Annotated in this window: 107 protein-coding genes, 2 tRNA genes and 1 other RNA gene (1 of these 110 only partly in view); 72 read left to right on the top strand and 38 right to left on the bottom strand. The window is 68.7% G+C overall.

What is annotated here, in order from left to right; all coding sequences use genetic code 11:
* From G7A98_RS12160 to G7A98_RS12145, 4 genes are all read right to left on the bottom strand, one after another.
* Positions 1-738, bottom strand: the 5' portion of a protein-coding gene (locus G7A98_RS12160; RefSeq protein WP_163649939.1) for a DNA replication terminus site-binding protein. Its footprint begins 129 nt before the window's first position; 738 of the gene's 867 nt are visible here — the first part of the coding sequence; its start codon is at positions 736-738; its stop codon lies off the left edge, out of view.
* A gap of 105 nt (positions 739-843) precedes the next feature.
* On the bottom strand, positions 844-1,782 hold the full coding sequence (locus G7A98_RS12155; protein WP_163649938.1) for a rhodanese-related sulfurtransferase: 939 nt from the start codon (positions 1,780-1,782) through the stop codon (positions 844-846).
* A gap of 178 nt (positions 1,783-1,960) precedes the next feature.
* Positions 1,961-2,860 (bottom strand): carbon-nitrogen hydrolase, encoded by a 900-nt coding sequence (locus G7A98_RS12150; RefSeq protein ID WP_163649937.1) that lies wholly within the window; start codon positions 2,858-2,860, stop codon positions 1,961-1,963.
* A 1-nt stretch (position 2,861) separates the two neighbouring features.
* Positions 2,862-3,929, bottom strand: a complete 1,068-nt coding sequence (locus G7A98_RS12145; RefSeq protein ID WP_163649936.1) for an agmatine deiminase family protein — start codon at positions 3,927-3,929, stop codon at positions 2,862-2,864.
* Between the two features lie 155 nt (positions 3,930-4,084).
* Here G7A98_RS12145 and G7A98_RS12140 point away from each other — a divergent pair, with 155 nt between their 5' ends.
* Positions 4,085-5,326, top strand: coding sequence for a lipoprotein-releasing ABC transporter permease subunit (locus G7A98_RS12140; protein WP_163649935.1), 1,242 nt, complete (start codon positions 4,085-4,087; stop codon positions 5,324-5,326).
* Positions 5,319-6,041 carry an ATP-binding cassette domain-containing protein gene (locus G7A98_RS12135; protein ID WP_163649934.1) on the top strand — a complete coding sequence of 241 codons (723 nt, stop codon included), beginning with the start codon at positions 5,319-5,321 and terminating at the stop codon, positions 6,039-6,041. Before G7A98_RS12140 ends, G7A98_RS12135 begins: the two co-directional genes overlap by 8 nt.
* 31 nt (positions 6,042-6,072) lie before the next feature.
* Here the strand turns inward: G7A98_RS12135 and G7A98_RS12130 are convergent, their stop codons facing one another.
* Positions 6,073-6,627 (bottom strand): DUF2062 domain-containing protein, encoded by a 555-nt coding sequence (locus G7A98_RS12130; RefSeq protein ID WP_163649933.1) that lies wholly within the window; start codon positions 6,625-6,627, stop codon positions 6,073-6,075.
* Between the two features lie 95 nt (positions 6,628-6,722).
* Here G7A98_RS12130 and G7A98_RS12125 point away from each other — a divergent pair, with 95 nt between their 5' ends.
* The 9 genes from G7A98_RS12125 to murB are packed head-to-tail and all read left to right on the top strand — an operon-like array spanning position 6,723 to position 15,410.
* Positions 6,723-9,050 (top strand): DNA internalization-related competence protein ComEC/Rec2, encoded by a 2,328-nt coding sequence (locus G7A98_RS12125; protein WP_240464742.1) that lies wholly within the window; start codon positions 6,723-6,725, stop codon positions 9,048-9,050.
* Between the two features lie 38 nt (positions 9,051-9,088).
* The gene (locus G7A98_RS12120) at positions 9,089-9,742 is read left to right on the top strand and encodes a MotA/TolQ/ExbB proton channel family protein (RefSeq protein WP_163649932.1); all 654 of its coding nucleotides are present in this window, start codon (positions 9,089-9,091) and stop codon (positions 9,740-9,742) included.
* Complete coding sequence (locus tag G7A98_RS12115; RefSeq protein ID WP_163649931.1) at positions 9,739-10,170, top strand: biopolymer transporter ExbD; 432 nt, start codon at positions 9,739-9,741, stop codon at positions 10,168-10,170. Before G7A98_RS12120 ends, G7A98_RS12115 begins: the two co-directional genes overlap by 4 nt.
* Positions 10,167-11,909: a lipid A export permease/ATP-binding protein MsbA gene (msbA, locus tag G7A98_RS12110; RefSeq protein ID WP_163649930.1), complete on the top strand. Its 1,743-nt coding sequence runs from the start codon at positions 10,167-10,169 to the stop codon at positions 11,907-11,909. The genes G7A98_RS12115 and msbA overlap by 4 nt, the downstream gene beginning before the upstream one ends.
* Positions 11,906-12,943 (top strand): tetraacyldisaccharide 4'-kinase, encoded by a 1,038-nt coding sequence (gene lpxK / locus G7A98_RS12105; protein ID WP_163649929.1) that lies wholly within the window; start codon positions 11,906-11,908, stop codon positions 12,941-12,943. Before msbA ends, lpxK begins: the two co-directional genes overlap by 4 nt.
* Entirely contained in the window at positions 12,936-13,151 is a 216-nt protein-coding gene (locus G7A98_RS12100) for a Trm112 family protein (protein WP_163649928.1), read from the top strand. The genes lpxK and G7A98_RS12100 overlap by 8 nt, the downstream gene beginning before the upstream one ends.
* Positions 13,148-13,921, top strand: coding sequence for a 3-deoxy-manno-octulosonate cytidylyltransferase (gene kdsB, locus G7A98_RS12095; RefSeq protein ID WP_163649927.1), 774 nt, complete (start codon positions 13,148-13,150; stop codon positions 13,919-13,921). The genes G7A98_RS12100 and kdsB overlap by 4 nt, the downstream gene beginning before the upstream one ends.
* A complete protein-coding gene (locus G7A98_RS12090) occupies positions 13,921-14,391 on the top strand; it encodes a low molecular weight protein-tyrosine-phosphatase (protein WP_163649966.1) in 471 nt (156 codons plus the stop codon). The genes kdsB and G7A98_RS12090 overlap by 1 nt, the downstream gene beginning before the upstream one ends.
* A complete protein-coding gene (gene murB, locus G7A98_RS12085; protein WP_163649926.1) occupies positions 14,388-15,410 on the top strand; it encodes a UDP-N-acetylmuramate dehydrogenase in 1,023 nt (340 codons plus the stop codon). Before G7A98_RS12090 ends, murB begins: the two co-directional genes overlap by 4 nt.
* Before the next feature lie 108 nt (positions 15,411-15,518).
* Here murB and G7A98_RS12080 read toward each other — a convergent pair.
* The 9 genes from G7A98_RS12080 to G7A98_RS12040 all read right to left on the bottom strand — a co-directional run bounded on the left by G7A98_RS12080 (position 15,519) and on the right by G7A98_RS12040 (position 22,691).
* Positions 15,519-15,595, bottom strand: a tRNA-Met gene (locus tag G7A98_RS12080).
* Between the two features lie 66 nt (positions 15,596-15,661).
* Positions 15,662-16,753: a redox-regulated ATPase YchF gene (ychF, locus tag G7A98_RS12075; protein WP_163649925.1), complete on the bottom strand. Its 1,092-nt coding sequence runs from the start codon at positions 16,751-16,753 to the stop codon at positions 15,662-15,664.
* Positions 16,754-16,962: 209 nt separating this feature from the next.
* The gene (pth, locus tag G7A98_RS12070; protein WP_163649924.1) at positions 16,963-17,547 is read right to left on the bottom strand and encodes an aminoacyl-tRNA hydrolase; all 585 of its coding nucleotides are present in this window, start codon (positions 17,545-17,547) and stop codon (positions 16,963-16,965) included.
* A gap of 42 nt (positions 17,548-17,589) precedes the next feature.
* A complete protein-coding gene (locus G7A98_RS12065) occupies positions 17,590-18,240 on the bottom strand; it encodes a 50S ribosomal protein L25/general stress protein Ctc (protein WP_163649923.1) in 651 nt (216 codons plus the stop codon).
* 115 nt (positions 18,241-18,355) lie between these two features.
* Positions 18,356-19,297: a ribose-phosphate pyrophosphokinase gene (locus tag G7A98_RS12060; protein WP_205596265.1), complete on the bottom strand. Its 942-nt coding sequence runs from the start codon at positions 19,295-19,297 to the stop codon at positions 18,356-18,358.
* A 66-nt stretch (positions 19,298-19,363) separates the two neighbouring features.
* Positions 19,364-19,438: transfer RNA gene (locus G7A98_RS12055), tRNA-Gln, on the bottom strand.
* 71 nt (positions 19,439-19,509) lie between these two features.
* Positions 19,510-20,361, bottom strand: coding sequence for a 4-(cytidine 5'-diphospho)-2-C-methyl-D-erythritol kinase (ispE, locus tag G7A98_RS12050; protein ID WP_163649922.1), 852 nt, complete (start codon positions 20,359-20,361; stop codon positions 19,510-19,512).
* On the bottom strand, positions 20,358-20,969 hold the full coding sequence (gene lolB, locus G7A98_RS12045; RefSeq protein ID WP_163649921.1) for a lipoprotein insertase outer membrane protein LolB: 612 nt from the start codon (positions 20,967-20,969) through the stop codon (positions 20,358-20,360). The genes ispE and lolB overlap by 4 nt, the downstream gene beginning before the upstream one ends.
* A gap of 3 nt (positions 20,970-20,972) precedes the next feature.
* Positions 20,973-22,691, bottom strand: a complete 1,719-nt coding sequence (locus tag G7A98_RS12040) for a tetratricopeptide repeat protein (protein WP_240464741.1) — start codon at positions 22,689-22,691, stop codon at positions 20,973-20,975.
* Between the two features lie 335 nt (positions 22,692-23,026).
* Here G7A98_RS12040 and hemA point away from each other — a divergent pair, with 335 nt between their 5' ends.
* The 14 genes from hemA (at position 23,027) to G7A98_RS11970 (ending at position 37,830) form a co-directional block, all read left to right on the top strand.
* Entirely contained in the window at positions 23,027-24,301 is a 1,275-nt protein-coding gene (gene hemA, locus G7A98_RS12035; protein ID WP_163649920.1) for a glutamyl-tRNA reductase, read from the top strand.
* Between the two features lie 8 nt (positions 24,302-24,309).
* Positions 24,310-25,395, top strand: a complete 1,086-nt coding sequence (gene prfA, locus G7A98_RS12030; RefSeq protein ID WP_163649919.1) for a peptide chain release factor 1 — start codon at positions 24,310-24,312, stop codon at positions 25,393-25,395.
* Positions 25,395-26,252 (top strand): peptide chain release factor N(5)-glutamine methyltransferase, encoded by an 858-nt coding sequence (gene prmC, locus G7A98_RS12025; RefSeq protein WP_163649918.1) that lies wholly within the window; start codon positions 25,395-25,397, stop codon positions 26,250-26,252. Before prfA ends, prmC begins: the two co-directional genes overlap by 1 nt.
* A gap of 171 nt (positions 26,253-26,423) precedes the next feature.
* Positions 26,424-26,924, top strand: a complete 501-nt coding sequence (locus G7A98_RS12020) for an Lrp/AsnC ligand binding domain-containing protein (protein WP_163649917.1) — start codon at positions 26,424-26,426, stop codon at positions 26,922-26,924.
* A 23-nt stretch (positions 26,925-26,947) separates the two neighbouring features.
* Positions 26,948-27,697, top strand: a complete 750-nt coding sequence (gene moeB / locus G7A98_RS12015; protein ID WP_163649916.1) for a molybdopterin-synthase adenylyltransferase MoeB — start codon at positions 26,948-26,950, stop codon at positions 27,695-27,697.
* A 159-nt stretch (positions 27,698-27,856) separates the two neighbouring features.
* A complete protein-coding gene (locus G7A98_RS12010; protein ID WP_163649915.1) occupies positions 27,857-29,143 on the top strand; it encodes an FAD-binding oxidoreductase in 1,287 nt (428 codons plus the stop codon).
* Positions 29,144-29,217: 74 nt separating this feature from the next.
* Positions 29,218-30,348, top strand: coding sequence for an ABC transporter ATP-binding protein (locus tag G7A98_RS12005; RefSeq protein WP_163649914.1), 1,131 nt, complete (start codon positions 29,218-29,220; stop codon positions 30,346-30,348).
* A 10-nt stretch (positions 30,349-30,358) separates the two neighbouring features.
* On the top strand, positions 30,359-31,279 hold the full coding sequence (locus G7A98_RS12000; RefSeq protein WP_163649913.1) for an ABC transporter permease: 921 nt from the start codon (positions 30,359-30,361) through the stop codon (positions 31,277-31,279).
* Positions 31,276-32,073: an ABC transporter permease gene (locus G7A98_RS11995; RefSeq protein ID WP_163649912.1), complete on the top strand. Its 798-nt coding sequence runs from the start codon at positions 31,276-31,278 to the stop codon at positions 32,071-32,073. Before G7A98_RS12000 ends, G7A98_RS11995 begins: the two co-directional genes overlap by 4 nt.
* Before the next feature lie 39 nt (positions 32,074-32,112).
* Positions 32,113-33,177 (top strand): spermidine/putrescine ABC transporter substrate-binding protein, encoded by a 1,065-nt coding sequence (locus G7A98_RS11990; protein WP_163649911.1) that lies wholly within the window; start codon positions 32,113-32,115, stop codon positions 33,175-33,177.
* A 65-nt stretch (positions 33,178-33,242) separates the two neighbouring features.
* Complete coding sequence (locus tag G7A98_RS11985; protein WP_163649910.1) at positions 33,243-34,607, top strand: glutamine synthetase family protein; 1,365 nt, start codon at positions 33,243-33,245, stop codon at positions 34,605-34,607.
* A gap of 30 nt (positions 34,608-34,637) precedes the next feature.
* Positions 34,638-35,711 carry a spermidine/putrescine ABC transporter substrate-binding protein gene (locus G7A98_RS11980; protein ID WP_163649909.1) on the top strand — a complete coding sequence of 358 codons (1,074 nt, stop codon included), beginning with the start codon at positions 34,638-34,640 and terminating at the stop codon, positions 35,709-35,711.
* 59 nt (positions 35,712-35,770) lie between these two features.
* Positions 35,771-37,063, top strand: a complete 1,293-nt coding sequence (locus G7A98_RS11975) for an FAD-binding oxidoreductase (RefSeq protein ID WP_163649908.1) — start codon at positions 35,771-35,773, stop codon at positions 37,061-37,063.
* Positions 37,064-37,272: 209 nt separating this feature from the next.
* A complete protein-coding gene (locus G7A98_RS11970; protein WP_163649907.1) occupies positions 37,273-37,830 on the top strand; it encodes a glycine zipper 2TM domain-containing protein in 558 nt (185 codons plus the stop codon).
* Positions 37,831-37,890: 60 nt separating this feature from the next.
* Here the strand turns inward: G7A98_RS11970 and G7A98_RS11965 are convergent, their stop codons facing one another.
* Positions 37,891-39,270, bottom strand: a complete 1,380-nt coding sequence (locus tag G7A98_RS11965) for a glutamine synthetase family protein (protein WP_163649906.1) — start codon at positions 39,268-39,270, stop codon at positions 37,891-37,893.
* Between the two features lie 253 nt (positions 39,271-39,523).
* Here G7A98_RS11965 and G7A98_RS11960 point away from each other — a divergent pair, with 253 nt between their 5' ends.
* From G7A98_RS11960 to G7A98_RS11950, 3 genes are all read left to right on the top strand, one after another.
* Positions 39,524-40,918, top strand: coding sequence for an aspartate aminotransferase family protein (locus tag G7A98_RS11960; protein WP_163649905.1), 1,395 nt, complete (start codon positions 39,524-39,526; stop codon positions 40,916-40,918).
* Positions 40,915-42,408, top strand: a complete 1,494-nt coding sequence (locus tag G7A98_RS11955; RefSeq protein WP_163649904.1) for an aldehyde dehydrogenase — start codon at positions 40,915-40,917, stop codon at positions 42,406-42,408. Before G7A98_RS11960 ends, G7A98_RS11955 begins: the two co-directional genes overlap by 4 nt.
* A 120-nt stretch (positions 42,409-42,528) precedes the next feature.
* Entirely contained in the window at positions 42,529-44,223 is a 1,695-nt protein-coding gene (locus G7A98_RS11950) for an endo-1,4-beta-xylanase (RefSeq protein ID WP_163649903.1), read from the top strand.
* Between the two features lie 26 nt (positions 44,224-44,249).
* Here the strand turns inward: G7A98_RS11950 and G7A98_RS11945 are convergent, their stop codons facing one another.
* From G7A98_RS11945 to gatC, 4 genes are read right to left on the bottom strand one after another with little or no spacing between them, the layout of a single operon-like run.
* Positions 44,250-44,801, bottom strand: coding sequence for a cupin domain-containing protein (locus G7A98_RS11945; protein ID WP_163649902.1), 552 nt, complete (start codon positions 44,799-44,801; stop codon positions 44,250-44,252).
* A 48-nt stretch (positions 44,802-44,849) separates the two neighbouring features.
* Positions 44,850-46,301: an Asp-tRNA(Asn)/Glu-tRNA(Gln) amidotransferase subunit GatB gene (gene gatB / locus G7A98_RS11940; RefSeq protein WP_163649901.1), complete on the bottom strand. Its 1,452-nt coding sequence runs from the start codon at positions 46,299-46,301 to the stop codon at positions 44,850-44,852.
* Entirely contained in the window at positions 46,301-47,761 is a 1,461-nt protein-coding gene (gene gatA, locus G7A98_RS11935; RefSeq protein WP_163649900.1) for an Asp-tRNA(Asn)/Glu-tRNA(Gln) amidotransferase subunit GatA, read from the bottom strand. Before gatA ends, gatB begins: the two co-directional genes overlap by 1 nt.
* Before the next feature lie 48 nt (positions 47,762-47,809).
* Positions 47,810-48,097, bottom strand: a complete 288-nt coding sequence (gatC, locus tag G7A98_RS11930; RefSeq protein WP_163649899.1) for an Asp-tRNA(Asn)/Glu-tRNA(Gln) amidotransferase subunit GatC — start codon at positions 48,095-48,097, stop codon at positions 47,810-47,812.
* 221 nt (positions 48,098-48,318) lie between these two features.
* Here gatC and G7A98_RS11925 point away from each other — a divergent pair, with 221 nt between their 5' ends.
* From G7A98_RS11925 to tldD, 7 genes are all read left to right on the top strand, one after another.
* Entirely contained in the window at positions 48,319-49,356 is a 1,038-nt protein-coding gene (locus G7A98_RS11925) for a rod shape-determining protein (protein WP_163649898.1), read from the top strand.
* 77 nt (positions 49,357-49,433) lie between these two features.
* On the top strand, positions 49,434-50,336 hold the full coding sequence (gene mreC / locus G7A98_RS11920) for a rod shape-determining protein MreC (RefSeq protein WP_276207497.1): 903 nt from the start codon (positions 49,434-49,436) through the stop codon (positions 50,334-50,336).
* Positions 50,333-50,818 carry a rod shape-determining protein MreD gene (gene mreD / locus G7A98_RS11915; RefSeq protein ID WP_163649896.1) on the top strand — a complete coding sequence of 162 codons (486 nt, stop codon included), beginning with the start codon at positions 50,333-50,335 and terminating at the stop codon, positions 50,816-50,818. Before mreC ends, mreD begins: the two co-directional genes overlap by 4 nt.
* A 62-nt stretch (positions 50,819-50,880) precedes the next feature.
* The gene (locus tag G7A98_RS11910; protein ID WP_163649895.1) at positions 50,881-51,474 is read left to right on the top strand and encodes a Maf family protein; all 594 of its coding nucleotides are present in this window, start codon (positions 50,881-50,883) and stop codon (positions 51,472-51,474) included.
* 34 nt (positions 51,475-51,508) lie between these two features.
* Positions 51,509-52,972, top strand: a complete 1,464-nt coding sequence (rng, locus tag G7A98_RS11905) for a ribonuclease G (RefSeq protein WP_163649894.1) — start codon at positions 51,509-51,511, stop codon at positions 52,970-52,972.
* Positions 52,973-52,991: 19 nt separating this feature from the next.
* Positions 52,992-56,840: a YhdP family protein gene (locus G7A98_RS11900; protein WP_163649893.1), complete on the top strand. Its 3,849-nt coding sequence runs from the start codon at positions 52,992-52,994 to the stop codon at positions 56,838-56,840.
* Positions 56,837-58,291, top strand: a complete 1,455-nt coding sequence (gene tldD / locus G7A98_RS11895) for a metalloprotease TldD (protein ID WP_163649892.1) — start codon at positions 56,837-56,839, stop codon at positions 58,289-58,291. Before G7A98_RS11900 ends, tldD begins: the two co-directional genes overlap by 4 nt.
* Positions 58,292-58,457: 166 nt before the next feature.
* Here the strand turns inward: tldD and yjgA are convergent, their stop codons facing one another.
* Positions 58,458-58,973 (bottom strand): ribosome biogenesis factor YjgA, encoded by a 516-nt coding sequence (gene yjgA / locus G7A98_RS11890; RefSeq protein WP_163649891.1) that lies wholly within the window; start codon positions 58,971-58,973, stop codon positions 58,458-58,460.
* Between the two features lie 64 nt (positions 58,974-59,037).
* Between yjgA and pmbA the strand changes: the two genes are divergently transcribed.
* Positions 59,038-60,378 (top strand): metalloprotease PmbA, encoded by a 1,341-nt coding sequence (pmbA, locus tag G7A98_RS11885; RefSeq protein WP_163649890.1) that lies wholly within the window; start codon positions 59,038-59,040, stop codon positions 60,376-60,378.
* Positions 60,379-60,421: 43 nt separating this feature from the next.
* On the opposite strand, the gene mgtE is transcribed toward pmbA, so the two are convergent.
* The 11 genes from mgtE to G7A98_RS11830 all read right to left on the bottom strand — a co-directional run bounded on the left by mgtE (position 60,422) and on the right by G7A98_RS11830 (position 68,946).
* Positions 60,422-61,777 (bottom strand): magnesium transporter, encoded by a 1,356-nt coding sequence (gene mgtE, locus G7A98_RS11880; RefSeq protein ID WP_163649889.1) that lies wholly within the window; start codon positions 61,775-61,777, stop codon positions 60,422-60,424.
* 96 nt (positions 61,778-61,873) lie between these two features.
* Positions 61,874-62,143: an HPr family phosphocarrier protein gene (locus G7A98_RS11875; protein WP_163649888.1), complete on the bottom strand. Its 270-nt coding sequence runs from the start codon at positions 62,141-62,143 to the stop codon at positions 61,874-61,876.
* Positions 62,130-63,020: an RNase adapter RapZ gene (rapZ, locus tag G7A98_RS11870; RefSeq protein ID WP_163649887.1), complete on the bottom strand. Its 891-nt coding sequence runs from the start codon at positions 63,018-63,020 to the stop codon at positions 62,130-62,132. Before rapZ ends, G7A98_RS11875 begins: the two co-directional genes overlap by 14 nt.
* A gap of 46 nt (positions 63,021-63,066) precedes the next feature.
* Positions 63,067-63,555, bottom strand: a complete 489-nt coding sequence (gene ptsN, locus G7A98_RS11865) for a PTS IIA-like nitrogen regulatory protein PtsN (RefSeq protein ID WP_163649886.1) — start codon at positions 63,553-63,555, stop codon at positions 63,067-63,069.
* 11 nt (positions 63,556-63,566) lie between these two features.
* A complete protein-coding gene (raiA, locus tag G7A98_RS11860; protein ID WP_163649885.1) occupies positions 63,567-63,875 on the bottom strand; it encodes a ribosome-associated translation inhibitor RaiA in 309 nt (102 codons plus the stop codon).
* Between the two features lie 115 nt (positions 63,876-63,990).
* Entirely contained in the window at positions 63,991-65,400 is a 1,410-nt protein-coding gene (locus G7A98_RS11855; protein WP_163649884.1) for an RNA polymerase factor sigma-54, read from the bottom strand.
* A gap of 114 nt (positions 65,401-65,514) precedes the next feature.
* On the bottom strand, positions 65,515-66,240 hold the full coding sequence (lptB, locus tag G7A98_RS11850) for an LPS export ABC transporter ATP-binding protein (protein ID WP_163649883.1): 726 nt from the start codon (positions 66,238-66,240) through the stop codon (positions 65,515-65,517).
* Between the two features lie 22 nt (positions 66,241-66,262).
* Entirely contained in the window at positions 66,263-66,778 is a 516-nt protein-coding gene (lptA, locus tag G7A98_RS11845; RefSeq protein WP_163649882.1) for a lipopolysaccharide transport periplasmic protein LptA, read from the bottom strand.
* Complete coding sequence (gene lptC / locus G7A98_RS11840; protein WP_163649881.1) at positions 66,778-67,362, bottom strand: LPS export ABC transporter periplasmic protein LptC; 585 nt, start codon at positions 67,360-67,362, stop codon at positions 66,778-66,780. The genes lptA and lptC overlap by 1 nt, the downstream gene beginning before the upstream one ends.
* Positions 67,363-67,366: 4 nt before the next feature.
* Entirely contained in the window at positions 67,367-67,924 is a 558-nt protein-coding gene (locus G7A98_RS11835) for an HAD hydrolase family protein (protein WP_163649880.1), read from the bottom strand.
* Between the two features lie 41 nt (positions 67,925-67,965).
* Positions 67,966-68,946: a KpsF/GutQ family sugar-phosphate isomerase gene (locus tag G7A98_RS11830; RefSeq protein ID WP_163649879.1), complete on the bottom strand. Its 981-nt coding sequence runs from the start codon at positions 68,944-68,946 to the stop codon at positions 67,966-67,968.
* Between the two features lie 175 nt (positions 68,947-69,121).
* Between G7A98_RS11830 and G7A98_RS11825 the strand changes: the two genes are divergently transcribed.
* The 9 genes from G7A98_RS11825 (at position 69,122) to hisD (ending at position 75,991) form a co-directional block, all read left to right on the top strand.
* A complete protein-coding gene (locus G7A98_RS11825; protein ID WP_163649878.1) occupies positions 69,122-69,934 on the top strand; it encodes an ATP-binding cassette domain-containing protein in 813 nt (270 codons plus the stop codon).
* Between the two features lie 56 nt (positions 69,935-69,990).
* Positions 69,991-70,758, top strand: coding sequence for a lipid asymmetry maintenance ABC transporter permease subunit MlaE (gene mlaE / locus G7A98_RS11820; RefSeq protein ID WP_163649963.1), 768 nt, complete (start codon positions 69,991-69,993; stop codon positions 70,756-70,758).
* Positions 70,755-71,219 carry an outer membrane lipid asymmetry maintenance protein MlaD gene (gene mlaD, locus G7A98_RS11815; protein ID WP_163649877.1) on the top strand — a complete coding sequence of 155 codons (465 nt, stop codon included), beginning with the start codon at positions 70,755-70,757 and terminating at the stop codon, positions 71,217-71,219. The genes mlaE and mlaD overlap by 4 nt, the downstream gene beginning before the upstream one ends.
* A gap of 17 nt (positions 71,220-71,236) precedes the next feature.
* Positions 71,237-71,902 carry an ABC transporter substrate-binding protein gene (locus G7A98_RS11810; RefSeq protein ID WP_163649876.1) on the top strand — a complete coding sequence of 222 codons (666 nt, stop codon included), beginning with the start codon at positions 71,237-71,239 and terminating at the stop codon, positions 71,900-71,902.
* Positions 71,899-72,234, top strand: coding sequence for an STAS domain-containing protein (locus tag G7A98_RS11805; protein WP_163649875.1), 336 nt, complete (start codon positions 71,899-71,901; stop codon positions 72,232-72,234). The genes G7A98_RS11810 and G7A98_RS11805 overlap by 4 nt, the downstream gene beginning before the upstream one ends.
* Positions 72,235-72,359: 125 nt before the next feature.
* Positions 72,360-72,617 carry a BolA family protein gene (locus tag G7A98_RS11800; RefSeq protein WP_163649874.1) on the top strand — a complete coding sequence of 86 codons (258 nt, stop codon included), beginning with the start codon at positions 72,360-72,362 and terminating at the stop codon, positions 72,615-72,617.
* A 9-nt stretch (positions 72,618-72,626) separates the two neighbouring features.
* Positions 72,627-73,892 carry a UDP-N-acetylglucosamine 1-carboxyvinyltransferase gene (murA, locus tag G7A98_RS11795; RefSeq protein WP_163649873.1) on the top strand — a complete coding sequence of 422 codons (1,266 nt, stop codon included), beginning with the start codon at positions 72,627-72,629 and terminating at the stop codon, positions 73,890-73,892.
* A 72-nt stretch (positions 73,893-73,964) separates the two neighbouring features.
* Entirely contained in the window at positions 73,965-74,621 is a 657-nt protein-coding gene (hisG, locus tag G7A98_RS11790; RefSeq protein ID WP_163649872.1) for an ATP phosphoribosyltransferase, read from the top strand.
* A gap of 41 nt (positions 74,622-74,662) precedes the next feature.
* Entirely contained in the window at positions 74,663-75,991 is a 1,329-nt protein-coding gene (gene hisD, locus G7A98_RS11785) for a histidinol dehydrogenase (RefSeq protein WP_163649871.1), read from the top strand.
* Positions 75,992-76,034: 43 nt separating this feature from the next.
* On the opposite strand, the gene G7A98_RS11780 is transcribed toward hisD, so the two are convergent.
* Complete coding sequence (locus G7A98_RS11780) at positions 76,035-77,258, bottom strand: Do family serine endopeptidase (RefSeq protein WP_163649870.1); 1,224 nt, start codon at positions 77,256-77,258, stop codon at positions 76,035-76,037.
* Between the two features lie 110 nt (positions 77,259-77,368).
* Here G7A98_RS11780 and G7A98_RS11775 point away from each other — a divergent pair, with 110 nt between their 5' ends.
* Complete coding sequence (locus G7A98_RS11775; protein ID WP_163649869.1) at positions 77,369-78,127, top strand: Nif3-like dinuclear metal center hexameric protein; 759 nt, start codon at positions 77,369-77,371, stop codon at positions 78,125-78,127.
* Positions 78,128-78,205: 78 nt separating this feature from the next.
* On the opposite strand, the gene G7A98_RS11770 is transcribed toward G7A98_RS11775, so the two are convergent.
* On the bottom strand, positions 78,206-78,661 hold the full coding sequence (locus G7A98_RS11770) for a DUF1043 family protein (protein ID WP_163649868.1): 456 nt from the start codon (positions 78,659-78,661) through the stop codon (positions 78,206-78,208).
* A 196-nt stretch (positions 78,662-78,857) separates the two neighbouring features.
* On the opposite strand from G7A98_RS11770, the gene zapE reads away from it, so the two are divergent.
* From zapE to G7A98_RS11745, 5 genes are all read left to right on the top strand, one after another.
* Entirely contained in the window at positions 78,858-80,054 is a 1,197-nt protein-coding gene (gene zapE / locus G7A98_RS11765; protein WP_163649867.1) for a cell division protein ZapE, read from the top strand.
* A 148-nt stretch (positions 80,055-80,202) separates the two neighbouring features.
* Positions 80,203-80,631, top strand: coding sequence for a 50S ribosomal protein L13 (gene rplM / locus G7A98_RS11760; RefSeq protein ID WP_163649866.1), 429 nt, complete (start codon positions 80,203-80,205; stop codon positions 80,629-80,631).
* A 13-nt stretch (positions 80,632-80,644) separates the two neighbouring features.
* Positions 80,645-81,034, top strand: a complete 390-nt coding sequence (rpsI, locus tag G7A98_RS11755) for a 30S ribosomal protein S9 (protein ID WP_163649865.1) — start codon at positions 80,645-80,647, stop codon at positions 81,032-81,034.
* 180 nt (positions 81,035-81,214) lie between these two features.
* Entirely contained in the window at positions 81,215-81,841 is a 627-nt protein-coding gene (gene sspA / locus G7A98_RS11750) for a stringent starvation protein SspA (RefSeq protein ID WP_163649864.1), read from the top strand.
* 50 nt (positions 81,842-81,891) lie between these two features.
* A complete protein-coding gene (locus G7A98_RS11745) occupies positions 81,892-82,392 on the top strand; it encodes a ClpXP protease specificity-enhancing factor (RefSeq protein WP_163649863.1) in 501 nt (166 codons plus the stop codon).
* A 77-nt stretch (positions 82,393-82,469) separates the two neighbouring features.
* Here G7A98_RS11745 and G7A98_RS11740 read toward each other — a convergent pair whose 3' ends face one another.
* From G7A98_RS11740 to G7A98_RS11725, 4 genes are read right to left on the bottom strand one after another with little or no spacing between them, the layout of a single operon-like run.
* Positions 82,470-83,048, bottom strand: a complete 579-nt coding sequence (locus G7A98_RS11740) for a BON domain-containing protein (RefSeq protein ID WP_163649862.1) — start codon at positions 83,046-83,048, stop codon at positions 82,470-82,472.
* Positions 83,049-83,053: 5 nt separating this feature from the next.
* Positions 83,054-83,647 carry a phosphoheptose isomerase gene (locus G7A98_RS11735; protein WP_163649861.1) on the bottom strand — a complete coding sequence of 198 codons (594 nt, stop codon included), beginning with the start codon at positions 83,645-83,647 and terminating at the stop codon, positions 83,054-83,056.
* Between the two features lie 24 nt (positions 83,648-83,671).
* Positions 83,672-84,040, bottom strand: coding sequence for a YraN family protein (locus G7A98_RS11730; RefSeq protein ID WP_163649860.1), 369 nt, complete (start codon positions 84,038-84,040; stop codon positions 83,672-83,674).
* Positions 84,027-85,907 carry a penicillin-binding protein activator gene (locus tag G7A98_RS11725; protein ID WP_163649859.1) on the bottom strand — a complete coding sequence of 627 codons (1,881 nt, stop codon included), beginning with the start codon at positions 85,905-85,907 and terminating at the stop codon, positions 84,027-84,029. Before G7A98_RS11725 ends, G7A98_RS11730 begins: the two co-directional genes overlap by 14 nt.
* A 119-nt stretch (positions 85,908-86,026) precedes the next feature.
* On the opposite strand from G7A98_RS11725, the gene rsmI reads away from it, so the two are divergent.
* The 17 genes from rsmI (at position 86,027) to lpxC (ending at position 104,866) form a co-directional block, all read left to right on the top strand.
* Positions 86,027-86,881, top strand: coding sequence for a 16S rRNA (cytidine(1402)-2'-O)-methyltransferase (gene rsmI / locus G7A98_RS11720; RefSeq protein WP_163649858.1), 855 nt, complete (start codon positions 86,027-86,029; stop codon positions 86,879-86,881).
* A gap of 35 nt (positions 86,882-86,916) precedes the next feature.
* Positions 86,917-87,273: RNase P RNA component class A (gene rnpB / locus G7A98_RS11715), an RNA gene on the top strand.
* 33 nt (positions 87,274-87,306) lie between these two features.
* On the top strand, positions 87,307-88,260 hold the full coding sequence (gene rsmH / locus G7A98_RS11710) for a 16S rRNA (cytosine(1402)-N(4))-methyltransferase RsmH (RefSeq protein ID WP_163649857.1): 954 nt from the start codon (positions 87,307-87,309) through the stop codon (positions 88,258-88,260).
* Positions 88,261-88,269: 9 nt separating this feature from the next.
* Positions 88,270-88,593 carry a cell division protein FtsL gene (gene ftsL, locus G7A98_RS11705; RefSeq protein WP_163649856.1) on the top strand — a complete coding sequence of 108 codons (324 nt, stop codon included), beginning with the start codon at positions 88,270-88,272 and terminating at the stop codon, positions 88,591-88,593.
* Positions 88,590-90,293 carry a penicillin-binding transpeptidase domain-containing protein gene (locus tag G7A98_RS11700; RefSeq protein WP_163649855.1) on the top strand — a complete coding sequence of 568 codons (1,704 nt, stop codon included), beginning with the start codon at positions 88,590-88,592 and terminating at the stop codon, positions 90,291-90,293. The genes ftsL and G7A98_RS11700 overlap by 4 nt, the downstream gene beginning before the upstream one ends.
* Positions 90,293-91,813: a UDP-N-acetylmuramoyl-L-alanyl-D-glutamate--2,6-diaminopimelate ligase gene (locus G7A98_RS11695; RefSeq protein WP_163649962.1), complete on the top strand. Its 1,521-nt coding sequence runs from the start codon at positions 90,293-90,295 to the stop codon at positions 91,811-91,813. The genes G7A98_RS11700 and G7A98_RS11695 overlap by 1 nt, the downstream gene beginning before the upstream one ends.
* Positions 91,810-93,177, top strand: coding sequence for a UDP-N-acetylmuramoyl-tripeptide--D-alanyl-D-alanine ligase (gene murF / locus G7A98_RS11690; protein ID WP_163649854.1), 1,368 nt, complete (start codon positions 91,810-91,812; stop codon positions 93,175-93,177). Before G7A98_RS11695 ends, murF begins: the two co-directional genes overlap by 4 nt.
* Before the next feature lie 9 nt (positions 93,178-93,186).
* Positions 93,187-94,269: a phospho-N-acetylmuramoyl-pentapeptide-transferase gene (gene mraY, locus G7A98_RS11685; RefSeq protein WP_163649853.1), complete on the top strand. Its 1,083-nt coding sequence runs from the start codon at positions 93,187-93,189 to the stop codon at positions 94,267-94,269.
* Positions 94,270-94,312: 43 nt separating this feature from the next.
* Positions 94,313-95,707, top strand: a complete 1,395-nt coding sequence (murD, locus tag G7A98_RS11680) for a UDP-N-acetylmuramoyl-L-alanine--D-glutamate ligase (protein WP_163649852.1) — start codon at positions 94,313-94,315, stop codon at positions 95,705-95,707.
* Positions 95,704-96,864 (top strand): putative lipid II flippase FtsW, encoded by a 1,161-nt coding sequence (gene ftsW, locus G7A98_RS11675; RefSeq protein ID WP_163649851.1) that lies wholly within the window; start codon positions 95,704-95,706, stop codon positions 96,862-96,864. The genes murD and ftsW overlap by 4 nt, the downstream gene beginning before the upstream one ends.
* 81 nt (positions 96,865-96,945) lie before the next feature.
* Positions 96,946-98,016 carry an undecaprenyldiphospho-muramoylpentapeptide beta-N-acetylglucosaminyltransferase gene (murG, locus tag G7A98_RS11670; RefSeq protein WP_163649961.1) on the top strand — a complete coding sequence of 357 codons (1,071 nt, stop codon included), beginning with the start codon at positions 96,946-96,948 and terminating at the stop codon, positions 98,014-98,016.
* A gap of 43 nt (positions 98,017-98,059) precedes the next feature.
* On the top strand, positions 98,060-99,472 hold the full coding sequence (murC, locus tag G7A98_RS11665; RefSeq protein WP_163649960.1) for a UDP-N-acetylmuramate--L-alanine ligase: 1,413 nt from the start codon (positions 98,060-98,062) through the stop codon (positions 99,470-99,472).
* Positions 99,469-100,419, top strand: coding sequence for a D-alanine--D-alanine ligase (locus tag G7A98_RS11660; RefSeq protein ID WP_163649850.1), 951 nt, complete (start codon positions 99,469-99,471; stop codon positions 100,417-100,419). The genes murC and G7A98_RS11660 overlap by 4 nt, the downstream gene beginning before the upstream one ends.
* Positions 100,420-100,424: 5 nt before the next feature.
* Positions 100,425-101,153: a cell division protein FtsQ/DivIB gene (locus G7A98_RS11655; RefSeq protein WP_163649849.1), complete on the top strand. Its 729-nt coding sequence runs from the start codon at positions 100,425-100,427 to the stop codon at positions 101,151-101,153.
* Positions 101,154-101,365: 212 nt separating this feature from the next.
* Positions 101,366-102,640 (top strand): cell division protein FtsA, encoded by a 1,275-nt coding sequence (ftsA, locus tag G7A98_RS11650; RefSeq protein ID WP_163649848.1) that lies wholly within the window; start codon positions 101,366-101,368, stop codon positions 102,638-102,640.
* A gap of 31 nt (positions 102,641-102,671) precedes the next feature.
* The gene (gene ftsZ / locus G7A98_RS11645; protein ID WP_163649847.1) at positions 102,672-103,835 is read left to right on the top strand and encodes a cell division protein FtsZ; all 1,164 of its coding nucleotides are present in this window, start codon (positions 102,672-102,674) and stop codon (positions 103,833-103,835) included.
* 116 nt (positions 103,836-103,951) lie between these two features.
* On the top strand, positions 103,952-104,866 hold the full coding sequence (lpxC, locus tag G7A98_RS11640; protein WP_163649846.1) for a UDP-3-O-acyl-N-acetylglucosamine deacetylase: 915 nt from the start codon (positions 103,952-103,954) through the stop codon (positions 104,864-104,866).
* A 70-nt stretch (positions 104,867-104,936) separates the two neighbouring features.
* On the opposite strand, the gene G7A98_RS11635 is transcribed toward lpxC, so the two are convergent.
* Entirely contained in the window at positions 104,937-105,425 is a 489-nt protein-coding gene (locus tag G7A98_RS11635) for a DciA family protein (protein WP_163649845.1), read from the bottom strand.
* Positions 105,426-105,492: 67 nt separating this feature from the next.
* On the opposite strand from G7A98_RS11635, the gene G7A98_RS11630 reads away from it, so the two are divergent.
* The 4 genes from G7A98_RS11630 to G7A98_RS11615 all read left to right on the top strand — a co-directional run bounded on the left by G7A98_RS11630 (position 105,493) and on the right by G7A98_RS11615 (position 110,887).
* Positions 105,493-105,846 carry a hypothetical protein gene (locus G7A98_RS11630; RefSeq protein WP_163649844.1) on the top strand — a complete coding sequence of 118 codons (354 nt, stop codon included), beginning with the start codon at positions 105,493-105,495 and terminating at the stop codon, positions 105,844-105,846.
* 69 nt (positions 105,847-105,915) lie between these two features.
* Complete coding sequence (gene secA, locus G7A98_RS11625; protein WP_163649843.1) at positions 105,916-108,630, top strand: preprotein translocase subunit SecA; 2,715 nt, start codon at positions 105,916-105,918, stop codon at positions 108,628-108,630.
* 32 nt (positions 108,631-108,662) lie between these two features.
* A complete protein-coding gene (argJ, locus tag G7A98_RS11620; protein WP_163649842.1) occupies positions 108,663-109,877 on the top strand; it encodes a bifunctional glutamate N-acetyltransferase/amino-acid acetyltransferase ArgJ in 1,215 nt (404 codons plus the stop codon).
* 62 nt (positions 109,878-109,939) lie between these two features.
* Complete coding sequence (locus G7A98_RS11615; protein ID WP_163649841.1) at positions 109,940-110,887, top strand: Nudix family hydrolase; 948 nt, start codon at positions 109,940-109,942, stop codon at positions 110,885-110,887.
* Positions 110,888-111,285 lie beyond the last annotated feature (398 nt).

The raw sequence follows: 111,285 nt of genomic DNA, 5'->3' as shown, positions 1-111,285 counted from the left end.
CCGGGCGTCCGGGGTCGGGATGAACAGCGGCAGGGGCAGGTTCATGGCGCGCCGCTCGCGACCGTCGGCGAGCGGCTCGGCGAAGAACAGGTTGGCGCGCATCACCGGCGCCTGCTTCTGTACCTGGGCCAGTGGTTCGCTCGACGGCAGCCCGGCGAGCCGCTCCAGCTGGATGCGGATATGCGGTGCTTCGCTGTCCATCGTCAGCAGCCGTTGCTCGGCCTCGCGCACGCTGAGCCGCTTGATCGAGCGGCCGCTCGAGTACCAGGCCAGGCGCACCCGGGACAGCGGGGCGTCGGCGACGGGGATGTGCCGCCAGCACTGCTTGAGATGCAGGCGGGCCAGCCCCTGGCCGCGCAGGTGCTGGTGCAGGGCCGGGTGGCGGAAGGGCAGCACGGCCTTGGCCTCGGGAATCAGCCCGGCGGCCTGGTCGCGGATCTCGGCCAGCGTGGCGGCGAACGCGCTCTTGCGGCGGTTGACCTCGCCCACGGCGTCGAGCAGCGCGTCATCGGCGGCGATCAGGCCCACGTAGCTGCGCGTGACCCGGCCATCCTGGCCGTCGTGATACCAGAAGTCGAAGAGGGCACCCTGCAGCCAGTCGCGATCCGGTGTCGGCGTCTCCAGCGCCCAGGCCTCGCGAGGCGCGTCGGCGTAGATGTCGAGCAGCCGGTGAGTGGCGTCGATCAACGCATCGAAGGCGACTTCGAGTTCGGCCATCAGCCGGTACTGGGCTTCCATCGGCGGCTCCTTTTTATACCGTTATCTTGATGTGCCCAGAATAGCCATTGGGCCAGCAGCTGTCACGCCGCCCGTCGGCATGGCGAGCGGGCGGCGAGCCGTCTATCAGGATTCGACGAGTTCCCGAGGATCACGGCCGATCGGGTGGGGCTCCCGGCGTGCCTTGGCCAGCTCGATCTGGCGCTGGCGCTCGGCGGCGCGTGCCCGGGTCTTCTCCGAGAGCGAATCCCAGCAGTGCGGGCAGCTCACGCCGGGTTCGTACTTCTCGGACGCCCGGTCGGCCTCGGAGATGGGGCGGCGGCAGGCATGACACTGGTCGTATTCGCCCTCGCTGAGATCGTGCCGAACGGTCACGCGGTTGTCGAAGACGAAGCAGTCGCCCCGCCACAGTGACTGTTCTTCGGGGACTTTCTCGAGATAGTTGAGGATGCCGCCCTTGAGGTGGTAGACCTTTTCGAATCCGGCGTCGAGCATGAAGCTCGAGGCCTTCTCGCAGCGAATGCCGCCGGTGCAGAACATGGCCACCTTCTTGTGGCGGCTGGGGTCGTAGTGCGCCTTGACGTACTCGGGGAACTCGCGGAACGACTTGGTTCGCGGGTCGACGGCGCCCTCGAAGCTGCCGATTTCCACCTCGTAGTCGTTGCGGGTGTCGATCACCAGCACCTCGGGGTCACTGATCACGTCGTTCCAGCGTTCGGGATCGACGTAGGTGCCCACCTGGCGGCTGGGATCGACGCCGGGCACGCCGAGGGTGACGATCTCGCGCTTGAGCTTGACCTTGGTGCGATAGAAGGGGTGCGCCTCGCAGTAGGACTCCTTGTGGTCGAGCCCGGCCAGGCGCGGGTCCGCCTTGAGCCAGGCGAGCAGGGCGTCGATGCCCTCGCGAGGGGCGGAGACGGTGCCGTTGATGCCTTCCTCGGCAAGCAGCAGCGTCCCCTTGACGTCGTTGGCCTTCATTACCGCGAGCAGCGGCTCGCGCAGTTCCTGGTAATCGGTGAGCGTGACGAACTTGTACATCGCCGCCACGACGATGGAATCACTCATGCAGAAGCTCCAGTCAGTCGTCCGCGTAAAGGACGGTCCGGATGGGTAACAGGGGCGGTGGACACCGCGCGGCAATATTCTACGGCAAACGGCCGAGGCGTGCAGCGCGGCGGGGTGTCGCTGGGGCAGGACGGGCGATGCCGGAGCCGTCGCCCGCCAGGAAACGGAAGACGGTCGATCAGCGGTCGCGATAGCGCCGGGTCAGGTCGCCGTAGGCATCGATGCGCCGGTCGCGCAGGTAGGGCCACATGCGGCGGACATTCTCGCTGCCGCGCATGTCGAGTTCGACCAGCAGGTTCTCGGGCTCGTCGCCGGCATGGGCCAGCAGCTCGCCCTGGGGACCGCAGATGAAGCTGCCGCCCCAGAAGTCGATGCCGGGCGTGACCTCGCTGTGGTCGGCCTCGTGACCGACCCGGTTGGCGACCAGCACCGGCAGGCCGTTGGCCACGCCGTGGGCGCGCTGGATCAGCGTCCAGGCGTCCTTCTGGCGGCCTTTCTCCGGCAAGTCGTCGGGCGGATGCCAGCCGATGGCGGTCGGGTAGAGCAGCAGCTCGGCACCGGCCAGTGCCATCAGGCGTGCCGCTTCCGGATACCACTGATCCCAGCACACCAGCACGCCGAGGCGGCCCACCGAGGTGTCGATGGGCTCGAAGCCCTGGCCGGCATCGGCGTCGCCGGGGGTGAAGTAGAACTTCTCGTAGAAGCCCGGGTCGTCGGGGATGTGCATCTTGCGGTAGTGGCCGACCCGGCCGCGGGCCCGGTCCAGCACCACGGCGGTGTTGTGGTAGATCCCGGCGGCACGCCGCTCGAAGATCGAGCCGACCAGCACGATGTCCAGCTCCCGGGCCAGCTCGGCCAGGCGCGTGGCGGTGGGGCCGTCCAGGGGCTCGGCCAGGTCGAACAGGTCCGGGTCCTCGTGCTGGCAGAAGTAGTGCGTGGCGTGCAGCTCCTGCAGCAGCACCAGCTCGGCGCCCCGGGCGGCCAGGTCGCGAATGCCGTCCTCGCTGGCGGCCAGGCTGCGTGCCTTGTCGGGCCAGGCGGCCTGCTGGACCAGGCCGACCTTGAGGGTCTCTTGCATCTCAACGCTCCTCTTCAAGTGGCGTCGCGTCGGCGGCGCTCAGGCTGCCTTGCGGTAACTGCATGGTCAGGCAGTGTAGGCTGCCATGCTGGCGAATCACACTGCGGCAGTCGATGGGCACGATGTCCCGGTCGGGGAAGGCCTCGGCCAGCGCGGCCAGTGCCCGGGCATCGGCCGGATCGGCGTAGGTGGGCACCAGCACGGCCCCATCGAGAATCAGGAAGTTGGCATAGGTCGCCGGCAGCCGGTGGCCGTCGTCCGGATCGAAGCAGGGCCGCGGCCAGGGCAGCGGCACCAGTCGGTAGGGCGAGCCGTCGCGCCGGCGCAATGCCTGAAGTTCGCGTTCCATCGCCTGCAGTGCGCCGTGGTGCGGATCCTGCGGGTCGTCGCAGCGCACATAGGCGATGGTCCGGGCGTCGCAGAAGCGCGCCAGGGTGTCGATGTGGCTGTCGGTATCGTCGCCCTCGAGATGGCCGTGACGCAGCCAGAGCACCCGGTCGATGCCGAAGTCCTCGTGCAGGCGCGCCTCGACTGCTGCCCGATCGAGCGTCGGGTTGCGGTTGGGGTTGAGCAGGCAGGCCTCGGTGGTCAGCAGCGTGCCTTCGCCGTCGGTCTCGATGGCACCGCCCTCGAGCACCAGGTCGCGGGATTCCACCGGAACGGCGAAACAGCCGGTCTCGGCCAGGCGGCGGGTCAGGGCGTCGTCACGCGCGGCGGGGAACTTGCCGCCCCAGCCGGTGAAACGGTAGTCCAGCAGTACCACGCGACCGTCGCGCTCGACGGCGATGGGGCCGTGATCGCGGGCCCAGGTGTCGTCGCTGGGGGCCACGGCGAAACGCAGGCGAGCGGCGGCCACGCCGAGGTGCGCGAAGCGCGTCGTCAGGCGTTCCCGGGTGGCGGTGTCGGCCACCGTGATCAGCACGGCCTGATGGCGGGCGATGGCCACCGTGATGGCTTCCAGCGTCGCCTCGATGCACGCCAGCAGGGGCGCCCAGTCGCTCTCGGCGGTGGGCCAGGTAAGCTGAATGGCATCCTGCGGGTGCCATTCGGGGAACAGACGCTGCGTCATGGTGTCTCCTGAAGCCGAGAACGCGCCCCGGGGGCGGGCGGCGGCATTGTAGATCGCGCCGTGTGCGTTGCAAGCCTTTCGTCGCGTCGGGGCTCGATGCGTCGGCGCCGAAAAAACCGTACCATGGGTCGCCTGTCGACAAGGAACCGAAGTTGATGCTGGATCGCCTACCTTTTCTGATCGGATTGCGCTATGTGCGCGCCAAGCGCCGCAATCACTTCATCTCGTTCATCTCGCTGACCTCGATGCTGGGCCTGACGCTGGGCGTGGCGGTGCTGATCCTGGTGCTGTCGGTGATGAACGGCTTCGACCACGAGCTGCGTACCCGGGTGCTGGGCATGGTGCCTCACACACGCATCGAGAAGCCCGCCGGGATGAGCGACTGGAAGCCGCTCGCCGAGCGGCTGACCCGACGCAAGCATGTCGTCGCGGCGGCCCCCTACGTGGAACAGCAGGGCATGCTGGCGGCCGGCGGCAACACCCAGGGCGCGCTGGTATGGGGCATCCAGCCCGACTACGAGAAGCGCGTGTCGATCATCGACCAGCACATGCAGCAGGGCAGCCTCGATGACCTCAAACCCGGCGAATGGCACGTCGTGCTCGGCGATCTGCTGGCACGCAACCTGGGCGTGGGGGTCGGCGATCGGGTGACACTGCTGGTGCCCGAGGCCTCGATCACCCCGGGGGGGGTCTTCCCGCGCATGAAGCGCTTCACGGTCAGCGGCATCTTCAAGGTCGGCGCCGACCTCGATGCGCGTCTGGCCTATGCCAACATCCAGGACATGCAGAAGCTGGCACGCATGGGCGACAACGTCGGCGGGCTGCGGCTCGAGCTCGACGACCTGTTCCTGGCGGGCAGCGTCACCCAGTCGATCCTCAACGAGCTGGGCTACGGCTATCGCGGCATGGACTGGACCTACACCCACGGCAACCTGTTCCAGGCGATCCAGATGGAGAAGCGCATGATCGGGCTGCTGCTGATGGTGATCGTCGCCGTGGCGGCCTTCAACATCGTCTCGACGCTGGTGATGGTGGTGACCGACAAGCACGCCGACATCGCCATCCTGCGCACCATCGGCGCCACGCCGCGCACCATCATGGGCATCTTCATCGTCCAGGGGCTGGCCATCGGCCTGATCGGCATCCTCATCGGCGTGGGGCTGGGCATCGCCCTGGCGCTGTCGGTGTCCGACATCATCAGCTGGTTCGAGTCGGTCACCGGCATCCAGTTCCTGGACCCCAACGTCTACTTCATCAGCTACCTGCCCTCGCGGCTCGAGTGGAGCGACGTGGGCCTCATCGTCGCCACGGCCTTCGGGCTGAGCTTCCTGTCGACGCTGTATCCCGCCTGGCGGGCGTCACGCGTGCAACCCGCGGAGGTCCTGCGCTATGAGTGATCCGGTTTCTTCCGTCGCCACACCCGACACGGCGGAGCGCGAGGTCATGCTGGCCTGCGAGGGGCTGACCAAGGTCTACCGCGAGGGGCCCCAGGACGTCACCGTGCTCAACGGGCTCGACCTGTCGGTGCGCGCCGGCGAGCGTGTCGCCGTGGTGGGCAGTTCCGGCTCCGGCAAGACCACGCTGCTCAACCTGCTGGGCGGGCTCGACCGGCCCACCGCAGGCACGGTGCGGGTCGCCGGCCAGTCGCTGGCCGAGCTGGGCGAGGCGGCCCTGGGGCGTTTCCGCAACCGGCATATCGGCTTCGTCTACCAGTTTCACCACCTGCTGGCCGAGTTCACCGCCTGCGAGAACGTGGCCCTGCCGTTGATGATCCGGGGCTGGAAACGTCGCGAGGCCCAGCAGCGGGCCGCCGACATCCTCGAGCGGGTCGGCATGGCGCCACGCGCCGATCACAAGCCCGGCGAACTTTCCGGCGGCGAACGCCAGCGGGTGGCGATCGCCCGGGCGCTGATCACCGATCCGAGCCTGATGCTGATGGACGAGCCTACCGGCAACCTCGACCAGACCACCGCGGCGAGCATCCTCGGTCTGATGGATGAGCTGGCGGCGACGGCGGCCTGCGCCTTCGTGGTGGTGACTCACGACCCGGGGCTGGCCGCCCATCAGGATCGGGTGCTGCACCTTGATCTGGGCCACCTGACCGAGACCTGACGGAGGCGGGCCGCGACGGGGCGCCAGAGTCTCAGGCGGAAGGCGGTCGTCCGGCGTGGGCCGTCCGGGCCCGCCGCCGGCGGCGCTGGCGACGCCGCCAGCTGCGCGCCACGTGCCAGCGCCAGATCAGGCGGATAGCCACGTTGGCCACCACCCCGGTGACCACCGCGGCGACCAGCGAGCCGAGCAGCAGCGGCGGCAGGATCTCGGCCATCTTGGCGGCGATCCAGTGAGTGCTGAACTGGTCGGGAGCGGGGCGTGCCGGGGTGTTCAGAAGCCAGGCACCCAGCCGATAGTTGCCGTAGAAGATCAGCGGCATGGTCAGCGGGTTGGTCAGCCAGACCAGCCCGACCGACAGCGGCAGGTTGCAGCGCAGCAGCCAGGCGCCGGCGGCGGCGACCACCATCTGGAAGGGCATCGGCAGCAGGGCGCAGAACAGGCCGACCATGAAGGCATTGCCCACCGAGCGGCGGGTCAGCATCCACAGCGTGGCGTTGCCGATCAGGTGGCTCATGAAACGCAGCGAGCGATTGCGCTGCAGGGTTTCCGGGTGAGGCATGTAGCGCTGGAGAAGACGGCGCGGCATGGTATCGCTCGCTGTATCGGGTTCGGTCATTATCCATAGTTGGCCCGCCTTCTGCCATGGCCGCGTGTCAGTGAGGAGCGTCGTTCATCGTCTCGTTGCACTTCCCTCGTTTCCCTGGGGCGAGCCTGGCCGCCGGCCTGGCGCTGGCCGCCGTGTCGGGCAGCCTGGCGGGCTGGCTGGCGCTTCCCGGGCTGCCGGAGTTGCTGGCGCTCGCCGTGCTGCTCGCCCTGTCGGCGGGCCGCTACCGGCTGGTTGTGCTGTTGCTGGTGATGGCCCTGACGGCACTGGCGATCGGCGAGGCGCGACAAGCGCAGCTGCCCGAGGGGCTGTCGCGCCAGGACCTGCGGGTGAAGGCCACCGTCACCCGGTGGCAGCGCGACGGGTCGCTGGCCCGGCTGCGCCTGGCCGTCGCGGACTGCCGGCCGCTGGCGGCGGTACGCCCGGCCTGCCGGGACCTCGGGCGGGTGCGGGTCAGCTGGTACGATCCGCCGCCGCTGGCGACGGGCGACGTCTGGTCCCTGACGCTGCGGCTGCGACCGCCGGCCGGCTTCGCCAATCCTCACACCTTCGACTACGGTGCCTGGCTGTGGCGCGAGGGCATCGGCGCCACCGGCTATGTGCGTGATGCGCCACCGCCGCGGCGGCTGGCGGCCGGCAAGCCCGGGCTGCGTGACGCGGCGCTGGCGCACCTGGATCGCCGGATCGACGATCCGCTGACCCGGCGCTGGCTGGGGGCGCTGACCCTGGGGGCTTCCGAGCGGCTGACGGAGGCCGACTGGGCTCTGCTCAATGCCACCGGTACCACGCATGTCATGGTGATCTCGGGGCTGCACGTGGGGCTCGTCGCGACGCTGATGCTGTGGCTGGCGCGCGGGGCGGCCAGGCTGGTCACGCCCGGCCGCTGGCGGCTGGCGGTATGGCCCTGGTGGGCGGCGGCGATGGCCGCGGTGGGCTACGGGGGGCTGGCGGGGCTCGAGCCACCCACGCTGCGCGCCATGATCATGACCCTGGTCGGCCTGTGGGTGGCCAGCGGCCGCCATGCGCCGGGCCCCTGGCAGGGCTGGTGGCTGGCGCTCGCGCTGGTGGTGGCGATCGACCCGCTGTCGCTGTGGCGACCGGGGCTGTGGCTGTCGTTCACCGCCGTGGCGCTGCTCATCCTGGCCTGGCAGGGGCGCCGACGGCCCGCCGGCTGGCGAGGCTGGTGTCTGGCCCTGCTGCGTACCCAGCTGCTGCTGTCACCGCTGATGGCGGCGGCCGTGCTGCTCGCCTTCGGTCGCCTGGCGCCGGCGGCGCCCCTGGTCAACCTGCTGATCGTGCCGCTGGTCGGCAGCCTGCTGGTGCCCCTGGGGCTGGCCGGCTGGGCGGCGGCGCCCGTGCCGCCGCTGGCGTCGCTGTGCTGGCAGGGCTTCGCCTGGCTGGCCCATGGGCTGCAGGCCGCCCTGGCGGCGATGGCCGACACCGTTCCGCTGTGGGAGCCACCGGGCTGGGCGATCTGGCCGACGGCGCTGGCGCTGATTCTGGTCACGCTGCTCTGGGCGCTGCCGGGGGTCACGGCGGCGCCCCGCTGGCTGGGCAGCCTGACGCTGGCCGTGCTGGTCGTGACGCTCACCCCGCCCGACATGGCGAAGGGCCAGTTGCGCCTGCGGGTGCAGGATGTCGGCCAGGGGCAGCTGGTCGAGCTGCGCACGGCCCATCATCGGCTGCTCTATGATACCGGGCCACGCTTTCGTTCCGGCTTCATGCCGTTGTCCACCCTCTGGCCGGCGGGGCAGCAGTTCGATGCCGTGATCGTCAGCCACGGGGATCGCGACCATGCCGGCGGCGTCCCCGCGCTGGTGGCCCAGCATGAGGTCGCGCGCTGGTACTCGCCGCTGGCGGACCGGCCGTCGGCCGCTGGCGGGGAGGCTGATCGTCAGCCCTGTCGGGCCGGGCGTGGATGGCGCTGGGATGGTGTGCGCTTCCGGTTCCTGTGGCCGCGCGGGACGCCCCCCGACAGGCCCCGCAACGACCGCTCCTGCGTGCTGCTGGTGACGGCGGCCAACGGCGAGCGGGCCCTGATCAGCGGCGATGCCACCACGGCCGTCGAGGCACGCCTGCTGGATGCCGTGCCCGAGGGCGTGACGGTGTTGGTGGCCGGGCATCACGGCAGTGCCACCAGTTCGTCGTCGGCCTGGGTGGCGGCGACCCGGCCGCGACAGGTCGTGTTCAGCGCCGGGCGGGACAATCCCCACGGCCACCCCCGGCCCACGGTGGTGAGACGCTACCGGCGCGCCGGCAGCTGCCTGTGGAACACGGCGCTGGATGGCGCGGTGACCCTGTGGCTGGGCGGCGCGCACGCGCCGGCGCTGGCCGTCCGGCGAGCCCTGCCGGGCGGGGTCGAGAGTGTCGAAGGGGGCTGCCATACGGTAGAATCGCCGCACTGAAATCGGCGTTGCCTTCACGAATCGGGAGACGGGACGCAATGAACGTTTACGACACCCTGGTGGCCGGCGGGGTCCTGATGATTCCCATCCTCGGCTGTTCGCTGCTGGCGACGATGATCATCATCGAGCGGCTGTGGAGCCTGCGGGCCTCGCGCATCGCGCCGCCGAGCCTGGCCGAGGAGGTCTGCGAGCTGATCCAGCAGGGGCAGGTCAACCTGTTCTGGCTGGAAAGCCACTCGCCGCTGGGCGGTGTGCTGGCGGCCGGGCTGCGCAATGCCCGGCTGGGCCAGGACGCCGTGCGTGCGCGCCTGCAGGAGGCGGCCACGGCGGTGATCCATGACATGGAACGCTTTCTCAGCCCGCTGGGCACCATCGCCTCGATCACGCCGCTGATCGGCCTGCTGGGGACCGTGGTGGGCATGATCCAGGTCTTCGCGGTGATCGTCGGCGCCGAGGGCGCGCAGCGGACCAGCGAACTGGCCGGCGGCATCTCCCAGGCGCTGGTGACCACGGCGGCGGGGCTGGCGGTGGCGATCCCGGCGCTGATGTTCCATCGCTACTTCCAGCGCCGCGTCGAGGCGATCACCGTGCGCATGGAGGAACAGGCCGGACGCATGGTCGAGTTCCTCGCCCATCATTCGGGGGATCTGACCCTGGCGGAGCGCCATGAGCCGCGGGGCGAGCGGGCATGAAGTTTCCGCGCCGCCAGCGTGACCCGGTGGAGGTCAACCTGACGCCGCTGATCGACGTGGTGTTCCTGCTGTTGATCTTCTTCATGGTCTCGACCACCTTCGCCCCCCGTCAGGCGCTGGAGCTGAGCCTGCCCGCCGGCGATCACGCCACGCGGGTCGAGTCGAGCCCGGTGACCCTGGTGGTCACGCGGGACGGCACCTATCGGCTCGATGCCCAGGCGCTGGCCACGCGGCAGGCCCTGGATCGCGCCCTGGCACAGCATGCCGACGCCGCCCGCGAGCACGGCCTGGTCATCGAGGCCGACGGCCGGGCGACGCATGCCGCCGTGGTGGCGGCACTCGACCAGGCGGCGGCGCTGAACATTCGGCAGGTACGCATCGCCACGCGGCCGTCGGCCGCCTCGCAACCGCAAACGGAGACGCCGTGACACAACCCGACAGCCTGACCCTTTACCGGCGCCTGCTGGGCTATGTGAAGCCGCACTGGCGGCAGTTCGCCGTCGCCGTGCTGGGCTATGCCATCTACGCGGCCTCCAGCACGGCGCTGGCCGAAATGATGAAGCGGCTGATCGACGGCATTCGCGATCCGGATGCCGCCTTCCGGCTGTACCTGCCGCTGTTCGTGGTCGTCATGTTCGCGGCGCGCGGTCTGGGCACCTTCCTGGGCACCTATTTCATGAGCGGTGTGGCACGCAACGTGGTGCACGCCCTGCGCTGCAACGTGTTCAATCACATGCTGCATCTGCCGGGGTCCTTCTTCGACGCCCACTCCAGTGGGCACCTGATCTCGCGGGTGACCTACCACGTCGAGCAGGTCACCGGCGCGGCGAGCAACGCCATCACCGTGATCCTGCGCGAGGGGCTGTTCGTCATCGGGTTGATCCTCTATCTGCTGTGGACCAACTGGATGCTGACCCTGCTGTTTCTCGCCGTGACGCCGCTGATCGGCGGTGTGGTGCGCTACGCCAGCAAGCGCTTCCGGCAGATCTCGCGGCGTATCCAGAACTCCATGGGCGATGTCACCCATGTCGCCTCCGAGGCGCTGACCGGCTACAAGGTGGTGCGCACCCACGGGGCGGAAGACTACGAGAAGCGCCGCTTCGCCGCGGCCAGTGCCTATAACCGCGACCAGAGCATGAAGGAAGCGCTGACCAAGGCGGTCAGCACGCCGGTGATCCAGCTGTCGGTGGCCATCTCGCTGGCGGGACTGGTGTGGCTGGCCATGGCGCCCGAGCTGATGGAGGACATGACGCCGGGCGAGTTCGTGGCCTTCATCACCGCCGCCTCGCTGATGGCCAAGCCCATCAAGTCGCTGACCGATGTCAACTCGGTGATCCAGAAGGGCCTGGCCGCCTCCGACGAGCTGTTCCGCCTGCTCGAGGAGCCCGCCGAGATCGATGCGGGCTATCGCGACCCCGAGGGCGTGCGCGGCGAGGTGCGCTTCGAGGGGGTACGCTTCGCCTATGGCGGCGATCAGCCCGAGGTGCTCAAGGGCATCGACCTGGCGGTGGCTCCCGGCGAGATGATCGCCATCGTCGGTCGCTCGGGCAGTGGCAAGTCGACCCTGGTCAACCTGCTGCCGCGCTTCTATCGCCCCACCCGGGGGCGAGTGACCCTGGACGGCGTGTCGCTCGACGAGTACCGCCTGTCGCCGCTGCGCCGCCAGATCGCGCTGGTCTCCCAGCAGGTGACCCTGTTCAACACCACGGTGGCCGACAACATCGCCTACGGCGTGCCCGACGCCGATCGCGAGGCCGTCGCCGCGGCGGCCCGCGCGGCCTACGCCGACGGTTTCATCAGCCGCCTGCCGCAGGGCTACGACACCGTGATCGGCGACAACGGGGTGATGCTCTCGGGGGGCCAGCGCCAGCGCCTGGCGATCGCCCGGGCGATCTTCAAGAATGCTCCGCTGCTGGTGCTCGACGAGGCCACCTCGGCCCTGGACACCGAGTCGGAACGCTACATTCAACAGGCGCTGGAAACGGTCTGCCGTGGACGGACCACCTTCGTCATCGCCCATCGGCTGTCGACCATCGAACGCGCCGACCGCATCCTGGTGATGGAGCAGGGCGAGATTGTCGAGAGCGGCACCCACGGCGAGCTGCTCGAGCGGGATGGGGCCTACGCGGCCCTCCACCGCCTGCAGTTCCAGGAGGTGACGGCATGAGTCGCTGGGTGGATGCCTGGCACCGCGACGCCGGCTGGCTGCAGGCGCTGCGTCCGCTGGCCTGGCTGTACCGCCGCGGTGTCGAGGCGCGCCAGCGGGCCTATGCCGCCGGGCGGTACACGGTGTGGCGCTCGCCGGTGCCGGTGGTGGTGGTCGGCAACCTGACCCTGGGCGGCACCGGCAAGTCGCCGCTGGTCGCCTGGCTGGCGCGCTGGCTGGGCGAGCAGGGCTGGCGGCCGGGCATCGTCTCCCGGGGCTACGGCGGCCAGGCGCCGCGCTACCCGCTCTACGTCAATACCGACAGTGACCCCGCCTTCAGCGGCGACGAGCCGCTGATGCTCGCCCAGCAGACCGGGCGACCGGTGGTGGTCGACCCCGACCGCCCGCGCGGCGCCCGCAAGCTGATCGCCGCCGGTTGCGACATCATCATCGCCGACGACGGCCTACAGCATCTGGCGCTGGGCCGCGACCTCGAGCTGGTGGTGGTCGACGGTACCCTGGGTTTCGGCAACGGCCGCTGCCTGCCCGCCGGCCCGCTGCGCGAGCCGCTGTCGCGGCTGGCCTCGGTGGATGCGGTGATCGTCAACGGCGCGCCGAGCGCCGAGCGCCCGGCCGCCGGTTACGCCATGCGACTCGAGCCGGCACGCTGGCGCCACCTCACGGATGACGCCTGCTATCCCATCGACCGGGTACCGTTCTCCGGGCGGGTGCATGCCATGGCCGGCATCGGCCATCCGGCCCGCTTCTTCGCCACGCTGTCGTCGCTGGGCGTGGCGCATGATGCGCACCCGCTGGCCGACCATCACCGCTACAGCGCCGAGGACCTGCGCTTCGCCGACAACCGTCCGGTGGTGATGACCGCCAAGGATGCGGTGAAATGCCGGCGTTTCGCCAACGAACGCTGCTGGGCGCTGGATGTCGAGGCCGTGCCGGACCCGGCCTTCGTCGACTGGCTGGGCGAGCGTCTGACGACGCTCGCCGCCGAGCGGCACGACACGCTACAACCCGCCACCTGCGAGGTAAACGATGGATAAGGAACTGCTGGCCATGCTGGTCTGCCCGCTGTGTCAGGGCAAGCTGGCCTACGACCGCGAGCATGGTGAACTCAAGTGCCTGTATGACGGCCTGGCCTTCCCGATACGCGACGAGATCCCGGTCATGCTCGAGGAGGAGGCGCGGGTGATGGATGCCGAGGAGAAGCTGGGCGAGCGCCTCGGGCCGGCGCCGGGGCCGAAGGCATGAGCGAGTTCGTGGTGGTGATTCCGGCGCGCTACGCGGCCAGCCGCCTGCCGGGCAAGCCACTGGCCGACATCGCCGGCATGCCGATGGTGGTGCGTGTCTGGCAGCGCGCCTGTCTCAGCGGTGCCGCCCGTGTGGTGGTGGCCAGCGACGATGAACGCGTGTGCCGCGCGGTGGAGGACGCCGGCGGCGAGGCGCTGATGACCCGCGACGATCATCCCTCGGGCACCGATCGGCTGGCCGAGGTGGCGCAGGCGCTCGCGCTGCCTGCCGAGACCATCGTGGTCAACGTCCAGGGGGACGAGCCGCTGCTGCCGCCGGCGTCGATCGCCCAGGTGGCCGCACGGCTGGCCGACGACCCCGAGGCCTCGATCGCCACGCTGGCGGCCCCGATCAGCGACGTCGAGACCCTGCTCAACCCCAATGCCGTCAAGGTGGTGCGCGACGTGCGCGGCCGGGCGCTGTACTTCTCGCGGGCGCCGATCCCCTGGGACCGGGCGCACTTCAGCGCGCGCCCGCAGACCCTGGCCACCGATGCCTGGCTGCGGCATATCGGCCTCTACGCCTATCGGGCGGGCTTTCTCGCCGACTTCGTCACCTGGCTGCCGAGCCCGCTCGAACAGCTCGAGCAGCTCGAGCAGCTGCGCGCCCTGCATCACGGCCATCACATCCAGGTGGCACTGGCCCGCGACGTGCACCCCGCCGGGGTGGACAGTGTCGAGGATCTGGAGCGGGTGCGCCGTCAGGTCGCCGAGCTGGAGGGGGCCCCATGATGCGCGTGCTGTTCGTGTGCCTGGGCAATATCTGCCGCTCGCCGAGCGCCGAGGGCGTGTTCCGCGAGCAGCTGCGCCAGGCGGGGCTGGCCGAGCGGGTCGAGGTCGATTCCTGCGGCATCGGCCACTGGCATGTCGGCAAGGCGCCGGACCGGCGGGCGCAGGCGGCGGCGAGTCAGCGGGGCATCGATCTCTCCGCGCTGCGCGCCCGCATGCTGGAGGCCGAGGATTTCGGGCGCTTCGACTACATCCTGGCCATGGATCACGACAACCTCGTCGCGATCGAGGCGCGCAGCCCCCCGGAGTGCCGGGCACGGATCGATCTCTTCCTGAGCTATGCCGGCCGCCCCGAGGAGGCCGTGCCCGATCCCTATTTCGGCGGCGATGACGGATTCGAGCGGGTGCTCGACCTGATCGAGGCGGCGAGCCGCGGGCTGGTCGATGAGCTTCGGCGGCAGCTGTCGGCATGAAGGTGCGCCGTGAGGTCAATCTGCAGGCGCTGAACACGCTGGGGCTGCCCGCCACGGCGGAGCACCTGACCCGGGTGGCGTCGGTCGATGAGGCGCGCGGGGCCCTGGCCTGGGCCGAGGCGCGGGGTTGCCCGTTGACGGTGATCGGGGGCGGCAGCAATCTGGTGCTCCGCCCCTGGCTGCCGGGGCTGGTGGTGGTGCCGAGCGGCACGGACTGGCATCTCGAGCCGCTGGCCGGCGATGACGTCCGCGTGCAGGTGGCGGCCGGCGTGAACTGGCACCGGCTGGTCGTGACGCTGGCCGAGCAGGGGCTTTGGGGTACCGAGAACCTGGCCTTGATCCCCGGGCTGGCGGGGGCGGCGCCCATCCAGAACATCGGCGCCTACGGCGTCGAGCTGGCGGAGGTGCTCGAGGCGGTGCACCTGATCGAGCGCGACACCCTCGAGGCGCGCGTGCTGACCCGCGAGGAGTGCGCCTTCGGCTATCGAGACAGCGTCTTCAAGCAGGCCCTGGCCGGGCGAGTGATCATCACGCGACTGGTGCTGCGGGTGTCGCGGCGCCCGCGGCCGCGGCTCGACTACGGCGATCTTGCCGCGCGCGTTCCCGCCTCCCCCTCCGCCGACGATGTCGTCGCCGCCGTCAGCGCGGTGCGGCGCGAGAAACTGCCGGATCCGGCGGTGCTCGGCAATGCCGGCAGCTTCTTCACCAACCCGGTCATCGACGCGGCGAGGGCGCAGCGGCTGCTGGACGAGTGGCCCGGCATGCCGCACTTCCCGCTGGCCGATGGCCGCGTCAAGCTTGCCGCCGGCTGGCTGATCGATCGCTGCGGTCTCAAGGGACTGCGCGATGGCCACGTCGGCGTGCACGACCGGCAGGCTCTGGTACTGGTGCATCACGGGGGCGGGAGCGCCGCGGAGCTGCTGGCGCTCGCCGAGCGGGTGGCGGCGACGGTGGAGGCGCGTTTCGGCGTGCGCCTGACGCGCGAGCCGCGGGTACTGGGCGAGGCGGCGCCGGGGTGAGGTGTCGCCCGGCAGGATGACTGCGTAGTCGATTCGGTTCTCGAGAACGCAAGGGCTGCGCAATGCAGAAGGGCCCGTCGGCAAAACCGACGGGCCCTTCGCGTATTCTGGTGGCTACGCCCTGATTCGAACAGGGGACCCCATCATTATGAGTGATGTGCTCTAACCAGCTGAGCTACGTAGCCGTTCAACGAGGGCGAATAATACGCCCAAGCTTCTGAGCTGTCAAGAAATATCGCCCTGGCAAGGGCTTATACGTTGAAACGGAAGTGGATGACATCGCCATCGGCGACGATGTAGTCCTTGCCTTCCAGGCGCCACTTGCCGGCTTCCTTGGCGCCGGATTCGCCGCCGAGGGAGACGAAGTCGTCATAGGCGACCACTTCGGCGCGGATGAAGCCCTTCTCGAAGTCGGTGTGGATGACCCCGGCCGCCTGCGGGGCGGTGGCGCCGACCCTGACCGTCCAGGCGCGGACCTCCTTGACCCCCGCGGTGAAGTAGGTCTGCAGGCCGAGCAGGCGGTAGCCGGCGCGAATCACCCGGTCGAGCCCCGGCTCCTCCATGCCCATCTCGTCGAGGAACATCGCCCGTTCCTCGTCCTCCAGCTCGGCGATTTCGGCCTCCAGCTGGTTGCAGACCGGCACCACCACGGCGCCTTCCTCGGCGGCGATCTCGTGAACCGTGTCGAGGTGCGGGTTGTTCTCGAAGCCGTCCTCGTTGACGTTGGCGATGTACATGGTTGGCTTGAGCGTCAGGAAGCCGTAGCTCTTGAGCTGGCGCTTCTCGTCATCGGACAGGCCGACGCTGCGCAGCGGCAGCCCCTCGGCCAGGTGCGGCTGGATGCGCTCGAGAATCGCCTTGGTGGCGATCGCTTCCTTGTCGCCGCCCTTGACCACTCGGGTCAGGCGCTGGATGGCGCGCTCGACGCTGTCCAGATCGGCCAGCGCCAGCTCCAGGTTGATGGTCTCGATATCGGCCCGCGGGTCGACCTGGTTGGCCACGTGAATGACGTTGTCGTTGTCGAAGCAGCGCACCACATGGGCGATGGCGTCGGTCTCGCGGATGTTGGCGAGGAACTGGTTGCCCAAGCCTTCACCCTTGGAGGCGCCCGCCACCAGACCGGCGATGTCGACGAATTCCATGGTGGTGGGAATGACCTTCTCGGGCTTGACGATCTCGGCGAGCTTGTCGAGCCGCGGATCGGGCATCGGCACGATGCCGGTGTTGGGCTCGATGGTGCAGAAGGGGAAGTTCTCGGCGTCGATGCCGGACTTGGTGAGCGCATTGAAGAGGGTGGACTTGCCGACGTTGGGCAGGCCGACGATGCCGCAGTTGAATCCCATGGGATCTTCCTGGAAAGAGTGTTCGAGGAGTGTGATTGGCCGGTATTCTACGCGACCGGGCTGTAAGCTTTAAGCGTTAAGAACAACCGGCATGGCACTCGCCCCCGGGCGACCGGAAGCTGCCATCGGACTGCATCCGTAGCCCTGAGCTTCAATCTGTCAGGAAAAGCTGGATCTCGGGCCTGGGGAGACGCTCGCCGGCTTGCGGCTTATGGCTGAAAGCTGTGCAGCCGGTTCATGGCTCGGGCCCAGTCGCCGGCGAGGGCGTCGGGCAGGGTGGCGAGGCATTCGTCGATGGCGGCGTCGATGGCCTGACGCTCGGCCTTGCCGGGACGGCCCAGCACGTAGTTGGTGACCTGCCTGGCGTTGCCGGGGTGGCCGATGCCGAGGCGCAGGCGGTGGAAGTCCCTGCAGTTGCCCAGCGCGCTGATGGTGTCGCGCAGGCCGTTGTGGCCGCCGTGGCCGCCGCCGGTCTTGTAGCGGGCGGTGCCGGGGGCGATGTCGAGCTCGTCGTGGGCGACGAGCAGCTCATTGGGCGCGAGCTTGAAGAACTGGCAGAGCGCGGCGACAGCGGCGCCGCTGCGATTCATGAAAGTGGTCGGGTTGAGCAGGTGCACGTCCCGACCGCTGAAGTGGACCTTGGCGTACTGGCCGAGGAACTTCTTCTCCATGCGCAGCGGCGCGTGGCTGTCGCGCGCAATGGCTTCCACCAGCCAGGCGCCCGCATTGTGACGGGTGTCGGCGTACTCGGGGCCGGGATTGCCCAGGCCGATGATCGCTTTCACTTGACTCATGCGGGGCCTTGTCTCGCGGGTGGTTGCCAGGCGTCCGACGTCTTACTCTTCGGACTGGCCTTCTTCGCCTTCGGCGGCTTCCTCGTCGTCGCTGCCTTCACTCGCGGTGCCGCGGGTCGGGCGGGTGATGCTGACCACACCGGCGTCGTGAGACTCGCCGTGGCTCAGCTCGACCAGGGTCACGCCGGCCGGCAGCTTGAGGTCGGACAGGTGCAGGGTTTCGCCCAGGCCCAGGCCGCTGATGTCGACCTCGAGGTACTCCGGCAGGTCCTTCGGCAGGCAGCTGATCTGGACTTCGGTGGCCAGCACGTGGAGGACGCCGCCGTCTTCCTTGATGCCCTTGCACTCTTCCTCGCCCAGCACGTGCAGCGGGACGTTCAGGGTCATGGCGTGGGTGGCGTCGACACGCAGGAAGTCGGCATGGGTGATCAGCGCCTTGTACGGATGGCGCTGCAGGTCACGAATGACGACCTGCTCCTGGGTGCCGTCGACATCGATGGTGATGATCGAGGAGAAGAAGGCTTCCTCTTCAAGCGCCTTGTAGAAGCCCGGCTTGTCGATGGTGATCGGCTGCGGGGCCTTCTCGCCGCCGTAGATGATGGCGGCGACTTGCTGGTTCTCGCGACGCAGGCGGCGGCTCGCACCTTTCCCCAGGTCGGTTCGAACGTTGGCGGTCAGTTGATAGTCGGACATGGTTAACCTCTCGGGGTCGAAATAAGGAAGCGGCATCGCCCGCGACCAGACGATGCCGTTTCCGATCAGCGCCTCACGGCGCACGTTCCGGGGCGAAATGCCCCGATGCAAGCGCTCAGTGGAACATCGCGCTCACGGATTCCTCGTTGCTGACCCGGCGGATGGCCTCGGCGATCAGCCCGGCCACCGACAGCTGGCGAATCTTGCCGCTGCGGCGCGCCGGTTCGGAAAGCGGAATGGTATCGGCCACGACGAGTTCGTCAAGTACCGAGCCGCTGATGTTGTCGACAGCCGGGCCCGACAGGATCGGGTGCGTGGCGTAGGCGACGACGCGACGGGCGCCGTGATCCTTGAGGGCCTCGGCGGCCTTGCACAGGGTGCCGGCGGTATCGACCATGTCGTCGACCACCACGCAGGTGCGGTCGTCGATGTCGCCGATGATGTGCATGACCTGGGCCTGGTTGGCCTGCGGGCGGCGCTTGTCGATGATCGCCAGATCGGCGTTGAGCTGCTTGGCGATGGCGCGGGCCCGCACCACGCCGCCGACGTCCGGCGAGACCACTACCAGATCGTCGTAGTTCTGGCGCTCGATGTCGTCGAGCAGGATCGGCGAGCCGTAGACGTTGTCCACCGGCACGTCGAAGAAGCCCTGGATCTGGTCGGCGTGCAGGTCCATGGTCATCACCCGGTCGACGCCGGCCTTGACCATCATGTCGGCGACCACCTTGGCGGAGATCGGCACGCGGGCGGAGCGCACCCGGCGATCCTGACGGGCGTAGCCGAAGTAGGGCACCACGGCGGTGATCCGGGTGGCGGACGCGCGACGCAGGGCATCCACCATGAAGATCAGTTCCATCAGGTTGTCGTTGGTCGGGGCGCAGGTGGACTGCAGGATGAAGACGTCCTTGCCGCGAACGTTCTCGTTGATCTCGACCGCGATCTCGCCGTCGCTGAACTGGCCGACCGTGGCGTGGCCCAGCCGATTGTCGAGGGCCTCGGCTACCTTGCGGGCGAGTTCGGGATTGGCGTTCCCGGCGAAAACCATCAATTTAGACACGCGCAGCCACCTTTGGAGTCTTGGGGGATCTCAGGAGCGGGATTGTGCGGTCGCGTCCGGAAGGAATGGCTGGGGTACCAGGATTCGAACCTGGGAATGGCGGTACCAGAAACCGCTGCCTTACCACTTGGCTATACCCCAGTAGTCATGACTTCCCGAACTCATCGCGACATCGGGTCACGATCGCAACCACGGCAGCGCCGGCAAGCCGTTCAGAGCAGGCCCAGCGCCCGATGGAGGGGTGAGGTGTCGCAGCCGCGAGCCTTGAAGGCCTGCCAGCCCTCGCCGACACGGGACAGTATCCTATCGGCCTCGGATTCCTGCGTCAAATGGCAGAACACGCAGGCGCCGGTGCCGGTCAGCAGGCTCGGCGCATGTCGCGACAGCCAGTCGAGTGCCTCGCCCACGGCCGGGTAGAGCGCGCGAACGGTCGACTGGCAGTCGTTGCGCCAGGCGATCGGCCCCTCCTGCAATGCGCGCGCTATGGTAATGGGGGGGGTGTCCCGTGTCAATTCGGGGGCCTGGAACACCGCCGGCGTGGACACCGCGACGCCGGGGTGAACGACCACGAACCAGCCGGCGTCGAGGGACACCGGGACGAGGCGTTCGCCGATGCCCTCGGCCCAGGCGGAGCGGCCCCGCACGAAGACCGGCACGTCGGCGCCCAGCGTCAGGCCCAGCCCGGCCAGTGCGTCGAGGTCGAGCCCCAGCCCCCAGAGCCGGTCGAGTCCCAGCAGGGTGGTCGCCGCGTTGGAGCTTCCGCCGCCCAGCCCGCCGCCCATCGGCAGTCGCTTGTCGAGGCGGATGTCGGCGCCGAGGCGACAGCCGCTGGCCTGCTGCAGCAGGGTGGCAGCACGCACCACCAGGTTGTCCGCGTGGGCCACGCCGGGCACGGCCGGCGAAAGGGTGATGCGGCCATCGTCGCGGGGCGTGAAATGCAGGGTATCGCCGGTGTCGAGCAGCTGGAACAGCGTCTGCAGCTCGTGATAGCCGTCGGCGCGGCGCCCGGTGATGTGCAGCAGGCGGTTGAGCTTGGCCGGCGCCGGCAGGCTCAGTGAGGTCATGCGGACTCCGGGTCGGGGTGCCATTCCTTGACCACCAGGGTGGCGCGCAGGCCGGGGAAGGTCATCACCACGCGACTGGGCAGCCACAGGCCGCCGGCACGGGTCCAGTCACGGTAGTCGATGGTCCAGCCGGCCTGGTGCAGCTGCAGGGGAAAGCCCCGGTCGTCGCGGGTCAGGCGGTGCGCGACGATCGGCGCCGGCAGGCCGCGCACCCAGTCGTCGAGCGCCGAGACGGGCAGCGACCAGCCGAGCTGCTGTTCCATCAACCGTTCCGGGGTATCGGCGGTGAAGCGGCCCTTGCCGGTGGTCAGCACGACCCCGTCGGGGCCGCCCTCGAGGACGCTGCGGCCGCTGCCGAAGGGGCCGCTGATCAGCATCCGGTAGCGCGAGGCGCGCTGGACCCAGTCGAGATTGGCGCTGGTGGCGTCGTCGGGCGTGCGCAGACCGACCTTGCCGGCCAGGCGCCAGTGATCAAAGGCTTCCAGTCGGGCCTTCTGGGCCTGCCAGTCACCGCGCTCGCGGGGCTGTTCCGGCGACGGGGCCTGGCTGGCGCAGCCCGCCAGCGTCAGCAGGGCGAGCAGCAGTGTGGGAACGGTAAGAGATCGCATGGGTCACTCCGGTCGGGCATGGGTGGGCGCGAGGGCCGGGATGCGCTGGATCAGCGCCTCGATCCGGGGGCGCGAGTCGAAGCGTTCGAGGGCCTCGGCCACCAGGCGGCGGGCGTCCGCGCGCTGGCCCTGCTGCCACAGCACTTCCGCCAGGTGGGCGGCGATCTCCTGGTCGGGCTGGCGCCGATAGGCCTCGCGCAGGTGGACCAGCGCCTGCTGCGGCCGACCGAGCTTGTACTGCAGCCAGCCCATGCTGTCGATGACCGCCGGGTTGTCGGGCGCGAGGCGGTAGGCCTTCTCGATCAGTGGGCGCGCCTCGTCGAGGCGGTCGGTCTCGTCGAGCAGGGTGTAGCCGAGGGCGTTCAGGGCCGCGGCGTCGTCGGGCTGCTGCGCGAGGATATGGCGCAGGTCCCGCTCCATGCCGGTGATATTGCCCTGCTGATAGCGGCGCATGCCGCGCATGAAGCGCAGTTGGGTGTCGTCGGGGTGACGCGCCAGGGCGCGCTCGAGCAGGGCGTCGGCCTCGGCATCGTGCTGATGCTCGCGCAGCAGCTGGATCTCGATCGCCGCCAGATCGCCATAGGACTCGGGATGACGCAGGCGTTCGACGTGCAGGAAGGTCCGGGCATCGGGCAGCCGGTCGTGCTCGGCCAGCATCTGCGCGGCCCGCCGGCGGGCGTCGAGGAAGCCGTCGCCGGGCGGAACCTGGCGATAGTAGAGCAGGGCGTTGTCCACCTCGCCTTCGGTCTCGGCGATCATGCCCAGCAGAATGAAGGCCGTCGGCGAGGCGTCGTCCTGTTCGATAAGCGGCAGCAGCAGGCGCTTGGCGGGGGCCGGGTAGCCTTCCTCGAGATACAGGCGGGCCAGGGCCAGGCGCAGTTGCGGGGCGTCGGAATGGCGCTCGAGCAGCGTGTCGATGCGCGACTCGGCAGCGTCGACGTTGCCCAGGCGCAGCTGCGCCTGGGCCAGCAGCAGGGTCAGGCGGCTGTCGTCGGGCGCGGCCTCGAGCCCACGGCGGGCGGCATCGCGGGCGGCGGCGTAGCGGTCTTCCTGCAGGGCGAGGCGCGTGCGGGCCAGCCAGAGCCCGGGAAGCGCCGGGTGACGCTCGGCGAGTCGCGACAGGCGCGTCTCGGCGCGCCGGGTGTCGCCCCCGGCGGCCTCCAGCAGGGCCGTGGCCAGCTGCGCCTGCGGCTGGTCGTCGTGCTCGGCAAGGAAGTCCTGCAGGCGCGCGATCAGCGGTGCCGGGGCGGCCTTCTGCTCGATGGCGGTCTCGGCGAAGCCGGTGAGATCCCCCTGGCCGCCGCGCGCCGCCAGGGTCAGGCGCTGATTCAGGCTGTCCAGCCAGTCGCCGCGCTCCATGGCCAGGCCGGCGAGCAGGCGGGCGGGCGCCTCGGCATCCGGCGCCAGCGCCTGCCAGCGGCGCGCGGCCCGTTCGAGCAGCTTGCGGTCGTCGGCGTAGCGGGCGGCGAGGGTGGCGCGTTCGGCCAGGGCGGCGGAATGATAGCGTTGCGCGGCGTCTAGGTAGCCCCGGGTGGCGCGGGCGAAGTCGCCACGCTGGCCGGCCAGCTCGGCGCTGATCAGGGTGGTCAGGCCCGCGGCGTCCAGTCCCGATTCCACGGGCGGGGCCGAGGCCATGGGGTCCGCCGGCGGGGGCGGTGAAAGGGTCTGGCAACCCGCCAGCCAGGTGGCGGTCAGTGTCGTCACAAGCCAGCGTGCGTGCATGCCGTCCTCTATGTCGTGAACCGCTCGTCGCGGGCCTTTCCCGAGGCCCCCGGAACGCCTCCCTGCCGGCAGGGCCGGGCCGAGATGTCAGCATACCGGTTCGCCGGGGGCGGGCAAAGTCGTGGCGGGCCGGGCGGGGGCCGTCTGGGGTTGCGTGTCGCCGGGCGCGTCCCCATGTCGGAGCGTGCTGTGATAGACTGGGGCGCCGAAAACGGCCAGTCACTCAAGGTCATGCCGCATGACCGCGCCGCCAGGTCGTGCCGTGAGCCCGCGTGGCTCCTGCCGTCCGACCCGGGGTGTTCTCGATCGCCTAGGACTCAACGACCCTGACTGCAATGACCCTTCTCGCTCTGGGAATCAATCACAAGACCGCGGACGTGGCGGTACGCGAACAGGTTGCCTTCACGCCCGAGCAGCTGGAAGCCGCCCTGGCGCAGCTCAAGGCATTGCCGGTGGTCGACGAGGCCGCGGTGCTTTCGACCTGCAATCGCACCGAACTCTACTGCGTCATTCAGTCGCAGGGCGAGCGGCCGCTGCTGGAGTGGCTCGGTGGCTTCCACGGCCTGCCGGTCGAATCACTGATGCGCTGTGCCTACCACTACCTCGACGACGCCGCGGCCCGGCATCTGATGCGTGTCGCCTCGGGGCTGGACTCGATGGTGCTGGGCGAGCCGCAGATCCTCGGTCAGATCAAGGATGCCTACCAGCAGGCGCGCCAGGTCAAGGGGCTGGGCGGCGAGCTGGAGCGGCTGTTCCAGCACACCTTCGCGGTGGCCAAGCAGGTGCGCACCGAGACCGGCATCGGCGAGAACCCGGTGTCGGTGGCCTATGCCGCGGTCAGCCTGGCGAGTCGCATCTTCGACGACTTCTCGCGTTCCCGGGCGCTGCTGGTAGGGGCCGGCGAGACCATCGAGCTGGTCGCGCGCCACCTCCATGAAGCGGGCGTGCGGGAGCTGACCGTGGCCAACCGCACCCGCGAACGGGCCGAGCAGCTGGCCGGCGAGTTCGGCGCCGAGGCCATCGCGCTGGGCGAGATCCCGCGCGCCCTGGAGCAGGCCGACATCGTCATCACCTCCACGGCGGCCCCGCTGCCGATTCTCGGCAAGGGCATGGTCGAGCGGGCGCTCAAGGTGCGTCGTCACCGTCCGATCTTCATGGTCGACATCGCCGTGCCGCGGGACATCGAGCCCCAGGTGGGCGAGCTCGACGACGTCTTCCTGTATACCGTCGACAACCTCCACGAGGTGATCGAGGAGAATCGACGGCACCGCCAGGTCGCGGCCCGTCAGGCCGAGGAGCTGATCGACCAGGGCGTGGGGCAGTGGCTTCACGAGCGCCGGGTTCGGGGTGCGGGCGATCTGATCCGCCGTTATCGGGAGCAGGGCGAGGCGCAGCGCCAGGCCGCCGAGGCCCAGGCGCTGGCCCAGCTGGCGCGGGGCGGCGACCCGGAAAAGATCCTGCGCCGGCTCAGCCAGCAGCTCACCAACCGCCTGCTGCACGGACCGACCCTGCGCCTGCGCGAGGCCTCGGGCGCCGAGCGTCACGACCTCATCCAGGCGGCCGAAAGCCTGCTGCTCGACCCCGCCGCGCCCTCCCAGGACCCGGAATAGGACACTGCATGAAAGCCTCATTGCGCCACCGTCTGGAAAGCCTTCAGGACCGTTTCGAGGAGCTGGCCGCCCTGCTGGCGGACCCCGAGGTGATCGGGGATCAGGCGCGCTTTCGCGACTATTCCCGCGAGTATGCCGAGCTCGAGCCGCTGGTCGAGACGTGGCAGGCCTACCGGGGCACGGAGGCGGATATCGCCGAGGCCGAGCAGCTGTGCGACGACAGCGACGCCGACATGCGCGAGATGGCCGAGGCCGAGCTGCAGGACGGGCGCGAGCGGCTGGCGGCCCTGGATGTGCAGCTCAAGCAGCTGCTGGTGCCGAAGGACCCCGACGACCATCGCAACGTCTTCCTGGAGATCCGTGCCGGCACCGGCGGCGACGAGGCGGCGCTGTTCGCCGGCGACCTGTTCCGCATGTACTCGCGCCATGCCGAGAAGGTCGGCTGGAAGGTCGAGGTGGTCAGCGCCAGCCACGGCGAGCAGGGCGGCTACAAGGAGATCATCGCCCGGGTGCGCGGCGAGGGCGTCTATGCCCGGCTCAAGTTCGAGTCCGGCGCGCATCGCGTGCAGCGGGTGCCGGCCACCGAGTCCCAGGGTCGCATCCACACCTCGGCCTGCACCGTGGCGGTGATGCCCGAGGTCGAGGCGGTCGGCGACATCGACATCGACCCCAACGACCTGCGGGTCGACACCTTCCGCTCCAGCGGCGCCGGCGGCCAGCACGTCAACACCACCGACTCGGCGATCCGCATCACCCACCTGCCCAGCGGCCTGGTGGTGGAGTGTCAGGAGGAGCGCAGCCAGCACAAGAACCGCGCCAAGGCGATGGCGCTGCTTGCCGCGCGGCTCAAGCAGGAGGCCGTGGACAGCCAGCGCCGTCAGCAGGCCGACGCCCGCAAGTCGCTGGTCGGCTCGGGGGACCGCAGCGAGCGCATCCGCACCTACAACTTCCCGCAGGGCCGGATCACCGATCACCGCATCAACCTGACGCTCTACAAGCTGGGCGAGGTGATGGCCGGCGAACTGGACGAGGTGATCGGGCCGCTGGTCAACGAGTACCAGGCCGAGCGGCTGGCCAGCCTGCAGGACGCCTGATGCGCATCGACCGTCTGCTGGCCGAGGCCACGACACGCCTGACGGCGGCCGGGTCGCCGACGCCGCGCCTCGATGCCGAGGTGCTGCTGGCCCACGTGCTCAGGCGCGACCGGACCTGGCTGTATACTTGGGGCGATCGCGAGCTCGACGGCTTCGAGCGGGCACGCTTCGAGGCCCTGGTGGCGGCCCGCGACCGGGGGCAACCGGTGGCCTACCTGACCGGCGAGCGCGAGTTCTGGGGGCTGCCCCTGCTGACCGAGGCGACCACGCTGATCCCGCGTCCTGACACGGAAACCCTGGTCGAGGCGGCGCTGGCCGGCGACACCCCCGAGTCGGCGGCGGTGCTCGACCTCGGCACCGGCAGCGGCGCGATCGCCCTGGCGCTGGCCAGCGAGCGGCCGGGCTGGCGGGTCATCGGGGTCGACCGGATTGCGGCGGCCGTGGCCCTGGCCCGGCGCAATGCCGCGCGGCTGGGCATCCCCAATGTGGCCTTTGACGAGAGCGACTGGTTCGACGCCCTGGCCGGGCGGCGCTTTGCCTTGATCGTCGCCAATCCGCCCTATCTGGCTGGCGATGATCCGCACCTGGCGCGCGGCGACGTGCGCTTCGAGCCGGTCTCGGCGCTGGTGGCCGGGGACCGGGGGCGGGCGGACCTCCTGCACCTGATCGACGCCGCACGCCTGCATCTGCTGGCCGGCGGACGACTGCTGCTGGAGCACGGCATGGAACAGGGCGAGTGGCTGCGCGAGGCGTTCCGGGCCGCCGGCTTCGCGTCGGTCCACACGCATGCCGATCTGGCCGGGCTGCCCCGGGTGACCGAAGGTCGCTGGCCGGGGACGTCGACCGACGGGGCGTGACTGGCCCCCCTTCCCGGGAATGTGATATGAGTGTGTGGCGGCCGTGCGCCGGCATGGTGAATTCGGCTGCCTTCATGTCCTTTCGTGTGATGTATTTGCCGCCGGCTGCCCTGCCGGGCGGCAAATACAGATGATCATTCTGCCGATTGGCAGCGGGGAATCGACCCAACAATGAAAGCCAAGACCCGATCGCTGGACCGTATCGACCTCAACATCCTGCGCTGCCTGCAGGAAAACGCCCGCATTTCCTATGTCGACCTGGCCTCGCAGGTCGGCCTGTCCACCACGCCCTGTCTGGAGCGCGTCAAGCGCCTGGAGCGGGCCGGCATCATCCGCGGCTACCGGGCCGTGCTCGATCCGCGGGCGCTCAAGGCCAACCTGCTGGTATTCGTCGAGATCTGCCTGGAAACCCAGTCGCCGACGGTCTTCGACGAGTTTCGTCGGGCGGTGGCCAAGCTGCCGCAGATCCAGGAGTGCCACCTGGTCTCCGGCCAGTTCGACTACATCCTCAAGTGCCGGATTCCCGAAATGTCCGCCTATCGCCAGCTGCTCGGCGACGTGGTGCTGACCCTGCCCGGGGTCAAGGAATCGAAGAGCTACGTGGTGATGGAGGAGGTCAAGGAGGAGTTCGTCCTGCATGTCCCCGAGCTCGAGCAACTCGACGAGAAATAGCCATCCAGCCTGGTGCCCCTGCCATGAATGATGAAGCCCTGCTGCGCTACAGCCGCCATATCATGCTCGATGCCATCGACATCGCCGGGCAGGAGCGGCTGCTGGCCGGCCATGCCCTGGTGGTCGGCGCCGGGGGGCTGGGCTCGCCCGTGGCCCTCTACCTGGCCGCGGCCGGGGTGGGGCGGCTGACCTTGGCGGACGCCGACCGCGTCGACCTGACCAACCTGCAGCGCCAGATCGCCCACGGCGAGGCGGATGTCGGGCGCAACAAGGCCGAGTCCGCCGCCGCGGCGGTGCAGCGGCTCAACCCCCATTGCGAGGTGCGCCCCCTGGGTCATCATCTCGAGGGCGAGGCACTTGACGCGGCGGTGGCCGAGGCCGACGTGGTGCTCGACTGCACGGATCGCTTCGCCAGTCGCTATGCCATCAACCGGGCCTGCCTGGCCGCCGGTCGGCCGCTGGTGTCGGGCGCGGCGATCCGCTTTTCCGGGCAGCTGGCGGTGTTCGACCCGCGCCGCGCGGACTCGCCCTGCTACGCCTGTCTCTATCCCCCCGAGGCGGGGGAGGAGGAAGAGCTGCGCTGCGCGGAAAGCGGCGTGGCGGGGCCGCTGGTGGGGGTCATCGGCACCTTTCAGGCGCTCGAGGCGGTCAAGCTGCTCAGCGGCGCGGGCCACGTGCACCAGGGGCTGTCCACCTTCGACGGCCTGCGGGGGGAATGGCGGCGCTTCAACATCGCGCGCGACCCCGCCTGTCCGGACTGTGGCGGGCGCTGAGGCTACCGGCGCCAGGTCGTTATCTGTTATTGAATACTTGACATTCGACGTCTTCATGGTGTCAGACTAGGCGTCACTTGCTGCGGTGTTGACACCGCCTGGTAAAAGAATTCAACAACAATCAGGCCACGGGATGGCCGACCTGCCGGGATACTCGCGATGACTGCCGCCTTGCGACGCCCAGATTCCTACTACAACGCCAGCGTGGCCGTCAGCCTCGCGCCGGCGCCCCCCCTGGAGGGCGAGACCCGGGTCGATGTCTGCGTGATCGGCGGTGGTGTCACCGGCTGCTCGGCGGCGCTGCACCTGGCCGAGCGCGGTCACAGCGTGGCGCTGCTCGAGGCCGGCGAGGTCGGTCATGGCGCCTCGGGGCGCAGCGGCGGCCAGATCCTGCCCGGGCTGGGCACCGACATCGGCGTGATCGAGAAGGCCCTGGGGCTCGAGCGTGCACGGGCCATCTGGGAGATGAGCCGCGAGGCGGTGCGCCTGACCGCTTCCCTCGTCGAGCGCCACGCCATCCCCTGCGACCTGGCCTGGGGTTACCTGCACGCCGCGGTCAAGCCGCGTCACGTGCGCGAGCTGCGTCATTTCCGCGATACCCTGGCCGAACGCTACGGTTACCCGGCGCTGTCGCTGCTCGAGGGCGAGGCGCTGCGCGAACACGTGGTCACCGATGCCTACCCGGCCGCGCTCCACGATGCCGAGGGCGGTCACCTGCATCCGCTCAACTACACCCTGGGCCTGGCGCGTGCCGCCCAGCAGGCCGGGGCCACCCTCCACGAGCACAGTCCCGTCGTCGCCATCGAACGTGGTGAGCCGGCTCGCGTGCGCACGCCGCAGGGGAGCGTCAGCGCGGATCGGGTGGTGCTGGCCGCCAATGCCTACCAGCACGGGCTGGTCCCCGAACTGTCCGGGCGCATCATGCGTGCCGCCAACTACATCGTCGCCACCGAACCGCTCGGCGAGGCCCGGGCGGCCCGGGTCCTGCCGCGCAACGATGCGCTGTCCGATGCCAACTTCGTGCTCGACTACTACCGTCTCTCGGCGGATCGCCGGCTGATCTACGGCGGCGAGGTGAGCTACAACGGCCGTGAACCGCGCGGCCTGCAGGCCCGCATGGACGCCAAGATCGCCCGGCTGTTCCCGGTGCTCAAGGGGGTGCGCATCGACTACCGCTGGGGGGGCGATGTGGCCATCACCCGCAACCGGGCGCCCGACTTCGGCTGCCTCGACGGCAACCTGTTCTACGCTCAAGGCTATTCGGGCCACGGCATGGCGCTGGCCGGGCTGGCCGGGCAGCTGCTGGCCGACGCCATCGAGGGGCGAGGCGAGCGTTTCGAGCACTTCGCCGCCATGCCGCACCATGCCTTTCCGGGCGGCGAGTGGCTGCGCATGCCGCTGCTGGTGCTGGCGACCAGCTTCTACAAGTTGCGCGATCGACTCTGAACCGGGCCGTGGCCTCTCCAGCGGCACCGGCGACGGCATCGTGACAGTCCGACAACAACAAGGGGAGTAGTGCGATGAGTGATTCGACCCCGGCGGTCACCCGAGCGGCGGCGGAAACGGCCGCGGCCGATGGCGGTGCTCCGCCGCGCGCGGCTTCATCGATACGCCTCGAGGGACTGCACAAGCGGTTCGGCAGGGACACCGTGGCACTCGATGGCGTCGACCTGACCATCGAGGCGGGGGAGTTCTTCACCCTGCTGGGGCCGTCCGGCTGCGGCAAGACCACGTTGCTGCGGATTCTCGCCGGGCTCGAGGAGCCCAACGCCGGCCGGCTGTGGATTGGCGGCCGCGACGTCACCGACACCCCGCCGCACCGGCGCAGCGTCAATACCGTCTTCCAGTCCTACGCCCTGTTTCCCCACCTGTCGGTGCGCGACAACCTGGCCTTCGGCCTGCGTATGCGGGGCGAATCGGCCGCCGAGCGCGAGCGCAAGGTGGCCGAGGTGGCGGAGTTCATCCAGCTCGGCTCGCTGGTCGAGCGGCGCGTCGACCAGCTCTCGGGTGGCCAGAAGCAGCGTATCGCCCTGGCCCGGGCGCTGGTCTGCGAGCCCGACGTACTGCTGCTCGACGAACCCCTGTCGGCGCTCGATGCGGGGCTGCGCAGCCAGCTTCAGGTCGAGCTGCAGCGCCTGCAGAAACGCCTGGGCATGACCTTCGTGTTCGTCACCCACGATCAGGACGAGGCGATGGTGATGTCGGATCGCATCGCCGTGCTCGACGGCGGGGTCATCCAGCAGGTGGGCACGCCCAGCGAGGTCTACGAGCATCCGGCCAACGCCTTCGTGGCGCGCTTCATGGGCCACGACAACCTGGTCGCCATCACCGCGGTCGACGGCGACCGGGTGGAGACCCGGCTGGGCTGGCTGCGGCTCGCCCCCGCCGAGCGGCGCGCCGAGTCGGACGGCTGGCTGCTGATCCGCCCCGAGACCCTGGTGCTCGACGACGCGCTGCCGGAGGGCTACAACCGGCTCGAGGGCACCGTCGAGGAGCGCCTCTACCGGGGCAGCCGCATCGAGTATCGAGTGACGGTCAACGGCCAGCCGCTGATGGTCGTGGCCAGCAACCTGGGGCAGCGCATGCACGAGATCGGTGACCGGGTGGTCATCGGCGTCTGTCCCGAAGACCTGGTCCGGGTCGCGGCCTGAGGAGGGCATCATGGTGGAATCGTCCCTGACGGCGTCGCGGCGGCGCGCGGTGGTCGGCGAGACCCGGCATCTGCTGTTCAGCGTGACGCCGGGGGCCGCCTGGATCACGGTCTTCCTGGTCCTGCCCAGCCTCTACCTGATGGCGGTGGCCTTCATGACCAACGGCCCCTACGGCCTGCCGGAGATGCCGCTGTCGCTGGATGCCTTCCGGCAGCTCGCCGGATTCGGCTTCCTGGGCTGGAGCCCGGGCAATCTCTACACTCTGTTGCGCTCGCTGTGGCAGACCGTGGTCTCCACAGCGCTGGTGGTCGTCGTTGCCTACCCGCTGGCCTACTACATCACCACCTGTCGCGAGCGATGGCGGCCACTGATGCTGCTGGCGGTGGTGGTACCCTCCTGGACCAACCAGGTGATCCGTACCTTCGGCTGGATGAACCTGCTGGCGCCGGGCACGCCGCTCTCCGACCTGGCCGAGTCGCTGGGCCTGATCGGTCCGCACATGGGCCTGTACCCCTCCGACTTCGCGGTGACCCTGGGGCTGGTCTACAACTTCCTGCCGTTCATGGTGCTGCCGCTCTACGCCGCCTTCGAGAAGCTCGACGTCGCCCAGGTGCAGGCCGCTCAGGATCTCTACGCCTCGCCGGTACGCGCCTTCCGGCATGCGGTGTTCCCGCAGACCCTGCCCGGGCTGCTGGCGGGCACCGTGCTGGTGGCGATCCCGGCGTTCGGCATGTACGTGATTCCCGAGCTGCTGGGCGGCGGCAAGAGCATGATGCTCGGCAACCTGGTGGCCCGTCAGTTCTCGGGGGGCTCCAACTGGCCGCTGGGCGCCGCCGGGGCGATCCTCATGCTGCTGGCCACCTTCGTCGGCCTCTACGCCATGCGCCGCATCGGCCGGCGCCTGGGCGGCGGCGAGGAGGTGGTGATATGAGACGGCGCACCCTCGCTCGCGGGCTGGCCGGCTTCTGGTGGCTGACGCTCGTCTTTCTTTATCTGCCGCTGGCGGTGGTGGTGCTGTTCTCCTTCAACTCGGTGAACAGCGCCGCGCATTTCGCCGATGTCTCGCTGCGCTGGTACCACCAGCTGCTGGGCAACGCGCAGATTCTCTCGGCGTTTCGCAACAGCCTGATCCTGGCGATCGTCTCCTCGGTGATCGCCCTGGTGATCGGCTGCCTGATCGGCTATGGCATGTATCGTCACCGGCATCGCCGGCTGGGCTGGCTGATCGTGCTGATCTACCTGCCGATCGTGCTGCCGGACATCGTCTTCGGCATCTCCGAGATGGCCTTCTTCGTGCAGATCAACCGCGCGACCGGGCTGCTCGAGCCGGGGCTGGGCACCATGATCATCGCCCATGTCACCTTCCAGATTCCTTTCGTGGCGCTGATCGTCTATTCGCGGTTCGTGGGGCTCGATCCGACGCTGTTCGAGGCGGCCAAGGACCTCTACGCCTCGCCGTTCAAGCGGGCCCTGCATTTCCTGATCCCCACGCTCAAGCCGGCGCTGATCTCGGCATTCTTCCTGTCGTTCACGCTGTCGATCGATGACTTCGTGATCAGCTTCTTCACCGCCGGCCCGGAAAGCGCCACGCTGCCGATCTACATCTGGGGAGCGATCAAGAAGGGCGTGACGCCGGAGATCAACGCCATCGCCTCGCTGATGATCGGCGCCGTGCTGCTGGCGGCGCTGGTCAGCCTGCTGTTCAACCGACCGCGGCGCCGCTGAGCGTCCGCTGACCCTGAAACCCGAGGAGAGAGCGACACCATGACAACAATCAAGACGCGTCTCGTGACCGCCCTGGGCGGTCTCCTGCTGGCCGGCGGCGCCCAGGCGGCGTCGGAGAAGCTGTACCTGTTCAACTGGACGCAGTACATGGACCCGGCGATCATCCAGGCCTTCGAGGACAAGTACGACGTCGAGGTGGTGCAGAACTACTTCAACTCGCTGCCCGAGATGTTCGCCAAGCTCAAGGCCGGCGGCGTCTCCCAGTACGACATCATCGTGCCCTCCAACTACTATGTGCCGCGGCTGATCCAGACCGGCATGGTGCAGAAGCTCGACAAGTCGAAGCTTCCCAACTTCGACAACATCATGGACAAGTTCCGCGACACGGCCTACGACCCGGGCAGCGACTACACCGCCGCCTACCAGTACGGTGTCACCGGCATCGTCTACAACGCCGAGACCTTCCCCGACGCGCCCAGGAGCTGGTCGCTGCTGTTCGATCCCGAGGTCAACCCCAGCTATCCGTTCGCCATGATGGGCGACGGTCAGGTGAGCATGGGTGCCGCCTGCGCCTACCTGGGCCACGGCTACGACTGCACCGACCTCGACGCCTGGAAGGAGAGCGCCAGGCTGCTGCTCAAGACCAAGCAGCGCGGCAACTTCAGCGGCTTCGTCGACGGCACTCCGGCGCTGCAGCAGCTCGCCCGCGGGGTGACCCACGTCTCGCTCTCCTACAACGGCGACTATCTCTTCTACAAGGAAGAGAACCCGGACACCTTCAAGAACATCAAGTTCATGATTCCCGACGAGGGGACCGAGCTCTGGGTCGACTCGATGATGATCCCGGCCCAGGCCCCGCACCCGGACCTGGCCCACAAGTTCATCAACTTCATCCTCGATCCCGAGATCGGCGCCCAGCTGTCCAACTACAACTACTACTCCAGCCCCAATGCCGCGGCCCAGCCCTACCTCGACAAGGTGCTGACCGAGCCGCCGGTGACGCCCGCCGAGAGCGACATCGACAAGCTGCACTTCACGCCGAGCCTCGAGGGCGACAAGCTGCAGACCTTCAACCAGCTGTGGACCGAAGTGCAATCCCGCTGACGTGTCCCGCCGCGGCGACCCGGGTCGTCGCGGCCGGTACCGGCCTTTCGAGCAAGGATATTCCGATGAGCGAGCGTAACGGCCATGAACTCAGTGAATGGTTCCATGCGCATGGCATCACCGAAGTGGAGTGCCTGGTCAGCGACCTGACCGGGATTCTCAAGGGCAAGATCATGCCCGCCGGCAAGTATCTCAACGGCGGGCGGCCGCGTCTGCCCGACTCGATCTTCATCCAGACCGTCACCGGCGGCTACCCGGACGACGAGGACATCCGCTTCTGGAACCCCGCCGAGCGGGACATGGAGCTGGTACCCGATCCCGGTGCCGTCTATCTGGTGCCCTGGGCCGACGACCCCACCGCGCAGATCATCCATGACTGCTACTACCTGACCGGCGAGCCGGTGGAGCTGTCGCCGCGCAGCGTGCTCAAGCGCGTGCTGGGGCTCTACGCGGCCCGTGGCTGGCGGCCGGTGGTGGCCCCCGAGGTGGAGTTCTATCTGGTCAAGACCAACACCGACTCCGACTACCCGCTGGAGCCGCCGATCGGTCGCAGCGGCCGTCAGGAGAGCAGTCGCCAGTCGTTCTCGATCGATGCGGTCAACGAGTTCGACCCGCTGTTCGAGGAGATGTACGACTACTGCGAAGCCATGAATCTGGACCTGGATACGCTGATCCACGAGGAAGGCGCCGGCCAGATGGAGGTCAACTTCCAGCACGGCGACCCGCTCACGCTGGCCGACCAGGTGGTGATCTTCAAGCGTACCCTGCGCGAGGTGGCGCTGCGCCACGGCATGTATGCCACCTTCATGGCCAAGCCGATGGCCAACGAGCCGGGCAGTTCCATGCACATCCACCAGAGCCTGGTGGCGATCGAGAGCGGCCGGAACCTGTTCGCCGGCGAGGGCGACGAGCCCAGCCGGCTGTTCCATCATTACATCGGCGGGCTGCAGGAATACCTGCCGGCGGCCATGCCGTTCTTCGCCCCCAACGTCAACTCCTACCGCCGGCTGATGCGCAGCGAGAGCAGCGGTTCGGCACCGATCAACATCGAGTGGGGCTTCGACAATCGTACGGTGGGGCTGCGTGTGCCGGTGGGGGCGGCCGAGGCGACCCGCGTCGAGAATCGGCTGGGCGGCGCCGACGCCAACCCCTATCTGGCGATGGCCGCCTCGCTGGCCTGCGGCTATCTGGGCATGCTCGCCCAGATCGACCCGCGCCCGCCGATGGTCGGCTCGGCCTGGTCGGCCGGCCACAAGCTGCCCGACGACATCGGCCCGGCACTGGCCGCGCTGCGCGAATGCGGGCCATTGTCGGACCTGCTCGGTGAACGCTTTACCAACAGTTATCTGGCGGTCAAGCGGGCCGAGCACTCGGCGTATTTCGGGGTAATCAGTTCCTGGGAACGCGAACACCTGCTGCTGCGGGTGTGACGCAACGTATAACAATACAAGGAGACAGGCATGCAAGGTTACGGCTGGAAGGGATTGCTGGGGATGGGGCTGCTGGGCATGACGCTGCCGGCGATGGCGGCCGGGCAGCAGCTCAACCTGTTCAACTGGTCGGACTACATGGACCCCGCGATCATCGCCGACTTCGAGCAGGAAACCGGCATCGAGGTGGTGCAGAACTACTACAACTCCAACGCCGAGCTGTTCGCCAAGCTCAACGCCGGCGGCGATTCGCAGTATGACGTGATCGTGCCCTCCGGCTACTTCATGCCGCGGCTGATCCAGGCCGGGCTGGTACAGCCGCTGGCCCCGGAAGGGCAGAGTCTGGCCGGCCGCGAGGCGATCCTCGAGGAGTTCCGCAAGCCAGCCTATGATCCCGAGGGGCGCTATACCGTGCCCTACCTGTGGGGCACCACCGGCATCGTCTACAACACCGAGATCTGGCCGGACCCCGAGCCGAGCTGGTCGCTGCTCTACGATCCCGAGGTCAACCCCGACCAGCCGTTCGCGCTGCTCAAGGGCGATGCCCAGTTCACCTTCGGCACGGCCTGCGCCTACCTCGGCGAGGGCTTCGACTGTGTCGGCCAGGACCCCTGGAAGAAGGCCGCCAGGCAGGTGATCGAGACCCGCCATCGCGACAACTTCGTGGGCTTCGTCGATGCCACGGCGACCATCGAGCAACTCGCGCGCGGCGTGATCCAGGCGGGGATCGCCTACAATGGCGACCTGGCCTCGAAGCAGGCGGAAAACCCCGACGTCTATGGCAAGATCGGCTTCTTCATCCCCCGCGAGGGCTCGCAGCGCTGGGTCGACGTCATGGCGATCCCCGCCCGGGCGCCGCACCCCGAGGCCGCGCGGGCCTTCGTGCGTTACATGCTGAAGCCGGCGGTGGCCGCCCGGCTGGCCAATTACAACTACTACACCACGCCCAATGCGGCGGCGCTCGAGCAGGTCGACGGCGTGCTGCGCCGGCCGCCGGTGATGCCCGATGCCGAGGCGCGGCAGGCCCTGCACTTCGCCCCGTCGGTCCAGGGCAAGCAGCTGCAGTGGCTTCAGCAGCTCTGGTCCGAGGCGTTGAGTCGCTGAAGGCGTCACGCCCGTTCGCGTTTCGCCATCACTCATCCTGTGCTTTCTGGAGACTTGCCATGCCGGCATCCGCCGCTACCGACCACGTCGCGTCCTACTACGCCGCGTCCGCCAATCCGGCCCCCGAGCGCCCGGCGCTGGCGGGCGAGACCCGCTGCGATGTCTGCGTGGTGGGGGCCGGCTTCACCGGGATCTCCGCCGCCCTGCACCTGGCCGAGCAGGGGCGGCGCGTGGTGGTGCTCGAGGCGACCCGGGTCGGCTTCGGCGCCTCGGGGCGCAACGGCGGGCAGATCGTCAACAGCTACAGCCGCGACATGGATGTCATCGAGTCGCGCTACGGCGCCGACACGGCCCGCGCGCTGGGCGACATGGCCTTCGAGGGCAACCGCATCATCCGCGAGCGCATCGCGCACTACGGCATCGCCTGCGATCTCAAGGAGGGCAACCTGTTCGCGGCCTGCAACGCCCGGCAGTTCCAGGCGCTGGTCGAGCACCAGGCGCTCTGGGAACGCTACGGCAACGATCGGCTCGAGCTGCTCGAGGGCAGGGCCTACCGGCGCGAGATCGGCAGTGAGCGCTACGTGGGCGCGCTGCTGGACCATTCCGGCGGCCACCTGCATCCGCTCAACCTGGTGCTCGGCGAGGCGGCGGCGCTGGAGTCGCTGGGCGGGGTGATCCACGAGCACACGCCGGTGACGCGCATCGAGCACGGCGAGCCGGTGCGTCTGCACACACCGCAGGGCAGGGTCGTCGCCGATCGGGTGGTACTGGCCGGCAACGCCTACATGACGGGGCTGCTGCCGCCGCTGGAGGGCAGGTCGATGCCCGCCAGTACCCAGGTGGTCGCCACCGCGCCGCTCGACGAGGCTAGTGCCCGCGAGATCCTGCCCACCGACCGGGCCGTCGAGGATGGCAACTACCTGCTCGACTACTATCGGCTGTCGGCCGACCGGCGGCTGATCTACGGCGGCGGCGTGAACTACGGTGGCCAGGACCCGGCCAGCATCGAGGGCGCGATCCGGCCCAAGCTGGAGGCGACCTTCCCGCAGCTCCGGGGCGTGGCGATCGACTACGCCTGGGGCGGGACCTTCCTGCTGACCATGAATCGCCTGCCCCAGTTCGGACGTCTCAACGCCAACGTCTACTACGCCCAGGGCTACTCCGGGCATGGCGTGACCTGCTCCCATCTGGCCGGGCGCCTGATCGCCGAGGTCATGGCCGGGCACGGCGAGCGCTTCGACGCCTTCGCCGGGATTCCGCACCTGCCGTTCCCCGGCGGGCGCATGCTGCGGGTCCCGCTCACCCGCCTGGGCGCCTGGTACTACCGGCTGCGCGATGCGCTGGGCCGCTGACGGTCCGGCCGGCCAGTAATCAAACGTTGTTCGATAACTTGTTCTGGGGTATCCTTCCACTGTCTTATCGCGGCGGCGCCGACGAGCCCGGCGCCGTGCGCACATCGCCTTGCCGCAGACGCCGGATCGGTGGTCGTGTGTGTTGTCTGTTCGAAGACGGCGCGCCACGGCCATGACAATGACGTCAGTCCTGACGGAAAGGAGGCGACATGAACAAGTCCATCATCATCGGCACCACACTGTCGGTACTCGGCCTGGGTGGCCTGGCCTTCGGTGCCTATCAGATACGCGAGGCCGATCAGGGGCCGAAGTTCGCTCAGGTGACCCAGGTCGACAAGGTGACCCAGAGCGTCGCGTCGCCGCGCCAGGTCTGCAAGGACGTGGCGGTGACGCACAGCCGTCCGGCCAAGGACCCCAACCGGGTCGCCGGCACGGCCGTGGGCGCCATCGTCGGCGGTGTCGTGGGCAATCAGTTCGGCGGCGGTACCGGCAAGAAGCTGATGACCGCCGCCGGGGCCGTGGCGGGCGGCTTTGCCGGTCGCGAGGTGCAGGGGCGCATGCAGCAGGGCGATACCTACACCACGACCGAACGGCGTTGTCACGAGGTCAACGATACCCGGGAAAAGGTGGTCGGCTATGACGTCGAGTACCGCGTCGATGGCCAGTCCTATCGCACACGCCTGGACGAGGCCCCCGCGCGCCAGCAGGTCCCGCTGATCGACGGCCAGCCCCAATGGAAGGCCGAGGTGGTCGATACCCGCGGCTGAGGCCGTCCCCCGGCACCAATCATCGGCGCCCGCCATGCCGGCGGGCGTCGCCTGCCGTCGTCAGACGTTTCTCAGATACCACTCGTATTCCAGCGGACTGACCGTGCGCATGGCCGCATCGCGCTCGGCCTGCCGATTGGCCAGGTAGACGTGGACGAACGCCTGGCCCAGCCGCTCGTTCAGCGGCGCACAGGCCGCCAGCAGGTCGAGGGCCTTCTGCCAGCTGTTGGTGAGGCTCGCCGGGAGCTGCTCGTAGGCATTGCCCTCGATGGGCGCGTCCGGCTCGCAGCGATGCGTCAGGCCATGCTGGATCGAGGCGAGCAGGGTCGCCACCAGCAGGTAGGGGTTGACATCGGCCCCGGCGACCCGGTGTTCCAGGCGTCGCGCGACATTGGGGCCGGAGGGGATGCGCACCGCCACCGAGCGGTTGTCGTAGCCCCAGGCGGGCGCCATGGGCACGTAGAGGCCGGGCTGGAAGCGTCGGAAGGCGTTGAGGTTGGGGGCGAACAGCGCCATCGAGGCCGGCATCAATTCCAGCAGGCCGCCCACGGCATGGCGCAGCAGCGCCGTGCCCAGCGGGTGCTCGTCGTCGCTGGCGAACACGTTGCGTCCGGTGTCATCGACCAGGCTGATGTGCACGTGGGCGCCGCTGCCGGCCTCGTCGCCATAGGGCTTGGCCATGAAGGTGGCCTCGAAGCCGTGGTTGAGCGCCACGCCCCGGATCAGGCGCTTGAGCAGCACGGCGCTGTCGGCGGCGAACAGGGCGTCGTCGCTGTGCAGCAGATTGATCTCGAACTGCCCGGGGGCACACTCCTTCAGGGCGGTGTCCAGCGGCAGCCCCTGGGCCCGGGCGGCCTGCTGGATCTCGTCGAGGAAGTCGGCGTAGTCGTCCAGCTCGTTGATCGAGTAGAGCTGGCTCTGGGTGGCGCGCTCGCCGGTACCGGGCGACAGCGGCGGCCGGGCCAGTCCGCTGTCGTCGCGTCGCCGGTCGACCAGGTAGAACTCCAGCTCCAGGGCGACCACCGGCGTCAGCCCCTGGTCGCGCAGCTGTGTCAGCTGCCGGCGCAGCAGCTGGCGCGGGTCGGCGAAGAAGGGCGAGCCGTCGCGCTCTTCCATGGTCATCAGCAGCTGGGCCTGGCGGCCGTCGCGTAGCCAGGGCGTGGTCATCAGCGTGCCGGGAATCGGCCGGCAGACCCGGTCGCTGTCGCCCGAGGCCAGCCCCAGGCCGGTTTCCTCGATGGTATTGCCGTTGATGTCGAGGGCGAAGATCGACGCCGGCAGGTTGATGCCGTGGCGATAGGCCTTGCGCAGATTGTCCCGCGGGATGCGCTTGCCACGCAGCACGCCGTTCATGTCACTGATCAGCAGATCCACCGTCTCGATGTCCGGGTGCTGTTCAAGGAAGGCGCGCGCCTCGGCCGGGTCGGTGGCGGACGACATGATCGATTTCCTCTGCTGGCGGCGAGTGGCTCGTGCTTCATCTTTTCGTTGCCGGAAAGTGTTGTCAAATCCTTTACGGTTGCAGGGGCGCGACTGGCAGGTGGAATGACAAGCGTCAGTGGCTGTCGGAAGTGGCATTCCCGGTCCATGGTCGTTATGTTGAAAATATGGCAACACGGTTCTGGAAAGGAGCGGACCATGATCGAACGTTTCCGTGTCGGCATCACCGCGTGTCACCGTGAGCGCGCGTGACATGAGTTCGACGACTCGCGAATGGCAGGCCCTCGACCGGGCGCACTACCTGCACCCCTTCACCGACCACCAGGCGCTCGGCGAGGAGGGCAGTCGCGTCATCACCCGGGCCGAGGGCGTGTACATCCACGACAGCGAGGGGCGGCGTCTGCTCGACGGCATGGCCGGCCTGTGGTGCGTCAACCTGGGTTACGGCCGCCGGGAGCTGGCCGGGGTCGCCGCCGAACAGCTGCGCGAGCTGCCCTACTACAACAGCTTCTTCAAGACCACCCACCCGCCGGCGGTGCGGCTGGCCGAGAAGCTCTGCGCGCTGGCGCCGGACCACGTCAACCGGGTGTTCTTCACCGGCTCGGGCTCCGAGGCCAACGATACCGCGCTGCGCATGGTGCGCCACTACTGGGCGCTGAAGGGAAAGCCGCACAAGCAGGTCGTGATCGCCCGCGACAATGCCTACCACGGCTCCACCGTGGCGGGCATGAGCCTGGGCGGCATGGCGCCGATGCAGGGGCAGGGCGGGCCCGGCGTGCCGGGCATCGTGCATGTGCCCCAGCCCTACTGGTTCGGCGAGGGGCGCGAGCGCACGCCGGCGGCCTTCGGGCGTGAATGCGCCGCGGCGCTGGAGGCCAAGATCCTCGAGCTCGGCGAGGAGAACGTCGCCGCCTTCATCGCCGAGCCGGTCCAGGGCGCCGGCGGGGCGATCATTCCCCCCGACAGCTACTGGCCGGCGGTCAGGGCCGTGCTGGCCCGGTACGATATCCTGCTGGTGGTGGACGAGGTGATCTGCGGCTTCGGCCGGCTGGGCGAATGGTTCGGCAGCCAGCACTACGGTCTGCAACCCGACCTGATGCCGATCGCCAAGGGGCTGTCCTCGGGCTACCTGCCGATCGGCGGCGTGCTGGTGAGCGACCGGGTGGCCGAGACGCTGATCGAGGCCGGCGGCGAGTTCTTCCACGGCTTCACCTACTCGGGGCATCCGGTCTGCGCGGCGGTAGCGCTCAAGAATCTCGAGCTGCTCGAGGCCGAGGGGGTGGTCGAACGCGTGCGCGACGACCTCGGCCCCTACCTGGCCGAGCGCTGGACGAGTCTCGCCACGCATCCGCTGGTCGGCGAGGCGCGCAGCCTGGGGCTGATCGGCGCGCTGGAACTGGTCGCCGACAAGGCGAGTGGCCGGCGCTTCGACAAGGCGCTGGCCGTGGGCAACCTGTGCCGCGACCTGAGCCTCGAGGCGGGGCTGGTGATGCGCTCGGTGGGTGACACCCTGATCATCTCGCCGCCGCTGGTCATCACCCGCGATCAGATCGATGAACTGGTGACGCGGGCCCGCCGCGCGCTGGACGAAGCGGCGCGACGGCTGACTGCCGTCGATCACGGACCTTCTGTCGGGAGAGTGTCATGAGTCATCCGTTTACCCATGCCGACTGGCAACGCCTGGCCGGCGAGTTGACCTTCGAGACCCGCGCCTGGCTCGGGGATGCCTTCGTCGAGGCGGCCGGCGGCGAGCGCTTCGCCACCGTCAATCCCGCCACCGGCGAGATGCTCGCCGAAGTGGCCGCCTGCGATGCCCCGGAGGCCGAGGCCGCGGTGCGCCACGCCCTGGCCGCCGTGGAACGCGGAGACTGGGCCCGGGCGGCACCGGCCGAACGCAAGCGTATTCTGCTGCGCCTGGCCGAACTGATGGAGGCCCACAAGAACGAGCTGGCGCTGATCGATACCCTGGACATGGGCAAGCCGATCACCAGCTCGCTGGGCGACCTGAGCGGGGCGATCAACTGCATTCGCTACAATGCCGAGTCGATCGACAAGGTCTACGGCGAGGTTGCGCCCACCGGCGAGGAGAGCCTGGGTCTGGTGCTGCGCGAGCCGCTCGGCGTGGTGGTGGCCATCGTGCCGTGGAACTTCCCGCTGATGATGACCGCCTGGAAGATCGGCCCGGCGCTGGCCGCCGGCAACAGCGTGATCCTCAAGCCCTCCGAGAAGTCGCCGCTGTCCGCGCTGCGTCTCGCCCGGCTGGCGAAGGAAGCCGGCCTGCCCGATGGCGTGTTCCAGGTGCTGCCCGGCTTCGGCCATACCGTGGGCAAGGCGCTGGCGCTGTCCATGGGCGTCGACTGCCTGGCCTTCACCGGCTCCACCGCGGTGGGCAAGCAGCTGATGCAGTATGCCGGCCAGTCCAACCTGAAGCGGGTGTATCTCGAGTGCGGCGGCAAGAGTCCCAACCTGGTGTTCGCCGACTGCCGGGATCTCGACGCCGTGGCCCGCCACGCCGCCGAGGCGATCTTCCACAACCAGGGCGAGGTGTGCATCGCCGGATCCAGGCTGCTGGTCGACAATGCGATCCGCGAGGCGTTCGTCGACAAGCTGCTGGCGGCGGCCGAGACCATGCAGCCCGGCGACCCGCTCGATCCGGCCAGCTTCATGGGCGCGATCGTCGATCGTACCCAGTACGAGCGGGTGCTCGACTACATCCGCCGCGGCGTGGCGGAGGGCGCGGTACTGCGCGGCGGCGGCGAGCCGCTGGAGGGGGCCGGGCTGTTCATTCCGCCGACGGTGTTCGATGGCGTGACCCCGGCGATGGCGATCGGCCGCGAGGAGGTGTTCGGCCCGGTGCTGGCGGTGTTCGGCTTCGACAGCGAGGACCAGGCCGTGCACCTGGCCAACGACAGCGAGTACGGGCTGGCCGCCGGGCTCTGGAGTCAGGATATCGACCGCATCATGCGTGTCGCCCGGCGGCTGCAGTCGGGCCAGGTGTTCGTCAACAACTGGGCCGGGGGCGACATGACGGTGCCCTTCGGCGGCGTCAAGCAGTCGGGCAACGGCCGCGACAAGTCGCACCACTCGCTGGCGGAGTATTCCGAGCTGAAGACGGTATGGATGACGCTCGCGCCCTGAGGCGCCCTCGGCCTGGAGAGGACTGCGGCCTTTGGTCGAGGGTGTTTCAGACGCCGCCCGACGAGCGATTCGCTACCCTGAAAGCCAGCGTCGGGGCAGCGTTGAGGGGGAGGCGAGCGCATGCGCAATGGCATCGGGGTGACGGTCGTTCTGGGGGTGATGGCCGTGCTGGGGATTGCGGGGCGTGCCGGCGCGGCCGATGACGCTGCCGCCGTCGACCTGCTCGCGTATGACTGGTCGCACCTCGACGGCGCCGTGGTTGCCGCCGACGGCGTGCGGGTCAGCGGGCTGGGGCGGGCCATCGTGCCGCCGGCGGACATGGCCGATACGCCGCCGACCGCCAACCCGCCGATCAACCTGCGCGGGCCGGTGCTGACCCTGGCGGGGGATTTCGCGCTGACGGCCCGTCTGCGCCTGGGCACGGACGGCCCGCCGCAGGCGCGTCTGACACTCTACGGGCGCTTGCCGGTGATCCAGGACGAATGGCGTCAGCCCGGCGAGGCGGTGACTCTGGCGGTGAAGGGCGACATGCTGCGTCTGGTCGTGCAGCATGTCTCGGGCGAGCGCGAGACGTACACCCAGGCCTGGCGTCCGGCGGATTCGGTCACCCTGGCCCTGGTGCGCCGGGGCGAGCGGCTGACGCTGAGCGCGAACGGCGAGCCCATGATCGCGATGCCGGCGCCGCCAGTACTGGCGAGCAAGCGGTTGTGGCCGGGGCTCGACACCGACGTCGGCCACACCTTCACGCTGGAGAGTCTGCGGCTTCGCCCGCTCGGCGAGGCGGCCCGGGTCGCGGTGACGCCCGCCACCCTGGTGAGCACGCCGCCCGCACCGGGCGGGCTGAGGGCACTGGCCGCGCGCAATGCCCCGCATCTGGCGATCGGCACGGCGGTGGCGACGAACCCGCTGCTCGGCGATCCCGCCTATGCGCGAGTGCTGGCCCGCGAGTTCAGCATGGTCACGCCCGAGAACGCCATGAAGTTCCAGTTCATCCACCCCCGGCCCGGGCGCTACGCCTTCGCCGAGGCCGATGCCATCGTCGACTTCGCCGAACACAATGGCATGGCGGTGCACGGCCACACCCTGGCCTGGGGCGAGGCGCTGCCGCGCTGGCTGAGCCGGGGTGACTACAGCGACGGTGAGCTGCGCGAGATTCTGGCCGACCACATCGCCACCGTGGTGGGGCGCTACAAGGGGCGCGTCGCCGGCTGGGACGTGGTCAACGAACCGCTCGAGCCGTTCGGTCCCGAGCTGCGACGCGACTCGCCCTGGTATCGGGCGATGGGGGCCGACTACATCGCCTTCGCCCTGCGGGCGGCGCATCGTGCCGACCCCGACGCGGCGCTCTACATCAACGAATTCGCCTGCGAGGAACGCAACGCCAAGTCGGACGCGCTCTATCGGCTGGCCCGGGGCCTGCTGGCCGACGGCGTGCCGCTGGATGGCATCGGCTTCCAGCTCCACGAGGACCTGACCGACGACTATCGGCCGGTCACTGCCGCGGCCTTTCGCGACAACGTCCGGCGGTTCATCGACCTGGGGCTTGCGGTGCGCATCTCGGAGATGGACGTCAACCTGCACGACGACGCCTCGACCGCGCGCCTGCAGCAACAGGCCGCGTATTACGCCTCGATGCTGGCGCTGGCCCGGGACATTCCGGCCTTCACGGCGTTCTCCACCTGGGGCTTCACCGATCGCTACTCGTCGCTGCAGGACTGGTGGAATCCGGACGGGCTGGGCAACGGCCTGATCTTCGACCCGGCGCTGCGCGCCAAGCCGGCCTATGATGCGTTGCGCCGCGTGCTGGCACGCTGAGATTGCGGCGGGCTGGGGGCGGCTGCTCAGAAGGCCCGGGCGGGGGTGGCGCAGCTGACCAGTCGGCAGTCGCGGTCGCCGATATTACGGAAGCGGTGGGGCAGGCCGGTGTTGAAGTAGTAGGCCTCGCCGGGGCCCAGCACGCGGGTGTCGAGGCCGATGGTGATCTCGATCTCGCCCTCGAGCACCACGCCGGCTTCCTCGCCGCGGTGAACGATCATCTCGCGGCCGGTGTCGGCGCCGGGCGGATAGGTCTCGATCATGAACGACAGCGCCCGGGACGGGCGGTTGGCCCCGATCAGCCGGTAGCAGACGTCGCCGCTGCCGATGTCGGGGAGGTCGTCGGGGGAGTAGAAGACCTGGTCGCGGTTTTCCAGATCCAGCGTGAAGAAGTCGCCGACGCTGATGGGGATGGCGTCGAGGACCTTCTTCAACGAGCTGACCGAGGGGCTGACCTTGCCCTGCTCGATCAGCGACAGGCTGGAGTGGGTGACGCCGCAGCGCTTGGCCAGCTCCCGCTGGGAGATGCCGCGCAGGGTGCGCAGGGCACGCAGTCGCGCGCCGACGTCGTCTGCCATTCGGAAACTCCTTGCCAGGCCGGCGGGCGAGCCCGCCGGCCGGCGTCTTCAGGTGTTGTCGAGCTTTTCCTTGAGCAGGGCGTTGACCTGCTGCGGGTTGGCGGTGCCCCGCGAGGCCTTCATGACCTGGCCGACGAAGTAGCCGATCATCTTGCCGCGCTTCTCGGGGGCCGCCTCGCGGTACTGGGTGACCTGCACCGGGCTGTCGGCGATGACCTGGTCGATCATCGCCTCGATGGCGCCGGTATCGGTGACCTGCTTGAGGCCGCGGGCCTCGATGATGGCGTCCGCGCTGTCGCCCTCGCCGTCCCACAGTGCGGCGAAGACCTGCTTGGCCGCCTTGCCGTTGATGGTCTCGTCCTTGACGCGGGCGACCAGGCCGCCGAGCTGTTCGGCCGTGACCGGGCTGTCGGCGATGTCCAGGCCTTCCTTGTTGAGGCGCCCGGCGAGCTCGACCTGGACCCAGTTGGCGGCCAGCTTGGCGTCGCCGCAGACGTCCCTGACCGTCTCGAAGTACTCGGCCATGGCACGGCTCGAGGCCAGCACGCTGGCATCGTAGGCCGACAGGCCCAGTTCGTCCTGGAAGCGCGCGCGCTTGTCGGCGGGCAGCTCCGGCAGCGTCTCGCGCAGGTGGTCGACGTAGGCCTGGTCGAGCACCACCGGCAGCAGGTCGGGACAGGGGAAGTAACGGTAGTCGTTGGCCTCCTCCTTGGTGCGCATGCTGCGCGTCTCGTCGGCCTCGGGGTCATAGAGACGGGTCTCCTGGACCACCGTGCCGCCGTCCTCGATCAGCTCGACCTGGCGCTCGATCTCGAAGGCGATGGCCTTCTCGACGAAACGGAAGGAGTTGACGTTCTTGATCTCGGCGCGGGTGCCCAGCGTCTCCTGGCCCTTGGGGCGCACCGAGACGTTGACGTCACAGCGCATCGAGCCCTCGGCCATGTTGCCGTCCGAGATGCCCAGGTAGGTGACGATGGCGTGGATCGCCTTGAGGTAGGCGGCGGCCTCCCTGGCGGAGCGCAGATCCGGCTCGGAGACGATCTCCAGCAGCGGCGTGCCGGCACGGTTGAGGTCGATGCCGGTCATGCCGTGGAAGTCCTCGTGCAGCGACTTGCCGGCGTCCTCCTCGAGGTGGGCGTGGTGCACGCGGATGCGCTTGGTGCTGCCATCGTCCAGGGTGATCTCGACCTCGCCGGGGCCGACGATCGGCTGGTACATCTGGCTGGTCTGGTAGCCCTTGGGCAGGTCGGGATAGAAGTAGTTCTTGCGATCGAACACCGAGGTCTCGGGAATCTCGGCGTTGATGCCCAGGCCGAACCTGACGGCCATCGCCACGGCGCCCTCGTTGAGCACCGGCAGCACGCCGGGCAGGCCCAGGTCGACGGCGCAGGCCTGGGTATTGGGCTCGGCGCCGAAGGCGGTCGAGGCCCCGGAGAAGATCTTCGACTGGGTGGCGAGCTGGACATGGACTTCCAGGCCGATCACGGCTTCCCATTGCATCAGGCGTTCTCCTTACCGAAGGCGGGCTGGCGGCGGTGCCAGTCGGTGGCTTGCTGGAAGCGGTGGGCGACGTTGAGCAACCGCGATTCGGCGAAGTGCGGGCCGAGGATCTGCAGGCCCACGGGGCGGCCGTCCACGAAGCCGGCGGGAACGCTGAGGCCCGGGATGCCGGCCAGGTTGATGGCGATGGTGTAGATGTCCTGCAGGTACATCGACACCGGATCCTTCTTGGCGCCGAGGTCGAAGGCGGGCGTGGGCGAGGCCGGGCCCATCAGCACGTCGACGTCCTCGAAGGCGTCGAGGAAGTCCTGACGGATCAGCCGGCGGACCTGCTGGGCCTTCTTGTAGTAGGCGTCGAAGAAGCCCTCGGAAAGGGTGTGGGTGCCGATCAGGATGCGCCGCTTGACCTCCTCGCCGAAGCCTTCCGCGCGGCTGCGCTTGTAGAGATCGACGAGATCGGTCGGGTTCTCGCAGCGGTGGCCGAAGCGCACGCCGTCGTAGCGCGACAGGTTCGAGGAGGCTTCCGCGGGGGCGATGACGTAGTAGGCCGGGATCGCCAGCTCGGTATGCGGCAGGCTGACCTCGCGCACGCTGGCGCCCAGCGATTCGTAGACGGCGATCGCCTCGCGCACCGCGGCCTCGACCTCGGGGGCGAGGCCGTCGCCGAAGTATTCCCGGGGCAGGCCGATCTTCAGCCCCGACAGCGAGGCCTCGAGCTCCTCGCGGTAGTCGGGGACGCCGCGGGCCACGCTGGTCGAGTCGCGCAGGTCGTGGCCGGCGATGGCGCCGAGCAGCAGCGCGCAGTCCTCGGCGGTGCGGGCCATGGGGCCCCCCTGGTCGAGGCTCGAGGCGTAGGCCACCATGCCGTAGCGCGAGACGCGGCCGTAGGTGGGCTTCAGGCCGGTGATGCCGCAGAAGGCGGCGGGCTGGCGGATCGAGCCGCCGGTGTCGGTGCCCAGCGCCGCCGGCACCAGGCCGGCGGCCACCGCCGCGGCGCTGCCGCCGGAGCTGCCGCCCGGCACCGCGGCGAGGTCCCAGGGATTCTTCACCGGGCCGTAGTGACTGTTCTCGTTGGACGAGCCCATGGCGAACTCGTCCATGTTGGTCTTGCCGAGGCTGACGGTGCCGGCGGCGGCGAGCTTCTCGACCACGGTGGCGTCATAGGGCGAGACGAAGTTGTCGAGCATCCTCGAGCCGCAGCTGGTGCGCACGCCCTGGGTACAGAAGATGTCCTTGAGTGCCAGCGGCAGGCCGGTCAGCGGCCCGGCCTTGCCGGCGGCGCGTGCCCGGTCGGCGCGGTCTGCAGCCTCGAGGGCGGCGTCTGCCGTTACGGTGATAAAGCTGTTGAGCTCGCCATCGAGGCGGTCGATGCGCGCGAGCAGCGACTCGGTCAGCTCGCGGCTGGAGAACTCGCCGGCGGCCAGGGCCGCGGCCAGCTCGGTCAGGGTCTTGTCATGCATGGGGCGTCGGGCTCCGTGGAAAGCATGTCCGGCGAACGGGGAGGGGCGTCACTCGACGACGCGGGGGACCAGGTAGAGGCCATTCTCGACGGCCGGCGCACAGCGCTGGAAGCGCTCGCGCTGGTCGGACTCGGTGACCTCGTCGGCACGCAGGCGCTGGGTGGCATCCAGCGGGTGGGCCAGCGGGGCCACGCCCTCGGTATCGACGGCCTGCAGGCGGTCGACCATCTCCAGAATGCGGCTCAGGTCATCCACGTAGCGCGCGGCTTCCCGGTCGTCCAGACCCAGGCGGGCGAGGTGGGCGGCTCGCCGTACATCTTCGGGTTCAAGCGCCATAACGTCGGCTTCCTTCAACTATGATGCGATGCCAATGCGGATCGATCGTCGCCAAGCCAGACGACGACCGATGATGCGATCCCGGATTCAGTCCGGTTCGGAAAATAGGCGAAACGGTACCACAACTCCGGGACCCGGGCATCTCGCTTGCCGCTCTGCCCCCGCGATGATACCGTTTGCGTCCGCACAGGGTTCCGGTCTGGACTAGGTGAAAGACTTCCATGTTTAAACGTTTGAGGGGGCTGTTCTCCAGCGATCTGTCGATCGACCTGGGGACCGCCAATACGCTGATTTATGTTCGCGGCCGCGGCATCGTCCTCGATGAGCCCTCGGTGGTGGCGATTCGCCAGTCGGGCAACATGCGCAGCGTCGCTGCCGTGGGCGTCGATGCCAAGCGCATGCTGGGCCGTACCCCGGGCAACATCACGGCGATCCGCCCGATGAAGGACGGCGTGATCGCCGACTTCACCGTCACCGAGCAGATGCTTCAGCACTTCATCCGCAAGGTCCACCAGAGCACCTTCCTGACGCCGAGCCCGCGTGTGCTGGTCTGCGTGCCCTGCATGTCGACCCAGGTCGAGCGCCGCGCCATCAAGGAATCCGCCGAGGGGGCAGGGGCCCGCGAGGTGTTCCTGATCGAGGAGCCCATGGCGGCGGCGATCGGCGCCGGGCTGCCGGTCGAGGAGGCCCAGGGCTCGATGGTCGTCGACGTCGGCGGCGGCACCTCCGAGATCGCCATCATCTCTCTCAACGGCGTGGTCTACTCCGAGTCGATCCGGGTCGGCGGCGATCGTTTCGACGAGGCGATCACCGCCTATGTGCGCCGTCACTACGGTAGCCTGATCGGCGAGGCCACGGCGGAGCGCATCAAGGAGGAGATCGGCTGTGCCTATCCGGGCGGCGAGCTGCGCGAGATCGACGTGCGCGGCCGCAACCTGGCCGAGGGCATTCCGCGCAGCTTCACCCTCAATTCCCACGAGATTCTCGATGCCCTGCAGGATCCGCTGTCGTCCATCGTCACCGCGGTCAAGAGCGCGCTGGAACAGTCGCCCCCCGAGCTGGCCGCCGACATCGCCGAGCGCGGCCTGGTGCTGACCGGCGGCGGCGCGCTGCTGCGCGACATCGACAAGCTGATCGCCGAGGAAACCGGCCTGCCGGTGATCGTCGCCGAGGACCCGCTGACCTGCGTGGCCCGGGGCGGCGGCAAGGCGCTGGAAATGATCGATCAGCACACCTTCGAACTGCTGTCCAGCGAGTGAGTCCGGCGGCACGCACGGCGTGCCGTCCCGGGTCGATCGTGTTCCGGTCATTGGCCAGCTCGTAGGGGAGTCGTGCTATCAAACCGCTGTTCTCGCAGGGTTCCGCCCCCGGCTATCGCATGCTGCTGTGCGCCTTCATCGCCTTCGCGCTGATGTTCGCCGAGCATCGCCTGCCGCGCGTGGCGGAGCTGCGGGCACATCTGTCCACCGTGGTCACGCCGGTGCAGTGGCTGGCCAGCCTGCCCAGCGAGGCGCTCTCCTGGGGGGCGCTGGCGGTTTCCGATCAACGCGATCTGATCGACGAGAATCGTCGGCTGCGTCGGCAGCTTCTCACCCTCTCCCATCGTGTGCAGCGCATGGCCAGCCTGTCCGCCGAGAATGCCCGACTGCGTGAGCTGCTCAACGCCGCCCGGCACCGCCGGGTTCCCTATATCACCGCCGAGCTGCTGTCGCTGGACTCCGACCCCTTCACCCATCAGATGGTGCTCGATCGTGGGCGCACCGACGGCGTCTACGTCGGGCAGCCGGTGACCGATGCCTCGGGGCTGATCGGCCAGGTGATCGCCGTGTCCGCCTACACCAGCCGGGTGCTGATGGTGGCCGACGCCAGTCATGCGGTGCCGGTGCGCGTGACGCGCAACGGGCTGCGCTTCATCGTCCAGGGAACCGGCAGCTACGACACCTTGGATGTGCTCCATGTGCCGGACACGGCGGATATCCGCGAGGGCGATCTGCTGGTGACCTCCGGGCTGGGCGGTCGCTTTCCCGAAGGCTATCCGGTGGCCCGCGTGACCCTGGTGGTGCACGATCCCGGCGCCCCCTTCGCCCGGGTCGAGGCCGAGCCGGTGGCCCAGCCCGAACGCTCGCGGCACTTCCTGATGCTCTTTCCGCCCCGGCGCACGCCCGCGGCCGGGATCAGCGACGTGGCCCGACAGGCCGCCCTGAGCGTGGCCGCCGGGGTCGCCGAGGAGGCGCCATGATCGGCTCGCTGCGCAGCCTGCTGATGACCTGGGTGACCCTGGGCCTGGCCCTGTGCCTGCAGGCCATGCCGCTGCCCGATGCCTGGCTGATCTGGCGGCCCGACTGGCTGGGCCTGATGCTGATCTACTGGTGCCTGGTGGCTCCCCGGCGGGTCGGCGTCTTCCATGGGTTCGTGCTGGGCCTGCTGATCGATCTGGTCGAGGGCGCCCCGCTCGGACAGAATGCGCTGGTGCTGTCGCTGCTGGCCTATCTGTCGCTGCTGCTCTATTCGCGCATGCGCGCCTATGCGCTGATCCAGCAGGCGGTGCTGGTATTCGTGCTGCTGGGCATTGCCCAGCTGGTCGAGCAGTGGCTGCGCACCATCTTCGGGCCCTTCGCCATCAACCTGGCCTTCCTGCTGCCGGCGCTGATCGGCGCCGTCCTCTGGCCGTGGCTGTTCACCCTGCTGCAGCTGCTGCGCCGCCGTCTCGGCGTGAGCTGACCCCCGGATGCGGCGCGCGCGTCGCCATGTTCACCGACTGGAATCAAAATCAGGAGGGCGCCATGTCCCCGGTTCTGCGTCTGGCGTCGGCCTCGCCCCGCCGCCGTGACCTGCTGGCCTCGATCGGCATCGCCGTCGAGGTCGCTCCCGTCGATATCGACGAAACCCCGCGGCCCGACGAGTCGGCCGAAGCCTATGTACGGCGCCTGGCGCGCGAGAAGGCCGAGACCGGGGCGCGGGGCAGTGCACTGCCGACGCTCGGCTCGGATACTGCCGTAGTGCAGGACGGGCGGATTCTCGGCAAGCCGCGTGATCGCGCACACGCCGCCGAGATGCTCTCGGCCCTGTCCGGGCGTGCTCATGCGGTGCTGACCGCGGTGGCGGTGGTCGGCCCGGCGGGGCTGCTCGAGACCTGCGTGACGACGCGGGTGGTCATGCGCTCTGTCGCGGCCGGCGAGATCGACGCCTACTGGGCGACCGGCGAGCCGGCCGACAAGGCCGGCGGCTACGCCATCCAGGGGCGGGCGGCGGTGTTCGTCGAGCGCATCGAGGGCAGCCACTCGGCGGTGGTCGGCCTGCCGCTGTTCGAGACCGCCGAGCTGCTGCGCCGCCAGGGGATTGCGCTGTGGCCGGCGGCGGGCGAGGCTGTGTCATAATCGTTCAGGAAGTTTTCAGCACAAGGACCGGCGCATGAGCGGTGAGGTACTGATCAATCTGACCCCGATGGAAACCCGCGTGGCGGTGGTGGAGAACGGGGTCCTGCAGGAAGCCTTCATCGAGCGCAGTCGGCGCCGGGGCATCGTCGGCAACATCTACAAGGGCAAGGTGGCGCGGGTGCTGCCGGGCATGCAGGCGGCCTTCATCGACATCGGCCTGGAGCGGGCGGCCTTCATCCATGCCAACGAGGTGATGCCGCCCAACACGCCGGCCGACGAGCAGGTCTCGATCAGCCAGCTGCTGCATCAGGGCCAGCCGCTGGTGGTGCAGGTCACCAAGGACCCGATCGGCTCGAAGGGGGCGCGGCTGACCACGCACCTGTCGGTGCCCTCGCGCTATCTGGTCTACATGCCGGACTCGCCGCATACCGGGGTCTCGCAGCGCATCGAGGACGACAGCGAGCGCGAACGCCTGCGCGGCCTGGTCGATACCTGCCTGGCGGGCATCGACACGCCGGTGTGCGGCGGCTTCATCATTCGCACCGCCGCCGAGGGCGTGGGCGAGGAGGAGCTGATTACCGACATGCAGTTCCTGCTGCGCCTGTGGCGCAAGGTCGAGCAGCGCAAGGGCAGCGCGCTCGCGCCCAGCTGCATCTACGACGACCTGCCGCTGTTCATCCGCACCCTGCGTGACGTGATGCGCGACGACATCGAGAAGGTGCGCATCGATTCCCGCGAGAACTACCACCGCCTGGTGGAGTTCGCCGAGGAGTTCATGCCGGGCATGGTCGAGCGCATCGAGTACTATCCCGGCGAACGGCCGATCTTCGACCTGTTCAGCGTCGAGGACGAGATCCAGAAGGCACTGGGGCGCAAGGTCCAGCTCAAGTCCGGCGGCTATCTGGTGATCGACCAGACCGAGGCGATGACCACCATCGACGTCAATACCGGCGGCTACGTGGGGCATCGCAACCTCGAGGAGACCATCTTCAAGACCAACCTCGAGGCGGCGACCACCATCGCCCGCCAGCTGCGCCTGCGCAATCTCGGCGGCATCATCATCATCGACTTCATCGACATGGAGGACAGCGAGCACCAGCGCCAGGTGCTGCGCGTGCTCGAGAAGTCGCTGGAGCGCGACCACGCCAAGAACAAGCTGACCGGGGTGACCGAGCTGGGGCTGGTCCAGCTGACCCGCAAGCGTACCCGCGAGAGCCTCGAACAGACGCTTTGCGAGCCGTGCCCGACCTGCCAGGGGCGCGGCACGCTGAAGACGCCGGAAACGGTGTGCTACGAGATCTTCCGCGAGATCCTGCGCGAGGAGCGCGCCTACAGCCCCGAGACCTACATGGTGCTGGCCTCCCAGGCCGTGGTGGACCGGCTGCTCGACGAGGAGTCGGCGGCGGTCGCCGACCTGGAGATCTTCATCGGCAAGACGATTCGCTTTCAGGTCGAGGGCCATTACTCCCAGGAGCAGTACGACATCGTGCTGATGTGAGCCCATGAGTTCGAGTCGCGTGACGCTGCGATGGGCCCTGACCGCGCTGGCCGTGGCGCTGGTCGTTGCCGCGCTGGTGGTGAGCGGGGCCCGCTGGATGCTGGGCCGGCTCGACGGGCAGCGCCTGGCCGCCGCCGTGGAGCAGTCGCTCGACGCCACGCTGACGGTGGAGAGCCTGCAGGGGCGGCTGCAGCGCCTGGATCCCGGCGTGACGGCCCGGGGGCTGCGGATCGTCAGCCGGGACGGGCCGAATGGCGAGGCGCGTCCTCTGCTGGAGGTCGGCAGTGCCGCCCTGCGTCTCGATACCCTGTCCAGCCTGCTGCACTGGCAGCCGGTCTTCGCCCGCGCCCGGCTGGGCGCGGTCACCGTGCATCTCTATCAGGACGACGCGGGTGGCTGGCGCTGGCCGGGTGTCGCGAGTGGCGGCGCCGCGTCGGGGGGTCTTGCGGCCGGGGGGCTCGACCAGTGGCTGGGCCTGCTGCTGCGCCAGCGCCTGAGTGTCGAGGACGTGCGGGTGGTGCTCCACGGCCGCGACGGCGAGCTGACCCTGACGGCGCCACGCCTGCTGGTGGCCGGACAGGACCGGCGCGTGCATGTCGAGGGCCAGTGGTTCGTGGAAGGGCAGAAGACGCGCTCGCTGTCGGTGGTGATGGAGGTCCAGCCCGGCGACGACGGCCTCGAGGACTTCGATGCCGCCCTCCAGGCGCGCATGGATCTGGGCAGCCTCGACCGCCTGGGGCAGCTGCTCTCCCATGGCAACGCCGTGCGCCTGGATCGCGTCTCCGGGCAGGCCTCGCTCTGGGCGCGCTGGCAGAAAGCGCGCGTCGCGGATGCCCGCCTGCAGGTCTCGGTCCCCTCGCTCAGTCTGGACAGCGACGATGGCCCGGTGGTGCTCGAGGATATCGGCGCTCGTGCCCAGTGGCGCCGTGCGCCCTCGGGCGACGGCTGGCAGGCCTGGGTGAATGCCCTGTCGCTGCGTGACGCCGACCAGTCGGCGACCGTTCTGCCGTCACGCCTGGCGCTGCGCGGGAATGACCAGGGCTGGTGGTTGCGCAGCACGCCGTTCTCGCTGGAGGCACTGGCGGCGCTGGGCGGTCGGCTGCCGCTGCCGGAAGCCGCCCGGCGGACGCTGGACGCGTTGCAGCCCCGGGGCCGGGTGCAGGGACTGCAAGTCGGCCGGCAGGCCGGCGCCTGGCAAGTGAAGGCGGCATTGCAGGGGGCGGCGGTGGATCCCTGGCAGAACGTGCCGGGGGGCGGCCCGGTGGACGCCTGGGTAGTGGCCGACGGCAAGCAGGGGCATGTCGACTTCTCGGGCGGCAAGGGAATGACGCTCCACTTTCCCGAGATCTTTCCCGATCCGCTGGTGCTGGATGCCGCCGGCGGGCGGGTCGACTGGTCGCTGGCCGAGCGCCAGCCACTGATCACCGGCAGGAATCTCCAGGTGCGCTGGCGCGATGCCCCGGTGGATGGCGGCTTCTCGCTGCGCCTGCCGGGCAACAACGCCGATCGTCGGCCGGGTCAGTTCACGCTGGATCTGGCGATGCGCGACGTCGACGCCGTGGAAACGCCGCTGGGCGAGTGGCTGCCGCTGAAGCTGTTCGATGCCGACCTGCGCGACTTCCTGACCGGCGGCATTCGCGGACGGGTGCCGCGCGGCAACCTGCATGTCGAGCAGCGCCTCGACAAGGAGGCGATGGCCGATGACGGCAATGACGGGGGCGGCGACGACCTGGGGACACGCACGCGCCTGACGCTGGACCTCGACATCGAGCAGGGGCGATTGCCCTATGATCCGAAGTGGCCGGCCCTGGAAGCGGTCAGCGGGCACCTGCACATGGTCGACGATACCCTCAAGGCGCGGGTCGACCATGCCGAGACGCTGGGGCTGGTCAGCGAGGGGGCGACGGTCTCGATGGTCGACAAGCGCCTGCGCGTCGACGGACCGGTGAGCGGCCCCGTGCAGGGCCTGCTGCAGTTTCTGGCGGCGGCGCCGATCGACGGGCTCGACGACTTCGCCGACTGGCGCGGCGAGGGGCGGGTCGCCGGGAAACTGGGTGTCGCGGTGGGGCTGGATACCCAAGGAAAGGGCGATCCGCCGGTGACGGTGGATGTCGACGCCCGGGTCGACGCTCCCTCGCTGCGGCTGCCGCAGTCCGGGCTGGTGCTGGGCAATGTCAACGGCCGGCTGAACTACCGGCATGCCGGCGATACCGACACCCTGACCGGCCAGCTCGGGGCGCGCGCCTTCCAGGGGCCGCTGCTGGCGACCTTCGATGTCGGCGGCGCCGGCGTGACCCTGGAGGGCCGTGCCCTGGCGCGCGGGCTGCTGGCCTGGGGGGGAGTCGCCGGACTGAGCGGGTTGCTGGAGGGCTACTTTCCCTATTCGGCGACGCTCGACCTGAGCGGCGCATCCCCCCGGCTTTCCCTGGACAGCGACCTGCAGGGGCTGGCCATAAGGCTGCCGGCGCCCTTCGGCAAGACCGCCGCGGCGCAAGTGCCGCTGCATTTCGAGGCGGCACAGGGGCCGCGGCGGGTCGAGGCGACCCTGAAGAATCGCCTGCGCCTGCGCTGGCGGGCGCTGGGGCCGGAGACGGGCCAGGGGCAGGTGTGGCTGGAGCAGTGGCCCGCCACGCTGCCGGCCTGGCCGGGCGACCAGGGCTGGACGGTCGACTGGCGGACCCCGCGGCTGCCGCTGACGGCATGGCAGGAAGCCCTGGCGGGCCTGGGGGGCTGGCCCGGGGGTGACGGTGGCGCCTCCGGGAGTACGGCACTGCGCCGCCTGACCCTGCAGACGCCCTGTCTTTCCCAGGCCGGGCGCTGTCTCGGCGACCTGCAGGCCCGGGCCACGCCGCTGCCGGCGCAGGGCTGGTCGGTGGATCTGCAGGGGAGTGTGGTCGCCGGACATGCCAGCTATCGTCAGCGCCGGGTGACACCGGTGTCGGTGCAGCTGTCGCGGCTCGACCTGGACGCCCTGACGCCCGACATGCCGCAGGCGACGTTGAGCGGGGAGATCGCCACCGCGCCCGAGCCGCAGCCGCTGCCCGACGGGATCGCTCGCCTGCCCGCGGGGCGTGTCGAGATCGCCACGCTGATTCGCGGCGGGCAGCGCTTCGGTCCCTTCTCGGCCAGCTGGGAGGCCACGCCGTCGCGCCTGCGCATCGCGCCGGTGTCGCTGACCCTGGGGGACATCACCGGCCAGGGCGAGCTGGTATGGGAGGCCTCGGGGAAGGAAGCGAGCCTGAGTCGTTCGCGGCTGACGCTCGAGGGCGGCGATCTGGGCAGCGCACTGCAGGCCCTCGGCCAGCCGGTGGCGGTGCGCTCGCGGCGTACACGGGTGCAGTCGCAGCTGGCCTGGCCGGGTGCGCCCTGGCAGTTCGCCCTGGCGCGCTCGCGGGGCAACATCGATGCCGAACTCGACGACGGCAGCTTCCTGACCCTGGATTCGCCCTCGGCGCGCTTGATCGGCCTGCTCAATATCGACAACCTGCTGCGCCGCCTGCGGCTGGACTTTTCCGACGTGACCGACAAGGGCACGGCTTTCGACAGCGTTCGTGGACATGCCACACTGTATGATGGTCGCCTGGAAACCCGCGGGCCGGTCAAGATCGATGGCGCCTCCACGCAGTTCAGCCTCGATGGCAGCGTGGACCTGATGGCCCGCCGGCTGGACCTGATGCTGGGCGTCACCGTACCGGTCAGCCAAAACCTGCCGCTGGCCGCCGTGCTGGCGGGCGCGCCCTACGTGGGCGGCGCCCTGTATCTGGCCGACAAGCTCTTCGGTGGCTGGCTGGATCAGGTCACGCGAATTTACTACCGCGTGCAGGGGCCCTGGACCTCGCCGCGAATCACTGTGGAAAACGCTGAATGACCCGACTCTCTCAATCGCCTCTCGATGAGGCCACGACGACCCTGCTGGTTCCCGGCGGGCTCGACGCACAGGCGCTCGAGCCGGGCCTGGCGGAAGCGCTGGGCCCGGGGATCGACTACGCCGACCTGTACTTCCAGCGCAGCTGGCAGGAAAGCTGGGTACTGGAGGACGGCGAGGTCAAGGACGCCAGTTTCAATATCGACGGCGGCGTCGGTGTGCGCGCCCTGGCCGGCGAGAAGACCGGCTTCGCCTTCTCCAACCAGATCACTGCCGAGGCGCTGGCCGAGGCCGGGCGCACGGCCTCGGGGATCGCCCGCAGCGGGGCGCGCCTGTCGCCGGTACCGATCGCCGCCGGCGGCGTGCCGGCCCGCTACGCCGGGGTCGACCCGCTCTCGGGGCTGGCTCCCGAGGACAAGATCGCCATGCTCAAGCAGGCCGATCGCGTGGCACGGGCCGCGGATCCCAGCGTGGTCCAGGTCAGCGCCTCGCTGAGCGGCGTTCACGAGGTGGTGCTGGTGCGCGCCAGCGACGGCACCCTGGCCGCGGATATCCGCCCGCTGGTGCGCTTCAACGTCAGCGTCATCGCCATGCGCGATGGCCGCCGTGAGCGCGGCAGCGCCGGGGGCGGCGGCCGCTATCCGATGTCACGCCTGCGCGACGAGAACGTGGCCGAGCGCTACGCGAAGGATGCCGTGCGCCAGGCGCTGGTCAATCTCGAGGCAGTGGATGCGCCGGCCGGGCAGATGCCGGTGGTGCTGGGTGCCGGCTGGCCGGGCATCCTGCTGCACGAGGCGGTGGGCCACGGCCTCGAGGGCGACTTCAACCGCAAGGGCAGCTCCGCCTTCGCCGGGCGTCTCGGCGAGCGGGTCGCCGCACCCGGCGTCACGATCGTCGACGATGCCACCCTGGCCGACCGGCGCGGCTCCCTGTCCATCGACGACGAGGGCACCCCGGGCGCCTGCACGCCGCTGATCGAGGACGGCATCCTCACCGGCTACATGCAGGACAAGCTCAACGCCCGGCTGATGGGCATGGCGCCCACCGGCAACGCGCGCCGCGAGTCCTACGCTCACATGCCCATGCCGCGCATGACCAATACCTACATGCTGGCCGGCCAGGCGGACCCCGAGGAGATCATCGGCAGCGTCAAGCGCGGGATCTATGCGGTCAGCTTCGGCGGCGGCCAGGTCGACATCACTTCCGGCAAGTTCGTGTTCTCGGCCAGCGAGGCCTATCTGATCGAGGACGGCCGGATCACCGCGCCGGTGAAGGGGGCGACGCTGATCGGCAACGGTCCCGAGGCGATGGGCCGGGTGTCGATGATCGGCCACGACATGGCGCTCGATACCGGCATCGGGGTCTGCGGCAAGGAGGGCCAGGGCGTGCCGGTGGGCGTGGGGCAGCCGACGTTGAAGCTCGATGAGCTGACCGTCGGCGGCACCCAGTCCTGAGCTGGACGTGCCTGCGCGGCGCCCATACGGCGTTGGAAATCGACTCGGCCTGCTCATTTACGGCCTGTAAACTCCGCGGCCTCGTCGATTTCCGCCTTGTCTGGACGTCGCTCGGCGACGTCCTGGCACTGGTACGAGGATGACACGGCGTGGGTGCCGGGTGTGTTTACACCCCCGACGTGTCGCGGATCAGCTTGAACAGCTTGCGGGCGCTGGTGGGCGGCTTGCCGCGCTCGCGCTCGCTGCGGGCGTTGCGGATCAGCTGGCGCAGGGTCTGGCGGTCGACGTCGGGATAGTCGGCGATGAAGGCCTCCAGTTCGGTCTGGTCGCCGTCGATCAGCCGGTCGCGCCAGCGCTCGAGTTTGTGGAAGGCCAGGTCGCGGCGCTGACGCTCCTGCTCGAAGCGTTCGAACACGGCGCGAATGGCGTCGAGGTCCTCGCGGCGCATCAGCTTGCCGACGTATTGCATGTGGCGTCGGCGCCCCTCGTGGGAGCGAATGCGGCCGGTTTCCTCGACGGCGGCCAGCAGGTCGTCGGAGAGCGGCAGCTGCGCGCGCTGGCCCTCGGGGAGCGCGATGATCTGTTCCCCCAGCGCCTGCAGCGCCTGCATCTCGCGCTTGCGCTGGGTCTTGCTGGGACGTTGCGGGGAGTCGTCGTGCGACTCGGGCGAATCGAAAGACATGCCATTTCCATCACGATGGGTGGGTTGGGGCAGTATACCAGCCCCCGGTAACAAGGAGATCAGGATGACTCAGGCCTTTGATGCCGAGGCGCAGCAGGCGCTTCTGGAGTCGCGGGTGGCGCTGGCGCTGGAGCAGGCGCGCCACGCCGGTGCGGATGCCTGCGAGGTCGGCGCCAGCGTCGATCAGGGCATCGAAATCAGTGTGCGCATGGGCGATGTGGAGTCCGTCGAGCTGGCCCGCGATCAGGGCTTCGCCGTTACCGTCTATCTGGGGCAGCGCAAGGGCAGCGCCTCGTCGTCGGATGCCAGCGAGGCGTCGATTCGCGACGCCGTGGACAAGGCGATGGCGATCGCCCGCTATACCGGCGAGGATCCGGCCTCGGGGCTGGCCGATGCCGAGCTGATGGCGCGCGAACTGCCGGATCTCGGGGTGCATCATCCCTGGCGGTTGAGCACCGACGAGGCGATCGAACTGGCGCTGGCCTGCGAGAATGCCGGGCGCGGCGTGGAGGGCATCAGCCAGTCCGACGGCGCGAGCCTGGCGAGCGGCGAGGGCGTGCGCGTCTACGGCAACAGCCATGGCTTTCTCGGCAGCCAGCGCGGCAGCCGCCACTCGCTGTCCTGCGTGCTGATCGCCCGCGACGACAAGGGCATGCAGCGCGACTACGACTACACCAGCGAGCGGGATCCGGCACGTCTGGCCTCGCCGGAGGCGGTGGGGCGTAGTGCGGCGGAGCGTACCGTGAGCCGCCTGGGCGCCCGGCGTCCGCGTACCGGCCGCATGCCGGTGATGTTCGCCCCGGAGATGGCCGGGGGCCTGGTCGGTCACTTCCTCAGCGCGATCGCCGGCGGCGCGCTCTACCGCCAGGCGTCCTTCCTCTGCGACAGCCTGGGCGAGCCGCTGTTTCCGGAGTGGTTCTCGCTCGTCGAGCGGCCGCGGGAACCGGGGGCGATGGCCAGCAGTCCCTTCGACAACGACGGGGTCTATACCCGCGACAACGTCTTCATCGATCGCGGCAAGGTGGCCAGCTACATGCTCTCGGCCTACAGTGCGCGGCGGCTGGGCCTGACCACTACCGGCAACGCCGGCGGCGCGCGCAACGTGCGCCTCGAGGCACCGCTCCTCCCGCGCGAGGCCCTGCTGAAGGAGCTGGGCACCGGTGTGCTGGTCACCGAGCTGATGGGCCAGGGCGTCAACGGTGTCACCGGCGACTACTCCCGCGGAGCGGCGGGCTTCTGGGTCGAGGATGGCGAGATTCGCCACCCGGTCGAGGAGTTCACAATCGCCGGCAACCTGCGCGACATGTTCGCCAACCTGCGGGCGCTGGGCGACGATATCGACACCCGGGGCAGCGTGCATACCGGCAGCTGGCTGATCGATGGCATGACCGTGGCCGGCGACTGAGCGGCCAACGCCACGGGCCGAGCGTATTCTGCCGGTTCGTGGCTCAGAGATAGAACAGGGTCGCCAGGCCCAGGAAGGCCATGAAACCCACCACGTCGGTCACCGTGGTGAGAATCACGCTGCCCGACAGGGCCGGGTCGATGTTGAGCTTCTTGAGCACCACCGGCAGCAGGGTGCCGACCAGGGCGGCGATCAGCAGGTTGATGACGATCGCCGCGGCGATGATGACGCCCAGCGCCGGGTCGCCGAACCACAGCACCGCGATGGCGGCGATGACCAGCGCCCACAGCAGGCCGTTGAGCAGGCCCACCACCAGCTCGCGGTTGAGCAGCCACTTGACGTTGCCGCCGCCGACGTGGCCCAGGGCGATGCCGCGGATCAGCACGGTCAGCGTCTGCGAGCCGGCGATGCCCCCCATGCTGGCGACGATCGGCATCAGTACCGCCAGGGCGGTGATGCGCTGGATGGTGCCTTCGAACAGGCCGATCACCGCCGCGGCCAGGAAGGCGGTGAGCAGGTTGATGCCCAGCCAGACCGCGCGCCGGCGGCTGGTGCGCCAGGCGGGCGCGAAGGTGTCTTCCTCCTCGTCCAGGCCGGCCATGCTCATCACCTGGTGCTCGGCGTTCTCGCGGATCACGTCCACCACGTCGTCGATGGTAATACGTCCCAGCAGGTGGCCGTCGGTACCGACCACCGGCGCCGAGACCAGGTCGAACTTCTCGAACAGCTTGGCGACCTCGGCATCGGGGGTCATGGCGGGAATGCTGACGCTCTCGGTATCCATCAATTCGCGAACCAGCATGGTGGTGTCCGAGACCAGCAGGCGCTCGATCGGCAGGCTGCCGATCAGCTTGTCGCCGCGGGTGACCACCAGCAGGGCATCGGTGGTGTCGGGCAGGCGCTCGTGACGGCGCAGGTAGCGCAGCACGACATCGAGGGTGATGTCCGGGCGGATGGTCACCGCATCGGTGTTCATCAGCCCGCCGGCGGTGTCTTCCGGGTAGGCGAGCACCGTCTCGAGACGCTGGCGCTCCTGGGCCTCTATCGAGGCCAGCACCTCGAGCGTGACGGTGTTGGGCAGCCGCTGCAGCAGGTCGGCCAGGTCGTCGACGTCCAGCCCCTCGGTAGCCGAGACCAGCTGCTGGGCGTTCATCCGGTTAAGAAACAGGGTCTGGAGGTCGTCGTTTAGGTATTGCAGGACCTCGCCCTGCAGTTCGGACTCGACCAGTTCCCAGAGCACCTCGCGTTCCCGCGGCGGGGTGGACTCCAGCAGATGAGCGACATCGACGGGTGCCAGGCCGCGGTTGAGCATGCGCCGGGCCTGGTCGAGGGCGCCGCTTTCCAGCGCCTCGTTGAGTCGATCCAGGCGGGGCTGCAAGCGTTCGGGATTCTGGCTCATGCGGTCTGACGTCCTCGGCCGGGTAGACACTGGCAGGCGCCATCTTAGCACTGCCTTAAGAAAAGCCGGCAGCCCCGGCGCCCCGGTGGCGTCGAGTCATTGCTCCTCGTCGAAGCGCGCCTCGAAGAGCGACTGGAGGGCGTCCAGGGCCTCCTCGGCCTGGGGGCCTTCCGCCTCGATGGTCAGGCAGGTGCCGCAGGGGGCGGCGAGCATCAGCAGCGACATGATGTTGGCGGCGTCGCCGCAGCGGGTCTGGTGGTGGACGGTGACCCGGGCCTCGTAGCCCTGACAGCACTGGACGAGCTTGGTGGCGGCCCGGGCATGCAGGCCGCGCTTGTTGGTCAGGGTCAGCTCACGGCTCGGCACGGGTCGCCCCCACGGCGGTATTGATGCCCAGCTCCCGATGGCGCAGCCGTACCTGATAGCGCCCGGCGAATATCGCGGCGAGACGTTCGGTGAGATAGACCGAGCGATGCTGGCCACCGGTGCAGCCGATGGCCACGGTCAGGTAGCTGCGATTGCTGGCCTGGTAGGCCGGCAGCCAGCGATCGAGCCAGGTGTGGACATCGTCCTGCATGGCGATGACGTCGGGGTAGCCCTCGAGAAAGTCGACGATCTCCGGGTCGCGGCCGTTGAACTGGCGAAGCCGGGGGTCCCAGTAGGGGTTGGGCAGGCAGCGGGCGTCGAAGACGATATCGGCATCGAGTGGTACGCCGCGCTTGAAGCCGAAGGACTCGAAGGTCAGGGTGAGCTGGCCGCTGCGGTGATGGGCGACCTGTTCGGCGATGCGTCCACGCAGCTCGTGCACCGACAGCTGGGAGGTGTCGATGACGAGGTCGGCGAGGTCACGGATGCCCGACAGGGCCTGCTCCTCGGATTCGACGGCTTCCGCCAGGGTCATCTCGGTGTCCCGGGTCAGCGGGTGGCGGCGCCGCGTGGCCGAGTAGCGCTCGAGCAGGATCTTGTCCTCGGAGGTCAGGTAGACCACCTGACAGTCGAGGCCGCGGGCGCGCAGGGTCTCGAGCAGCCCGGGAAATCGCTCGAGGGCGGTGGGCACGTTGCGGGCATCGATGCTCACGGCGATGCTGGAGCGGCGGGCATCGTCCTGACGGAGTTCGTCGATCAGGGGGTCGAGGAGCATGGCCGGCAGGTTGTCGATGGCATAGAAGCCCAGGTCCTCGAGGGCCTGAAGCGCGATCGACTTGCCGGAACCGGAACGACCGCTGATGATCACGAGCTGCATCGCGGCGGCTCTCCTGATGGCGGTGAAACGCGAGACACGGATCCGGCTACCCGGGTGTCTCGCCGGGGGCGTTTTCCTGGCGGCGGATGGCCTCGAGCAGTATCTCGTAGAGTTCGCGCTGGCTCTCGCTGCGACGCAGGCGGGCGCGGATGGTGGCATCGTTCATGATGCCGGCCACCTGGCCCAGCAGGGCAAGGTGGGTGTCGTCCGCCTCCTCGGGCACCAGCAGCACGAAGATCAGGTCGACCGGTTCGCCGTCGACGGCATCGAAGTCGATGGGTTCCTGCAGCTTGAGGAAGCCGGCGATCGGTGCCTTGCAGTGTGGGTTGCGCGCATGGGGAATCGCCACGCCGTTGCCGATCCCGGTGCTGCCCAGCCGCTCGCGGCCGATCAGGCGGCTGAAGACTTCCTGGCTGTCCAGGCTCGGCGTGTTCTGCGCGATGAAGGTGCTGAAGAATTCCAGCACGCGCTTCTTGCTCCCCCCGGGCACCGCGAAGAGCGTGCGCTCGGGGGGCAGGATGGCTTCCAGTGTCATGATGGGCGGAGTCAGCGAGCCCCGGCGCCTTGCGCGCGGGCCTGAGCCTTTTCCTTGTGCTTGACGAGTTGGCGATCGAGCTTGTCGGCGAGGGCGTCGATGGCGGCGTACATGTCGCCGTTCTCGGCTTCGGCGTGCAAGTCGGCACCGGCAGCGTGGAGGGTACAGGCAGCCTGGTGACGTTCCTTCTCGATCGAGAGGGTCACCTGAACCGTCGTGATGTTGTCGTAATGGCGCTCGAGACGCGTCAGTTTCTCGTTGACGTAGTCACGCAATGCATCCGTCAGTTCGACGTGATGGCCGGTGATGTTCGCTTGCATGGACACGCTCCTGTTCCGGCGGGTGGTGGCTCGATTGTAACCCTTTTTGCAGCTTAGCAAACCCCCGGGAGACGCCGATAGGCAGATGCGTCGACGCTGGTGTCCGAGGGCCTTTTCAGGCTAGTCGCTTGCGCTCGCTGGAGGAAGGGATACCCATGGCCTCGCGGTACTTGGCGACGGTGCGGCGGGCCACCTTGATGCCGTCCGCGGCCAGCAGGTCGACCAGCTTGCTGTCCGAGAGCGGCTTGCGCGGAGGCTCCTCGCCGATCAGCTTCTTGAGCCGGGCGCGGATGGCGGTGCTGGAGTGGGCGTCGCCCTCGCCGCCGACATGGCTCGAGAAGAAGTACTTGAGCTCGAAGACACCGCGCGGCGTGTGGATGAACTTCTGGGTGGTCACCCGGGAGATGGTGGATTCGTGCATCTCCACCGCCTGGGCGATATCGGCCAGGATCAGGGGCTTCATGGCCTCCTCGCCCTGGTCGAGGAAGTCCAGCTGCCGGGTCATGATCTCGCGTCCCACCTTGAGCAGGGTGTCGTTGCGGCTGGAAAGGCTCTTGATCAGCCAGCGTGCCTCCTGCAGGTGCTGCTTCATGAAGGTGTTGTCGTCGCTCTTGTCGGCGCGGCGGATCAGGGCGGCATAGTCGGGCTGGATGCGCAGGCGGGGCAGCGCCTCGGGGTTGAGTTCGATGCGCCAGCCGTCGCGGGTGCGGCGCGCCAGCAGGTCGGGGATCACGTAGTCGTTGCCGGAGGCGTCGAAGGCCTGGCCGGGGCGCGGGTCGAGGGTGCGGATCAGCGCGATCACGCTGTCGAGCTGGGCGTCGTCGAGCCGCAGCCGGCGCTTGAGCAGCTTGCGGTCGTCGGCGGCCAGTGCCTCGAGGAACTGCCGGACCAGCCGTCGGGCCTGGGGCAGCAGAGGGGTGTCGTCGGGCAGGACGCCGAGCTGCAGCAGCAGGCATTCGCGCAGATCGCGGGCCAGCACGCCGGTAGGGTCGAACTGCTGCAGGCGCATCAGCACCGCTTCCACCTCGGGGGCGCGCAGGCCCGCGAGCCCCTGGGCACGCAGGCCGTCGACGAGGGCGTCGACCGGATCGGTCAGGTAGCCGTCGGCATCGACCGCGTCGATCAGGGTCTCGGCGATGAGGATTTCGCGCTCTCCCAGGCCGGCCATGGCAAGCTGCCAGGCGAGGTGATCCTGCAGGCTTTCGCCGGCGGCATTGCGCTCGAGGTCCGGCCCCTCGTCGCTGCGCCCGCCGGAAGCAAAGTCCTGATAGGTGTCGGACCAGTCACTGTCGACGGCCAGTTCATCGGGGATGTCCTGGTTCCAGTCGTCCTCGGCCGCTTCGCTGACCGCGGTCTCGCCGAATTCCTCCTCCATCTCCAGCATGGGGTTGGACTCGAGCGCCTGCTGAATTTCCTGGCGGAGGTCCAGCGTCGACAGCTGCAGCAACTGGATGGCCTGCTGCAGCTGGGGCGTCATGGTCAGCTGCGTGCCGACCCTGAGCTGCAACGTGGGTTTCATAGCCATGACATGCCTACTTCGCTGACGGATTCGGGGATACCGTATCCCGGCCCCTCTTGCCTTGCAAGTAAATAAGCAATAAGTGTGCCACAAGGTGGCGGGCGCGGTGCGCCCTGCGGGCTAGAGCCGGAATTCGTGGCCCAGGTAGACCTCGCGGACCTTTTCACTGGCCAGGATCGCCTCGGCGCCGCCTTCGGCGATGATCTGGCCGTCGCCGACGATGTAGGCCTTGTCGCAGATGTCCAGGGTCTCGCGGACGTTGTGATCGGTGATCAGGATGCCGATGCCGCGGTCGCGCAGCTGGCGGATGATGCTCTTGATCTCGCCCACCGAGATGGGGTCGACGCCGGCGAAGGGTTCGTCGAGCAGGATGAAGGCCGGCTCGGTGGCCAGCGAGCGGGCGATTTCCACGCGACGCCGCTCGCCGCCGGACAGGCTCATGCCCGGATTGTCGCGGATGTGGCCGATATGGAACTCCTCGAGCAGCTGCTCGAGCTGCGCCCGGCGGCCCGCCCTGTCGAGGTCCCGGCGGGTCTCGAGAATGGCCATGATGTTGTCGGCCACCGACAGCTTGCGGAAGATCGAGGCTTCCTGGGGCAGGTAGCCGATGCCGGCGCGGGCACGCTGGTGCATGGGCGCACGGCTCAGGTCCAGGTCGTCGATCGCCACCTCGCCGGCATCGGCACGCACCAGGCCGACGATCATGTAGAACGAGGTGGTCTTGCCCGCTCCGTTGGGGCCGAGCAGGCCGACGATGCTGCCCTGGCCGATGGTCAGGCTGATGTCCTGGACCACACGGCGGCTCTTGTAGCTCTTGGCGAGATGGCGGGCGACAAGGGTCTTCATGCTATTCCTCGAAGCGGCGGGTTCACGGCGACGACTTGGGTGTCAGGGTCATGCGCACCCGCTGGCCATCGCTGCCCTGCGCGCTGGAGCGGGCCTGGACCTTGCGGCTGTCGAGGTAGTACTCGACGTAGGCGCCGTTGAAGGTGTCCCGGGCCTTGTGAAGCTCGGCGTTGCCGATCAGCTCGACCCGGCGCTCGCCGGCATGGTAGACGACGGTGTTGCCCCAGCCCTTCACCAGGGGCTCCTTGGGAGCGGGGCGCTGCTCCAGGTAGGCGCGCTGCTTGTCGCCGGTGGCGGTGACCTGGGTCACCTCGCCCTGGTCGTTGCGTTCGATCTCGACGCGTTCGGCCTCGAGCACCATGCTGCCCTGGGTCAGGTTGACGTCGCCGGTGTAGACGGCGGTGCCGGCACGATCATCGAGATCCAGGCGATCCGCCGCCACGTTGATGGGTTGCCGGGCATCGCTTTCCAGCGCCGAGACGCCGGGGGCGAACAATGCCAGTGCGGTCAGGCCGAGGCCGGCAAGATAGGGGCGCATCAGGTTCCTCCCTGTGGGCTGATCGGCGGATGAAAGCCCTGAACGTCGCCGTTCAGGCGCATGCGGCCGGTGTCGATCCAGGCGTCGAGCCGGTCGCCGCTGGCGTGCTGCCGGTGCTGGCGCAGCGTGGCACGGCTGTCGCTCCAGGCGTGGTAGGTGTCGGCATCGTAGTGGAGCACGTCGCTTTCCACCTGCCAGCCTTCTTCCGGAGCCTGCAGCTTGGCGTCGCCGACGAGCACCAGCGGGTTGCCGCCGGCCTCCAGCCTACCCTTGTCGGCGGTGGCAAGCCAGGTGCGGCCCTGCTTGTCGTCCAGCCGGGCTCGGGGCGTTTCCAGGCGAGTGATGTCATCGTCCGGGGTGTGCGCCAGGCGCGGGGTGGTCAGGTGCTGGTAGGCCCGGCCCGTGGCATCGAAGCGGGTCAGGCGGGCATTTTCCAGATAGTAGTCCGGCTCGCCGGTCTCGCCGGTCGGCACCGGACCGGGCAGGCCTACATCGCGCTGGTCGATGAGCGTCAGCACGCCGCCCAGGCCCACCAGGAGCAGGACCAGCAGCAGGGTGGAGAGGCGTCGGCGCGACAGGGTCATGGCGTCAGCCCTGGCCGTGGAGGTAGGTGTCGAGTACCGACGCCCAGTGTCCCTGCAGTTCGAGCAGGCCATCGCAGATCTCGCGGACCGCGCCGTGCCCGCCGCTGCGGGCGGTGACCCAGTCGGCGTGGCGGCGGATGTAGTCCGGGGCGTTGGGCACGCTGATGCCCAGACCGGCGCGCTGGATGGGGGCCAGATCGGGCAGGTCGTCGCCACAGTAGGCTGCCTGCTCCCAGCTCAGCCCTAGCTTGTCGAGCAGCTGGCGCAGCAGGTCGAGCTTGGCGTCGTTGCCCTGATAGACGTGCTCGATGCCCAGTGCGGCGGCGCGGCGGCTGACCATGGACGAGGTGCGCCCGGTGATCAGGGCGATCTCGATGCCCGCCTGGCGCAGCAGCTTGATGCCCTGGCCGTCCTGGGTGTGGAAGCTCTTGATCTCCTGGCCGTCGGACTGAAAGTGCAGCCGCCCGTCGGTCATCACGCCGTCCACGTCGAGGGCCAGCAGCCTGACGCGGCGGGCGCATTCCACGAGGCGCGGGTGATTGAGGCGCGGATCCAGAACCATGGCGTTCTCCTCCTGTCGGTGGGCGGGGTGCGGGGCTCGGCTCAGATGACGCCGCTGGCCAGCAGGTCGTGCATGTGCAGGGCGCCGATCGGGCGCTCGTCGGCATCGACCACCGCCAGGGCGGTGATGCGATTGTCCTCCATCAGCTTGACGGCCTCGGCGGCCAGCACCTCGGCGCGGATGCGCTTGCCGCCTCGCGTCATGACGGCATCGACGCTCAGGTCATGCAGGTTGGCGTGCTGATCGAGGGTGCGGCGCAGGTCGCCGTCGGTGTAGACCCCGCAGAGCCGGCCGTCGGCATCGATCACGCAGGTGAAGCCCAGCCCCTTGCGGGTGATTTCCAGCAGGGCGTCGCGCAGCGGGCTGCCCAGCGTCACGCGCGGCAGCCGCTCGCCGGTGTGCATGAGGTCCTCGACCTTGAGCAGCAGTCGGCGGCCGAGGCTGCCGCCGGGGTGCGACAGGGCGAAGTCCTCGGCGGTGAAGCCGCGGGCCTCGAGCAGGGCCACCGCCAGGGCGTCGCCCAGCGCCAGGGCGGCGGTGGTCGAGGCGGTGGGGGCGAGATCCAGGGGGCAGGCCTCGCGGGACACGCCGGCGTCGAGGTGCGCCTGGGCGTAGCGGGCCAGCGTGGAGCCGGGGCGGCCGGTCATGCTGATCAGCGGGGTTCCCATGCGCTTGAGCAGCGGCAGCAGGGCCGTGACCTCGGCCGTCTCGCCGGAGTTCGACAGGGCGAGCACCACGTCGCGCGGGGTGATCATGCCCAGGTCACCGTGGCTGGCCTCGCCGGGGTGCACGAAGAAGGCCGGCGTACCGGTGCTGGCCAGGGTGGCGGCGATCTTGCGAGCGACATGGCCGGACTTGCCCATGCCGGTGACCACGACGCGCCCCTGGCAGGTCAGCATTAGGCGGCAGGCCGTGTCGAAGTCGTCCGAAAGCTTGCCCTCGAGCGCGGCGATGGCCTGCTGTTCGATGTGCAGGGTGCGGCGGGCGCTGTCACGAAAGGCGAACTGGGGATCGATGGTCATGACGTCGTCGTGGGTGCCGGTCGGGAGATGGGCGCCCGATACGGGCGTCGCGGATGAACGGTCGCCCATTAAACGGGTTGCGCGGGGGGCTTGCAAGCGCCGTCAGTGGGGTATGGCAACAGTAATATTAGTTAGGATACAATGTTCGATAATTTCCGCTCATCAGGTTGCGCCAATGGACGATTCGTTGCTCGTCGATGTGGAGGGGCTGCATTTCTCACGTGGCGAGAAGGAAATCTTTCGCGGCCTCGACTTGCAGGTCCCCCGCGGCAAGATCACGGCGATCATGGGCCCCAGTGGTACCGGCAAGACCACGTTGCTCAAGTTGATCGGCGGCCAGCTGTATCCGGATGCCGGCCGGGTGCGCATCGCCGGCCAGGATGTTCATCGCCTGCCGCGCCGCACGCTGTTCCGGCTGCGCCGGCGCATGGGCATGCTCTTTCAGAGCGGGGCGCTGTTTTCCGATCTGTCCGTCTACGAGAACGTGGCCTTCCCGCTGCGGGTGCACACCGACCTGCCGGAAGCGATGATTCGCGACATCGTGCTCATGAAGCTGGAGGCCGTGGGCCTGCGCGGGGCGCGTGCCCTGATGCCCTCCGAGCTGTCCGGCGGCATGCTGCGCCGGGTGGCGCTGGCCCGGGCGATCGCGCTGGACCCCGAGCTGATCCTCTACGACGAGCCCTTCGTCGGCCAGGATCCCATCTCGATGGGGGTGCTCGTGCAGCTGATCAAGACGGTCAATCAGGCGCTGGGGCTGACGGCGGTGGTGGTGTCGCACGACATCAAGGAGACGCTGTCGATCGCCGATTACGTCTACGTGATTTCCGATGGTCAGGTGATGGCCCACGGCACGCCCGCGACCCTGAACGTCGACCAGGACGATCGCGTTCGCCAGTTCATCCACGGTGAGCCGGACGGCCCGGTGCCCTTCCACTATCCGGCGCCGGACTATTTCACCGATATCATGACGGGGAGGGCGTCATCGTGAGTCATGAGCACGCACGTCGCCGCGGGGCATCGCGCCGTCAGCCGGTGCGCCAGATCATGGCACTGGGGCGCGGCACGCTGGACATGATCGATGCCCTGGGGCGGGCCGGCCTGTTCCTGATGCTGTCCTGCCTGGGCATTCCGTCGCGCGAGGGCATTCGCCTGTGGCTGCGCCAGATGCACTTCGTCGGTGTCATGTCGCTGGCCATCGTGCTGGTGTCGGGGCTGTTCATCGGCATGGTGCTGGCCCTGCAGGGCTACACCATTCTGGTGGACTTCGGTGCCGAGGACGCGCTGGGGCAGATGGTGGCCCTGTCGCTGCTGCGCGAGCTGGCACCGGTGGTCTCGGCCCTGCTGTTCGCCGGGCGGGCGGGCTCCGCGCTGACCGCCGAGATCGGGCTGATGAAGGCCACCGAGCAGCTGACCAGCATGGAAATGATCGGTGTCGACCCGCTGCGCCGGGTGATCGCCCCGCGACTGTGGGCCGGCTTCGTGTCGCTGCCGCTGCTGACCATCGGTTTCAGCGTGGTGGGCATCTGGGGGGGGTACCTGGTGGGCGTCGAGTGGCTGGGCGTGTTCGAGGGCTCCTACTGGAGCAACATGCAGGGCAGCGTGGGCTTCGTCGCCGATATCGGCAACGGGCTGATCAAGAGCCTGGTGTTCGCCATGGTGGTGACCTGGATCGCCGTGTTCCAGGGCTATGACCTGATTCCCACCTCGGAAGGCATCTCGCGGGCGACCACGCGCACGGTGGTGTATTCCTCGCTGGCGATTCTGGGGCTGGATTTCGTGCTGACGGCGATGATGTTTGGAGAGATCGGATGAAGCGCAGCAAGATGATGGAGTTTGGTGTCGGCCTGTTCATGCTGGCCGGCATTCTGGGGCTGGTGTTCCTGGGGCTGCGCGTCAGCGGCCTGGGCAGCGGCGTGGGGGGCGACACCTTCACTCTGAACGCCAATTTCGCCAACATCGGCGGCCTCAAGGTGCGCTCCAAGGTGACGGTCTCGGGGGTGGAAGTCGGTCAGGTGACCGGCATCGAGCTGGACCCCAAGTGGTACGACGCCCGGGTCACCATGGCCATCGACAGCAAGCTGGAGGGGCAGCTGCCCCGTGACAGCACCGCGGCGATCCTGACCGCCGGGTTGCTCGGCGAACAGTATGTCGGCCTGTCGCTTGGCGGGGCTCCGGACACCCTGAAGGATGGCGATACCATCCGCGATACCCAGCAGGCGCTGGTGCTGGAAGAGCTGATTCAGCAGTTTGTCTCGAACATGGTGAAGAACTGAGTCACGGGAGGTTATCGATGAAGACGATCGCAAGGTACCCGAGGTCCTTCGGCTGGCTGGCCATGCTGCTGCTGACGGGGGGGCTGCTGATCAGTCAGCTTGCCCTGGCCGAGGCCCAGAACCCCGAGCAGATGATCCGCAACAGCGTCAATCAGCTGATGGACAAGCTCGAAGGGCGCAAGGACTACTACACTCAGCACACCAATGAGCTCGAGGCGCTGGTCGACGACAGCCTGCGGGACGTGGCGGATTTCCACTATATCGCCGCCAGCGTGATGGGGCGCTATTTCCGCAGCGCCTCGCCCGAGCAGCGCTCGCGCTTCGCCAAGACCTTCCGCCAGACGCTGATCGACACCTATGCCAAGGGGCTGGTGACCTTCGACTATCGCGATATACGGGTGGTCGGCAGCACCACCGGCCGCTACGAGGATCAGGCCAGCGTCGACATGGAAGTGGTCGCCGACGACGGCAAGGTCTACCCGGTCAACTACACCCTGCGCCGCACCGATGACGGTCAGTGGAAGGTGGTCAACGTGATCGTCAACGGCATCAACCTGGGGCTGACCTTCCGCAACCAGTTCGACCAGGCGATGCGCGACCAGAACCACGACTACGACGCGGTGATCAGCAACTGGGCGCCGGAGGTTGGCACCGACGAGCTGGAAAAGGGGAGCCAAGGGTGACCCTGCTGCTCGAGCAGGCCGGAGTGCGGCTCGAGGTGCGCGACATGACGCTGCTGGCCAGCGGCGAGGCGGACTTCGACGTGGCGACGGCACTGGCCGCCCAAGGCCGGGAATGGCTCGACGCGCAGGCCGCCGGGGCTCGAGTCCGTTTCGACCTGACCGGCGTCAATCGCGCCAGCAGTGCCGCGCTCAGCGTGATGCTGGAGTGGCTGCGCTGTGCCCGGCGGGGGCAGCTCGAGGTGGCCGGGGTGTGTCTTTCGGCGCCGCTGGCCCGGCTGACCGCCATGGCCGGCCTCGAACCGCTGCTGCCCCGCCTCGAGACCGCCGAATAGACCCCGGGCAGGCCGACGCCATCGCCATTCGGGGCGCTTTTCATTACCATGGGCGATTCACGAGATTCATGACCCGCCGACCGGTTCGGCGGGTGCTTCATTGCCGATAGGAGTCGCCGCGACCCATGCAACCCAGTGACGTCAAGGCTTTGCTCGAAGCCCGCATCGACGGATGTGAATTCTTCATTCAGGGAGAAGGCTGCAATTTCCAGGTCATCGCCGTCGGCGACGTGTTCGACGGCCTGTCGCCGGTCAAGCGCCAGCAGCTGATCTACTCGGCACTTTCCGACGAGATCGCCAGCGGCGCCCTGCATGCGGTGAGCATCAAGACCTACACGCCGACCCAGTGGCAGTCGGCGCCCGAAAACCCCCGGGTCGAGTGATACGATCACATGGACAAGCTGATCATCACCGGTAACGGGCCGCTCGAGGGCGAGGTCTGGGCGAGCGGGGCCAAGAACTCGGCCCTGCCGATCCTGGCGGCCACGCTGCTCGCCGACGAGCCGGTCACCATCGGCAACCTGCCGCACCTCCAGGACATCACCACCACGCTGGAGCTGCTCGGCCACATGGGGGTCGAGCCGGTGATGGGCGAGAAGATGACCATCCAGCTGGACGGTTCCCAGGTGCGCGACAGTCACGCGCCCTACGAGCTGGTCAAGAAGATGCGCGCCTCGATCCTGGTGCTCGGCCCGTTGCTGGCGCACTTCGGTGCCGCCGACGTGTCGCTGCCGGGCGGCTGCGCGATCGGCACGCGCCCGGTCGACCTGCATATCCAGGGGCTCAAGGCGATGGGCGCCGACATCCGGGTCGAGGGCGGCTACATCCGGGCGCGTACCCGGGGGCGCCTGAAGGGCGCGACCATCTTCTTCGACACCGTGACCGTGACCGGTACCGAGAACCTGCTGATGGCGGCGGCGCTGGCCGACGGTGTCACGGTGCTGGAAAACGCCGCCCGCGAGCCGGAAGTGGTCGATCTGGCCGAATGCCTGATCGCCATGGGGGCGAGGATTCGCGGCCACGGCACCGACACCATCACCGTTGAGGGCGTCGAGCGGCTGCACGGCTGCCACTACGACGTGATGCCGGACCGCATCGAGACCGGCACCTTCCTGGTGGCGGCGGCCGCGACCCGCGGGCATGTGCGGGTCCGCAACACCCGTGCCGACATCCTCGAGGCTGTGCTCGCCAAGCTCGAGGAGGCCGGTGCCACGGTGCGCCATGCCGACGACTGGATCGAGCTCGACATGCGTGGACGTCGTCCGCGAGCGGTGAGCGTGCGGACCGCGCCCTATCCCGCGTTTCCCACCGACATGCAGGCCCAGTTCGTGGCCCTGAACTGTGTCGCCGAGGGCACGGGACGGGTCGTCGAGACGATCTTCGAGAACCGCTTCATGCACGTGCAGGAGCTCAAGCGGATGGGCGCCGACATCGCGCTGGAGGGCAACACGGCGGTGGTCTCCGGCGTCGGCACGCTGTCCGGCGCGCCGGTCATGGCCACCGACCTGCGGGCCTCGGCCAGCCTGGTGGTGGCGGCGATGGTGGCCGAGGGCGAGACCCTGGTCGATCGCATCTATCACATCGATCGTGGCTACGAATGCATCGAGGAAAAACTTCAACTACTGGGGGCCCGGATCCGTCGCGTTCCCGGGCACTGAGGTGTCGCCTCGTCCCGGCGCGTGCCGGGGCGGTGGCCGGCTGACCTGCACCCACCAACCGCGGTTGTCGCAATGTCGAAGCAATTGATTCTGGCCCTGTCGAAGGGGCGCATACTCGAGGAAACCCTGCCGCTGCTGGCCGATGCCGGCATCGAGCCGGCCGAGGATCTGGGCAAGAGCCGCAAGTTGCTGTTCGATACCAATCTCGAGGACGTCAAGCTGGTGGTGATCCGTGCCACGGACGTGCCCACCTATGTACAGATGGGTGCCGCCGACCTGGGCGTGGCGGGCAAGGACGTGCTGCTCGAGCATGGCGCCGAGGGGTTGTACGAGCCCCTGGACCTGGAGATCGCCGGCTGCCGGTTGATGACGGCGGGCATCACCGGCGCGGTGCCGGTGCATGCACGGCGTCGTGTGGCGACCAAGTTCGTCAACTTGGCGCGACGCTACTATGCCGAGCAGGGCATTCAGGCCGAGGTCATCAAGCTGTACGGGGCCATGGAGCTGGCGCCCCTGATGAATCTGGCCGACGAGATCGTCGACATCGTCGACACGGGCAACACGCTGCGTGCCAACGGCATGGAGCCCCGTGAGCTGATCGCCGACATCAGCACACGTCTGGTGGTCAACAAGGCGTCGATGACCATGAAGCATGCGCGTCTCAAGCCGTTGATCGAGCGGTTGCGCGATGCGGTCGCCACGCGTCGCGGCGCGCCGGTGCGCGAGTGACGAACGGCTTGTACCGAGCGAGAGAAAGAGGAGTGTCACCGATGGCCGAGCGTGCCACAGCGAATTTCACGATGCCCCGGCTCGACACCCGCGAGACGGATTTCGAGGCGCGGCTGGATGGGCTGCTGGACTGGGAAGGCGTGTCCGACGCGGAGGTGCAGTCGCGTGTCGCGGGCATTCTTCAGGATGTTCGCAGCCGCGGCGATGCGGCGCTGGTCGAGCTGACCGCGCGCTTTGACCGGCTCTCGGTCGCGGACATGGCGTCGCTGACGCTGTCCGCCGAGCGCCTGGCCGCGGCCTACGAGGGCCTGCCCGAGGCGCAGCGGGAGGCGCTGGGACATGCTGCCGAGCGCATCCGGCGCTATCACCAGCATCAGAAGCCCGAATCCTGGCAGTACACCGAGGCGGACGGCACCGTGCTGGGGCAGAAGATCACCCCGCTGGACCGTGCCGGTATCTATGTGCCCGGCGGCAAGGCGGCCTATCCGTCATCGGTGCTGATGAACGCGATCCCGGCGCATGTCGCCGGGGTGAGCGAGATCATCATGGTGGTGCCCACACCGGACGGGGTGCTCAACGAGCTGGTGCTGGCCGCGGCGCACCTGGCGGGGGTCGACAAGGTCTTCACCGTGGGCGGTGCTCAGGCGGTGGCTGCACTGGCCTACGGCACCGAGAGCGTGCCGCGGGTCGACAAGATCGTCGGCCCCGGCAATATCTACGTGGCTACCGCCAAGCGGGCGGTCTTCGGTCAGGTGGGCATCGACATGATCGCCGGTCCGTCGGAAATCCTGGTGGTCTCGGATGGCGGTACCGATCCCGAGTGGCTGGCCATGGACCTGTTCTCGCAGGCCGAGCATGACGAGGACGCCCAGGCGATCCTGGTGAGCTGGGACGACGCCCACCTGGATGCCGTCGAGGCGGCGATCGAGCGGCTGTTGCCCACCATGGAGCGCGAGGCGATCATTCGCCAGTCGCTGCAGGCCCGTGGTGCGCTGATTCGCTGCCGTGATCGCGACGAGGCACTGGCGCTGACCAATCGCATCGCGCCGGAGCATCTCGAACTGTCGGTGGCTGAGCCGGACGCCCTGCTGGCGCAGGTGCGCCATGCCGGTGCCATCTTCATGGGCCGCTACACGGCGGAAGCCCTGGGTGATTACTGTGCCGGGCCCAACCACGTGCTGCCCACCTCGGGCACGGCGCGCTTCTCGTCGCCGCTGGGAGTCTACGATTTCCAGAAGCGCTCGTCGCTGATCCACTGTTCCGCCGAGGGCGCGGCGACCCTGGGGCGCACCGCCTCCGTGCTGGCGCGTGGCGAGTCGCTCACCGCCCACGCCCGCTCCGCCGAGAACCGCATCCCTGACGCCGACTAGGCGCCACCCGCCGCCGGCTGCCGAGCCGGCGGCGCCCTTCGCCTCAGCCTGACGGATTGCCCTGGTTGGGTATCGGGCGTTCTCCCACTTCGATCGTCACCGTGCGACGTTCGCCGCCGCGGATGATCGTCACCGGCAACTGTGTGCCGGGCTTGATCTCGGCGATATCGGCCATGGCCACGCGGGGGTCGAGAATCGGCTTGCCGTCGATGGCGGTCATCACATCACCGGGTTGCAGTCCGGCCTTGTCGCCTGGACCGTTGGGCAGCACGCTGGAAATCACCACGCCCTGGGCGGCCTTGAGGCCGAACGAGGCCGCCAGATTGGGGGTGATCTCCTGGGCCTCGATGCCCAGCCAGCCGCGAATCACCCGGCCGTGGGTGATGATCTGGCGGAGAATCTCGCGTGCCAGGTTGGTGGGGATGGCGAAGCCGATGCCCTGCGAGCCGCCCGAGCGCGAGAAGATCGCCGTGTTGATGCCCACCAGCGCGCCCTGGGCGTTGACCAGCGCGCCCCCGGAGTTGCCGGGGTTGATCGCCGCGTCGGTCTGGATGAAGTCCTCGTAGGCGGACAGCCCCAGATGGTTGCGCCCCGTTGCGCTGATGATGCCCATGGTAACCGTCTGGCCGACCCCGAACGGGTTGCCGATGGCCAGGCTGACATCGCCCACGGCGATCTTTTCGGAGTCGGCCAGGCGAATCACTGGCAGCTTCCCGAGGTCGATCTTCAGCACCGCCAGGTCGCTGTCGGGATCGGTGCCGACCAGCGTGGCCAGGGTCTCGCGACCGTCGCGCAGCGCCACCTGAATCTGGTCGGCGCCCTGGATCACGTGATTGTTGGTCAGGACATAGCCTTCGTCACTGACGATCACCCCCGAGCCCAGGCTGGACAGCAGGCGCTGGCGGCGGGGCATGTCCTTGCCGAAGAACTGCCGGAAGAAGGGGTCGGACATCAGCGGGTGCTGTTCGCGCTGGACCACTCGCGAGGAGTAGACATTGACCACCGCCGGCGCGGCCACGGCGACGGCGGTGGAGTAGCTGACCGGGCCCGCGCCGCGCTTCATGGGAGCGGCCTCGCGCAGCTCGGGGGCAGCCCGTGTTGGGGCGTCGGCGGTGGGTGTCGCCGTCGCCGCGGGCGGCGAGACCGTCTCGGGAGCGGCGGCGGAGTCGGGGTTGCCGAGCAGTCGCGGGAACTGATCCAGCAGCACCACGGCCAGCAGAATTCCGGTGATCACGGGCCAGAGCAGGGGCATCACGAAGCGGCGCATGAAAAATCCTTGGATGCGGGAGGCGTGCACCGGGTGTCTCGAAGCCGGTGGAGGCAGCCATTACAATGGGCGGATTGTAACACTGCCGTGAATCGAATGCTGGAGGAGTGATGGTTGCACGTGATCGCGTGGTGGACGCCTGTACCCGACTGCTGGCGCCCGAACGCTTCAAGGATTATACCGAGAACGGCCTGCAGGTGGCCGGGCGCGAGTCGGTGGGCCGCGTGCTCAGCGGTGTCACCGCCTGCCAGGCCCTGCTGGACGAGGCGGTGGCCTGGCAGGCCGATCTGGTGCTGGTGCATCACGGCTACTTCTGGAAGAACGAGCCGGTGGCCGTGACCGGCATGAAGCGCCGGCGCCTGGCGACGCTGCTGACCCATGACATCAACCTGCTGGCCTACCACCTGCCGCTGGATGCCCACTCCGAGCTGGGCAACAACGCGCAGCTGGCCGAGCGTCTGGGGTTCCGGGTCGACGGCTGTGCCGATGGCGAACTCGGCGAGGGGCTGCTCTGGCTGGGCGAGCCGCCGCAGGCGCTGGATACCCGGGCGATGAGCACGCACCTGGCGTCGCGGCTGGGGCGTGAGCCGATGACGGTGCCGGGGCACGAGCGGGCGATTCGTCGTGTCGCCTGGTGCACCGGCGGCGCTCAGGACATGATCGCTCGAGCCTGTGAGGCGGGAGCGGACGCCTTCATCTCCGGCGAGATTTCCGAGCGTACCACCCACATGGCGCGCGAGATGGGCATCAGCTATTTCGCCGCCGGCCATCACGCCACCGAGCGCTACGGGGTTCAGGCGCTGGGCGAATGGCTGGCCGCCGAGCTGGGCGTCGAGCACCGTTTCGTGGATATCGACAATCCGGCCTGATGGGGCGGACGCGGGGCGGAAGAACCGCGGCGCCCGTCCGGGCGCCGGGGCAAGGGAGGCATGTGCCGACGTGTTCGCTCAGTAGCGGACCGGGGTTTCGCCGTTGCGGACGGTGTCGTCGTCTCGCTGCAGGCCGAAGTCCTCGGACAGGGTGCCGTGACTGCCGTCCGCGTAGTCCCGCGGGGTCGTCGAGACCTCTGCCGCGTCGCTTTCGGCCGGCTCGCCGTCGGCACCGCCGAGACGGCGCTTGAGCGCCGGATCGTCGCTCAGCTGCTCGGCGCTGCGGGCCAGCTGGCGTTCGAGCTCCTGACTCTGGCGCTGGATGTTGGTCACCAGGTCGGCGGCGCGGGACAGATGGTCGTTGAGGTGGCCGCGCATCTGGCTGAGTTCCAGCTCGCTCTCCGCCAGCCGCTGGCGGGTCTTCTGGTTGCGGGCGACATTGGCGTTGAGCAGGTGATAGCCCAGCGCGCCGACACCCACGCCGGCCAAGAAGCCGGCGATGGCCAGGATCCAATCGATGTTGCTCTGATACACGTCGTTCCCCTTGATTGCTCGCGATTGCCATGCCGGAGGCATGGCCGGCCGGGTCCGGTCCTGTGGTACCCGGGCGAGAATATTATACGGGGCAGGGTCGCGCGCGGGTCAACGCATGGCGTCGCCCATGATTCATTCGGCGTCGGCGCGTATAATAGCGGGCTCATTGACCGCAGCCGAGGACCGTTCGACGACAATGACCTCGTCCATCACGCCATCTTCCGCCGGTGGCCGGCAGGCCGCCGCGCACACGCCCATCGAACGCTATCGCAGTGACCTGCAGCGCGAGGGCTTTCAGCATGATGCCGCCCAGGAGCGGGCCGTCGCCCATCTTCAGCGACTGTACGACGACCTGGTCGCCACGCCGCGCCGCGAACTGGCGCCGGGCGGCGCCGACGCCGGCAGCGGCCTGAAGTCGCGCGTCGCCCGCCTGTTCGGCAAGCGCGAGAGCGTGCCGAGCCGGCCGGACGTGCCCGAGGTTCAGGGGCTGTACTTCTGGGGCGGTGTCGGTCGCGGCAAGACCTACCTGGTCGATACCTTCTATGAGGCACTGCCGTTTCCGGACAAGATGCGCACCCATTTCCATCGCTTCATGCAGCGGGTGCACAACGAGCTCGACCACTATCGCGGCGAGAAGAATCCGCTGACGCTGATCGCCGCCAAGTTCGCGGCGGAAGCCCGGGTGATCTGCTTCGACGAGTTCTTCGTCAAGGACATCACCGACGCGATGATTCTGGCCAACCTGCTCGAGGCGCTGTTCGCCCAGGGCGTGGTGCTGGTCGCGACCTCCAACATCGTGCCCGACGACCTGTACAAGAACGGCCTGCAGCGAGCGCGCTTCCTGCCGGCCATCGATCTGGTCAAGCGTCACTGCGAGGTGGTGAACGTCGATGCCGGGGTCGACTATCGCCTGCGCGCGCTCGAACACGTCCCCCTGTTCCATTCGCCGCTGGACGACGCGGCGGATCGGCAGCTGGAACGCAGCTTCCGCAAGGTGGCCGGCACGGACGGGGAGACCGACGTGCCGATCGAGATCAATCATCGCGTGCTGACGGCCCGGCGGCTGCACGAAGGCGTCGTGTGGTTCGAGTTCGCGACCCTGTGCGACGGGCCGCGTAGCCAGAACGACTACATCGAGCTGGCGCGCGAGTTTCATACCGTGCTGATGGCCAACGTGCCGCAGATGGGGCGAGCCAGCGACGACCAGGCCCGGCGCTTCATCAATCTGGTCGACGAGTTCTACGATCGCGGCGTCAAGCTGCTGATGTCGGCGGCCGTGCCGGTGGCGTCGCTCTACCCCGAGGGCAGCCTGGCCTTCGAGTTCGAGCGGACCCTCTCCCGGCTGCAGGAGATGCAGTCGCGGGAATACCTGGCGCTGCCCCACAAACCGTGATGCGGCCCCTTAACCTGGGCGAGTGAAGCATGTACAATGCGCGCTCGCTCGACCGTTGTCGGCTCATCGCAGGCCGGCAACCAAGAAAAATAGGGATGGCCAACCGCCGATGGCGCAAGGCCCAATACATCAATTGGTGATTCAATCCATGAAGACGTTCAGTGCTAAGCCGCAGTCCGTCAAGCGCGACTGGTATGTCGTCGACGCTGCGGACAAGACACTCGGTCGCCTGGCCACCGAAATCGCTCGCCGCCTGCGTGGCAAGCACAAGCCCGAGTACACGCCGCACGTCGACACCGGCGACTACATCGTCGTGGTCAACGCCGAGAAGGTCCGCGTGACCGGCAACAAGGCCCAGGCGAAGAACTACTACCGTCATACCGGCTATCCGGGCGGTCTGCGTTCCATGAACTTCGAGCAGATGATCGATCACGCGCCGGAGCGGGTCATCGAGGCGGCCGTCAAGGGCATGCTGCCGAAGGGGCCGCTGGGCCGTGCCATGTATTCCAAGCTCAAGGTCTATGCCGGTACCGAGCATCCGCATGCCGCGCAGCAGCCGCAAGAACTGAACATCTAAAGGATATTTCGCCATGTCACAGCAGTATTACGGTACCGGCCGTCGCAAGACTTCCACGGCCCGCGTATTCCTCAAGCCGGGCACCGGCAAGATCACCGTCAACAACCGCGAGCTGGGTGAATACTTCGGCCGCGTGACCGCCCAGATGGTGGTGCGCCAGCCGTTCGAGCTGACCCAGACCGGCGAGCAGTTCGATGCCTACATCACCGTCACCGGTGGCGGCGGCTCCGCCCAGGCCGGCGCGATCCGCCATGGCCTGACCCGCGCGCTGATCAGCTACAACGAAGAGTTCCGCAAGCCGCTGCGCGAAGCCGGCTACGTGACTCGCGACGCTCGCGAAGTCGAGCGCAAGAAAGTGGGTCTGCGCAAGGCGCGCCGTCGTCCGCAGTTCTCCAAGCGTTAAGACGACGCGGCATCGCGACCGCACAGGCGCCCGGGCCAATGGCCCGGGCGTTTTCAATTCTGCCGTGGGCAAGCCGGCCGGCGGGTTGCGCCGGGTTGCGGAGAGCATGATCGGGGCTGCCCTTGCGCCGGGCTTCTCGTGTTATCATGCACCGCTCGAACTGATGCGAGGAACTGTTACATGGGTGTAGTGGCCAAGCGGTCGTCCATGACCTTCTACTCCGGCAGCGATGATCATTACAGTCACCGCGTGCGCATTGTGCTGGCCGAGAAGGGTGTCGCCGTCGACATCATCGAGGTCGGCGAGGACAGCCGTCCCGCCGAACTGGCGGATCTCAACCCCTATAACAGCGTGCCGACGCTCCTGGATCGCGACCTGGTGCTCTACGAGTCCAAGGTCATGATGGAGTATCTCGACGAACGTTTCCCGCATCCGCCGCTGCTGCCGGTCTACCCGGTGGCGCGGGCCCAGAGCCGGCTGTGGATGCATCGCGTCGAGCGGGAATGGTGCCCGCTGGTCGAGACCATCGTCTCCGGCAGCAAGAAGGACGCCGAGCGGGCCCGCAAGGAGCTGCGCGAGAGCATCGTCGGCATCTCTCCGATCTTCGAGGACATGCCGTACTTCATGAGCGAGGAGTTCTCGCTGGTGGACTGCTGCATGGCGCCGCTGCTCTGGCGGCTGCCGGCACTGGGCATCGAGCTGCCGGAGAAGCAGATCAAGCCGCTGATGGGCTACATGGAGCGGCTGTTCTCGCGGGAGGCCTTCAAGGCGTCGCTGACCGAGACCGAGCGCGAGATGCGCACCTGAATTCACAGTGCGGCCGCCACCCGGCGGCCGTGTCATCGGAGGGTCTGTGCATGCAGTCTAGCCGTCCCTATCTGGCCCGCGCCCTGTACGAGTGGTTGCTGGACAACGACCATACACCCTACATCGTCGTCGATGCCGAGCACGACGGGGTTCAGGTGCCGTCGCAGTTCGTCCAGAACGGGCAGATCGTGCTCAATGTCGCGCCGAGTGCGGTGCGCGAGCTTCACATGGCGAATGACGTCATCACCTTCAACGCCCGTTTCGGGGGGCAGCCGATGCAGGTCATCGTGCCCTGCGAGGCCCTGATCGCCCTCTATGCCCGCGAGAACGGGGTCGGCATGGTCTTCGGCCACGAGCCGGTGATGCCCGGTGCTGAGGAGGCCGACGAGGCCGGCGCGCCGGAGGCGCCGTCCCGTGAGACACGCCCGTCGCTGGAAAGCGTCGAGGGTCGTGGCGAGGAAGCGGAGACGTCCGCGGCGGAGGACGAGGAGTGCGAGGCTTCGTCCCGGGATCGCAAGAAGGGGCGTCCGTCGCTGCGCGTGATCAAGTAGCGCTGCTGGCGAATCCGCCAGGACCATCGCAACGACGCCGCGGGGCCGAGCCTCGCGGCGTCGTTGCGTCAGTGCCGTCAGTTCAGGTAGTCGAAGATCTTGACGATGCGCTGCACGCCGCTGATGTCCGAGACTTCATTGACGATGCGCTGGGCCTCATCGCGGGTCACCATGCCCATCAGGTAGAGAGTGGCGTTTTCCGCGATCACCTCCACGTGGCGTGCGTCGATGCCCTTGTTGGCAGCGATTTCCGTCTGGGCGCGGGTCTCGAGCCAGTCGTCCTTCAGGCGCTGCCCCAGCGGGAGGTTGGCCGCCACGGCCAGCTCGTTGTAGACCTTGCGGACCTGGCGCGTGTCGTGGGCGATGCTTTCGGCCTTGTCCTTGAGCTCCTGGCTGGGTACCTGGCCGAACAGCAGCACCACGCCGTTGTAGCTGTTCACCCCCACGCGGGCGTCGGTCAGGCGCGCATCGGTCCGGGCCATGGCGTCATGGATCTTGGATTCGATGTTCTCGTCCTCGACCTTCATGCCGGGGGTGCGCGTACTGTAGTCCTCGCCCTGGGGCGCGGGTGTGGCCACCTCGTTGACCACGCTGCAGCCGCCGAGGCCCAGTGCCAGTGCCAGGAATGCCGGGGTAAGCGCTTTCGTCTTCTTCATGGTAGTTACTCGCTGCTGCCGAAAAGTTGTTCGTCGATCAGGTCGCACAGGCAGTGGATGACCAGCAGGTGGACCTCCTGGATGCGCGCCGTGGAGGTGGCCGGCACACGAATCTCGCAGTCATCCTGGCCCAGCAGCGAGGCCATGTTGCCGCCGTCGCGCCCGGTGAGCGCGACGATGGCCATGTCGCGATCGTGGGCGGCCTGGATGGCCTGCACGATGTTGGCCGAGTTGCCGCTGGTGGAGATCGCCAGCAGGATGTCGCCGGGCTGACCGAGCGCCCGGACCTGCTTGGAGAACACCTCGTTGTAGCTGTAGTCGTTGGCGATCGAGGTCAGCGTGGAGGTGTCGGTGGTCAGCGCCAGGGCCGGGAGGCTCGGGCGCTCGCGCTCGAAGCGGTTGAGCAGCTCCGAGGAGAAGTGCTGGCTGTCGCCTGCACTGCCGCCGTTGCCGCAGGCAAGGATCTTGCCCTCGTTGACCAGGCACTGGACCATCATCTGGCTGGCGACCTCGATGAAGGGCGGCAGGACTTCGCTGGCGTACGTCTTGGTGTCGATGCTGGCGTTGAAGTGGCCGAGAATGCGCGATTGAAAATCCATGTCGTGTCAGAGGTCCGGTAGCGGTCAGAACGCTTCGAAGGCCGCGCGTATCCAGGTGTACTCCAGCTCGGGCGGAGTCCCGATGATACCCACCACATCGAAGCGGCACGGACATGATAATCCGTGGCGCTGGAGATAAAAACGCGCCGCCTGGATCAGGCGACGCTGCTTGCCGGCGGTGATCGTCTCGAGCGGATGGCCGTGTCGGGCATCGGCGCGATGGCGCACCTCGACGAACACCAGTGTCTCGCCGTCCCGCATGACCAGATCGAGTTCACCGCCCTTGGCGTGCTGGTTGCGGGCCACCGGCGTCAGTCCGCGAGCCTGCAGCCAGCCTTCCGCGGCGCGCTCGAGACGCGCGCCGCGTTCCCGTGAACGCTCAGGGCGCGGCATGGTCGGCCGTGGCGGCGTCGGGGGTCGGTTCGCCGGCGCCCGGTTCGCCATCCGGCGTGCCGGCGGTGTCGTCGCCCGGGCCGAGCATGAGATTGCCGGCGTCTTGGGGGGCGAGCACGGCCAGCGGTGGCTGCGGCACGCCGTCGACGAACATCGCCCAGGGCAGCTCGCGGTGGATGCGCCCGTCCGGCGTGGCGCTGAGCATGCCCGTGGCGCCGAACACCTCGACGCCGGGGGCGGCCTGCAGCAGCGGCAGGCGACGGGCCAGCTCGAAGGCGTCGACGCCCATCGCTTCCAGCTTGAACAGGGCGGGGTCGCTGCCGTCGTGCAGGGCCTGGTAGCTGGCATGGTAGGGCAGGGCGTCGGCCCCGCCCACGGCGGCCTCGGGAATCTGCCAAGGGATCTCCACGAACTGCACGCCGTTCAGGTCATGGTCCTGGCGCGGCTGGGGGCGCCCCTCGTAGAGGTGGGACGTGGCGTAGATGGGCAGGTCGGCGGAGTAGTAGAACTCCAGCATCGGCGGCACCTGGCGCGCATAGGGCGGCAGGGCCAGCAGGAAGAGCGCGTCCAGATGGCGCTGCGGATGCTGGTTGTGCGTGGCGAGGAGCTTCTGCACGGCATGGGACACCGAACCCTGCGGGTCGTAGCGCACCTCGGCGGCAACCCGGCCGCCTTCCTGCTGCCAGGCGTCGCGGAAGGCGCTGCCGACCCGGCCGCCCCAGTCGTTGTCGGGGACCAGCATGCCGGCGACCCGGTGGCCGTCGAGGCTGGCGCGGTGGGCCGCCTGTCGGGCCTCGTCCTCGGCGGACAGTCCGTACTCGAAGAGATCCTCGGCCTGGTTGGCCTCCGCCACGCCGTAGTTGAGCGCCAGGGTGGGCAGGGGCACGGCGCCGCGCGTCTCGAGCTGCGAGACCTTGTCCTTGTCCAGCGGCCCCAGCACCACCTGGGCGCCGGCCATGGCGGCCTGGGCATAGAGCGTCTGCAGGTCGCTGCGGCTGGTGTCGTAGAAGTGCAGCTGAGGGGTCTGCTCGCCCTGGTCGAGCGCCTTCATGTGGCGGGTCTCGATGCCCTGGCGGATCGCCTTGGCGACCCCGGCGAGCGGGCCGGATTCGGGCAGGAAGACGGCGACATGCCGCACGTCACGGCCACGCAGGTCACGCAGGGCCTGCAGGTCCTTGGGCAGGCGGCGGGCGGCCGGGTGATTCGGGTAGCGCGCGCGCCACTGGTCGATGCGCGCGAACAGCCCCGCGATGTCGCCGCTGTTGCGACGCTGCAGGGTCAGCAGGTCCACCCAGCCGCGGGTCAGGCGGTCCCGGGGCGTCAGGTCCTGCAGGGCCGAGCCGCGCAGGCGGGTCAGCTGGCGCCAGATGTCGTCGTTGAGCGAGAAGGGAGCGTCGTCGCGCTGCAGGGCGATCAGGGTCTCCACGGCGGCCTGCGGTTCGCCGACCATGCCCTGCGCCTGGCCGCGGCGGTAGCGCAGGGTGAGCGCCTGGTCGCGTGACAGCGGGATGTCGCTGTCGAGCACATCGGTAGCCTGGAGCACGCTGCGGCCGTCTTCCTGGGTGATGCCCAGACGCGACTGCAGCAGGGCCCAGTCGCGGCGAGCCGGCGGAGAAAGCTGGGTGGCATCGAGTGTTCGCGTGACCTGCAGCGCCTGCGCCGTTTCGCCCTGGCGTGCTAGGATGTCGGCAGCCCGGAGCCGGGTCCTGGCGGCGTCGGCACCGCTCTGACGCTGGGCCTGGTTCAACAGTTCGGCGGGATCCGCCCCGCCGGCCGGCTTGCCGGTGATCGGTGACTGGCCGGCGCAAGCCGACAGCAGCAGGGCGACCAGGCCGACACCGCACAGGCGTCGCAGCGATTTGTCCATAGCGTCTCGATTCCTTGTGTCTGGCGAAGTCCGGCCCGGCGTCGACCTGCCGCTGGCGTCGTCAGCCATGCGCGCCTTCCTGGCTCATGACCATGACATCGACGTTCGGATAACGACCCATGACCGAGTCTATCAAAGGCACATTGTACGTGGTGGCCACCCCGATTGGTAACCTCGCGGACCTCTCGCCCAGAGCGCGGGACGTGCTGGCTGCCGTGGCCCTGATCGCCGCCGAGGACACGCGCCACTCCGCGCACCTGCTGCGCCATCTGGGGGTCGAGACGCCCCTGGTCTCGCTGCATGAGCACAACGAGGCCCAGCGCATCGCCTCGCTGACGGCCCGCCTGGAGGCGGGCGAGGACGTGGCGCTGATCAGCGATGCGGGCACGCCGCTGATTTCCGACCCCGGCTTCCTGCTGGTTCGGGCGCTGCGCGAGCGCGGCCTGCGCGTGGTGCCGGTGCCCGGGGCCTGTGCCCTGATTGCGGCGCTGTCGGCCTCGGGGGTGGCCACCGATCGCTTCCTGTTCGCCGGCTTCCTGCCGGCCCGGGGCGGGCCCCGGCGCTCGGCCATCGAGGCCCTGGCGGAGCGCCAGGAAACGCTGGTGTTCTACGAGTCGCCGCACCGCATCCGTGACACCCTGGAAGATCTGAGCGCGGTGCTGGGAGAGCGCCATCTGGTGCTGGCGCGTGAACTGACCAAGACCTTCGAGACCTTTTTGGCCGGCACGCCCGGTGAATTGCTGGCCACCCTGGAAGCCGACCCCAACCAGGCCCGCGGCGAGTTCGTGCTGGTGGTCGAAGGTGCGCCGGTGGTGGACCGGGATCCCGAAAGGGAACGCGGGCGCGAGCTGATCGGGGCCATGCTTGCCGAGGGGGTCGGGGTCAAGCAGGCTGCGGCGGTGGTGGCGCGAGTGCTGGGCGGGCGCAAAAAGGGCTGGTATGACGAGGCCTTGTCGCTCAAGGCCGACGGTTGAGGGGGGCGCGGCACGCTGCTATTCTTGCGCGCTTGGGAGCTGGCCAGACAGTCGCCGCCGGGACGTGCGCGTTCCGGGGGAGGAAAGTCCGGGCTCCACAGGGCAGGGTGCCAGGTAACGCCTGGGCGGCGCGAGCCGACGGAAAGTGCAGCAGAGAGTAGACCGCCTAAGCAGCGCAAGCTGCCGGCAAGGGTGAAAGGGTGCGGTAAGAGCGCACCGCGCGCCTGGCAACAGTGCGTGGCACGGTAAACCCCACCCGGAGCAAGACCGAATAGGCCCCCGACGCTGTGGCCCGCAGTGGGGGCGGGTAGGTTGCTGGAGCCCAGTGGTGACGCTGGGCCTAGATGAATGGCTGTCCTCGACAGAACCCGGCTTATCGGCCGGCTCCCATCCTTCTTTTCATCGATCAGGCTTTCGAGACTTGCATGCCGCACAGCGCCGCTTCTTCGTCGTCCGCCTACCGTCATGCCAGCGTGCTGCTCGATGGTGCCATCGACACCCTGCTCAATGACCCCGCCGGCGTCTATCTGGACGGCACCTTCGGCCGCGGCGGCCACAGCCGGGCGCTGCTCGAGCGCCTGAGTCCCGAGGGGCGGCTGCTGGCCATCGATCGCGACCCCGCGGCGCTGGCCGAGGCCCGGCGCATCGAGGATCCGCGCTTCTCCATCCACGCCAGCCCCTTCAGCCGGCTCGACGCGATCGCCCGCGAACAGGGCGTCCACGGCCGGCTGGCAGGGATCCTGCTGGACATCGGCGTCTCCTCGCCGCAGCTCGATGACCCCGAGCGCGGCTTCAGCTTCCTGCGCGACGGCCCGCTGGACATGCGCATGGACCCGACCCAGGGCGAGAGCGCGGCGCAGTGGCTCGCGCATGCCGACGAGCGCGACATCGCCTGGGTCTTCAAGACCTACGGCGAGGAACGCTTCGCCCGTCGCATGGCACGGGCCATCGTCGAGCGCCGCCGCGAGGCACCGATCACCCGTACCGGCGAGCTGGCCGAGCTGCTCAAGGCCGCGCATCCGGCCTGGGAGAAGGGCAAGCATCCGGCGACGCGGGCCTTCCAGGCCCTGCGCATCCATGTCAATCGCGAGCTCGAGGAGCTCGAGGCGGCGCTGACCGCGGCGCTCGAGGCGCTGGCGCCGGGCGGGCACCTGGTGGTCATCAGCTTCCATTCGCTGGAGGATCGGCGGGTCAAGCGCTTCATCCGCGACCAGGTGCGCGGTGACACCCATCTGCCCCGCGGCATGCCGATCCGCGACGATCAGCTGGCCCGGCGCCTGGAGACGCTGGGCAAGGCACAGCGTCCCGGAGAAGCCGAGATCGCCGAGAATCCCCGCGCGCGCAGCGCGGTGATGCGCGCCGCCCGTAAACTTGCCTAGGACCTCGGCATGGCCAGTACCGCACCGGACAAGTCGAGGACGCGCCCGCGCCGCCGCTGGCGGCTGCAGTGGCGACTGTGGCTGGTGGGCCTGCTGATCGTGCTGATGCTGGGCAGTGCGCTGGCGGTGATCGCCAGTGCCCACCGCACGCGCGTGCAGTATGCCCGTCTGCAGCGACTCGAGGCGCAGCAGGACAAGCTTCAGACCGAATGGGGGCGCCTGCTGCTCGAGGAGAGCACCTGGTCGGCACCGTCACGCATCGAGCGCCTGGCCGCCGAGCGGCTCGACATGCAGGTGCCCGACATCAGCCAGGTCAAGGTGATCCAGCCATGACGCGGCAGCGGCAGACACCGACACGTGCCGAGGTGGCGCCGATGGGGCGGGGGCGTTACCGCTTCCTGATCGCTGTCGTGCTGATCGCCCTGGCGGCGCTGGTGGGGCGGATCGCCTACCTGAACGTCATCGACCGGGACTTCCTGCAGGGGCAGGGGGACGCCCGCACCCTGCGGGTCGAGCCGATCGACGCCCACCGGGGCATGATCACCGACCGTCACGGCGACCCGCTGGCGATCTCCACGCCGGTGGTGAGCCTGTGGGCCAATCCGCAGGAGCTGCCCGACGACGATATCCAGCGGCTGGTGCTGGCCCGGGCGCTGGGCGTCGACCTGGACTCGCTGGATGCGCGCATCCGGCGTTACCGGAATCACGAATTCATGTACCTGCGGCGACGCATGACCCCGGACGCCGCCCAGAAGGTGCTCGATCTCCAGTTGCCGGGGGTCTACGCGCAGCATGAGTACAAGCGCTATTACCCCTCCGGCGAGGTGACGGCACAGCTGGTCGGCGTGACCAACATCGACGATCAGGGCCAGGAGGGGCTGGAACTGGCCTACAACAGCTATCTGTCCGGCGAGCCGGGCAAGCGCCGTGTGCTCAAGGACCGCAAGGGGCGGCTGGTGCGCGACCTGCACCTGCTCAAGGAGGCCAAGCCGGGCGGCGACCTGACCCTGTCCATCGACCTGCGCCTGCAGTACATGGCCTATCGCGAGCTCAAGGCGGCGGTCGACGAGCACAATGCCGACGGCGGCACCCTGGTGATGATGGATGCCCATACCGGCGAGGTGCTGGCCATGGTCAACTCGCCGTCCTACAACCCCAACAACCGCACCGACATCGACGTCGACGGGTTGCGCAACCAGGCGATCACCGACGCCTTCGAGCCCGGCTCGGTGATGAAGCCGCTGGCGATGTCGGCGGCGCTCGAGACCGACAAGATCACCCCGGATACGGTGATCGACACCTCGCCCGGGTACACGCGGGTCGACGGCTACACCATCAACGACTTCCGCAACTACGGCAAGCTCAAGCCGGCCGGGATCCTGCTGCATTCGTCCAACGTCGGCATGACCCGCATCGCGCTGCAGCTCGACGATGACACCATCTGGAACCGCTATCAGGCGCTGGGGCTGGGCCAGGCTCCGGAAGTCGGCTTCCCCGGCGAGGCGGAGGGCAGCCTGCCCGCCCCCTACAACTGGTCGGACAGCAAGCGGGCGACCATGGCCTACGGTTACGGGGTGGCCGTGTCGGCGCTGCAGCTCGCCACCGCCTACACGGCGATCGCCAATGACGGGCGCGAGCTGTCGCCGTCGCTGCTCAAGGTCTCGGACCCGCCCAAGGGCAAGCCGGTCATCAAACCCAAGGTGGCGCATGAGCTGCTGGGCATGCTCGAGCACATCGTTCAGCCCCACGCCGGCGGGTCACGGGCGATGGTGCCCGGCTACCGGATCGCCGGCAAGACCGGCACGGTGCGCAAGGTGGAGAGCAGCGGCTATCAGACTACCGCCTATCGCTCGCTGTTCGCCGGGATCGCCCCGGTCTCGGATCCGCGCATCGTCACCGTGGTGATGATCGACAATGCCCGCGGGCAGGAGTACTACGGTGGCCTGGTCGCCGCGCCGGTGTTTTCCCGCGTGGTCGGCAAGGCGCTGCGCCTGCTGGATGTACTGCCGGACAAGAAGGAGGCCCTGCCGTGATCGAGACGACCCGTGCGCGCCTGGCCGATGCGCTGGCCACGCTCTGGCCCCACGGCGATACCCTGCCGTTGCCGCATGACGCCACGCCGCTCTGCCTGACGCGTGACAGCCGGGAAGTGTCGCGCTGCCCGCATCCGGCGGTATTCATTGCCGTGCCGGGCGTGATGGGCGACGGGCGTCGCTTCATCGGTGACGCCCTGGACGCCGGCGCCGAATGGGTGCTCGCCGAGGGGGAAGGCGAGCCGGCGGCGGCCGAGTCGCGCACCAGCTGGCTGCCCGGATTCGGCGAGGCCCTGGGCGAACTCGGCAGGCTCCTCTTCCGCGTGCCTGACGCGCTGTCGCTCGTCGCCGTCACGGGGACCAACGGCAAGAGCTCCGTGACCCATTACCTGGCCCAGCTTTCGTCGGCGCTGGGGCGTCCGGCGGGCGTCGTCGGCACCCTGGGCTGGGGGCGTCTCGGGGCGCTGACCGACAGCGGCCAGACCACGCCGGGGGCGCTGGAACTGCAGGCGGCGCTGGGCGCGATGGCGGCCGACGGCCTCGAACGGGTGGCGATCGAGGCCTCGTCCCATGCGCTGGACCAGCAGCGGCTGGCGGGCACCCGGATCGCTACCGCGGTGTTCACCAACCTGAGCCGTGACCATCTCGACTACCACGGCAGCATGGCGGCCTATGCCGCCGCCAAGGCGCGCCTCTTCCAGCGTCCCGAACTCGAGCACGCGGTGGTCAATGGCGACGACCCGCTGGCGCGGCTGATGCTGGCCGGGCTGCCGGCGGGCGTGCGGGTGCTGGCGACCGGCAGCGCCGAGGCCACCACCCTGAGGGTGCTGGACTGGTTGCCCCACGAAACGGGCCAGCGGGCGTTGATCGCCACGCCGGACGGCGAGCGGGTCCTTGAGCTTTCCCTGATGGGGCGCTTCAACCTGGATAACGTGCTGCTGGCCATGGCCGCGCTGCTGGGGCAGGGCGAGGATCTGGACGAGCTGTGCCGGGCCGCGGCCGACCTGGCGCCGGTGCCGGGGCGCATGCAGCGCCTGACCCGGCCCGGCGCGCCGACCGTGGTGGTCGACTATGCGCACTCGCCGGATGCCCTGGCGCAGGCCCTGCGGGCGCTGCGCGATCACCTGCCGGACGAGGGCGCCGCGACGGCGAAGCTGTGGTGCGTGTTCGGCTGCGGGGGCGATCGCGACACCGGCAAGCGGGCGCTGATGGGCGAGGTTGCCGCCCGCGAGGCCGATCGCGTGATCGTCACCGACGACAACCCGCGCAGCGAGACCCCGGCGGCGATCCGCGAGGCGATTCTCTCCGGCATGAGCGATGCCGGCCGCGCCGCGGCCCTGAGTCTCGAGGGGCGGGCGGCGGCCATCGAGCGGGCGGTGGCCGAGGCCGGCGCCGGGGATCTGATCCTGGTCGCCGGCAAGGGCCACGAGGCCTATCAGGAGGTTGCCGGCCGGCGATGCCCCTTCAGCGACGAGGCCGCGGCGCGCGACGCGCTGGCCCGGCGGGAGGCGCGCGCATGACGCCGCCGTTTCCGGCCCGTCTGGGCGAGCTCGCGAGCCTGTTCGACTGCCCCGCGCCGCCGGCCGATGCCGCCGTCGGTGCCGTCATCACCGATACCCGCCGCCTCGGGCGCGGCGACCTGTTCGTCGCCCTCGAGGGCGAGCGCTTCGATGGCCATGCCTTCCTGGCCCGGGCGCGGGAGGCGGGTGCCGTGGCGGCAGTCGTCGCGCGCCCGGTCGACGATCCTCTCGCCCAGCTGGTGGTGCCCGACACCCGGCTGGCGCTGGGCATGCTGGCCGAGGCGCGCCGCCGGGGCTGGACCGGCAGGCTGGCGGCCATCACCGGCAACAGCGGCAAGACCACCGTCAAGGAGATGCTGGCGGCCCTGATGCGCCGTCAGGGGCCGACGCTGGCCACCCGCGGCAACCTCAACAACGAGATCGGGGTCCCGCTGACCCTGCTGGGCCTCGAGGCCGGGCACCGGCATGCGGTGCTCGAGCTGGGGGCCAACCACCGCGGCGAGATCGCCTGGACGACGACGCTGGCACGGCCCGACGTGGCGGTGATCACCAACGTGACCGGCGCCCATGTCGGCGAGTTCGGCGGGCCGGGAGCGATCGCTCAGGCCAAGGCCGAGATCCTCGCGGGGCTGCCGGCCGACGGCACGGCGGTGCTCAACCGCGAGGATCGCTTCCATGCCTTCTGGCGGCGCATGGCCGGGGAGCGCGAGGTGCTGGACTTCGCCGTCGAGCGCCCGGCGCGGGTTCACGCCCGCGACCTGGTGGCCGATGACGCGGGACGGTATGCTTTCACGCTCGTCGTCGACGGTCGCGAAGCGGGGCGCGTCACCCTGGCGCTGATGGGGCGCCACAACGTCGCCAATGCGCTGGCCGCCGCGGGAGCCGCGCTGGCGCTGGGCCTGCCCGAGGGCGAGCTGGCCGCCGGGCTGGGCGAGGCGGCCGCGCTGCCGGGGCGGCTGTCGTTGACGCCGGGCCGCGAGGGGCGACGGCTGCTCGACGACACCTACAACGCCAACCCCGGCGCCGTGAAGGCGGCGCTGGACGTGCTGGCCGCCCTGCCGGGGCCGCATTACTGCTACCTGGGTGCCATGGGGGAGCTGGGAACGGCCTCCGCGGCGCTGCATGCCGAGGTCGGGCAGTACGCCCGCGAGCGGGGCATCGACTTTCTCGGCACCCTGGGCGCCGAGGCCGAGCCGGCGGCTCGGGCCTTCGGCGATCCCGGGTGTCATTTCACGGACTGGGCGGCGCTGCTGCGCCATGCCCACGACCATCTGCCGCCCGAGGCCAGCGTGCTGGTCAAGGGCTCGCGCAGCGCCGGCATGGAACGCCTGATTGCCGAGCTGCGCGCCGATGATTCAAGGTGAGCGGAACTCATGCTGCTTCTCTTAGCCGACTTGCTCGCGCAGTTTCAGAGCGCTTTCACGGTCTTCAACTATCTCACGCTGCGCACCATCCTGGGCACGCTCACGGCCCTGCTGCTGTGCCTGTGGCTGGGGCCGCTGGTGATTCGTCGCCTGGTCGAGCGCCAGATCGGCCAGGCCGTGCGCGACGACGGCCCCCAGTCGCATCTGTCCAAGGCGGGCACGCCGACCATGGGCGGGGCGATGATCCTCATCGCGATCGCCATCAGCACCCTGCTGTGGGGGGATCTGACCAACCACTACGTCTGGCTGGTGCTCGTCGTCACCCTGGGTTTCGGGGCCATCGGCTGGGTCGATGATTTCCGCAAGGTGGTGGAAAAGAACCCCCGCGGCCTGCCGGCGCGCTGGAAGTACTTCTGGCAGTCGGTGCTGGGGCTCGGGGCCGCGGTGTTCCTCTACGTGACCGCGGCCAGCCCGGTGGAGACCAGTCTCATCGTGCCGCTGTTCAAGGAGGTGGCCGTGCCGCTGGGGCTGGGCTTCGTGGTGCTCACCTACCTGGTGATTGTGGGCAGCTCCAATGCGGTGAACCTGACCGACGGCCTCGACGGGCTGGCGATCATGCCCACGGTGATGGTGGCCATGGGGCTGGCCGTGTTCGCCTATGCCAGCGGCAACACGGTGTTCGCCGAGTACCTGCACATCCCCCAGGTGCCGGGTGCCGGCGAGCTGGCGGTGTTCTGCGGCACCATCGCGGGGGCCGGGCTGGGCTTTCTGTGGTTCAACACCTATCCGGCGCAGGTGTTCATGGGCGATGTCGGTGCCCTGTCGCTGGGCGCCGCGCTGGGCGTGGTGGCCGTGGTGGTGCGCCAGGAGATCGTGCTGTTCATCATGGGCGGTGTCTTCGTCATGGAGACGGTCTCGGTGATCCTGCAGGTGGCCTCCTACAAGCTCACCGGCCGGCGCATCTTCCGCATGGCGCCGCTGCATCATCACTTCGAGCTCAAGGGCTGGCCGGAACCCCGGGTGATCGTGCGTTTCTGGATCATCACCGTGGTGCTGGTGCTGCTGGGCCTGTCCACGCTGAAGATTCGCTAGGCGCGCGGCGTCCGTCGAGCACAAGGAAAGGGGAGAAGCGGCGATGACAACGGTGCCACCGGGCTACACCCTGGTCGTCGGTCTGGGCGTGTCGGGGCTGGCGATCGCGCGTCACCTGGCACGACGCGGCGAGCCGTTCATGATGGCCGACACCCGGGCCGAGCCGCCCGGGCTGGCCGATTTCCGTGCCGCGTTTCCCGACGTGGCGGTGCACACCGGGTCGCTGACCGAGCTGGACATGGCCGGGGCTCGGGAGCTGGTGCTGAGCCCCGGCGTCGATCCGTTCACCCCGGGCATCGCCGACTACTGGCGAGCGACACTGGCCGGGCGTGCCGATGTACCGCGGGTGGTGGGCGAGATCGCGCTGTTCGTGCGCGACTGCCCGGGGCGGATCGCCGCGATTACCGGCTCCAATGCCAAGTCGACGGTGACCACGCTGCTCGGCGAGATGGCCGCCGAGGCCGGTCGGCGCGTGGCGGTCGGCGGCAACCTGGGCACCCCGGCCCTCGACCTGCTGGCCCGGCAGCCGCAGGCGGAGCTGTTCGTACTCGAGCTGTCGAGCTTCCAGCTCGAGACCACGCCCGAGCTGGGCGCGGCGTGCGTGGCTTTCCTCAACCTGTCCGAGGATCACCTCGACCGGCATGGCGACATGGCCGGCTACCAGGCCGCCAAGCGCGCGATCTTTCGCGGCGCGACGCATGCAGTGGTCAACGCCGAGGATCCCTGGACCTGGCCGGACTCGGTGCCGGCGTCGCAGGCTCGCTTCACCACTCGCCCGCCGCAGGGCGACGAGTGGGGCATCGCCCCCGGGCCGGACGGCTCGCCCTGGCTGATGCATGGCGCGACGCCGTTGATGGCGACCGGCGAGATGCGACTGGCCGGGCGGCACAATCAGGCCAATGCCCTGGCGGCGCTGGCCATGGGGACCCATCTGGGGCTCGCGTGGCCGGCGATGCACCGGGTGCTGGCGCGCTTTCCCGGCCTGGCCCATCGCGGCGAGCTGGTCGCCGAGGCCGGCGGCATCCGCTGGATCAACGACTCCAAGGGCACCAACGTCGGCGCGACCCTGGCGGCGATCGACGGTCTCGGCCCCACCTTGACCGGGCGGCTGGTCTGGCTGGGTGGCGGGGTCGGCAAGGGCGCGGACTTCTCGCCGCTGGCCGAGCCGCTGGGTCGCCACGCCCGGGAAGCGATCGTGTTCGGCGCGGATGCCGAGCGGCTTGCGCGGGCGCTCGTCGGGCGGGTGACGGTGACGCGCTGCGCGACGCTTGCCGAGGCGGTGGCGCGGGCCGTGGCCGTCGCCGAGCCCGGCGACTGTATCCTGCTGTCGCCGGCCTGTGCCAGTCTCGACCAGTTCACCGATTATCGCGCGCGCGGCGACGCCTTCCGGGCCGAGGCACGGGCGCGCGGTGCGGGCGACGAGGAGCGCCAACCGTGATCGCCGCGCTGCGCCGCCGCCTGTCTACCGACCACCAGAGCTGTGATGGCTGGCTGCTGATCGCGGCGGTCTCCCTGCTGATGGTCGGCTGGGTCATGGTCACCTCGGCCTCCACCGAGATTGCCACCAGCCTGACCGGCAACCCCTACTATTTCAGCATTCGCCACGGGGCCTTCATCCTGATCTCGCTGGTGATCGCCGTGCCGCTGGTGCGGGTGCCGCTTGCGCTGTGGAAGCACTATGCCGGCTGGCTGCTGGTGCTGGCCTTCGCGCTGCTGGTCGTGGTGCTGGTCGTCGGCACCGAGGTCAACGGCAGTCGCCGATGGATTCGGCTGGCCGTGATCAACGTGCAGGCCTCGGAAGTGGCCAAGCTGTGCCTGATCCTGTTCGTGGCCCGCTATCTCGAGCGCTTCCTGCCCGGGGTGCGCCGCTACTGGTGGGACTTCCTCAAGCCGCTGGTGATTCTGGTGCCGTTCGGCGTGCTGCTGATCATGGAGCCGGACTACGGTGCGCTGGTGGTGGTGACCGGTTGCGTGATGGGCATGCTGCTGATGGCCGGGGCGCCGCTGATGCGCTTCATCCTGCTGCTGGCGCTGGTGGTGGCGCTGGGCGGCATCGTGGCGGTGGCCGAGCCCTACCGCCTCGAGCGGCTGACCAGCTTCACCAACCCTTGGGCGGACATGTATGACTCGGGCTACCAGCTGACCCAGGCGCTGATCGCCTACGGGCGCGGGCACTGGTTCGGCCTGGGGCTGGGCAACAGCGTGCAGAAGCTGTTCTACCTGCCCGAGGCGCATACCGACTTCGTGTTCGCGGTGATCGCCGAGGAGCTGGGGCTGGTGGGCGCCGTGGCGGTCGTGGGGCTGTTCGCCGTGCTGGTGTACCGGGCGCTGCGGATCGGCCGGCGTGCCGAGCTGGCGCGATTGCCGTTCGCGGCCTATCTCAGCTACGGTATCGCCCTTGTCTTCGGCGCCCAGGCGTTCATCAACATCGGCGTCAGCACCGGGATGCTGCCGACCAAGGGCCTGACCCTGCCGCTGCTCAGCTATGGCGGCTCCAGCCTGGTGGTGAGCGCGGTGATGGTGGCGCTGCTGGTACGCGTCGATCTGGACACGCGGCAGGTGCTGCGCAATGCCCCCGGCGGCAAGGCGCGCTGACGACCTTCAACCTATTCAGGGAGCCTTCAGGCGGTGACACAGGAGACGACTTCCTCCGCGCCCTTGCGCCGGGTGTTGATCATGGCCGGCGGGACCGGCGGGCATGTGATCCCGGCGCTGTCGCTGGCCGAGGCCCTGACCCGGCGCGGCGTGCAGGTGGAGTGGCTGGGCAGTCCGCGGGGCATCGAGAACCGCCTGGTGCCCGAGGCCGGGCTGGTGCTGCATCGTATCGCGGTGGCCGGCCTGCGCGGCAACGGCATGGCCGGCTGGTTGCAGGCGCCGTGGCGGCTGTGGCGGGCGGTGGCACAGGCGAAACGTGTGCTGACCGCCTTCGATCCGCAGCTGGTGGTGGGGCTGGGCGGATTCGCCAGCGGCCCCGGCGGGCTGGCGGCCTGGCTAAGCCGACGGCCGCTGATCGTCCACGAGCAGAACGCGATCGCCGGGCTGACCAATCAGGTGCTGGCGCGGCTGGCGCGGGATGCCTATGCGGCCTTCCCCGGGGCGTTTCGCAAGCTGGGCTCGCGGCGCGAGGCGATCGTCATCGGCAACCCGGTGCGGCCGGCCATTGCCCGCCTGGGCGAGACGCCTCGTGACGCTGACGCCATGCGGGATCGCCGCCTGCATGTCCTGGTGGTGGGCGGCTCCCTGGGGGCGGTGGCCCTCAACCAGTTGCTTCCCGAGGCGCTGGCGAAGCTGCCCGAAGCGCGGCGCCCCGAGGTTCGTCATCAGGCCGGTCGCGACCGTCGCGACGCCACCGAGCAGGGCTATCGGGAGGCCGGGGTCGATGCTCGGGTCAGCGAGTTCATCGACGACATGGCCGAGGCCTACGACTGGGCGGACCTGGTGGTCTGCCGTTCCGGGGCGCTGACGGTCAGCGAGCTGGCGGCGTCGGCGAAGCCGGCGCTGCTGGTGCCGTTCCCGCATGCGGTCGATGATCACCAGACCCGCAATGCCGATTACCTGGTGGAGGCCGGGGCCGCGCGACTGCTGCCCCAGGCCACCCTGAACGCGACCTCGCTGGCCAGCGTGCTGGACGAGGTCCTCAATCCCCAACGTCTCGCCACCATGGCCGGGGCGGCGCGCTCCCGGGCGCGTCTCGACGCCGTCGATCGCCTGGTGGAAGGCTGCATGGAGGCCGCTCGTGAGCGATAGCCTGTTTTCCCCCGTGCCCGGTCAGCTTCGCAAGGGGCCGGGCATGCGACGCATCCGGCGCATTCACTTCGTGGGCATCGGCGGCGCCGGCATGTGCGGCATCGCCGAGGTGCTGGCCAATCAGGGCTACGCGGTCAGCGGCAGTGACCTCAAGGCCTCTTCGGTGACGGCACATCTCGAGGGCTGCGGCGTGCGTATCGCCGTCGGCCACGCCGCTGCCCATGCCGAGGGGGCCGACGTGGTGGTGGTGTCCACCGCGGTGGATGCCGGCAACCCCGAGATCGCCTGGGCCCGCGAGCACCGCGTTCCGGTGGTGCGGCGCGCCGAGATGCTGGCGGAGCTGATGCGCTTTCGTCACGGCATCGCCATCGCCGGCACCCACGGCAAGACCACTACCACCAGCCTGACCGCGACGCTGCTGGCCGAGGGCGGGCTGGACCCGACCTTCGTGATCGGCGGCAAGCTGACCAGTGCCGGCACCAATGCCCGCCTGGGGGAAGGCGACGTGCTGGTCGCGGAGGCCGACGAGTCGGACGCCTCCTTCCTGCACCTGCAGCCCATGGTCGCGGTGGTGACCAATGTCGATGCCGACCACATGGGGACCTACGCCGGGGACTTCGCGCGGCTCAAGGACACCTTCATCGAGTTCCTGCACAACCTGCCGTTCTACGGCCTGGCGGTGCTGTGCCTGGATGACGCCAACGTGCGCGAGCTGCTGCCACGGGTGCAGCGGCAGTTCGTGACCTACGGCTTCGATGCCCAGGCGGACTACCGGATCACCGACTTCGTGCAGCAGGCCGGCGAGATCCGCTTCACGGCACGGCGTCCGGAGGGGCATGCGCCGCTGGCGGTGCGCCTGGCGATGCCCGGCGAGCACAATGCGCTCAATGCCCTGGCGTCGATTGCCGTCGCCACCGATGCCGGCGTCGATGATGCGGCGATCCAGCGCGGGCTGGCGAGCTTCGCCGGCGTGGGCCGGCGCTTCCAGGTGCATGGCGAATTTGCCCTGCCCGACGGGGAAGGGCGTGTGATGCTGGTGGACGACTACGGGCACCATCCGCGCGAGGTGGAGATGGTGATCCGTGCGGTACGCGCGGGCTGGCCTCAGCGGCGCCTGGTGATGGTGTACCAGCCCCATCGCTTCTCGCGTACTCGGGACCTCTACGAGGACTTCGTGCGCGTGCTGTCCGGGGTCGATACCCTGGTGCTGCTGGATGTCTACAGCGCCGGCGAGGCGCCGATCACCGGGGCGGAGGGACGGACCCTGGCGGGCTCGATCCGGCAGCGCGGCGAGGTCGATCCGCTGTTCGTCGAGGCCAAGGCCGAACTGCCGCGTCTGTTGCACAATGTGCTGCAGGATGGCGATATTCTGATCACCCAGGGGGCAGGCGACATCGGTGGCATCGCCCTGGCCCTGGCCGACAGTCAACTGGGCTTGCACGAGGTCGAGCTATGAGCGTCAGGCATCAGGCGAGCACCGGGGCGCCGTGCCCCGGGCGATACGGGCGCGTGATCGTGCTCCATGGCGGGGACTCGGCCGAACGTGAGGTGTCGCTGGTCAGTGGTGCCGCCGTGCTGGCCGCCTTGCAGCGCAGCGGTGTGGATGCGCGTGGGTATGATCTGGCGGCCGGGGGCCTGAGCGGTCTCGAGGCGCTGGCGCCGGATCGGGTGTTCATCGCGCTGCACGGCCGGGGGGGCGAGGACGGCACCGTCCAGGGGGCTCTCGAGCTGCTCGGCGTCCCCTACACCGGCAGCGGTGTGCTGGCCTCGGCGCTGGGCATGGACAAGCAGCGGTCCAAGCAGCTGTGGCGGGCCGTCGGGCTGCCCACGCCGGAGAGCATCACGCTCGGTCCCGACTCGGACTGGGACGCGGTCGTGACGCAGCTGGGCCTGCCGCTGATCGTCAAGCCCGTCCATGAAGGATCGACGCTGGGCATCAGCATCGTCCACGACCGGCAGGCCCTGGAAGCCGCCTTCGGCGAGGCGGCACGCTTCGACGCGGCGGTCATGGCCGAGCGCTACATTCAGGGCGACGAGTACACGGTATCGCTGCTGGGCGATCGCACGCTGCCGGCGATTCGGGTCGAAGTGCCCGGCGGGTTCTACGACTACGAGGCCAAGTATCACTCCGACACCACCCGCTACCACCTGCCCTGCGGGCTGAACGAGGCGGACGAGCGGGCCCTTGGCGAGCTCTGCCGGGATGCCTTTCGAGCCATCGGCGGTCGGGGCTGGGGGCGTGTCGACGTGATGCGCGACGATCAGGGACGCTTCTGGCTGCTCGAGGTCAACACCGTGCCGGGGATGACCGATCACAGCCTGGTGCCGCAGTCCGCCGCGCATGCCGGGATCGATTTCGATGCCCTGGTGTTGCGCATTCTCGACACGGCGCTGGAGTCCTGACCCGGATGGCGGCGAGCGGGAGCGGTTCGCGGGGCTCCTGGCTGGGTCTGGTCCTGCTGCTGGTGCTGCTGGTGGCCGGTGGCCGGGCGTTGTGGCTGTGGCTGGACCGGCCGATCGAGCGGGTCTCCATTCGCGGCGAGCTGGAACATGTCAGCGCGGCCTACCTGCGCAGCAAGCTGGCGCCTCTGGTGCAGGGCAGGACGTGGCTGTCGGTGGATCTCGGCGAACTGCGCGAGCGGGCGCGACGCATCGAGTGGCTCGAGGAGGTTCGCGTGTCGCGGCACTGGCCCGACGCCCTGACCTTCGAGCTGTTCGAGCAGCGTCCGGTGGCGCGCTGGAACGACAGCGAACTGCTCAACCCCCGGGGGAAGGCGTTTCGTCGCGACTCGGTGACGGTCGACGAGCCGTTGCCCGACCTGGCGGGTCCGCGCGGCAGCGGTGCGGAAGTGCTGGCCTGGTACGATCGCCTCCAGCGGCAGCTCAAGCCGCTGGGGCTCACGGTCACCCAGCTGCGCCTCGAGGACCGCGGCGCCTGGCGCTTTCAGGTCAATGACGGCCTCTGGGTGATGCTCGGGCGCAACGACAGACCGGCCCGGCTGGCCCGCTTCGTGGCGGCCTGGCGTCGCCAGTTGGGCGAACAGGCGTCGCGGATCCGCTACGTCGACCTGCGTTATCCCAACGGGGTTGCCGTCGCCTGGCATGGCGAGGATGCCGAGGCAGGTGCGGACGGCTGACGGGGGCAGGCGTCTGTCGTGATTCCGGTCACTAATTCCGGCCATCGGGGGCATGACGAGGTATTTCTTTCGCCAAAAAATCCCCGTATTCTGAGCCGAATTCTCTTGGGTCACGGCCTGCTTGGCGTTTACGTTCTATACTTCGACCCAACTTTGTATCTGCAAAAATACGGTTTCTCAATTCAGTGAAGATCGAGGAGTGATCCCGACCCATGGCAGGACAATCCAATGCTTCCAATATGGTGGTCGGGCTGGATATCGGAACATCCAAGGTCGTGGCGATCGTCGGTCAGCCCACGGACGATGGCGGGCTGGAAATCGTCGGTATCGGTTCGCACCCTTCCCGGGGCATGAAGAAGGGGGTGGTCATCAATATCGAGTCCACCGTCCAGTCGATTCAGCGGGCGGTGGAAGAGGCCGAGCTGATGGCCGGATGCGATATCCATTCGGTTTACGTGGGGATCGCGGGCAGCCACATAAGCTCGATGAACTCCGACGGTGTGGTCGCGATCAAGGACCGCGAGGTGACGCCCTCCGATATCGAGCGGGTCATCGACTCGGCCCGGGCCCGGGCCATCTCCGAGGGGCAGCGTATCCTGCATGTCCTGCCCCAGGAGTTCGCCATCGACACCCAGGAGGGCATCCGTGAGCCGCTCGGCATGTCGGGCGTGCGTCTGGAGGCTCGGGTGCATCTGGTGACCGCGGCGCTCAACGCGGTGCAGAATATCGAGAAATGCGTGCGGCGCTGTGGTCTCGAGGTCGATGCCATCATCCTCGAGCAGCTGGCGTCGAGCCACGCGGTACTTACCGAGGACGAGCGCGAGCTGGGTGTGTGCATGGTGGATATCGGTGGCGGCACGACCGACATCGCGGTGTTCACCGAGGGCGCCATTCGTCACACCTCGGTCATCCCCATTGCCGGCGACCAGGTCACCAACGACATCGCCATGGCGCTGCGCACGCCGACGCAGTATGCCGAGGACATCAAGGTCAAGTATGCCTGTGCCCTGACGCAGCTGGCGTCCAGCGATGAAATGATCAAGGTTCCCAGCGTGGGAGACCGCCCGGCTCGCGACCTGTCGCGTCAGTCGCTGGCCGAGGTGGTCGAGCCGCGCTACGAGGAACTGTTTACCCTTGTACGCGAGGAACTGCGGCGCAGCGGCTACGAGGATCTCGTGGCCGCGGGCGTGGTGCTGACCGGGGGGACGGCGCGCATGGAAGGCGTGGTCGAACTCGCGGAGGAAATCTTTCACATGCCGGTGCGCATCGCGAGCCCCCAGAATGTGCGGGGGCTGGTCGACGTGGTGCGCAATCCGATTTATTCCACGGGCGTGGGTTTGCTACTCTACGGAATGCGTGACGCCAAGCCGGGCGATAACCGTGCGGTGTCCGCCCAGCCCCGTAGAGAGGAAGTCTCACGGCGTGGTCTCAAGGATGGCATCTCGGCGCTGGAACGGGTCAAAGGCTGGTTCAAAGGAAATTTCTGACAAGGCCGAAACTGGCCAGGAGACGGGGCAAATGTTCGAACTGGTAGATAATGCACCTTCCAGCAGCGCTGTCATCAAGGTGATCGGCGTTGGTGGTGGCGGCGGCAATGCCGTCAATCACATGGTCGAGAGCAACATCGAGGGCGTCGAATTCATCTGCGCCAACACCGATGCGCAGGCCCTCAAACGGGTTGCCGCCAAGACCGTTCTCCAGTTAGGCAGCGAAATAACCAAGGGGCTGGGTGCCGGTGCCAGCCCGGACGTGGGCCGTCAGGCGGCGATGGAGGATCGCGAGCGCATCGCGGAACTGCTGCAGGGCGCCGACATGGTCTTCATCACCGCCGGCATGGGCGGGGGGACCGGTACCGGCGGTGCACCGGTGGTGGCCGAGGTGGCCAAGGAGCTGGGCATCCTGACCGTGGCCGTGGTGACGCGGCCCTTCCCGTTCGAGGGGCCCAAGCGCATGAAGGTCGCGGAGGAGGGCATGAAGGAGCTCTCCCAGCACGTCGACTCGCTGATCACCATCCCCAACGAGAAGCTGCTGGCGGTACTGGGCAAGAGCGCGAGCCTGCTGACGGCGTTCAGTGCCGCCAACGACGTGCTGCTCGGCGCGGTCCAGGGCATCGCCGAACTGATCACCAGCCCGGGGATCATCAACGTCGACTTCGCCGACGTGCGCACCGTCATGTCGGAGATGGGCATGGCGATGATGGGCACCGGCGGCGCGACCGGCGAGAACCGGGCCCGCGAGGCCGCCGAGAAGGCGATTCGCAGCCCGCTGCTCGAGGATATCGACCTGCACGGCGCGCGCGGCATCCTGGTCAACATCACGGCCGGCCCGGATCTGTCGATCGGCGAGTTCAACGACGTCGGCGCCACGGTGCAGGAGTTCGCCTCCCAGGATGCCACCATCGTGGTGGGCACGGCGATCGACATGGAGATGTCCGACGAGCTGCGGGTCACCGTGGTGGCCGCCGGCCTGGACGGTGTCCGCGAGAAGCCGGCCGCCCGCGAGTCGGTCGCGCGGCCCGAGACCACCGACTACCGCAAGCTCCAGCAGCCGACCGTCATGCGTCAGCAGGCGGCCAAGGCCGAGCAGGAGGAGACCGCGAAGGCCCGTCAGGAGCGCCGCAAGGCCAAGGACATCGACGACTATCTCGATATTCCGGCCTTCCTGCGCCGCCAGGCCGACTGATCCATCCGGTCGGCGGGCGTCATGGGCGTGGCCAGCGACAAATTTTTGGTTAAACAGGCGTTCGATGGTATAGTGAACACTGTTTGACAATTTATGCAGCAGCCTGGTCATTGCCCATGATTAAGCAAAGAACCCTCAAGAACACCATGCGGGCCACGGGAGTCGGCCTGCACTCGGGCGAGAAGGTCTATCTGACCCTGCGTCCGGCGCCGGTCAACACCGGCATCGTGTTCGTGCGCACGGACCTCGAGCCGGAAGTTCGCATCCCGGCGCGCGCCGAGAATGTCACCGATACCACCCTGTGCACGGCCCTGTCGCGCGACGGCGTCAAGGTGGCGACCGTCGAGCACCTGATGTCGGCCTTCGCGGGACTGGGTATCGACAATGCCTTCGTCGAGCTGAGCGCACCGGAAGTGCCGATCATGGACGGCAGTGCCGGACCCTTCGTGTTCCTCATCCAGTCGGCGGGAATCGCCGAGCAGGAGGCGCCGAAGAAGTTCATTCGCATCAAGCGCGAGGTGCTGGTGCGCGACGGCGACAAGGAAGCCCTCTTCCTGCCCCATGAAGGCTTCAAGGTCACGTTCTCGATCGATTTCGACCATCCGGTCTTCGAGCAGCAGAAGCAGCTGGCCAGCGTCGACTTCTCGACCACCTCCTTCGTCAAGGAAGTCTCGCGGGCCCGGACCTTCGGCTTCATGCGCGACCTGGAGTTCCTGCGCTCGCAGAATCTGGCCCTAGGCGGCAGCCTGGACAACGCCATCGTCGTCGATGACTACCGCATTCTCAACGAGGGTGGGCTGCGCTACGAGGACGAGTTCGTCAAGCACAAGGTGCTCGATGCCATCGGCGACCTCTACCAGCTCGGCCACAGCCTGATCGGCGAGTTTCGCGGCGTGAAGTCCGGTCATGCCCTCAACAATCAGCTCTGCAGGGCCATGCTGGAAAACCCCGACGCCTGGGAGATCGTCACCTTCGAGGAGGCGTCCCAGCGAGCGCCGATCTCCTACTCGGCCCCTGCCATGGCCATGTGACGCGTTCTTCTACAGGCAACCAGGCATGCTTGACGCCAGCCCGACCGGGCTGGCGTTTTTCGTGGGCGATTCACGCGTCCCGGCTGTCGCCGTTCATCGACGCGTGGGCAGCGAGGCGCTCCAGGGCGCGCTTGAGTTGCGGGTCCTGGGTGTCCCGGGCGCAGGCCTGCAGTTCATCGGCGGCGGGGGAGGACAGCGTTCGGTGCTGGACCGGGGGTGGTCTGACCGGGCTGACGGGGCGCACCTTGAAGGTCAGGGCGAGCACGGCCTCGAAGCCGGGCAGTTCTCGTATCAGGCGCAGCAGGCGTGTCTGATCGTAACGCAGTGCGGTCAGCCAGTGGGCTCCATCCGTGATCAGGGTCAGGCGCCCATCCCGGTAGCCGCCCACGAACAGGTGGGGGCGCATCTCTTCCGGGAGATGATGGCGCAAGTGCGCCTGGGCGCGGTCGATGAGCTGTGCCTTGTGCAGCAGCCCGCCGAGGTCGGCGCCGGAGGGGCCCTGGGGGGAAAGGAGGCGTGTCGCGGGCTGGGCGCGAAAACGCTTAGCCTTTATACTCATTGGCTTGCCCGTGAAACTGCGAAAGCGATACTGCGCAATCTAGCATGCCCTGGAGCCCTTCGACAGCATGACCTGCCCCACTCCTGCCGCGAGTCGCGCCGATGGAACCGGTCGGCAGCGTGCCAGACGCACGTCGCGCTGGTGGCTGGCCGGCCTGCTGGTCGGTTGCCTGCTGCCGACCACGCTGGGGCATGCCGAAGCGCTCCGGCTCGCCGAACAGATCACCCAGATCTGCCTCATGGCTCCCGCGGCGATCCGCGAGGAATCGCGTCGGGCGCGCAAGCGGGCTTCGCACCGGTGGCCGACGAGTGTCGGTCGGCCCGGGCGCGAGACGCGTGTCTGGCGGCAGGTGGCCGGGCACGCCTGTTCCGGTGCGGATCTGGCGTCTCGCGCCCCCCGGGCACCGCCTTTCATTGTGTGAATGCGTGATCGAGGTTTTCGGTCGGCAGAGTGCCGCCGGCCTTCTTTGCACAATGATTGGATACTGCTAATGATCAATACTCTGGTTCGCAAGCTCGTCGGGTCCAAGAACGACCGTGAAGTCAAGCGCATGGGCAAGCTGGTCGCCGACATCAACCGTCTGGAAGAGGAGGTCGCGGCCCTCGACGACGACGCCCTGAAGGCACGCACGGCCCAGTTTCGCGAGCGCCTCCAGAACGGGGAAAGTCTCGATCGCCTGCTTCCCGAGGCCTTCGCCACGGTGCGCGAGGCCAGTCGTCGGATCATGGGCATGCGTCACTTCGATGTGCAGCTGATCGGCGGGATCACCCTGCACCGCGGGCGCATCGCCGAGATGAAGACCGGCGAGGGCAAGACGCTGGTGGCGACCCTGGCCGTCTATCTCAATGCGATTCCCGGCCGCGGGGTGCATGTCGTGACCGTCAACGACTATCTGGCCCGGCGCGACGCGGAATGGATGCGCCCGCTCTACGAGGCACTGGGGCTGACCGTGGGCGTGATCTACTCAGGGCAGACCTCGGCCGAGAAGCGCGAGGCCTATGCCTGCGACATCACCTACGGCACCAACAACGAGTACGGCTTCGACTACCTGCGCGACAACATGGCGTTCTCGCTGGAAGAGAAGGTCCAGCGGGAGCTGCACTATGCGATCGTCGATGAGGTGGACTCGATTCTCATCGACGAGGCGCGGACCCCGCTGATCATTTCCGGTCCGGTGGAGGAAAACACCGAGCTCTACAAGGTGGTCGACCGGCTGGCGACGGAGCTCGAGGTCTGCGAGGACGCCGAGGATCCGGACAGCGGCGACTTCACCCTCGACGAGAAGCAGAAGCAGGTGGAGTTGACCGAAAACGGCCACCACAAGGTCGAGGAACTGATGCGCCGGCAGGGGCTGCTCAGCGAGGACGACTCGCTCTATGCGGCCCAGAACCTGGGGCTGCTGCACCACATGCACTCGGCCCTCAGGGCGCGTCATCTCTTTCATCGCGATGTCGACTACATCGTCAGCAGTGGCGAGGTGGTGATCGTCGACGAGCACACCGGTCGCAGCATGCCCGGCCGGCGCTGGTCGGAGGGGCTGCACCAAGCCGTCGAGGCGAAGGAGGGCGTGGCCATCCAGAAGGAAAGCCAGACCCTGGCCTCGACCACCTTCCAGAATTACTTCCGCCTCTACGAGAAGCTGTCGGGCATGACCGGCACCGCGGATACCGAAGCCTTCGAGTTCCGCCAGATCTACGGGCTGGACGTGACGGTGATACCCACCAACAAGCCGATCGCGCGGGTCGATCACAACGACCTGGTCTATCTCTCGGCCCAGGAAAAGTTCGAGGCGATCATCGAGGACGTGAAGGCCCAGCGTGACGCCGGGCGTCCCGTGCTGGTGGGCACAGCCTCGATCGAGACCTCCGAGCTGCTGTCGGGGCTGATGAAGCAGGCCGACATTCCCCACAACGTGCTCAACGCCAAGCAGCACCAGAGCGAGGCGGAAATCATCGCCCAGGCCGGGCAGCCCGGGGCGATCACCATCGCCACCAACATGGCGGGCCGCGGTACCGATATCGTGCTGGGGGGCAACTGGGAGGCGGAGGTCGCCAAGCTCGACAATCCCTCCCAGGCGCAGATCGACGCCGCGAAGGCCGAATGGCAGCAACGTCACGATGCCGTTCTCGAGGCGGGTGGTCTACATGTCATCGGCTCCGAGCGTCACGAGTCGCGGCGCATCGACAATCAGCTGCGCGGGCGCGCCGGTCGCCAGGGGGACCCGGGTTCCACCCGCTTCTTCCTCTCGCTGGAGGACAACCTGATGCGCCTGTTCGGTTCCGAACGGGTGCAGCGTCTGATGCAGGCGCTCGGGCTCGAGCGGGGCGAGGCGATCGAGCACAAGATGGTGTCCAACGCGGTCGAGCGGGCCCAGAAGAAGGTCGAGGGGCGCAACTTCGACATCCGCAAGCAGCTGCTCGAGTACGATGACGTGGCCAACGATCAGCGTCGCGTGATCTATGATCAGCGTGACGCGATTCTCGGTGCCGAGGACGTGTCCGAGAACGTGGCGGACATCCGCGATGAAGTGCTCGACGAGGCGATCAGCGGCTTCGTGCCGCCCCAGAGCCTGCCCGAGCAATGGGATCTGGAGGGCCTGCAGCAGTATCTGAAGAGCGAGTTCAACCTCGATGTGCCGCTGACCCAGTGGGCCGACGAGGACGAGAACTTCCACGAGAAGGCCCTGCGCGAACGCCTGCAGACCCAGCATCGCGAGATCTATGCCGCCAAGGTGGAGGCCGTCGGTGAAGAGCTGATGCGGCGCTTCGAGAAACAGGTCATGCTTCAGGTGCTCGATACCCGCTGGAAGGAGCATCTGCAGTCGATGGATCACCTGCGCCGGGGCATCCACCTGCGCGGCTACGCCCAGAAGAATCCCAAGCAGGAATACAAGCGCGAAGCCTTCGAGCTGTTCCAGAGTCTGCTGGGCAACATCAAGCACGACGTGACACGCATTCTCAGCCACGTCCAGGTGCGGCGCCAGGAAGAGGTCGAGGAGCTGGAACGCCAGCGCCGCGAGACACTGGAGCGCGAGAAGGCCAGCGCCACGCAGCGCCACGACGAGGTCGCGGAAGACTCCGACGAGGCGCCGGGCGGCGACCCGGCGCAGACGGTGCGGCGCGAGGGGCCCAAGGTCGGACGCAACGACCCGTGCCCCTGCGGCTCGGGCAAGAAGTACAAGCAGTGTCACGGCAAGCTGCAGTAAGCGACAATCCCGAACAGGTCAGGAGATGAAGCATGGCGGTAGGTGAAGCGGTCTTTCCCCGGATGTCGGTCCTCGATGGACTGCGTCTGGGCACGGCGGAAGCGGCGATCAAGAAACCGGGGCGACGCGACCTGGTGGTGGTCGAGCTGCCGGAGAATACCACCGTGGCCGGCGTGTTCACGCGCAATGCCTTCTGTGCGGCGCCGGTGCATGTCGCCAGGGATCATCTGGCCCGCAGTGCCGTGCGCTACCTGCTGATCAATACCGGCAATGCCAATGCCGGCACGGGCGAGCAGGGGATGAAGGATGCCGAATACTGCTGTGGCGCCCTGGCGTCCCTGGTCGGCTGTGCCGGCGAGGCGGTACTGCCATTCTCCACTGGCGTGATCGGCGAGCCGCTGCCGGTGGCGCGGATCGAGGCCGCGTTACCGCGCGCCCTGGAGAGCCTGGATGATTCGTCCGAGGCCTGGCAGCGGGCGGGCGAGGGCATTCTGACCACGGATACGCGGCCCAAGGGCGCGACCGCCACCTGCCAGATTGGCGGTCAGACGGTCACCATCAATGGCATCAGCAAGGGCTCCGGCATGATCCAGCCCAACATGGCCACCATGCTGGGCTTCGTGGTGACCGATGCCGCCATCGAGTCGGATCTGCTCTCGTCGTTGCTGCGCGAAACGACCCAGGTCAGCTTCAACAGCATCACGGTCGACAGCGATACCTCGACCAACGACGCCTGTCTGCTGATGGCCACCGGGCGCAGCGCGCAGGTCTCGAGCCCGAAGGAGGTTGCCGCCTTCCGGGCCGCGCTCGAGGAGGTCATGGTGACGTTGGCCCAGGCCGTCATTCGCGACGCGGAGGGAGCAACGAAGTTCGTCACGTTGCAGGTCGAGCAGGCCCGGACGGTTCAGGAAGCCCGGGACGTGGCCTTCACCGTGGCCCATTCCCCGCTGGTCAAGACCGCCCTCTATGCCTCGGATGCCAACTGGGGGCGGATACTGGCGGCCGTGGGTCGGGCGCCGGTGGACGACTTCAACGTCAATGCCGTGACCATCGATCTGGGAGCGGTGCGCCTCGTCGAGCATGGTGGCCGTGCGGCCGACTATACCGAGGAGGCCGGCAGTCGCGAGATGGCGCGGGAAGACATTACCATACGCATCCTACTGGGACGCGGCGAGTCGGCGGCCACCGTCTGGACCTCCGACCTGTCGCACGAGTATGTCTCCATCAACGCCGACTATCGCAGTTGATCGGCGCATCATTTTCCGTCCCGCAACGAGAAACATCAAGGTTCTAGAGGTAAGTACGCAAGATGATCAAACGACGGGTGCATGTGGCAGCGGCTGCCATCTTCAGCGACGACGGAAATGAGGTGTTGCTGGCCAGACGCCCCTCCACGGTAGACCAGGGAGGGTTGTGGGAGTTTCCCGGGGGCAAGCTGGCACCCTACGAAACCGGCTTCGAAGCGCTGCGGCGCGAGCTGCACGAGGAACTCGGCATTTCCATCGAGCGGGCCCAGCCCCTGATTCGCGTGCATCATGAATACTCCGACAAGCATATCCTGCTCGATGTCTGGCAGGTGCACGGTTTCTCCGGGGAGCCCTACGGACGGGAAGGCCAGGCGGTTCGCTGGGTCAAGCTCGGCGAACTGTTCAACTACCCCTTCCCGGCCGCGAATCTGCCGATCCTGCGCGCCGTCATGCTGCCGACCGAATACCTGATCACCGCGGAAGAGGAGGACGATGGGGTCTTTCTCGACAAGCTGCAGCGTGCGCTGATCGAGGATGGCGTTCGTCTGGTACAGCTGCGTGCCAAGTCGCTGGATGAATCCGCGTACCTGGCGCGCGCTGAACAGGCCCTGCAGCTATGCCGTGAGCACGGCGCTCGCCTGTTGTTGAATACCGAGCCCGAGATGCTCGCGCACATCGATGCCGATGGTGTGCACCTGACCAGTGAACGACTGATGACCCTGGAGCGCCGGCCCATCGTCGAGGGCAAGTGGCTCTCCGCATCGACCCACGATGAAGGCCAGCTGGCCCGGGCCGGGCGAATCGGCTGCGATTTCGTGACCCTGTCGCCGCTGCGGACGACCCCCTCGCATCCCGATGCCGCGCCCCTGGGCTGGCACGATTTCCAGCAACTCGTGGAGCCCGCGGCCATGCCGGTGTTCGCACTGGGGGGCATGACCCGCCACGATGCCAATCATGCCCGTGCCGTCGGTGCCCAGGGCATCGCTTCCATTCGGGACTTCTGGCGCTGACTCGGGCCTCTCGAACAAGGCGTCGGACCCCGCGGGTTTCCGGCGCCAGTTGCCGGTCTCGCCGCAGTTATTGAAAAAAGTTGCTCAGGGGGCTTGTCAGGGCCGAAGGTGGGGCGTAAAGTACGCATCCGCTGCCGACGACGGGACACGTCACCGGCGGTGGAGAGGAGAAGCAAGTGGTTGTTTCCTCGACGGTTTTCGGAAGGTTGCGATGAAAATTGCACTTGCCAGGCCGCGTCGAAACGCCTAGAATGCTCTCCCGTGATTCGGCAGGCCGGCGGCCGCCGCGGGATTGGTGTTCACCGATCGCCACGACGCCAGACGCCGCTTGACACGCCGGGCCGAATCGGTAGAATACAGCCTCTCTCGCAACGAGGCGCTCAACGAGCAACGGTTGC

The sequence above is a fragment of the Modicisalibacter sp. 'Wilcox' genome, assembly GCF_010993675.1.
In the GTDB taxonomy this organism is placed as follows: Bacteria; Pseudomonadota; Gammaproteobacteria; order Pseudomonadales; family Halomonadaceae; genus Modicisalibacter; species Modicisalibacter tunisiensis.
This window is presented reverse-complemented; position numbering and strand designations above follow the sequence as displayed.

Coding starts and splice junctions, on each gene's coding strand:
- G7A98_RS12155 (WP_163649938.1), bottom strand. CDS start 1,782: ATGAGTGATTCCATCGTCGTGGCGGCGATGTACAAGTTCGTCACGCTC.
- G7A98_RS12150 (WP_163649937.1), bottom strand. CDS start 2,860: ATGCAAGAGACCCTCAAGGTCGGCCTGGTCCAGCAGGCCGCCTGGCCC.
- G7A98_RS12145 (WP_163649936.1), bottom strand. CDS start 3,929: ATGACGCAGCGTCTGTTCCCCGAATGGCACCCGCAGGATGCCATTCAG.
- G7A98_RS12140 (WP_163649935.1), top strand. CDS start 4,085: ATGCTGGATCGCCTACCTTTTCTGATCGGATTGCGCTATGTGCGCGCC.
- G7A98_RS12135 (WP_163649934.1), top strand. CDS start 5,319: ATGAGTGATCCGGTTTCTTCCGTCGCCACACCCGACACGGCGGAGCGC.
- G7A98_RS12130 (WP_163649933.1), bottom strand. CDS start 6,627: ATGCCGCGCCGTCTTCTCCAGCGCTACATGCCTCACCCGGAAACCCTG.
- G7A98_RS12120 (WP_163649932.1), top strand. CDS start 9,089: ATGAACGTTTACGACACCCTGGTGGCCGGCGGGGTCCTGATGATTCCC.
- G7A98_RS12115 (WP_163649931.1), top strand. CDS start 9,739: ATGAAGTTTCCGCGCCGCCAGCGTGACCCGGTGGAGGTCAACCTGACG.
- lpxK (WP_163649929.1), top strand. CDS start 11,906: ATGAGTCGCTGGGTGGATGCCTGGCACCGCGACGCCGGCTGGCTGCAG.
- G7A98_RS12100 (WP_163649928.1), top strand. CDS start 12,936: ATGGATAAGGAACTGCTGGCCATGCTGGTCTGCCCGCTGTGTCAGGGC.
- kdsB (WP_163649927.1), top strand. CDS start 13,148: ATGAGCGAGTTCGTGGTGGTGATTCCGGCGCGCTACGCGGCCAGCCGC.
- G7A98_RS12090 (WP_163649966.1), top strand. CDS start 13,921: ATGCGCGTGCTGTTCGTGTGCCTGGGCAATATCTGCCGCTCGCCGAGC.
- murB (WP_163649926.1), top strand. CDS start 14,388: ATGAAGGTGCGCCGTGAGGTCAATCTGCAGGCGCTGAACACGCTGGGG.
- ychF (WP_163649925.1), bottom strand. CDS start 16,753: ATGGGATTCAACTGCGGCATCGTCGGCCTGCCCAACGTCGGCAAGTCC.
- pth (WP_163649924.1), bottom strand. CDS start 17,547: ATGAGTCAAGTGAAAGCGATCATCGGCCTGGGCAATCCCGGCCCCGAG.
- G7A98_RS12065 (WP_163649923.1), bottom strand. CDS start 18,240: ATGTCCGACTATCAACTGACCGCCAACGTTCGAACCGACCTGGGGAAA.
- ispE (WP_163649922.1), bottom strand. CDS start 20,361: ATGACCTCACTGAGCCTGCCGGCGCCGGCCAAGCTCAACCGCCTGCTG.
- lolB (WP_163649921.1), bottom strand. CDS start 20,969: ATGCGATCTCTTACCGTTCCCACACTGCTGCTCGCCCTGCTGACGCTG.
- G7A98_RS12040 (WP_240464741.1), bottom strand. CDS start 22,691: ATGCACGCACGCTGGCTTGTGACGACACTGACCGCCACCTGGCTGGCG.
- hemA (WP_163649920.1), top strand. CDS start 23,027: ATGACCCTTCTCGCTCTGGGAATCAATCACAAGACCGCGGACGTGGCG.
- prfA (WP_163649919.1), top strand. CDS start 24,310: ATGAAAGCCTCATTGCGCCACCGTCTGGAAAGCCTTCAGGACCGTTTC.
- prmC (WP_163649918.1), top strand. CDS start 25,395: ATGCGCATCGACCGTCTGCTGGCCGAGGCCACGACACGCCTGACGGCG.
- G7A98_RS12020 (WP_163649917.1), top strand. CDS start 26,424: ATGAAAGCCAAGACCCGATCGCTGGACCGTATCGACCTCAACATCCTG.
- moeB (WP_163649916.1), top strand. CDS start 26,948: ATGAATGATGAAGCCCTGCTGCGCTACAGCCGCCATATCATGCTCGAT.
- G7A98_RS12010 (WP_163649915.1), top strand. CDS start 27,857: ATGACTGCCGCCTTGCGACGCCCAGATTCCTACTACAACGCCAGCGTG.
- G7A98_RS12005 (WP_163649914.1), top strand. CDS start 29,218: ATGAGTGATTCGACCCCGGCGGTCACCCGAGCGGCGGCGGAAACGGCC.
- G7A98_RS12000 (WP_163649913.1), top strand. CDS start 30,359: ATGGTGGAATCGTCCCTGACGGCGTCGCGGCGGCGCGCGGTGGTCGGC.
- G7A98_RS11995 (WP_163649912.1), top strand. CDS start 31,276: ATGAGACGGCGCACCCTCGCTCGCGGGCTGGCCGGCTTCTGGTGGCTG.
- G7A98_RS11990 (WP_163649911.1), top strand. CDS start 32,113: ATGACAACAATCAAGACGCGTCTCGTGACCGCCCTGGGCGGTCTCCTG.
- G7A98_RS11985 (WP_163649910.1), top strand. CDS start 33,243: ATGAGCGAGCGTAACGGCCATGAACTCAGTGAATGGTTCCATGCGCAT.
- G7A98_RS11980 (WP_163649909.1), top strand. CDS start 34,638: ATGCAAGGTTACGGCTGGAAGGGATTGCTGGGGATGGGGCTGCTGGGC.
- G7A98_RS11975 (WP_163649908.1), top strand. CDS start 35,771: ATGCCGGCATCCGCCGCTACCGACCACGTCGCGTCCTACTACGCCGCG.
- G7A98_RS11970 (WP_163649907.1), top strand. CDS start 37,273: ATGAACAAGTCCATCATCATCGGCACCACACTGTCGGTACTCGGCCTG.
- G7A98_RS11965 (WP_163649906.1), bottom strand. CDS start 39,270: ATGTCGTCCGCCACCGACCCGGCCGAGGCGCGCGCCTTCCTTGAACAG.
- G7A98_RS11960 (WP_163649905.1), top strand. CDS start 39,524: ATGAGTTCGACGACTCGCGAATGGCAGGCCCTCGACCGGGCGCACTAC.
- G7A98_RS11955 (WP_163649904.1), top strand. CDS start 40,915: ATGAGTCATCCGTTTACCCATGCCGACTGGCAACGCCTGGCCGGCGAG.
- G7A98_RS11950 (WP_163649903.1), top strand. CDS start 42,529: ATGCGCAATGGCATCGGGGTGACGGTCGTTCTGGGGGTGATGGCCGTG.
- G7A98_RS11945 (WP_163649902.1), bottom strand. CDS start 44,801: ATGGCAGACGACGTCGGCGCGCGACTGCGTGCCCTGCGCACCCTGCGC.
- gatB (WP_163649901.1), bottom strand. CDS start 46,301: ATGCAATGGGAAGCCGTGATCGGCCTGGAAGTCCATGTCCAGCTCGCC.
- gatA (WP_163649900.1), bottom strand. CDS start 47,761: ATGCATGACAAGACCCTGACCGAGCTGGCCGCGGCCCTGGCCGCCGGC.
- gatC (WP_163649899.1), bottom strand. CDS start 48,097: ATGGCGCTTGAACCCGAAGATGTACGGCGAGCCGCCCACCTCGCCCGC.
- G7A98_RS11925 (WP_163649898.1), top strand. CDS start 48,319: ATGTTTAAACGTTTGAGGGGGCTGTTCTCCAGCGATCTGTCGATCGAC.
- mreD (WP_163649896.1), top strand. CDS start 50,333: ATGATCGGCTCGCTGCGCAGCCTGCTGATGACCTGGGTGACCCTGGGC.
- G7A98_RS11910 (WP_163649895.1), top strand. CDS start 50,881: ATGTCCCCGGTTCTGCGTCTGGCGTCGGCCTCGCCCCGCCGCCGTGAC.
- rng (WP_163649894.1), top strand. CDS start 51,509: ATGAGCGGTGAGGTACTGATCAATCTGACCCCGATGGAAACCCGCGTG.
- tldD (WP_163649892.1), top strand. CDS start 56,837: ATGACCCGACTCTCTCAATCGCCTCTCGATGAGGCCACGACGACCCTG.
- yjgA (WP_163649891.1), bottom strand. CDS start 58,973: ATGTCTTTCGATTCGCCCGAGTCGCACGACGACTCCCCGCAACGTCCC.
- pmbA (WP_163649890.1), top strand. CDS start 59,038: ATGACTCAGGCCTTTGATGCCGAGGCGCAGCAGGCGCTTCTGGAGTCG.
- mgtE (WP_163649889.1), bottom strand. CDS start 61,777: ATGAGCCAGAATCCCGAACGCTTGCAGCCCCGCCTGGATCGACTCAAC.
- rapZ (WP_163649887.1), bottom strand. CDS start 63,020: ATGCAGCTCGTGATCATCAGCGGTCGTTCCGGTTCCGGCAAGTCGATC.
- ptsN (WP_163649886.1), bottom strand. CDS start 63,555: ATGACACTGGAAGCCATCCTGCCCCCCGAGCGCACGCTCTTCGCGGTG.
- raiA (WP_163649885.1), bottom strand. CDS start 63,875: ATGCAAGCGAACATCACCGGCCATCACGTCGAACTGACGGATGCATTG.
- G7A98_RS11855 (WP_163649884.1), bottom strand. CDS start 65,400: ATGGCTATGAAACCCACGTTGCAGCTCAGGGTCGGCACGCAGCTGACC.
- lptB (WP_163649883.1), bottom strand. CDS start 66,240: ATGAAGACCCTTGTCGCCCGCCATCTCGCCAAGAGCTACAAGAGCCGC.
- lptA (WP_163649882.1), bottom strand. CDS start 66,778: ATGCGCCCCTATCTTGCCGGCCTCGGCCTGACCGCACTGGCATTGTTC.
- lptC (WP_163649881.1), bottom strand. CDS start 67,362: ATGACCCTGTCGCGCCGACGCCTCTCCACCCTGCTGCTGGTCCTGCTC.
- G7A98_RS11835 (WP_163649880.1), bottom strand. CDS start 67,924: ATGGTTCTGGATCCGCGCCTCAATCACCCGCGCCTCGTGGAATGCGCC.
- G7A98_RS11830 (WP_163649879.1), bottom strand. CDS start 68,946: ATGACCATCGATCCCCAGTTCGCCTTTCGTGACAGCGCCCGCCGCACC.
- G7A98_RS11825 (WP_163649878.1), top strand. CDS start 69,122: ATGGACGATTCGTTGCTCGTCGATGTGGAGGGGCTGCATTTCTCACGT.
- mlaE (WP_163649963.1), top strand. CDS start 69,991: ATGGCACTGGGGCGCGGCACGCTGGACATGATCGATGCCCTGGGGCGG.
- mlaD (WP_163649877.1), top strand. CDS start 70,755: ATGAAGCGCAGCAAGATGATGGAGTTTGGTGTCGGCCTGTTCATGCTG.
- G7A98_RS11810 (WP_163649876.1), top strand. CDS start 71,237: ATGAAGACGATCGCAAGGTACCCGAGGTCCTTCGGCTGGCTGGCCATG.
- G7A98_RS11800 (WP_163649874.1), top strand. CDS start 72,360: ATGCAACCCAGTGACGTCAAGGCTTTGCTCGAAGCCCGCATCGACGGA.
- murA (WP_163649873.1), top strand. CDS start 72,627: ATGGACAAGCTGATCATCACCGGTAACGGGCCGCTCGAGGGCGAGGTC.
- hisG (WP_163649872.1), top strand. CDS start 73,965: ATGTCGAAGCAATTGATTCTGGCCCTGTCGAAGGGGCGCATACTCGAG.
- hisD (WP_163649871.1), top strand. CDS start 74,663: ATGGCCGAGCGTGCCACAGCGAATTTCACGATGCCCCGGCTCGACACC.
- G7A98_RS11780 (WP_163649870.1), bottom strand. CDS start 77,258: ATGCGCCGCTTCGTGATGCCCCTGCTCTGGCCCGTGATCACCGGAATT.
- G7A98_RS11775 (WP_163649869.1), top strand. CDS start 77,369: ATGGTTGCACGTGATCGCGTGGTGGACGCCTGTACCCGACTGCTGGCG.
- zapE (WP_163649867.1), top strand. CDS start 78,858: ATGACCTCGTCCATCACGCCATCTTCCGCCGGTGGCCGGCAGGCCGCC.
- rplM (WP_163649866.1), top strand. CDS start 80,203: ATGAAGACGTTCAGTGCTAAGCCGCAGTCCGTCAAGCGCGACTGGTAT.
- rpsI (WP_163649865.1), top strand. CDS start 80,645: ATGTCACAGCAGTATTACGGTACCGGCCGTCGCAAGACTTCCACGGCC.
- sspA (WP_163649864.1), top strand. CDS start 81,215: ATGGGTGTAGTGGCCAAGCGGTCGTCCATGACCTTCTACTCCGGCAGC.
- G7A98_RS11745 (WP_163649863.1), top strand. CDS start 81,892: ATGCAGTCTAGCCGTCCCTATCTGGCCCGCGCCCTGTACGAGTGGTTG.
- G7A98_RS11740 (WP_163649862.1), bottom strand. CDS start 83,048: ATGAAGAAGACGAAAGCGCTTACCCCGGCATTCCTGGCACTGGCACTG.
- G7A98_RS11735 (WP_163649861.1), bottom strand. CDS start 83,647: ATGGATTTTCAATCGCGCATTCTCGGCCACTTCAACGCCAGCATCGAC.
- G7A98_RS11730 (WP_163649860.1), bottom strand. CDS start 84,040: ATGCCGCGCCCTGAGCGTTCACGGGAACGCGGCGCGCGTCTCGAGCGC.
- G7A98_RS11725 (WP_163649859.1), bottom strand. CDS start 85,907: ATGGACAAATCGCTGCGACGCCTGTGCGGTGTCGGCCTGGTCGCCCTG.
- rsmI (WP_163649858.1), top strand. CDS start 86,027: ATGACCGAGTCTATCAAAGGCACATTGTACGTGGTGGCCACCCCGATT.
- rsmH (WP_163649857.1), top strand. CDS start 87,307: ATGCCGCACAGCGCCGCTTCTTCGTCGTCCGCCTACCGTCATGCCAGC.
- ftsL (WP_163649856.1), top strand. CDS start 88,270: ATGGCCAGTACCGCACCGGACAAGTCGAGGACGCGCCCGCGCCGCCGC.
- G7A98_RS11700 (WP_163649855.1), top strand. CDS start 88,590: ATGACGCGGCAGCGGCAGACACCGACACGTGCCGAGGTGGCGCCGATG.
- murF (WP_163649854.1), top strand. CDS start 91,810: ATGACGCCGCCGTTTCCGGCCCGTCTGGGCGAGCTCGCGAGCCTGTTC.
- mraY (WP_163649853.1), top strand. CDS start 93,187: ATGCTGCTTCTCTTAGCCGACTTGCTCGCGCAGTTTCAGAGCGCTTTC.
- murD (WP_163649852.1), top strand. CDS start 94,313: ATGACAACGGTGCCACCGGGCTACACCCTGGTCGTCGGTCTGGGCGTG.
- murG (WP_163649961.1), top strand. CDS start 96,946: ATGGCCGGCGGGACCGGCGGGCATGTGATCCCGGCGCTGTCGCTGGCC.
- murC (WP_163649960.1), top strand. CDS start 98,060: ATGCGACGCATCCGGCGCATTCACTTCGTGGGCATCGGCGGCGCCGGC.
- G7A98_RS11660 (WP_163649850.1), top strand. CDS start 99,469: ATGAGCGTCAGGCATCAGGCGAGCACCGGGGCGCCGTGCCCCGGGCGA.
- G7A98_RS11655 (WP_163649849.1), top strand. CDS start 100,425: ATGGCGGCGAGCGGGAGCGGTTCGCGGGGCTCCTGGCTGGGTCTGGTC.
- ftsA (WP_163649848.1), top strand. CDS start 101,366: ATGGCAGGACAATCCAATGCTTCCAATATGGTGGTCGGGCTGGATATC.
- ftsZ (WP_163649847.1), top strand. CDS start 102,672: ATGTTCGAACTGGTAGATAATGCACCTTCCAGCAGCGCTGTCATCAAG.
- lpxC (WP_163649846.1), top strand. CDS start 103,952: ATGATTAAGCAAAGAACCCTCAAGAACACCATGCGGGCCACGGGAGTC.
- G7A98_RS11635 (WP_163649845.1), bottom strand. CDS start 105,425: ATGAGTATAAAGGCTAAGCGTTTTCGCGCCCAGCCCGCGACACGCCTC.
- G7A98_RS11630 (WP_163649844.1), top strand. CDS start 105,493: ATGACCTGCCCCACTCCTGCCGCGAGTCGCGCCGATGGAACCGGTCGG.
- secA (WP_163649843.1), top strand. CDS start 105,916: ATGATCAATACTCTGGTTCGCAAGCTCGTCGGGTCCAAGAACGACCGT.
- argJ (WP_163649842.1), top strand. CDS start 108,663: ATGGCGGTAGGTGAAGCGGTCTTTCCCCGGATGTCGGTCCTCGATGGA.
- G7A98_RS11615 (WP_163649841.1), top strand. CDS start 109,940: ATGATCAAACGACGGGTGCATGTGGCAGCGGCTGCCATCTTCAGCGAC.